Raw genomic sequence first — 115,343 nt, 5'->3', positions numbered from 1 at the left:
TCGGGACTTCTTCGAGTCAGCCACGGGCTGCCACCAATCGTTCGTAGACATTCTTGGCCAGGTCTTCCAATCCCTCCGGGGCAGGGCCCATCGGGAGTCGTGCTTCACCGACCGCGTGTCCGAGCGTGCGCAACATCGCCTTCGCCGGAATCGGGTTGGGGATGTCGTCGCTCGTCTCGAACGCGTAGCTCTCGAGTTGGCGGGCGTTGATCGAGCGGGCAGCGGCAGCGTCGCCGCGTTCCCACGCATCGAACATCTCGACGTGATCGGGTGCGCACCAGTGGGTGGCGACGCCGATCGCACCGACCGCTCCCACCGCGAGCAGCGGCAGCGTCATCGGGTCGTCTCCCGAGTACACCTCGAAGTCGGCGGGCGTCTCGTCGATCACCGCTGCCGTCTGACCCGGATTGGCGGCTGCGTCCTTGAGCGCCACGATGTTGGGCACCTCGTTCGCGAGTTTGACGATGACGCCACGGTCGATCGGCCGGCCGGTGCGCTTCGGGATGTCGTACAGCACCACCGGCAGGTCGGTGTTGTCGGCGATCGCCCGCATGTGGGCGTCGATGCCGGCCTGCGACGGGCGGCTGTAGTACGGGCACACGGCGAGGATTCCGGCCACGCCCAGCTTCTCGGCTTCACGAGTGAGGCCGATGTCGTGCAGCGTGTTGGAGCCCGTGGTGCCGGCCACCACCGGCACGGTGACCGCGCCGACGACCGCTTCGAACAGGGCGAGCTTCTCGTCGATCGACAACACCGCGGACTCGCCCGTCGTCCCGGAGACGACGAGCCCTTCGTTTCCTTGTTCGACCAGCCACTTGGCCAGTTCGACCGTTGCGTCGAGGTCGAGTGCCCCGTTCTCGTCGAAGGGGGTCACCATTGCCGTCAGCACACGTCCGAAGCGTCCCATCAGGCCGCCGAACACATTCGAGAAGAATTCACGCAGAACAACCTACGTGATCGAATCGATTAAAAGCTTCCCTCGTGAGCACGATCGATGCCCTGGGTGAGGATGAGGTCTTCGTGGAGTTCCATCCACACGTCGTGGAAGCTGCCGCACATGACGCCGGTGAACATGTTGGTCTCGCCGCTGCGCACCTTCTCGAGCACGTTGCCGAGCCGGGTTGCGTAGGGGCTGAGGCGGTCGATGACGTCGCCCATCGCGCTCACGATCGGGCGTGCGACCTGGTCCATCTCGCCGAGTCGGGCGATGATCTCGGCGTCGTAGCCGGCGTCGGTGTGGTCGTTGGGTTCGCCGTTGCGGAGCTGCCAGTCGCCGCACAGCTGCTTGAAGTTCACGTTGACCTCGACGAATGCCGGGTAGTGGTCGCCGAGCGCAGCGACCGGGTCGATGCCCTCGAGGTCGCGAGCGAGTTCTTCGGCGTGCGCGGCGCGGCCGTCGGGCGTCAACTGCCAGAGCCCGCGGTTCTCGCGGAACTGCACGTGGCCAGCGCCGGAGAACTCGTCGAGATGGGCGTTGACGTCGGTGTCACGGTGTGTCGTGATGTCGACCAACGTGTCGATCGTCGCGAACCCCTTGATGCGCAAGGCGTGAAAGGTCCGGAAGTGAGGTGTCGAAGGATGGCCCATGAACTGCCAGTCTTGCCGGACGCACCTCCGTCGAACGAACCCGTCGGGTGCGGCCCATGCGCCAGGCGACGTAGAGCGCTGCACCGAAGGCGATCGGCAACACGTAGGTGAGGAACCGGTAGATCAGCACCCCGGCGAGCGCCGTCGTCGTGTCGACACCCGCCGCCATGAGCGCACCGGTGGTCCCGGCTTCGACGACACCGACGCCGCCGGGCGTGGGAGCGAACGTGCCGGCGAGGTGAGCGAGGAAGAACACCCGGAAGAACTCGGTGGCGCCGAGTTCGCTGCCGACTCCGAGTGAGCGCAGCGACACGAACAGGATGATGGCGCCGGTCGCCTGCGCCAGCAGCGTGCGGCTGAGCAACCACCACGGCCGACGGGCGATGGCCCGGAGTTCGGTGCGCACCTCCGACACGCCCGTGGCCGGATCGTGTGCTCCCACCGAGGGCAGTCGCCGAGCGATGCGGCCGAACAGCCCGCGCATCCGAGTCGACGCCCAGAGTTCGAGGCGGTCGGAGCGCAGGATCAGCGTCCAGAACACGGCCGAACCGGCCAGTACCGCCACGATCACCGAGGCGATGACGACGTCGGCGAACTGGATCGAGCGCTGTGTGAGGTCGATGCTGAGCGCCGCCAGAGGCAGCAGCCACGAGACGAACGAGGTGGCGATGCCGTAGGCGATGAGCATCGATGCGAACCGGGCCGGTCGCACGTCGCTCTCACGGCTGATCGACCAGCGCAGCGCCGTCCCGAGGGCCCCGCCGAGCGGTACACCCTTGCTCACGGCGGTGCCGACGTCGTGGATCGTGACGGCACGGCCGATCGCCACGTCGGTTCCGAGGAGTCGTCGCACGATGTTGGCGCGCGACCATCGTTCGTACACGGTGAGCGCTGCCAGTCCGGTGATGGCGAGGGCCGAGAGTCCGGCGATCTCTCCGAGCGCTCCCCCGATCGTGTTGCGTTGAACCCAGATCGCGAGCGTCAGCGCTCCGACGAGCACGGCGACCGCGGCGACGCGCACCACGGATGAGTTCGCTGCACGCGCTGTCACACCGTGTTCATCGGCGAGTCGGGTCACCGACTCAACGTAGAACGCGAGATTTCTGCGAGCCCACCGGAGCCCGTCTGTTTTCTGTTCGTTGTCAGTGCAGACGGCTGACGCCGTCGGCCTGGGCGGCCTCGGCGACGGCGGCGGCGACCCGCATCGACACCGAGCGGTCGAACACCGACGGCATGATGTTGGTGGCGGTGAGGTCGTCGTCCGACACCGAGTCGGCGATCGCCTTCGCTGCGGCCAGCTTCATGTTCTCGGTGATGTCGGACGCCCGAGCGTCGAGCGCACCTCGGAAGATGCCGGGGAAGGCGAGCACGTTGTTGATCTGGTTCGGGTAGTCGCTGCGGCCGGTGCCCATGACGCTCACGAGGTCGCCGACGAGTTCGGGCTTGATCTCGGGGTCGGGGTTGGCCATGGCGAACACGATCGGGTCGGTGTTCATGTTCTTGATGTCGTCGACGGTGAGGATGTCGGGAGCGCTCACCCCGATGAAGACGTCGACGCCGTGCATGACGTCGCTCAGCGAACCCTGGAGGCCATCGGGGTTGGTGTTCTCGGCGAACCACTGCTTCCAGGCGTTGAGCCCGTCACGACCGTCGTACACGGCGCCACGGCTGTCGACGCCGATGACCTTGCCGGCACCCGCACCCAGCAGGATCTTGCCGATGGCGACGCCGGCCGCGCCGACGCCCGAGATGACGATCGTCAGCTCGTCCATCTTCTTGCCGGTGAGACGCAGCGCGTTCTCGAGCGCAGCGAGGGTGACGACCGCGGTGCCGTGCTGGTCGTCGTGGAAGACCGGGATGTCGAGCGCTTCCTTCAGCGCTTCCTCGACCTGGAACGCGCCGGGGGCGGCGATGTCTTCGAGGTTGATGCCACCGAACGTCGGAGCGAGCCGGATGACGGTCTCGATGATCTCCTCGGGGGTGTTGACGTCGAGACAGATCGGGAACGCGTCGACGCCGGCGAACTCCTTGAACAGGAGCGCCTTGCCTTCCATGACGGGCATGGCTCCCTTGGGGCCGATGTCGCCGAGGCCGAGCACGGCGGTGCCGTCGGAGACGATGGCGACCGTGTTCTTGCGGATCGTGTACTCGTCGGCGAGCGTCTCGTCGGCGGCGATCGCGTTGCACACGCGGGCCACGCCCGGCGTGTACGCCATCGACAGGTCGTCCTGGTCGCCAACGGCGCACAGCGACAGGACTTCGATCTTGCCGCCTTCGTGCATGCGGAACGTCCGGTCGTGCCACTCTTCGAGCACGACGCCCTCGGTGGCCTCCACCGCGACGACGACCTCCTGCTGATGGTCGACGCTGCTGCAGTTGACGACGATGTCTCGTTCGAGTTCACGCCCCTTCGCCACGAAGCCTTCGATCGCGAAGATGTTGCCGCCTGCATCGCCGATGGCGGTGCACAGACGCCCGAGTACACCCGGAACGTTGTCGAGCGTGACGTCGAGCGAGATCGAATACTGCGTGGCCGGGGGGTTCGACATGGGCCGAAACGCTACTCGCCACTGCACGAGTTGCCTTGTATGCCGTCACGTATGCCGTCGCATGCGCGCCGACCGGTGTCGGCGGCGACGTGCCGAGTGAACAGCGGTGGCGAGTAGCGTTGACCGTTCGTGAACAACCAGCACAAGGAGACACCGTGCGACATTCCCTGACCAACAAGTTCCTCCCGGCCGTCGCGGTCGGCGCGCTCGTTCTCGCTGCGTGCGGAAGCGACGACGACGCGTCGAGCAGCGACGAGACGTCGAGCGGCGAATCCGACTGCGGCGCCACCGTCGAAGACGGTGTCCTCACGGTCGCCACCGGCGAGCCCGCCTTCTTCCCGTGGGTCATCGACGACGACCCGAGCAGCGGTGAAGGCTTCGAAGCAGCGGTGGCGTACGCCGTCGCCGCCGAGATGGGCTACGAAGGCGACGCCGTCAAGTGGGTGCGCACGACGTTCGACGAAGCGATCCAACCGGGCGCCAAGGACTTCGACATCAACCTGCAGCAGTACTCGATCACGCCTGAACGCCAGGAGAACATCGACATGTCGCTGCCGTACTTCACCAGCAACCAGGCGATCGTCGCGCTGTCGGGCTCGGCCGCCGAAGGCGCCACGAGCATCGCCGACCTCAAGGACGTGAAGTTCGGAGCCCAGGCCGGCACGACCTCGCTCCAGTTCATCACCGACGTCATCGAGCCGTCGTCGGAGCCGTTCGTCTACGACGACAACGTCGGCGCGAAGGCGGCGCTCGAAGCGAACCAGATCGACGCTGCCGTGTTCGACCTCCCGACCGCGCTGTACGTGTCGGCCGTCGAGATCGAGGGTTCGTCGGTCATCGGCCAGTTCCCGGCCGAAGCCGGCGGCACCACCGACGAGTTCGGCATGGTCCTGGCGAAAGACAGCGCGCTGACCGGTTGCGTCAACGACGCCATCACCGCCATCACGGCATCGGGTGCGCTGGCCGACATCAACGCCGAGTGGCTCGCCGACAACACCGGCGCCCCGGTCATCAGCGAATGACCCGGGCAGGTCGGCCGAGGGGTCGACGCCTCGGCCGATGAGCCAACTCACACGCCGACAGGAATACGAGCGAGGGCGACGCCGACGCGGCGCCGTCATCGCTTCGGCGAGCACGATCATCGTCGTCACGGCGGTGATCGTGCTCGTCCCGCGTTTCGAAGGATGGAGTCGGGTCCGCAAGGCGTTCTTCGACCGCGAGGTGTTCCTCGATTCGTTCCCCCGCCTCCTCGAAGCCTTCTGGCTCGACATCCAGATCTTCCTCTGGTCGACGCCGCTGATCTTCGCCCTCTCGCTGGCGATCGCCATCGCCCGCAACACGCGCTCCCCCGCCCTGTTCCCGCTGCGCGCCTTCGCCGTGATCTACACCGACGTCTTCCGCGGCGTGCCGGTGATCCTGATCATCTTCCTCATCGGGTTCGGCGTGCCCGGCCTGTTCGACTCGCGGGCGTGGAGCAACCCGCTCATCTGGGGCACGGTCGCGCTGGTGCTCTCGTACTCGGCGTACGTGTCGGAGGTGATCCGGGCCGGGATCGACAGCGTCCACGAGAGCCAGCGGGCTGCCGCTCGCTCGCTCGGCATGACCGGCAACCAGACCATGGCGAGCGTCGTGCTCCCCCAGGCCATGCGGCGCATCGTGCCACCGCTGATGAACAGCCTCGTGAGCCTGCAGAAAGACGTGGCGCTCGTCAGCCTGATCGGGCCGGTCGAGATCCTGCGACGAGCCGGCATCGAGAAGTCGAACTTCGCCAACTTCACGCCGTACCTCGGCGCCGCACTCATCTTCTTGATCCTGACGATCCCGTGCACACGACTCGCCGACTGGCTGCTCGCACGCGAGCGCCGCCGCACCGGAGCAACCGCCGTCGCATGAGCAGCAACCCGAGCAGTCACAAGATCTCCCTGCGCGCCGTCGAGAAGTCGTTCGGCGACACAGCCGTCCTGCGCGGCATCGACCTCGACGTCACCGACGGCGAGGTCATCACCCTCATCGGAGCATCGGGGTCGGGCAAGTCGACCCTGCTGCGCTGCATGAACCTCCTCGAACCGATCGACGACGGGGTCATCATGTTCGACGGTGTCGACATCGCCGAACCCGGGCTCGACGCCGACCCGATCCGTCGCCGCATCGGGATGATCTTCCAGAGCTTCAACCTGTTCCCACACATGAGCGTGGTCGACAACGTCGCGCTCGGCCCGCGCAAGGTGCTCAAGACCCCGAAGGCCGAGGCACGCTCACTCGCACGCGACCTGCTCGTGCGACTGGGCCTCGAAGCGCGCATCGACGCCTACCCCGATCAACTGTCGGGCGGTCAACAGCAGCGCGTCGCCATCGCACGGTCGCTCGCGATGGAACCCGAGGTGATGCTCCTCGACGAGATCACCTCGGCCCTCGACCCCGAACTCGTCGGCGAAGTGCTCGACGTGGTCCGCGACCTCAAGTCGCGCGGCATGACCATGCTCTTCGCCACCCACGAGATGGCGTTCGCGCGCGAGATCAGCGACCGCGTCTGTTTCCTCCACCACGGCCGCATCCTCGAGCAGGGAACCCCGACCGACATCTTCGGAGCACCGACCGAGCAACGCACCCAGGAGTTTCTCCAGCGCGTCATCGACGCCGGTCGTCTCTGACGCAGTGTCCGGCCGAGCTCATCGCTCGCCGATTACGGTGCACACGATGGGAAGATGGAGGGGCATCGCAACCGCGTTCACCATCGCGGCCAGTTTGGTGACCGGGTCGATCACGGTCGGTACGACTCCGGTGATCGAGGCGGCGTCCGACACCACCAGGCTCGTCCCGCTCGAACCGTGCCGACTCGCCGACACGCGATCTGGCGACGGCATCTCGACGATCAGCGGCCGACGCATGACGATTCGCCTCGGCCACTGCGGCATCCCCGACGATGCCACCGCGATCGTCGCCACGACCACGGTGATCTTCCCGCAGTCGCGCGGCTATCTGGTCGGCTATCCCGCAGGAACGGCCGAGCCGAACTCGGCCACGCTCAACTGGACCGCGGGCCGCACGTGGGGCAACTCGACCACGATCACCGTCGGCGACGATCGGAGTATCGAGTTCTACAAGAGCGACGGCTTCGGAACCGGCAACGTCACCGTCGATGTCACGGCCGCCTTCGTGCCCGCAGCGGAGGCCACCGCCGGCAGGTTCGTCCCGTTGCCCGCCGGACGACGCCTGCTCGACACTCGCTCGACCGCCACACCCGCCGCGGGTGACGTGACCACGGTGCCGATCCCCGACGGCATCCCCGCCGACGCCACCGCGCTGGCGGTCACGCTCACGGCCACCGACACCACAGGCCGCGGCTTCTTCACCCTGTACCCCAGCGGCGGTGAACGACCTGAGGCGTCGGCGCTCAACACCGACGGGGTGGGCCAGTTCCGCTCGGCGACGACGATCGTGCCGGTCGGCGAACTCGGTTTCGACATCTACCAGTCGATCGGCGCCGACGTCATCGTCGACATGACCGGATGGTTCACCGGCGAGTCCGCCACCTCGTCGGCCGACGGCCTGTTCGTCCCGCTCGCTCCGACTCGACTCCGCGACACCCGCCCAGAGGCGTCACCGATCCACCCCGGCGGGTCGATCGAGATCCCGATCGACCACGACGCCGCGGCCGTCGCGCTGAGCATGACGATGGCCGATCCCGACACCCGCGGCTACATCACGGCGCACGCTGCTCGCACCGAGCGCAGCGAGACGGCATCGGGCTACGGCTTTCCGTTCGAGAACACCGCACAGTTCGCCTTGACCGCAGTGTCCGGCACCGGTCTGTCGGTGTTCTCGGCCAACGGAACCGAACTCACCGTCGATCTCCTCGGCTGGTTCACCGGGACCCCGGCCCCCGAGACCACCGACTCGCCCGCACCCAACCCGGTCCCGCGCCAGCAGGTGCTCGCGATCGGCGACTCGTCGATGGCCGGAGTCGACCGCACGTTCGCGAACGGCGCGCTGCAGGGCGCCGACTTCACCTTCCTCGCACGGTCGTGTCGACGCCTCGTGCGCGAGTCGTGCAACGGGCGAGAGGGGCCGATTCCGCCACCCACCGCCTACCAGACCCTGAGCGGCGTGGGCTACAAGCAGTTCGACGCACTGGTGATGATGACCGGGTACAACGACATCATGCCGGGCTTCTCGTCCGATGTGCCCCAGATCGTGGCCCTCGCTCGAGCGAAGGGCATCCGTCGCATCGTGTGGCTCACCATGGCCCGCGAGTTCCGCACCGACAAGGGCGGCCCGGGCGCGTACCAGGTGTACCAGTTCCACAACGACGTCATCCGGGCCAACGCCGCGGCGCACGACTTCATGTATGCGATCGAGTGGTCGTCGATCGTCCGGCAGGTGCCGTGGTGGACCTACTCCGACGGCATCCACCTCGATCGACCGGGCGGCTACGGGGCGGCCGACCTCATCTCGCGCTCGGTCGCCCACGTCACCGGCCAACCGTGCCCACAGCCCGAACGGCCCGGCGGAACCACCGATGGCGTGTGCCCCGACCCCGGCACACGTCCACCGATCGACGTGCGGACCCTCTACGGAATCTGACGATCGGCCGTCGACAGGACTACGGTCGCCGACGATGGTTCATCGGTCTCAGCGCATCGGCCCGTCGCCGGTCACTCGAACCATCGCCACCGTGCTCACGCTGACGGTGGCGCTGCTCGCGGCAACGCTCGCCGTGCCTGCGCCCGCTGCCGCCGCTCCCCCACTTCCCGACGACACCGGCGTCGACGCCACGAGCCGCTACCGAGCTCTCGAACCGTGCCGACTGGCCGACACGAGAAACGGCACCGGGTTCGTCGCCGTCGACGACCGGACGAGCCGCGTCGATCTCCAGCGCTGCGAGATTCCCTCGACCGCAACGGCGATCGTCGCGACGACCACGATCGTCAACGCCACACGCGGCGGATGGCTGGTCGCCTACCCGAGCGGTACGGCGCGACCCGACGCCGCCACGCTCAACTGGTCGGCCGGGATGACCCGGGGCAACTCCGCGACGATCGCCGCCGGCGACGACTTCGCGATCGAACTGTTCCGCAGCGACGGCGCGGGCAACGGCCACGTGGTCATCGACGTCGTCGGCGCGTTCGTCCCGGCCGAGACGTCAGCGCGTGGCCGGTTCGTGGCCGCCGACGACGGCACTCGCCTGCTCGACACGCGCGACGCCTCGGCAGCGCCGACACGGCCCACGACTCACCGAGTCGGGCTCCCCGAGTCGGTCCCGGCCGGTGTCGACGCACTCGCGGTCACGTTCACGCTCGTCGACACCACCGCTCCGACGTATCTCACCGCCTACGCAGCCGGCGGCGAACGTCCTCTGGCCTCGGTGCTCAACGCCGACGGTGCCGGCCAGTTCCGTTCGGCAGCGACGATCGTGCCCGTCTCCGACGACGGCTTCGACGTGTTCGTCTCGGCGGGAAGCCACGTGGTGATCGACATGACCGGCTGGTTCACCGGACCGTCCGCCGACGTCTCGGCCGACGGCCTGTTCGTCGCCATCGCACCACAACGGCTGCGCGACACGCGGTCCGAACCCCAAGCGCTCTACGACGGCGGCAGCACCGAGATCCTGCCGCCCGCCGACCTGATCGGCGACGGCTCCACCGGGCCGGCGGCGCTCGCCTTCAGCATGACGATGGTCGGCGCCGACGACCGCGGCTACGTCACCGCCTACGCCGCCCGCACCGAGCGACCCGCGATCGCGTCGGGCTACAGCCTGCGCAACCAGGTGACCGCCCAGTTCGCGCTCACTCCGGTCTCGGAGTTCGGGCTCGCGTTCTTCACCGAGCAGGGCACCGACGTCACCGTCGACCTGCTCGGATGGTTCACCGGGCCTCCTGCCACCGCCACCGAGACCGAGCCGGCACCGAATCCCCAACGCCCACTTCGCGTACTGGCCGTCGGCGACTCGACGATGGCCGGCGTCCGCTGGTATCGGGCGCTCGGGGCACTGACCGGGGCATCGTGGACGTTCGCCGGAGAATCGTGTCGGCGACTCGTTCGCTGGTCGTGCAACGGCCGCGAGGACCGAACCCCACCGACTGCGCTGCGCACCATCGAGACGATGCCCGACGTGTTCGACGTGCTGGTGATGATGACCGGCTACAACGACCGCGCCAACACCTTCGAAGCCGACCTCGAACGGATCATGGCCGCGGCGCGAGCGCAGGGCATCCGGCGGGTGGTCTGGCTGTCGTACTCACGGGAGTTCCGTTCCGACAAAGGTGGGCCCGGCGCATCGCAGGTCTACGAGTTCCACAACGTGTTGCTGCGGGCAGCGGCCGAACGTCACGACGACCTCGTCGTGGCCGAGTGGGCCACCGTGGCCCGCAACCGGCCCGAGTGGGTGCACTACGACGGCATCCACTTCACCGATGACGGCGCGTACGGCAATGCCGACTTCATGTCACGGGCGGTTGCCCATGCCACCGGACAGCCGTGCCCCCTGCCCTACACCGTCGGCGGCGAACTGACCGAGGTCTGCGCCGACCCCGGGACCGTGCCGTCTCCGGACGTGCGCTCGCTGTACGGGTTCGTCGACACCGTCACCCAGTGTTGGGAAGTCGGTCCGAGCCGCACCGTCGAGTGCGTGCAGGACCCGTACACGTACTGACGGGCCGAGCGAGCGGGTTCAGCCGCTGACGCCGCACACCAGGTCGCGGTTGAGGCACAACGCCACCTCCCGTTCGAGCTTCTCCTGATCCCAGGTGTTCCAGAAGTCGGCGTGGGCGGTGGCCGTGTCGCCGGAACTGAGCGACAAGCCCTCGGCGGGCACCGGCGGGAAGTCGATCGCCATCTGCAACTGCGGAATCGCTATCGGATGCGACTCGGGGCACCCGTTGCTGCTGTAGCGCACATGTGCCCCCGACCCGAACGAGGTCAGGCGCGACCCGTCCCAACAGTCGGGGAAGGTGAGCCACAACCGCAGCGTGGAGTCCTCGCGGCAGTCCTGCGGCCGATCGGTCCGCTGGGCACCGCTGCCGCAGCCCCACGCCACGACGTCGATCGACTGCACCTCCTCGGCCTGCGAGTCGCCGGCGATCATCATGAAGCCCGGCGGGTACGCCACGACGTCCTGAGGCGCGATACCGTCGCCCGGTCGGTAGTACGCCGTCATCGACAGTGCATCGATGCGCTCGCCGGTCGGGCCGAGCAGCGTCGGCGACCAGTACGAAGCGGTGTCGAGTCGTTGATCACAGCTCGTGTCGGCACCGATCGCCCGCTCGTAGCCGGGGTCGGAGTTCGTGGCGCTGTTGCCGAAGAACTGGTGCTGGTGACTCAGCCCCGGTTGCCACGGCAGCACGATCGGGTCGTCGAACGCGATGTGGCTCACCTCGCACTCGACGATGAACTGCGCGACGCGACCCTGCGGCCCGACCCGCGCCGGATCGGGGTCACCGGAGACCGGCTCGTCGGCGCTCGACGCGCACGCCCCGAGCAGCAGTGCTGCGGCGAGAAGCCGTTTCACGCTCAGCCGTCGGCGACGGGTGTGGTGATGGCGTCGGTGTCGATCGCGAACGGCACGTCGGTGGCCGGCTGTGCCGGAGCCGTTGCGGCGTCGGGCATGTCGTCGAGGTCGGGCAACGGCGGCAGCGGCGCGGTCTCGTAGTCGACGGGCTCGGGCCGGGAATCGACCTCGCCGAGCCAACGCAACACGTTGAGCGCCTCGGTCTCCCAGACGGCATCGTCGGGAGCGGCGGCGTCGGTACCGCACGGAGCGATCGTCTCGAGCGCGGCGGGGGCGCTGGTTGCGAACGTGTTGCCCGACCAGCAGTTGCGCAGTTCGCCCGTCGGCTGGCCGACGCCTTCGACAGCGAGGTCGGCCTCACGGCTGTCGCTCACGACGTTGTCGCTGATGACGTTGTCGAACGAGTCCCACAGCAGCGATTCGGGGATCTCGGTCGCCGGCGGTTCGAGGCGCTGCTCGCTGCACGGCGTGTCCCACTCGGACTGCTCGGGGATGTCGTCGTTGGCACCTTCTTCGAGGAACGGGACGAGGCCGATGCCGGTGCGATCGTGGTCGTACACGAGGTTGCGTTCGACGGTGTTGCCCACACCGCCGGGGATCAGGATGCCGTTGCCCATCGCGAGGATCGCGACATCGATGGCCGGCGTGTCGGGCTGGTTGTTGGAATACACCGTGTTGCCCACGATGAGGTTCTGGCGCTGCGGGTAGCAGAGCTCGTACGAGCCGGAGTTCGGCACGATGCCCGCACGATTGTTGTTGAACCGCGAGTTGGCGATGATCAGGTTGCCCCCGGCGTTGGTGCCGGAGTACCCGAGTCCGTTGTGCTCGGAGATGACGTTGTCGACGACGGCGTCGCACGGGTAGCACTGCCCGATGTAGAAGCCGGCGTCGGGGCTTCCGGCGCCGTACGAGTGCTCGATCTGCCCGGTGACGGAGTCGAACGCGTAGATGCCGTAGTCGCCGTTTCGGTAGGCGGTGACGTACGAGGCGCGATAGCCGTCGACGCCGGTGAAGAACACGCCGTTGTCGGTGTAGTTCTGCACGGTGAGGTTCTCGACGGCGACCCCGCGTGCACCGAGCACGCGGATGCCGTTGTCGAGTTCGAACTGGCCGTCGAGCACGACGCCTTCGCGTTCGAGGCCGCGGATCACGATCTCGTCGGTGACGACGTTGACCGCTTCGTTGTACGTGCCCGGCGCGATGAGCACGAGGTCGCCCGGCTGGGCGGCGTCGACCGCTTCGGTGATCGTGGTGAACTCGGCGGGTACGTCGAGCACCCCGTCGTCACCGGGTCCGGGGGCGTCGGTCGCCGGCGGGTCGGTCGGCTCGGGTTCGGGCGCGTCGGTCGCGGGCGGGTCGGTCGGTTCCGGTTCGGGCGCGTCGGTCGCCGGCGGGTCGGTCGGCTCGGGTGCCGCCGTCCCGACCGCTTCCGGCTCGTCGGCCAGGTTGGCGCTGCCGTCGCTCCCACCACACGCGGCAACGAGCATCGCTGCCCCGATGGCGAGTGTCACTGCCTTGAATCCACGTGCTCGAGTCTGCATCGAGGCCGAGAGTATCGTGCCGAGCAGATGCGGCCGGTATCGTCGGCGTCGAGCGGTGCGCCACGCATCGCTCCCGACGAGGGCGCACCGTACCGGCAAGCACGACGGGCGCAGGAGCATCATCGTCATGGCTTGGTTCGTCCTGATCGTCGCGGGACTCTTCGAAGTCGCGTGGGCGAGTCTGCTCGGCACCACGAAAGGGTTCACCCGGCCGCTTCCGACCGTCGGGTTTGTCGTCACGCTCGCGATCAGCATGTATCTGCTGAGCGTCGCCACGCGCACGATCCCGGTCGGCACGGGTTACGCGGTGTGGGTCGGCATCGGCGCGCTCGGCGCGTTCTTGGTCGGCGTGTTCGTCAAAGGCGACGAGACCAACGTCGCTCAGATGATCGCGATGCTCGCCCTCGTCGCCTCGATCGTCGCGGTCAAGTTCACCGCCGCCTAGAAACCGGCGTGGAGGTCGTAGCCGCGGTCGGTCCAGTAGTCGGTGGGCGTGTCGTTGGTGAACTCGATCGACCCGATGCGCTTCAACTGCTTGATGCCGTACTTCAGCGGCGTGACGATCCGGATCGGAGCGCCGTGGGCTGCGGTCAAGTCGACCCCGTTCAGTTGCCAGGCGAGCAACGTCTGAGCGTGCAGCATCGTGTAGTTCTCGATCGCCGAGCTGTAGTCACGGCGAACGGTGGGCGTGCGCTGACGCGGCGTCCGCAGCACCATCCACTCCGCCGACGCCTGTTCGGGCGCGTACCGTTCGAGCACGTCGGAGAATCGGACGCCGGTCCAGTGGACGATGTTCGCCCAGCCTTCGATGCACTTGTGTTCCCACACCATGTCGTGGACCTCGAAGTCGGACTTGATCGACGCCAGCGGGATCGGGGCGAGATCCGAGCCATCGGTGCCCGTCAGGTTGATCTCCCACGCTGCGGCCTCGTCGTCGGGAATCTCGATGTAGTCACCCGATCCGTCTTCGAGCCCGTGGTCGCCGTTGACCCGCAGCGCTTCGCGATCCGAGATGGCGAACGTACGAGCGCGGGCTCCGTCGCGTTCGAGCTTGCTCCACACCGCGGCGTTGACGTCGAGACCGCTGCGCAGCACGTCGGGGATACCCCGTTCCTCCGGGCGGTTCTGGATGGTGCGGAAGCCGAGATAGGCCCCGACACCGAGTGCTCCGAACGAGAGGAACGCTCGTCGAGAGCGCTTCGTGTACTCCGCTCGGTCGATGATCTCACCGTCGTCGGTGAGTTCACGCAGGTGGCGTTCGCGATCGGAGGTCATGTGTCGACGCTCCCTTTCTGCTCGTCGTCGACCGGTGGCAGCAGCTCGCTTCGCCGCTCCAGTCGGTACCCGGTGATGATCGACGTGAAGTTGCGCCAGCCGGCACGGGCGACCTGCACGAGGTGCACGAAGAAGAACAAGATGAGCAGCACCGTCACCGAGAAGTGGATGAACCGTGCGTGGTCGTAGCCACCGAATGCGGCTTCGAGCAGTGCGAGTTGCCCGGGCTTGTAGATCGCGAACCCGGTGGCGACCAGCACCGCCGCCAACACGATGACGGCCGTGTAGGTGAGCTGCTGCATGGCGTTGTACTTGCCCTGCGGCGGCGCCTCGTCACGCAGGTGCAGGTCGTGGAGCACCACCTTCGACGCATCCTTCACGCCCTGAGTGTCCGGGATCAGGTAGCGCCAGTTGCCGTTGCGCGACAGGTGGATCGCATAGGCCACCCCGTTCGCGACGAAGAACCAGCCGAACACGAGGTGGAAGGCGATCCCCTTCGCCAGCTTGCGTTCGAGTTCGAGGAACCCGTTCACCCCGTCGGGCCAGAACTCGAAGAGCTCCCAGCCGAAGAAACCGAACGCGTACGGGTCGCGCAGATCGGCCCAGTAGATGCGCATGCCGCTCCACATCATCACCATGAGCACGGGGAAGTTGATCCAGTGCATCCAGCGCAGCGCGAGCGAGTGCTTCTTCTTGGCGACGAGTTCCGCGCCGTCCGACGTCGACACGTCGGTGGATGAGTCGTCGAGCGAGGTCACGTCGGCGACGCTACGACACTTCGGCCGCCGTGCGCCGGATGACCGCTCGCGGTTGTGCGGCCGTTTCGAATTGGTTGTCGACCCGTTGTCAGGCGGGAGCGTTGACGATGACGGTGCCGATCATCCCGGCGTTCTGGGTGCCGTGGATCGAGCAGTAGTACGGGAACACACCGGGCGTGTCGAACACGTACGAGTACTCGTCCCCCGGTGTGAAGTCCTCGCGCTCCACCCGGAATCCGGCGAACGCGGCAACTTCGTCGACGGGCAGCACGTTGTGCTCGTTGCGTCCGCCGTTGACCCAGAGCACCTCGGTGCCGGCGTCGATCTCGATCGTCTCGAGACGGAACGTGTTGTCGAGCGATCGGACCTCGACCACCTCGCCGTTCGGGGCGAACGTGGTCGGCTCGGGCGGCGCCGGGGGCTCCCCGTCGGCCGCAGGCTCGGACTCGACCGGGACCGTGGTGGCCGGCAGCGGGGCGCGGGTGGCGGGTGGGGCCTCGACGGTGTACACGTCGTGAGGGTCGGGTGCGCACGCGCTCCCCACGAGCGCCGCGGCCGCGAGGCCGACTCGGATCAGCGTCTTCATTGGTTCATCAACACGTCGCCGAATTCGGACCGCAGGTCCTTCTTCGAGAACTTGCCGACGCTGGTCTTGGGGACCTCGTCGATCCACACCACGCTCTTCGGAAGCTGCCACTTGGCGACCTTGCCGTCGAGGAACTCGAGGATCGACGCTTCGGTCACCTCGGCGCCCGGCGCCTTGACCACGCAGGCGACCGCGGCTTCGCCCCACTTGGGGTGCGTGACGCCGATGACCGCGGCCTCGGCGACGTCGGGGTGCGCCATGATCTCGTTCTCGAGTTCGACGGAGCTGATCCACTCGCCGCCCGACTTGATGAGGTCTTTGGTGCGGTCGACGAGCCGAATGCGACCGCGCTCGTCGACGGCGGCGACGTCACCGGTCTTGAGCCAACCGTCGGCGGTGAAGCTCTCGGAGCTGCGCGGATCGTCGTAGTAGTCGGCAGCGATCCAGTTGCCGCGGCACTGGAGTTCTCCGCTCGACTCGCCGTCCCACGGCTGCGGTTCGAGCGTCTCGGGATCGACGACGCGAGCCTCCACACCGAAGCTGATGCGACCGACCTGTGTGCGCAGCTCGGCCTGCTCGTCGATCGAGAGCTGTGTCTGGTCGGCGTCGAGATGGCACACCGACGCGATCGGGCTGGTCTCGGTCATCCCCCACGCCTGCAGGATCGGCAGGCCGAGCTGCTCGCGGTATCCCTCCGACAGCGACTTCGGCACCGCCGAGCCACCGCACGGAATCGAGCGCAGCGACGACGTGTCCTTGCCCTTCAGTTCGGGCAGCACGGCCATCCAGATCGTCGGCACGCCGGCGGCGACCGTGACGCGCTCGTCGACGATCAACTTCGCCACGGCGGGCCCCGACAGGTCGGGACCGGGCATCACCAGCGTGGCGCCAGTAGCGACCGCGGCGTGCGCGAGCCCCCACGCGTTGGCGTGGAACATCGGCACCACCGGGAGGATCACGTCGGACTCGCGGGCGCCGAGGCTGTCGACCATCATGGCGCCCATCGTGTGCAGGAACGTCGAACGGTGGGTGTAGACGACGCCCTTCGGGTTGCCGGTCGTGCCACTCGTGTAACACATGCTCGCGGCACGACGCTCGTCGGTGATCTCGGGGAAGTCGATCGGTTCCTCCGCCGCGAGCAGCGCTTCGTAGTCGTGGACCTGCACGTCGACGCCGAGGGCGCCCTGGTCGGGCAGGCCAGCGCCCGAGTCGTCCATGATCACGAGGTGCTTCAGCCGCTCGAACGTCGGCAACAGCGGGGTGAGCAGGCCCATGAGCGAGTTGTCGATGAAGATCACCTCGTCGTCGGCGTGGTTGACGATGTAGGTGAGCTGCTCGGGGAACAGGCGGATGTTGAGCGTGTGGAGCACCCGACCGGTGCAGGGAGCAGCGAAGTACAGCTCGAGGTGGCGGGCGGTGTTCCACGCGAAGGTGGCGACGCGGCCGTCGGCCGAGATGCCGAGGGTGTCGAGCACGCCGGCGAGTTGACGCGTCCGGCGCGCCCACTGCCCATAGGTGGTGCGTTCGACGCCCTGCGGCGTCGCCGTGATGATCTCCTTGTGCCCGTGGTACTTCTCGGCACGATCGAAGAGATGTGTGATCGTCAACGGAACGTCTTGCATCAGCCCTTGCATGGGCGCCGAAGATAGCGCAACACGGCTACCGTCAGGGCTTCGTGAGCGACGCCACTCTCCCCGACCCGATTGGCGACCCGGTCGCTCTCCCGACCCCGCACGTCCGGCCGCGGTGGGCTCCGCTCACCCTTGCCGCGTTCGTCGGCCTCGTGATCTGCACGAACATCGCGAACGCGACCTGGCCCAAGCTGACCGACGTCGACAGTCCGAACCCCGAACTGCTGCTGCTCCTGTCGTCGCGCAACCGCTACCTGGCGTTCGCGCTCGGTTCCGACGTGTCGATTCCGGCGTACATCGCCATCGGATTTCTCCGCATCATGGCGGCGTTCCTCGTCTGTCACCTGATCGGACGGGCCTACTCCAACGACGCGATCGGCTGGTTCAAGAAGTACCTCGGGTTCAACGAGGAAGCCGAACGGACCTTCGATGCCGGCTTCCAGAAGGCCGAGTGGGCGCTGATCCCGATCTTCGCCGGCTCGAACATCGTCGGCGTGCTCACCGGTGTTCGACGAACGCCCTGGACGAAGTTGCTGCCGCTCCTCACGATCGGCATCGCCGGACGCATGGCGATGATGTGGTGGCTCTCCCGCTTCTTCGAAGACGAACTCGACAGCTTCCTCGGATTCACCACCCGCTACCAGTGGTGGTTCCTGATCGGTTCGGTCGGCCTCGTCGTGCTCGTCAACCTGAAGAACATGCGTCGTCGCTGAGCGTGGCGTCGAGACGATCGCCCGCTGCTGGCTACAGTCTCGACCATGGCTGAAGTCACTCTCGGGGGCAACCCCGTCCACACGTCCGGCGAGCTTCCCGAAGTCGGAAGCTCCGCACCCGCATTCACCCTCACCGGGTCCGATCTCGGCGACGTCTCGGCGTCCGACTTCGAGGGCAAGAATCTCGTCCTCAACATCTTCCCGTCGGTCGACACGCCGACCTGCGCCACTAGCGTGCGCACCTTCAACGAGCGGGCCGCTTCACTCGACAACACCGAGGTGCTCTGCGTCTCGGCCGACCTGCCGTTCGCCCAGGGCCGGTTCTGCGGCGCCGAAGGCATCGACAACGTCAAGACGGCGTCGACGTTCCGCTCGTCGTTCGGCGCCGACTACGGCATCGACCTCACCGACGGACCACTCGCCGGCGTTCTCTCGCGCGCTGTCGTGGTCGTCGGCCCCGACGGCACCGTCAAGCACACCGAGCTCGTCGGCGAGATCGCACAAGAGCCCGACTACGACGCTGCGCTCGGCGCCATCTGATCGGCGTTGCATGCGGCGTCGCGCCTGGCAACGCGACGCCGCGTGTGATTCGATGAAACGATGATCGGGCGACGTCGCAGCGGAGTGGAAGACGCTCCCGACGACCTCGACTCGATCTGGGCGACCGACTCGATTCCGATCGACGACGGCCCCACCGAGTTCGACTGGTCGACCTCGGCTGCCGAACCCGACCCTGCCACCACCGCCACCGAGGTGCCGAACCGACGTGGCAAGGTGATCGGCGCTGGCATCGCAGCTGCGTTGTTGCTCGCCGTGGGCGCCATCGTCGTCTGGCCGAGAGGCGACCAGGCTGCCGACGAGGCCGATGACACGCCCGACGCCACCCCGACGACGTTGAGCACGCTGCCGGAGTCCGAGGTCACCACCATTCCGGAGGCCGAGTTCGAGATCATCGACCCCGATCTCGCCCCGTCGACCGTGCCGACCACCGAGACGTCGCCCGGCGCACTCGATCCCGAACTCGGTGCCGGCGAGGAGCGACCGAGCTCGATCGAACTCCCCGTCGAACTCGCCGCATCGACCACGCCGACCGAAGTGGTCGTGGCGACCTCCGAGGGACTCGTCACGCTGTCGATTCCGTCGGGTCGCGTGCGCTACGACGATGGCCTGCCCACGCGATTCGGAGGCGGCACGATGGTCGTCGCCCCCGACGCCGCCGCCCTGCTCGATGGCAACGACCTGCACATCTTCCAGCGCGATGGCATGTTGCTCGAGATCGACGACGTCGCCGGCAACACGGGCGGGTTTCTCCGCGGCTGGACGGTCGCGGACGATGGCACCACTCGATTTCAGATGATCAGCTACGGCGAGTCCGGTGACGGCGTCGAACTCGAGATCGACGTCTTCGGAACGGTGACGCCGACCACCGGCAGCGGCACCGACCTGGCCTACGACTTCGTCAGGTCGAGCGGCGGCCGAATCCTCAACGACACCGGTGGCGTGTATCGAATCGGCGACGACGGCGCAGCGGTACGCGTGTCGACCGGACGGGCGTTCGCCGCGAACGGGAGTCACGTACTCGCCCGCGAGTGCGACGACGCCCGCGTGTGCGAACTCGTCGTCCTCGACCTCGACAGCGGAGAACGTCGCGTCGTCCCGACCGACGAGGTCGAGCTCGACAACCTCTACTCACTCGACCTCGCCCCCGACGGCACTGCGGTGGCGGTCGATCGTGACGGCGACGACGGTGTCAGCGGCTTCGTCAAGGAGATCATCGACTTCGACCTCGGCGTCGTCGGATCGATGCCGGGCTCTCCGATGTTCACCTCCGGGTCGAGTTGGACCGCCGACGGCGGTGGAGTCATCGGCCGTCGTCGCGGTGGCGGCGGCCTCGTCTACCTCGATCGCGAGACCGGCACGACCGCTGACTTCGGGGTCGACCTTTTCGACAACATCGTCGACTTCGGCGTCCGCTACCCCGACGCCGAACTCCCGCCGCAATCGTCCGACCCCGCGGCGCGCGCGATCACGCTGAGCGAGGCGGTCACCGTGCCGACCGGTCTCGATCTCGTCGTGCTCGGCGAGGGCGACCGCATGGCTCACGTCGACCTCGATGGCCGCACGGCAACACCGTGGTCGGTGCCCGACCTCGGCGCTGGATTCCCCGAGATCCACGTGAACGGGCCCCAGGTCACGGTGGCCGCCGCGTCGACCGGTTTCACCTCGGTGCTCGGCGAGGCCACACAGATCGACACCGACGGCACTCCGCTCCCCGGCGCTCCGCGTTTCACCGGGCCGCTGGCGGGCACCGTCTGGGCGCCCACCGACGACGCCGCGGCGGGTATCGACCATCGTCTCGTCGTCATCGGCCAACTCCCGGCGATCGACGGTCCGGAACTCTCGGTACCCAACGCGACGCTGCTGGGATCCGACGGCGACGGCGGCCTGCTCGCGTCGATCGGCGGCGACATCTTCGCCGTCACCACCAAAGCCAGTTCCCGGCTCACCTCCGGCGAACTGTTGGCTCTCAACGGCAACGTGGTGCTCGAACGCGTCTGCCCCGAGGCACTCGCGTGTGCGGTGTATCTCGTCGACCGCACCACCGGAAACTCCACGTCGATCAGCGCTTCACCGATCGACGACGCGGTGCCGCATCGGCCCGAGCGGTTGGTCCCCGTCGCCGGCACGATTTCGCCCGACGCGACCGCCGTCGTGATCGAGACCTCCGACCCATCGGCGGCCACGCCGTGGGCGGTCGTCGACCTGCGGAGCCAGACGGTCACCTCGCTTCCGCCTCCCGACCTCCGTCAGCCGATGCTGTGGAACGAACTCGGCACCTATCTCGCCTTCCTGTCGGAGGGCAACCTGTACGTCTACGACCGAACCAACGCCCGCGTGAGCCGCGTGCAAGGGCTCGGTTCGGCTCGGGCGATCGCCGCAGTCGGCGACGATTTCGTCGCCGAGTGACGCTTCACGGAACGATGCCCCGCTCGATCCAAACGGCCTGTTGCGTTGAGAGGAGCGTTACATGTAACGTCCTGGTATGGCTCGTCAACGTTCGACTTCGGCAAGTGCGGTCCGCGTGCGCGCTCATCGCGAGCGGCTCCGCGCGCAGGGCTTGCGGCCAGTTCAATTCTGGGTGCCCGACGTCCGATCACCCCAGTTCGCACAGCAAGCCCACGATCAATCGCTCGCCGTTGCCACGAGCGGCCAGGAGTCTGATGATCAAGCGTTCATCGACGCCCTCGGCGACGAAGAGTGAGGCGCGGCGAGATCTGGACCGCGGCCGCCGGGAGCGGGTACGCCGGCAAACCGCGACCGGTCGTCATCATCCAAGACGATCTTTTCGACGCGACTGCGTCGGTCACGGTCTGCGCGTTCACCACCGACGACACCGATGCTCCACTGTTTCGAATACCTGTCGCCGCCGACGAGGCGACCGGAATCCGCCAACCGAGCCGGCTCATGATCGACAAGATCACGACCGTTCCTCGTGCGAAACTTGGCGAACGGATCGGCCGACTATCCGACGACGACATGGCCAGACTCGCACGATCGGTCATCGTGTTCCTCGGCCTCGCAACATCGTGACCAGCGGCGAGCACCCGCACGATCTGGACGGGGTCGCCCGATCGGATGTGCCGTACCTGAGCGGGCTGATGTGTTCGCGTGGAGCGCCGATATGGGCGCTGCGGGGACGGGTTTGATCCACAGCTATCGGCCTTTTTCGCGCATTCGATTCGAGGTTTCGATGGCGCCGTGGTTCTGTGACCTGGCGAGTCCGTCGATGACTCCGAGGCGGTCCTGCTCCGGGCGGTTCTGGCTCAGCTTCTGTTTTGCTTCGACGCGTTCGACATGAAGTTCGATCCCGACGATCGCTTTGAGTTGTCCATCGATGAACGACGCCGGGGCGTCGGACACCGCCCACGGTTCAACCAGTTCGGGGTCATCGACCCGACCCTCGTTCTCCCGGGTCAGATCCTCGACGACCTTCCGCTTCCAATGGGCATCGTGGTGGATCTCGACGACTCCGTGGAGATGGATCAACTCGTAGTTCGACGTGGGCACGACCTGGCCGTGTTCAGCCTTCGACGGGTACCAGCGTGGCGACACGTACGCATCGACGATCGGGACGATCAGGAGAGCCTGGCGGCCATCGATGTCTCGCCAGTGGGGATTCGCTTTGGCGAAGTGCGCACGGGCCAGCGAGAGTTCGTCGTCGACGACGAATGGGAGGGCAGTCGCGGTCAGCCGTGGGCCGTCATCGGCGTCAAGGTGGTGGGAGACGAGGTGACCGAACCCGGCGCGTCGGATCGCTTCGGTGATGTCCGGGCGGGTGCCCATCTCGAACGCTACGGGTGTGTACATGCTCGGACCGTAGTGTCGCGTCGCGGGCCGGTGGGTCGTCGATCTCGGTGGCTTTCGGAGTGCTGCTTGCTGCACGCTGCGAGTTGCGTCTCGCTGGTCGAGCGTGCGTCGCCGGCCGGTGTCGGGCTGCGGGGATCGTGTGTGGGGTGCATGAGGTTTCGAAGAGTTCAGCTGAGGAGTGCGGCGGCGGTGACGGCGAGCGCGAGGCCGAGGGATTGTTTGCGGTCGAGTCGTTCGTTGAGGAAGATCACGGCGAGGAGCACGGTGGTGGCCGGGAAGAGGCTGACGAGCGCCCCGACGATGGCGAGGTCGCCGTCGAGTGTGGACCACAGGAAGAGACCGTTGGCGGTCATGTCGAGTGCGCCCGCTGCGACGGCGATGCCGACGGTCGATCTGTCGGGTGTTGGCGGTCGGGTAACGAGGGTGGCGGCGAGGAGCACGGTGACCGAGGTCGCTCTCGCCATGAGCAGCGGCACGGCCCCGGCGTCATCGGGGGTCTGAGCAAGGAGCACGAAGAACGTGCCGAATCCCAGGCCGGCTCCGACGCCGAGCGCGAGTGGTCGCCGGGACGCGCCGGCCAAGGCGATGTCGCCGCCTGCCACGAGCCACACCGCGACCGGGACCACACAGATCCCGACGAGCGCGATCATCGCCGGGCGATCACCGAGCGCCACACCGACGATCACGGGAACCGCTGCGGCGACCACTGCGCTCAGTGGGCTCACGAGGCGGTTCGGTCCCTCGGCCAGACCCTGGTAGAGAAGCAGGAGCCCGGCGAGGCCCGCGAGTCCTCCGGCTGCGCCCCAGGCGACGGCCTCGATGGACCAGTCCCCGTCGATCGCGACGACGAGCACGACGGCGAGAGCGGCACCTGCGAGGTTCGTGATCAGCGTGACCGCGACGACGGCTGCTTTGCGGGTGGCGAGTCCGCCGAGGAAGTCGGCGACACCGAACGTGCACGCTGATGCGATGGCGAGCAGAGCGGGCATCAGCGGCCGGCGGGGCTGTCGATGGGATCGAACACGGCAAGGTGGAACTCGGCGGCACCGTCGGCGACACTGCGGTATCCGTGGTCGACGTCGGCAGCGAAGATCAGTGACTGGCCAGTATCCACGGTGTGGGTCTCGCCGCCCTCGATGTCGACCTCGACTCGACCGGAGTTCACGATCAGCGCTTCGAGGCTGCCGGCGCTGTGCGCGTCGGATCGTTTCGACTCACCGGGCTCGAGTCGCCAGACCCACATCTCGAGCGGCCCCATCCCCACGAGGAGTCGCGCCGCGCTTCCCGCATCGGTGGACCACAGCACCGCAGCAGATCCGTTGTCCGTCTGCAGCACCGCGTCACGGGAGCCGGGAGCCTGCGCGACCAGGTTGGTCAGGTCGATTCCGAACCCGTTCGCGATCGACAGCAGCGTCGACAGCGACGGGTTCGCCGATCCCGATTCGATCTGCGTCAGCAGACGCCGACTCACCCCTAGCCGGGTTGCAGCGCGATCGAGCGACCAACCCCGCTCCTTGCGTTCCGCACGCACGACCGCACCCACCGATGCACTCACTTCCATGTCGGGCACTATAGTGCCCGACATGGTGCAACATGCTTGGTCAGAAGTAGATCTCGATGAGTGGCTCGCAGCGGTCAGCATCGACCAAGCGATCTTCGATCTCCGTCCCGACTACTGCGCAGGGCTCATGGTCGTGGCCGGCATCAGCGCCGGTCCCTCCGATACCGATAGTGATCACTGGCTCCAAGCAGCCGATTCGTGCGACATCGATCTCGATGATGAACACCTCGAACACTGGCGAGACACCTACCGGGCGTTCGGCGCCAAACCGAACCGCACACGACCGAGCGCTGACGCACTGTCGCGACGTGCCCAAAAGAATGGGCTCCCACGGATCAACAAGATCACCGATACGTACAACGCGATCTCGCTGCTCCAACGAATTCCCATCGGCGTCGAGAACCTCGACGCCTACCTCGGCCCGGCACGACTCGTTCGTGCCGAAGGCACCGAGCAGTTCCACACGATCAGCGACGGGCTCAGCGTGGTGGAGCATCCCGAGCCCGGTGAGCCGATCTGGCGCGACGACACCGGCGTCACCTGCAGGCGATGGAACTGGCGCCAAACCACACGCACCGCCATCACCGACGCCACAGCCGACGCACTCTTCATCGTCGACGCACTCGGGCCCAATGCACACCAACGTGCCATCACCGCCATCGACACTCTCCGAACCGCACTGGCAGCAGACACGCCGTCCGCCACCAGATACATCGACACCACCAACTGACGACAGCCTCCACAGCACAGAATAAGTCGCCCAGTACCGGAGGAGGCAGCGAAGGATCCGGCACACGCGCGGCCGAGCCCGAGCCGCGCCCGGCGCGTATTGACGAGCGAACTGAGCGCAAGGAAATCGGTCCATACGGTGGTCGGCTTCCGGTGGGGGCGTCGGGCGTTATCGAGCAACCGACCGAGCGCGTACGTGCCGTTAGCGATCGGTGGGAGCACTCCCTGAGGGCTGTTGTTCTGAGCGTTGTTGACAACGGTTGATAGAGAGAGCAGACTTGATCCATGAGTCGAAACACGATGAGCTTCGCACTCCCGGAGAACATGCGGGACTACATCGACGCGCGAGTCAGCGACGGGAGCTACGGCAACACGAGCGAATACCTTCGCGAGTTGATCCGCCGCGACCAGCGCGAGCAAGCATCTCAGCGACTCAGAGATCTGATCGCCGACGGGCTCGCATCCGGCGACGGCCGCGAAGCAACCGATGACGTGATCGACGAACTGCGCAAGCGAGCACTCGGCACCGACGCGTGACACGCCCGATCCTTCGCCCGCGAGCCGAGGACGATCTCGTCGAGCGAACCCGGTACTACCGAGCCGAGGGCGGCTCGGACCTCGGCGAACGATTCTTCAATACAGCAATCGGTGCGCTCGACGCAATCGGACGGATGCCTGGCGCCGGCTCACCGCGGGTGGGCGAAATGTGCGGCATCGATGGGCTCCGAGTCCGCCGAGTCCCGGACTTCCCGTGCGGCTGGTTCTACTTCGTCGCCGGCGATCGTGTCGATGTCGTCCGCCTCCTCGACGATGCACAAGACATCGCAGCGATCCTCGCCGATATCGAGCAGCCGTAGCGACCGGGACGTGCCGTACTGCTCGGGTCCGGGGGGCGATTCTGCTGTTGTGCGCCGACGCAGTCGTGCCGGACTTGAGGTTGGCCTGCTCGAACGCTGCACGCTCGCGTGTAGACAAGAGCGATGACCGGGTAGCGGAATGCTCGTCCTCGTCGCGTTCGTGGCGGTCTCGTACGGTTGTAGCGAGTCGGATGACGCCGAGCGGCCTGACGGCGTTCCTCCCGGGTTCATCGTCTGGACCGAACCGATTCCCGATGCCCTCGACGCGCCCGTCGACGGCGTCGTCACCGTGTCGCAGAACGGGTGCGTCTTCGTCCGCGGCTCACCCGACTCCGCACAGGAGCCGGCGATCTGGCCGTTCCGGACCACGTTCGACGGCTTCGTGATCCGGACCGCAGAGGGAGTCGAGATCAGAGACGGTGATTCGGTCCAGGGCGGCGGCGGCGAAGTTGAGTTCGAGTTCGAGTACTACCTGGAGAACACGACGCTCGCCGTCGATCTCGACCTCATGGTCGAATGCGGTGGTCTCGACGGCGACCGCATCACAGCGTTCAATCCGACACAACCGATCGCGGTTGTCACCGAGTGATCTGAACAGCCTGTGCGTTGTCCGTCAGGATCTCGGGCACGCATATCGACGGCGGCAGATGACGTCCGGACCCGTCCGGGAACCGGCAATCTGATCACCGGCGGGTGTCCCATAACGTGCAGCGATTACCCGCGTCGTCGCGTCTCCGGAGTGCCGATGAGAGGCGCCACGAACGTTGCCTCACGCGGCACTCGTCAGCTGTCGACGGTGGGCAGGATCGCCGACCACACGTCGGGGTCGTCGAAGCCGAACGCCCACAGCGCCACGCCGTCGAGACGAGCTTCGCGGGCCATGTCCATGCGGAGTCGCACCCCGTCGGCGTCGACATAGTGCACGCGCCGCGTCTGCAAGCAGGTGGTGGTGCCATCGGTGATCTCGAGTTCGTAGCCGAAGCTCCACTCCCCCGTCACCGAGTCGAACTCCGGAGTCGCACCTCGCCGCTCGATCAGTTCGTCGACCGTGCGGTTGTTGACCGTGGTGACGCCAGGGACCTCCTCACCCTCCGGGCACTCCCCATCCACCGACACCGGCCAGTTGCGGCCGTACGCCGCCAGGCCGAGCACGACCTTCTCCGGGTCGCCGGTCGCTTCGACCACGCCGTTGATCGACCGTTCGACGAACGCCAGCGGAGCGATCGGGCCGGGCTCACCGACCGAGAAGTCATACGCCATGACACGGATGCGATCGACGTACGGCGCGATGGCACCGTGGTCGTAGACCCAGAAGCCGCTGTCGGCGGTCTGCTCGGCGTCGTACACCGGCGGGATGCTGACCGTGAGGGTGCGGCCGTCGTCGTCGAGTCGTTCGGAGAGTTGTCGGACGAACGCGACCCAGTTCGGTCGGGTGGTCGCCCAGGTGTCGCGCCCGTCGGAGAACGCGAACTGTTCGTAGTCGAGGTCGAGACCGTCGTAGCCACCCGCCTCGGCGAACGCGACCAGCGCGTCGACGTGCGCGGTTCGGGTCGTCGGGTCGGCGATGATGGCGGCCATCTCACCGGCCGGCAGTGCGTCGACGATGGAGGGAACGATCGCTGCGTCGGTCCGTGAGATCGCATCCATGAACGCTGCGGTCGCCTCGGAGTCGGCGTTCTCGTCGACGGTGATGGCGTCGACTCCGGTTGCTGCGTACCAGAACGGCGAGATCTCGCGCATCGACGGCACCCGGAGCGGCGCATCGACGAGGGAGCTCTCGAGCGTCCAGTAGGGCGCCCAGGCGTCGAGCGGGATCTCGGGCTTCGGCGGCAGCGGTGCCGCGGTGTCGTCGTCGCCGCTCAGCAGCAGTCCGATGCCGAACACGGCCAGCGCGAGTGCGATCAGCCCACCGAGGATCGCGTACTGCCTGGTCCGACTGAGTCGTTCGACCGCCCCGGTGATGCTCTGGGTGATGTCGATCTCGTCGGTGATCTGTGGGGCGTCGTCGGGCCCTGCGTCGAGGGTCACGTGAGGAACGGGTCGAGGGAGAGGGTGAGGCCGGGGTGCTCGGCGATGTGCTTGCAGGCGAGCACGACGCCCGGCATGAAGCTCGATCGGTCGTAGCTGTCTTGGCGGATCGTCAGCGTCTGCCCGTCGGCCCCGAGGATGACCTCCTGGTGGGCGACCATTCCCTCCATCCGGATGGCATGCGCCCGGATGTTGCGCGGCCCGAGGCCGCCACGAGCGCCCGGGTAGATCTCGACCTCGGTGGGGTCGCTGGCGAAGTCGTCGGTGCGAGCCTCGGCCATCCGTTCGATCGTCTTGACCGCGGTGCCCGACGGCGCGTCGATCTTGCGCATGTGGTGGAGTTCGACCACCTCGGCGGTGTCGAACCACGGCGCGGCCATCTCGGCGAACCGCATCATCAACACGGCCGAGATGGCGAAGTTCGGGGCGATCAGGCAGTTGGGGCCGGTCGGCCCGAACGTGGTCTTGTAGATCGCGAGGTCGCTGTCGGTGAATCCGGTGGTGCCGACCACCGCGTGGATGCCGTGCATGCCGAGCCACGGGATCGTGTCACGGGCTGCTTCGACGACCGTGAAATCGACCACCACGTCACACTCGGCCTCGGCGAAGGCTTGCAGCTGGGGAGCCAGTTCGATCCCTTCGACGACTGCGCCCGCGCCGTTGACGTCGACGCCGGCGACCAACTCGAGGTCGGGGTCGGCCGCCACGGCTGCACACACGGTGCGGCCCATCTGTCCTGCTGCACCGTTCACACCGACTCGCATCGACCCGAGCGTAGTCCCGGACGCGACGGGGCCGGCGGCTGCCGAAGCAGTTCGCCGGCCCCATCGACCGTTCATTCGGTTGTGACGTCGCTGACGTCAGCGATCACCGTGATCAGCGGTGACGACGACGGCTTCCGCCGCCTCGGTTGCCACCGTCGCGGTCGCCCTTCGGACGATCGCTCTTCGGGCCGAGGTCGCCGAGCTCGTCGGCGAGTTCGGCGTCGAAGCTGTCTTCGAAGCTGACTTCGACGACGTCGGAGGTCGTCGTGCTCGACGAGCCCGAGTCGCTGCGCTTGTCGCCGCGGTCACCACGATCGTTGCGGTCGTTGCGGCTGCGACGCTCACGGCCGCCACCCGAGTTGCCGCCACCGTCGGACGAGGAGCCGGCGTCGCCGCCGTCGCCACCGAGGGGGCTCGTCGGGGTGAGGCTGACCTTGCCCTTGTCGTCGATCTCGTCGACCTTGACTTCGATCTCCTGACCGAGTTCGAGCACGTCATCGACGCTGTTGATGCGACGTCCGCCACCCATCTTCGAGATGTGGACGAGACCGTCACGACCCGGGAGGATGTTGACGAACGCACCGAACTTGGTGATGTTGACGACACGGCCCATGTAGACCTTGTCGAGCTCGGCCTTCGGCGGATCGACGATGTTGAGGATCGCCATCTTGGCTTCCTCCATACGCCACGCCTCGACCGCACCGATGGTGACGATGCCGCGAGCGCCGTCGTCGTCGACGCCGATGTCGGCTCCGGTCTCCTGCTGGATCGTGTTGATGACCTTGCCCTTCGGGCCGATGACCTCGCCGACCTTGTCGAGCGGGATGTAGATCGTCGTGATCTTCGGCGCGGTGTCGGCCACCTCGGAGCGGGACTCCGGAATGGCGGCGTTCATCACGTCGAGGATCGTCAGGCGAGCGACGCGAGCCTGAGCGAGCGCGTCGGACAGCACGTCGGCAGGAATGCCGTCGATCTTGGTGTCGAGCTGCAACGCCGTGATGGCGTCTTCGGTGCCGGCGACCTTGAAGTCCATGTCACCCATGGCGTCCTCGGCACCGAGGATGTCGGTGAGCGTGACGTACTTGCCGTCTTCGTGGATGAGGCCCATGGCGATACCCGACACGTGGCTCTTGACCGGCACGCCGGCGTCCATCAGCGAGAGGCTGGAGGCGCAGACCGAACCCATCGAGGTCGAGCCGTTGGAGGCCATGACCTCGGAGACGAGGCGCAGCGTGTACGCGAAGTCTTCCTGGTTCGGGATGACGGGCAGGACGGCACGGGCGGCGAGCGCACCGTGGCCGATCTCGCGGCGCTTGGGCGAACCGACACGGCCGGTTTCGCCGTTGGCCCACGGCGGCATGTTGTAGTGGTGCAGGTAACGCTTCTCGTTGTTGGGGTTCAACGAGTCGATCATCTGGTTCATGCGGGGCATGGCCAGCGTCAGCACGTTCATGACCTGCGTCTCACCACGCTGGAACAGGCCGGAGCCATGAGCGGTGGGGAGCACGCCGACTTCGGCGGTGACTTCGCGGAGATCGCCGGGCGCACGGCCGTCGATGCGGATGCCTTCGTCGAGGACACGACGACGCATGACCTTCTTCATGAGGCTGCGAACGGCTTCCTTGACCATCTTGCTCTGGCCGGGGAACTCGCCATCGTCGCCACAGAAGTGGGCGACGGCGTCGGCGGCGACCGCGTCGACCGCTGCGTTGCGCTCGGCCTTGGCCGAGATCGTGACGGCAGGCTTCATGGCCTCGGTCGAGAACTTCTCCACGGCGTCCATGATCTCGGGGGTGTAGTCGAGGACCGGGGTCCACGACATCGGCTCGATCGGGCCGTGGGTGGCGATGACCGATGCGACCAGCTGACGCTGGAGCGCGATCGATTCCTTGATCCACACCTTGCAGGCCTGGAGGGCGTCGCCGAGCACTTCTTCGGTGACCTTCTTGGCGCCGTCTTCGTAGTAGTAGAAGGCGTTCTCGGAGCCACCGGCTTCGACCATCATCACGGCGACGTCACCGTCGTCGAGTTCACGGCCGGCGATGACGATCTCGAAGGTGCCGTTCTCGGCTTCTTCGAACGTGGGGTGCGGGATCCATTCGCCCTCTTGGCTGTAGGCCATGCGGACGGTGCCGAGCGGGCCGTCGAACGGGATACCCGAGATCATGAGCGCCGCCGAGGCAGCGTTGATCGAGAGCACGTCGTGCGGGTTGACCTGGTCGGCGCCCAGCACGGTGGTGACGACCTGCGTCTCGTGGCGGAAGCCCTCTGGGAAGCTCGGGCGGAGCGGACGGTCGGTGAGGCGGCACGTGAGGATCGCGTCCTCGGTCGGGCGGCCTTCACGACGGAAGAACGAGCCGGGGATCTTGCCGGCGGCGTACGCCCGCTCCTCGACGTCGACCGTCAGGGGGAAGAAGTCCATGCCGTCGCGCACGCTCTTCGCGGCGTTGGCAGTGGTGAGAACCTTCGTCCCAGCGATGGATGCCACGACGGCACCCTGCGACTGGGGGGCGAACTTGCCCGTCTCGAAGGTGAGTGTCTTGTCGGTCCCAGAGATGGGTCCGGACACGGAAATGGCTTCAGCCATGATGTTTCCTTTCGATCACGCGGCACCCTGCCGCGTGGCTTCTGTGCGGAGTCAGCCGACCGGTTCCCAGTTGTCCACCGAGATCAACAGTCAGATACTCCACGACAGCGACTCAGAGTCGGCAACCAGCGCCTGTACTCCGTCGACCGGACGATCCGGTCAGGTCGCAGTGTACCGAGTCCGCACCAAACCGTGCGTGATGCCCGAAACCACCCGAAAACGAGAAACGGCCGCTCCCCGAAGGGAAGCGGCCGTTTCCAGAGTCGTGTCGCTGTCAGCGGCGGAGGCCGAGGTCAGCGACGATCTTGCGGTAGCGCTCGACGTCGATGCCCTTGACGTAGTCGAGCATGCGGCGACGACGACCGACGATCATGAGCAGACCACGACGGCTGTGGTGGTCTTTCTTGTGCTTCTTCAGGTGCTCGGTGAGGTGCGTGATGCGCTCGGTCATGAGCGCGATCTGCACTTCGGGCGACCCGGTGTCGGTGTCGTGGATCTTGTTCGCGTCGATGGTGACAGCCTTGTTGGGCATGTGACTCGTGCCTTCCGGTAGTGAAATGGAGGTCGCAGTTCGGCGATGTCGCCGAATCTGCATCGCGCCTGCGCCAGCGATTCGTGCAGCGAACTACCGAACCAGCCCAAACGGACCGTGTGATGTTATCGGTTCCGTGGAGAATGCGCGCTCGGCGCTATCGAACGTCGATGAGCAGGGTGCGAGCGTGTTCGGTGTCGGCACGCAACTGCTCGATCAGGGCGTCGATGCCGTCGAACTTGCGCTCACTGCGCAGGAAGTGCGTGAAGCGCACGATCGCCGGCTCGCTGTAGAGGTCGCCGTCGAAGTCGAGGAGGTGCGCTTCGAGCAGCGAGGTCTCGGCGTGCTCGTAGAACGTCGGGCGTCGGCCGAGGTTGATGGCGCAGTCGTGCACGGTGCCATCGGGTCGTTCGTATCGGCCGGCGTACACGCCGTCGGCCGGGAGGCACAGTCGGTTGGGCACTTCGACGTTGGCGGTCGGGAAGCCCAGCAGGCGGCCGCGCTGATCGCCCTTGACGACCTGGCCGCGGACTTCGTAGGTGTGCCCGAGCATTTCATTGGCGCGCGAGACGTCGCCGCCGGCGAGGGCACGGCGGATCGCCGTGGAGCTCACCGGTTCGTCCACCCCGTCGGCTCGCGGGAGCAGTTCGAGCCCTTCGACCGAGAAGTCGTGTTCGGCTCCGATCTTGCGCAGCAGGTCGACGTTGCCTTCGCGGTTCTGACCGAAATGGAAGTCCTCGCCGACGACGATGACCGCCACGTCGAGGTGGTCGATGAGCACTCGCTTCACGAACGACTCGGGGCTCTCGGCCGCCTGCTCTTCCCCGAACGGCACCATGACCACTGCGTCGACGCCGGTCGCTTCGAGCCGGACGAGTTTCTCGGCCGGGCCGGTGAGCAGCTTCGGCGCCGACTCCGGGCGGACGACGAACGCCGGGTGTTGATCGAAGGTGACCACGACGCTCTTGCAGCCGCGTTCGGCCGCCACGCGACGCACGTGGTCGATCACCGCCTGGTGGCCGACGTGCACGCCGTCGTAGGCGCCGATGGTGATGACCGTACGTTCGCCGGGAAACGCGGGTGTCGATTGGTCGTTGATCAACTGCATCGGACCGAAACGCTAGCTGCCAGCCCTGGGGTGGGCACAACGGCGGTCCGAAATGCCTGCACCCCAGAGCCGGCCGGCGTCACATCGCGTCGACCTTGGGCATGATCTCCTCTTTGAGACGCTTCATGTCGTCGAGCGTCTTCGAGACGGGCACGTCCTGGAACGGAGGCCAGAACAGCGGCATCGTCAAGCCGGCTTCCTTGAGTCGCTTGAGGTTGTCGGTGATCTGTTCGGCCGTGCCGATCAAGATGTTGCTGCCCTTGCCCATCGGTGTCTGATCGCTCTTCTCGTCGGTGATGACGAACCAGCACATGCTGGCGATCTCGAGGTCGTCGATCGAGTGGCCGCCGTCGACTTCGTCGAGTTCACGCTGGATCGCGGTGCGCCAGGTGGTGAGCTCCTCGGGCGTGTCCTGGATGCCGATCCAGCCGGAGAGGTTGTACTTCGCGACGCGGTTCGCGGCCCGCTTCGGGTCCTTCAGACCACTGAAGAAGATCGGCGGGTGCGGATCATTCTGGATCGGCTTGGCACCGAACCCACAGCGATCGAAGTCGGCGAACTCGCCGTGGTACTCGAACACGTCGTTGGTCCAGATCCCCTGCAGGATCTCGACCGTTTCACGCACGTGCTTGTTGCGCTTCGGGTAGATGTGCGAGGCGCTCGATGCGGCGAACTCCTCGGGCATCCAGCCGGCGCCGAGACCGACGTTCAGGCGGCCGTTCGACAGGTGATCGACGGTGGCGAGTTCGGCGGCGAGCACACCGGGCGAACGGTACGGGGTGTCGGTGATGCTCATGCCGATCCGAACCTTCGAGGTCTTGGCGGCGAGCCACGGGATGAGCGGCCAACCCTGGTACCACTGGCCGCGGGACGAGACGGGCAGTGCCTTCGGGAAGCCTTCCATCCGGCCGAACGCGTGCTCGAGCTCTTCGCGATCCGATGCTTCGGGCACCACGATGCGGTCGAGCGTCCACACCGAGTCGAAGTCGAGGTCTTCGGCGAGGCTGGTGAGGTCTTCGAGTTCCTTGACGGTCACCTCGTCACGGAAGTTGGGGAGGTAGAGCGCCAGCTTCACGAGCGACCTCCTCGATCGGCCTGCCGAGACTCGACGGTGTCCGGGTTGGTGTCCATGATGATGCTCCTCACTCGATGACCTGCGCCGACCGCAGGTGCTTCGAACACAGCGTGACGGAGGTGTGACGAACGCAACAGACCCGGCCGCATCATTCGCCATGGTGCAAGTGCACCATCCAGCGCGCCCGGCTCGACCAGGCGCGGTCAGCGGCGGAGGATGCCGATGCGGGTGGCGATGGCCGTGGCTTCGAGCTTGGAGTGTGCGCCGAGTTTGTTGAGCACGTGTTGCATGTGATTGCGCACCGTGTTGACGCTCAGGTACAGCTCGGCGGCGATCTCCTTGTTGCTGAGCCCCTTGGCGGCGATGCGCAACACTTCGATCTCACGTGCGGTGAGGTCGGACCCGAGCCCGACCGAGTTCTTGGCCACCAGCGCCCGCACCATGTCGGGCGACACCGGCGTCTCGTCGGAGGCGACCGCGAGCACGGCCGCGAGGATCTCGGACGCGCCGTTGCGTTTGGTGATGAACCCGGAGCACCCGGCCTCCATCGCCTCGCTCAACACCACCGGGTCGGTGTACGAAGTGAGCATCAGCACCCGCACACCGGGGCTCGCCTCGATGATCGCCGACACGACCGACACCCCGTCGCCGTCGGGCAGGTCGTAGTCGAGCAGCACGACGTCGGGCCGCAGTGAGGCGACCTGTCGGACCCCGTCGATGGCGGTGCCGACCGATCCGACGACGGTGACGCGTTCACTCATCGACAGCGCCGAGGTGAGCAACTCGGTCAGCACGCGGTGGTCGTCGACGATGAGCACACGGATGGGTTGGCTGCTTGCGGTGTCCACGGCGACGGTCTCCTCCCAACGGCAGTGTTGCACCGATGTGGAGTGTGGCAAAGTCGTCGAATGGGAAAGATCGCATGACGTCCGACCTCGAACGGTCGGTGCGCGAGTGCCGCATCGTCGTCGGACCCGACGCCGTGTCGACGCATCGGGCCAACGCACCCGACGCGCCGATCGTCGCGCTCGTCGACGCGACGTCGCCGATCCAGGCGGTGCTCGCCCAGGCCGCCGGGGCCGACATCGTGCTCCCCACACCCGAACTCGAGGTCGGCGCGCTCGCCGAATCGCCGGGCCTCGCGCTCGCGGTCACCGCCGCCGAAGCCATCGCCAACCGACGGCGCGAGGTGGCGGGGTCCGCCCGTCAGGTCGGTCACGATCTGGCGAGCACGGTGAACGTGGTCGGTCTCGCGGCCGACGTCGCCATCTCGGGAGCGACACCTCCCGACGACGCCCTCACGCACATCGCGTCGCTCGCCCGCAGCGCCGATGCCGACATCTGGCGTGCCGGACGAGCGAGCCGTTCGTTGCGCCGAGCGATGACCGTCGTCGACGTCGTCGCCGTGGCCCGTGGCCACGCTCTCGCTGCGCCCGACGTCGACATCGCCACCACCGTGGAGCACGCGTGGGTCTTCGCCGACGAGCGCGAACTCACCTCGACCCTGTCGGAGTTGATCCAGAACGCCCGGACCGCGTCGGCCCGACGAGTTCGGCTCTCGATCGCCGTCGACGCGGGGATCGGCCCGTCACGCGTCCGCATCTCGGTCGACGACGACGGCACCGGTTTCGACCCGGCGACGCGCGACGCCGACGGCCGCCCCGAGTTCGCACCGCATCGCACCTCCAATCCGTCGGCGCGCGCCGGTCTCGGTCTGGCGACCATCGCCGAGTTCGCCGGTGACATCGGGGCCCGCGTCACGGTGAGCGACGCCGACGACGAGTGGTCGACCCGAGTCGAACTGTCGATCCCGCTGCTCGACGACCCGGCCGGCAAGGTCGCCGCTCGAGCGATCGCGATCGACCAGGCGACCGCCCAGGCCAACATCCTCGAGCGGGTGGTCCGACAGGCACCCGTGACCGAGTCGCTCGACGCGATCGTCGCAGCGATCGAGAACCAACTCCCCGACAGCGCCTGTTCGGTGCTCCTGCTGCGCAACGGTCGCACCCTCCACCACGGGTCGGGAGCGAAGCTGCCGTCGGCATATCGCGACGCCATCGACGGCGTCGAGATCGGACGCGGGCAGGGCTCGTGCGGCACCGCCGCCTACACCGGACGCCCGGTGATCGCGACCGACGTCACGACCGACAGCAACTGGGTCAGCTTTCGCGACGTCGCGCTCGAACACGACCTGCGGTCGTGCTGGTCGACGCCGATCGTCGCGGCGGAGGGCGGCGAGGTGCTCGGGACGTTCGCCGTGTACAAGTCGAGCGTGTGGAGCCCCGATCAGGCGGCGATCCGCCTCGTCAAACGATTCACCTATCTCGCCGCCGTGGCGATCGAGCATCACCGTCTGTTCGGCGCCCTCGCCGAGAGCGAGTCGCGCTTTCGCAGCGCGTTCGAAGGGGCCACCGCCGGGCTCGCGCTCGTCGATCTCGACGGGTCGCTGCTCAAGGTCAACCCGTCGCTCTCCAGGATGCTGGGTCGCTCGGAGTCGTCGCTGCTGTCGAAGAACATGCTCGACCTCCTCGACGCGCCGTCGAGGCCGCTGATCCGAGCGGCCTGGGACCAGTTGATCGCCGACGGGCCGATGACCACGCGGGCGCAGCCAACCATCGAGGTGCCGCTCGCCGACCCGCCCGGCGACCACGACGTGTGGGTCTCGTTGAGCACGTCGATCGTGGCCGCGCCCGAAGAACGCAGTCTCTACGTCGAGGTCCGCGACATCACCGCCAGCCGTCGCCACCTCGCCGAGCAACGAGCTCGCGAAGCCGCCGAGGCGTCGAACCGGGCCAAGACCGACTTCCTCGCGCTCGTCAGCCACGAGCTGCGCACGCCGCTCAACGCGATCCTCGGCTTCGCCCAGGTGATGCAGCTGTCGAAGCTCGACGCCGAACAGCACACCGAGAGCGTCGACCACATCGTCAATGCCGGTGAGCATCTGCGCGACCTCATCGACCAGCTCCTCGACCTGTCGCGGATTGAAGCCGGCCAACTCTCGGTGAGCATCGGGCGGGTCGACACGGCCGACGCCATCGCCGACGCGCTCGACATCGTCGGCCCACTCGCCGGCTCTCGCAACATCGCCCTCGTCCACGATCGGCACAACGCCGACCGCCACGACGTGCTCGCCGATCGGCGCTGTCTCCGCCAGGTGCTCATCAACCTGCTCGGCAACGCCGTGAAGTTCACGCCGCCCGACGGTCGCATCGATGTCGACGTCGCCACCACGTCGGCCGGAACGGTTCGGGTGACGGTCACCGACACCGGACCGGGAATCGCACCCGAGTCGATCGATCTGCTCTTCCAACCGTTCCGACGCCTGCACCCCGAGCGGCCCGGACGTGCCGAGGGGACCGGGCTCGGCCTGTCGTTGTCGGCTCGCCTGATGTCGGAGATGGGCGGCACCATCGGCGTCGACAGCACCGTCGGCGTGGGCAGCAGCTTCTGGATCGAGTTCCCTCCGGCCGACGATTCACTCGCAGTTGCGGTCGGCGACCGGCCACTCGCACTCGACTCCCCCGACACCGATGCGGTCACGCCGGTGAGCGGTGTGGTGCTCTATGTCGAGGACGACCGGGCCTGTCTCGACGTGATGCACGCAGCGCTCGCGCTCCGTCCACTCGTCGAGCTCCGCACGGCATCGACCGCCGCCGACGGCAGCGCCCAACTTCGCCGCGGCAATGTCGACCTGGTGCTCCTCGACATCGGACTCCCCGACCGATCGGGATGGGACCTGCTCGACGACATCCGGGTGACCGACACCGAGGTTCCGGTGCTGGTGCTCACGGCCGGCACCGACGCCGTGCCCGACCCGGCGCCCCGGCATCTCGAACTGCTCACCAAGCCGCTCGACATCCCCGCGGCTCTACGGGTGATCGATGCCGCCCTCAGCGGCACGACGCTCGGCCACAGCGACGGCCAGACGATCGACTCGCTCCAGCAGTGACGCGAGGTCGACGGGCTTCGACACGAACCCGTCGAACCCGGTGTCGTCGACGGCTGCGACCATGTCGGGCGCGTCGGCCCCGCTCACCGCGAGCAGCCCCGCGGTGCGCGTCGGCGCACACGCTCGCAACGCTCGGGCCAACGCCAGCCCGCCGCCGAGCTCGCCACCGGAGTCCGCTTCGCTGAAGGTCAGGTCGGTCAGCACCACGTCGGGAGGGTCATCGACCGCGAGTTGCAGCGCGGCGGCGACGGTGGTCGCCGTGGTCACGTCGTGCCCGGCCCCCGAGAACGCCAGGCGCATGAAGGTGACGGTCGCTTCGTCGTCGTCGACGATCAAGATCTTCATGTGGCGGGCCCCTTCACGTGGTGACGGAATCACTTCGACCGTACCGATGGCGCACTCCGCAGCGAGTGACGCGAATGCACCGTCACGATGATGCAATGACAACTGTCACACGTTTCGCCGTCCCCGTACGTTCGATCAGGTCATCACCAATACACGACCGAAGGGGATTCTTGTGGGACGAGTTCAAGGGAAGATCGCACTGATCACGGGAGGGGCACGAGGGCTCGGCGAAGCAACCGGCCGCACCATGGCCAACGAGGGCGCAACGGTCATCTTGACCGACATGCTCGACGAAGAGGGTGAAGCAGTCGCCGCGGCCATCAACGCCGACGGCGGCACGGCCGAGTACATCCATCAGGACGTCACCGACGAAGCCCTGTGGGACGACATCACGTCCGGCATCGTCGAGCGTCACGGCCGACTCGACGTCGTCGTCAACAACGCCGGGGTCGTGCTCGATGCGACCGTCGAAGACACGACGCTCGACGGCTGGCGCTTCTGCAACTCCGTCAACAGCGAAGCGGTGTTCCTCGGCACGCGCGCTGCGATCAAGGTCATGAAGGACCAGGATCCGCAAGGCGGATCGATCGTCAACATCTCGTCGGTCGCCGGCCTCATCGGCATCGAGAACCTCGCGGCGTACAACGCGTCGAAGGGCGCCGTCCGCCTGTTCACGAAGTCGGCAGCGCTGCACGTCGCCAAGTCGGGCTACAACATCCGGGTCAACTCGGTGCACCCCAGCTACACGTGGACGCCGATGGTCCAGCACCTCGGCGACAACACCGGCGACCGCGACGCCTTCTTCGATGCGCTCGGCGAAGTCCACCCCCTCGGCCGCCCCGGCGTTCCGATGGACGTCGCTTGGGGCGTCCTCTACCTCGCATCCGACGAGTCGACCTGGGTCACCGGCTCCGAGCTCGTCATCGACGGCGGTCTGTCGGCCGGCTGACGATGATGTTCACCCGTACGTGCCCGGGCCGCCTCCCGGGACTCGACCGCCCGTTCGTCGCATGACCACCCCCCACGGTCTTCCGATGACCGTCAAACAGTTGCTGACCTCGGCGTCACGTCGTTTCGCCGACAAGGTCGCACTGGTGCACGACGGGCGGTCGTACACGTACGGTGAACTCGCCGACCGAGCCAACCAGCTCGGTCACCTCCTCCTCGATCTCGGTGTCGGGCCGGGCCAGCCGGTGGCGATGCTGCTGCCGAACGGCCCCGACTACGTCATCGCCGATCAGGCGATCGCCCGGATCGGTGCCGCTCGTGTGGCACTCACCGAGATGCTCTCCCCCAAGGAGATCGCCCACTGCCTGACCGATTCGGGTGCGACCGTCGCCATCGCCGGTGCCAGCATGTTCGACGCGGCCGCCGCGGCCGGCTCCGACGACCTGCGAGCGATCGTGACGGTCGACGACGCCGCGCAGCGCTCCGAGGTCGCCATCCCCTCGGGGGTCACCGTCGTCGCCCTCGACGCCGCGGTCGAACAGCTGCCGACCACCGTCCCCGACAGCGATCCAACCGAAGACGACCTCGGATTGATCATCTACACCGGTGGCACCACCGGCAAGCCGAAGGGTGTGATGCACCTCCAGCGGCAACTAGCGCTCAACCTGTGCTCGCACGTGATCGAAACGGGCATGCAGGACGACGAGCGGCTGCTCCTCATGTCACCGCTGCCGCACAGCGCCGGATTCCTCCTGCAGACGGCGTTCCTGCGTGGCGCCACCGTGTTCCTCGAGCAGAAGTTCGACCCGGAGCTCGTCGTGCAACGGATTGCCGACGACCGCGTCACCTACACGTTCATGGTGCCGACGATGATCTACCGGGTGCTCGATGCCGTCGAGGGTCGCACGCTCGACCTCGGCTCGCTCCGCACCATCCTGTACGGCGCTGCGCCGATCACGGTCGACCGTCTGCGCCAGGGGCTCGAGATCTTCGGCCCGGTGTTCATGCAGCTCTACGCCCAGTCCGAAGCGCCGAACTTCATCACCAGGCTCCGGCGCGAAGACCACTCGACCGACCCCGACGTCGTCCACCGGCTGTCGAGTTGCGGCCAGGCCGTTGCGCTCGCCGAGGTCCGCATCGTCGGCGACGACGGCGAAGACGTCGCCGTCGGAGAGATCGGTGAGGTCGCCGCACTCACCCCGTACACGATGGTCGGCTACAACAATCGCCCGGACGCAACCGCCACCACGTTGCGCAACGGTTGGTTGTTCACGGGCGACATCGGGCGCCTCGACGCCGACGGCTACCTCTACCTGCTCGACCGCAAGAACGACATGATCATCTCGGGTGGCATGAACGTCTACACGTCCGAGGTCGAAGGCGCGATCGTCGACGTGCCCGGCGTGCAGCAGGTCGCCGTCGTCGGCGTGCCGCACCCCGACTGGGGCGAAGCGGTCATCGCCTACGTGGTGGCCGACGAGCACGATGCCGGCATCGTCGATCGAGTGATCGCCGCCTGCCGCACCGATCTCGCGAAGTACAAGGTGCCCAAGCAGGTCCACGTGGTCGCCGAGCTCCCGACCACGGTGTTCGGCAAGATCGACAAGAAGGCGCTGCGCAACGCGTCGACCTGAGCTGCGCTGAACTCAGCGCGGGACGACCACCATCGGCTTCGCTTCGGTGCTGCCGTGGCGTTCGTACACCGCGGCGAGCGTGCCATCGGTGCGGAACAGTGCCCACGGCCCCTCGCCCTCCCATGCCGGGAGGACACGGCCGTTGGACACGAAGTCGTCGAGCTGTTCGGTCATGTCGACGCGGTCGAGCGTGCGAACCGCCTCCTCCACCGGGAGCAGCTCGCACTCGTCGGGAGACTTCGCTTCGCCGATCGTGAACCGGCCGACGGCGGTTCGGCGCAGGTTGCGCAAGTGCGCTCCCCCACCGAGCAGATGACCGAGGTCGGCGGCGAGCGTGCGGATGTAGGTGCCGGGGGTGCACTCGACCGCAGCGAGGAACACGTTCGGCTCGTCGGTCGGCATCAACTGGAACGAGTAGATGGTGACCGGGCGGGGCGGCCGTTCGACCTCGATGCCCTCGCGAGCGAGTTCGTGCAGACGCTTCCCGTCGATCTTGATCGCCGACACCATCGGCGGCACCTGTTCGATGTCACCCGTGAGGTGCTCGTCGACCATCGCCTGTGCGTCGGCCAGCGACACCTCGGGCATGTCGTGGGTGACGGTGACCTCACCATCGGCGTCGAGCGAATCGGTCTCGGTGCCGAGCACGATCTCGCCGATGTAGGCCTTGCGCGTCTTCTCGACGAAACGCAACAGCTTGGTGGCCTTGCCGACCGCCACGACCAGCACACCGGTGGCGCTCGGATCGAGGGTGCCGCCGTGACCGACCTGGCGTTCGTCGAAGCGCTTGCGAAGCATCGCCACCACGTCATGGCTCGTGACGCCCGTGGGTTTGTCGACGACGGCGATGCCGTGCGTCGTCGCCGGACGCTTCTTGCGACCCATTACGACTTGCCGTGACGCTCGCGATCGGCGCGCAGGATCTCGTCGATCCGTTCGGCCGACCGAATCGCCATGTCGGGCTTGAACTCGAGGATCGGCGTCTTCTTGGCCCGGATCTGCTTGGCGACCGACGACTGGAGCCGGATCCGGTACTCGGCGAGCGCCTCGATGATCTCTTCGTCGCCGTCTTCTCCGGCCAACGAGTCGAAGAACACGATCGCCCGGTTGAGTTCGGGGTCGACGTCGATGCCGGTGACCGTGACGAACGCGAGCCGCTCGTCGTCGAAACGGACGAGGTCTTCGGCGATGATCTCGCGCAGCGTCTCGCCGACGCGTGCCGAGCGCGGGTAGCGCTTGCCACCACCGTTTCGTGACTGATTCCGGGCCATGGCCCGCAACCTAACTGAAGTCGAGCGGTTCGCGATTGGAGCGTTTGAGTTCGGAGACGCCGCTGGTCGCCAACTTCTCGACGGCGTCCCACAGCTCGACGGCCTCGGCACCGGTCGGGGCCTTGGAGATCACGGGCCCGAAGAAGCTGCCCTCGCGGTCGGTGCCGGGTCGGAACGTGAGGATCGGGGTACCGACGTCGCGGCCGGTTCGAGCCAGGCACCGTTCGGTGTCGGCGCGGAGCCACTCGTCGTGCGATTCGTCGTTCGCGTGCTCGATGAGCGCCGCATCGAATCCGGCCGATGCGAGGATCGCCGAGAGAAACGCCTCGTTGTCGTCGCGGGCTTCGGCTCGGCGGTCGTCACGGTGGAGTGCTTCGCCGAGCGCGGTGTACCAGCGGCCGACCGCCGTCGGGTCGGGGTGGGTCAGTCGAATCTGATCGGCGATGCGCAACGCCTTGTGCCCCAGGAAATGCCCCGCTCGGTACTGCGGTGTGTACCAGTCCTGCGTGTTGTCGTCGTTGAGCATCCACAGCGAGATGAACCGCCACTCGACGTCGTACGAGCGTTGCTGCTGCACTTCGACGACCCAGCGTGACGTGACCCACGCGAACGGGCAGACCGGGTCGAAGAAGAACTCGAGATCAGGTGACGCCATACGGCCGAAAGCTATCCGAGAACCGGGTGATGGCACGCCACGTAGTGGTTGACCGACACCTCGGTGATCTGGGGTTCTTCGGTTCGGCACCGGTCGGTGGCGGCCGGGCACCGCGTGTTGAAGCGGCAGCCTGCAGGCGGGTTGATCGCCGAGGGGAGTTCGCCGTCGAGCGTCTGCTCTTCGACGTTGACCTCGGCACCGGGGATCGCCGCCATGAGCGCCCGCGTGTAGTGGTGCACCGGCTTGTCGAACAGTTCGTCGGAGCCGGCGATCTCGCAGGTCTTGCCCATGTACATGACCATCACGCGGTCGGAGATGTTCTTCACCACCGACAGGTCGTGGCTGATGAACATGAGGCTGACGCCGTAGCGCGCCTTCATGTCTTCGAGCAGGTTCAGGATCTGGGCCTGCACCGACACGTCGAGCGCCGACACCGGCTCGTCACAGATGATGACCTTCGGGTCGAGGACGAGCGCCCGAGCGATCGAGATGCGCTGACACTGGCCGCCCGAGAACTGGTGCGGTTTGCGTTCGCCGTATCGCGGGTCGATGCCGACCGATTCCATCAGTTCCGGAACGGTGTCGAGCGACCACGAGTCGTTCGGGCCCCACACCCGGAGACCTTCGGAGATGATCTCGGTGACCGTGCGTCGCGGGTTGAGCGAACTGATCGGGTCCTGGAAGATCATCTGGAACTCGGGGCGCACCCGGCGCATCTCTTCGTCGCTGAGCTTGCTGATGTCGCGACCCTTGAACCAGACCGAGCCGGAGGTCGGCTTCGGCAGCTGGATCGTGGCGCGAGCGGTGGTCGACTTGCCACAGCCGGACTCGCCGACGATGCCGAGCGTCTCGCCTTCGACGAGGTCGAAGCTGACGTCGGACACGGCGTGCACCGTGCCACCCGAGATCGGGAATTCGACGACCATGTTCTCGACGCGCACGAGCACGTCGTCGGTGTCACGGAGGTGTGCGGTTCCTGAGCCGGCCATCAGACGAGTTCTCCCACGACTTCGGCCATCGGCAAGCCGGCGGCATTCTCTCCAGCGTCGAGGTTCGCTCGAAGCGCTGCGTCACCGTCGGGGGTGCCGACCGGGTGGTAGCAGGCGAACTGGTGCTCGCCGAACTCGCCTTCGAGCGGCGGTTTGGCGTTGAGGCAGTCAGGCCGTGCATGGCGACAGCGGGCGGCGAACGCGCAGCCCTGTGGCGGATCGAGCAGGTTCGGCGGTCGACCGGGGATCGGCTGGAGGCGCGAGTGACTCGGCCTGGCCGGGTTCGGAATCGACTGCAGCAGCGCCTGCGTGTACGGGTGACGCATGTCGTCGAACAGACGCTGTGTGCGTCCGACCTCGAGGAGGCGACCGGCGTACATGACGCCCACACGATCCGCCCGGCCTCGGGCGACGCCGAGGTCGTGGGTGATCAGGATCATCGACATCTTGCGCTCGACGCGCAGCTCGTCGAGCAGGTCGAGGATCGACTTCTGCACGGTGACGTCGAGGGCGGTGGTGGGCTCGTCGGCGATGAGCAGGCGCGGTTCGCAGGCGAGCGCCATGGCGATGACCACGCGCTGACGCATGCCGCCCGAGAGCTCGTGCGGGTACTGCCGCATGCGCTGTTCGGGCGACGGGATGTGCACTTGCTTGAGCAGCGCGATCGCTCGTTCGTTGGCTTCCGACTTCGAGATGTCGAGGTGGTAGCGCATCGCCTCGGTGAGTTGCGCGTCGATGCGCTTCACCGGGTTGAGCGAGGTCATCGGGTCTTGGAAGACCATGGCGACCTCGACGCCGAAGAAGTGCTTGCGTTCGGCTTTGGTCAGCGTGTCGATGTCACGTCCGCCGATCTCGATCCGGCCCGTGCGCGTGCCGTTGCCGGCCAGCAGGTTGATCAGCGTTCGGGAGAACACCGATTTGCCGGACCCGGACTCGCCGACGATCGCGTAGCTCTCGCCTTCCTTGAGTTCGAGGGTGACGCCGTCGACGGCACGCAGGTTGCCGGCGGGAGTGGAGAAGTCGACGGTCAGATCGTCGACCTTGAGCATCGTGGCGGTCATGCGGACACCCCGTTTCGATCGTGGACACGCGGCATGCGTGGCCGGGGAACGCTGCAGAACCTCACAGGCTTGCCTCCCGGATGTCGAAGCGCTTGAGCAATCGGTCACCCACCAGGTTGAGCGCCAACACGGTCAGGAACAGGATGATCGCCGGGGCGAACACCACGTGCGGTGCGTCCTGGAACTTCGGTCGACCGTTGGCGATGATCGACCCCCAGGTGATGTCGGGTGGCGGGACGCTCAGCCCGAGAAAGGCGAGCGAACTCTCGACCACGAGGATGATGCCGGTCGTGAGGAACGCGAACGACACCAGCGTCGGCATGACGTTGGGCAGCACTTCGCGGAACAGGATCGACATCTTCTTGACGCCGAGCACTTCGGCCGCTTTGACGAACTCTCGATCGGCGACCTGCAGGGTGCTGGCCCGCACGATGCGGGCGAGGGCCGGTATGGCGAGCAGGCTCACCGCGAGGATCACGTTGGTCAGCGTCTTGCCGCGCACCGTGACGATGAAGATCACGAGCAGCAGCGCCGGAACCGACAGCGTCGTGTTGATGATCATCTGGACGACGATGTCGACCTTGCCCTTCAGGTAGCCGGCGAGCAGCCCCATCGTGCCGCCGACGCCGATGCCGATCGCCGTGACCATGAGCGCCACGAAGATCGAGATGCGACCGCCGACGACGATCTGAGAGAACACGTCCTGTCCGAGACCGGTGTTGCCCATCAGGCCGCCGATCTCGACGCAGGACTCGCCCGCCTCAGCGTTGAGACAATCGGTCTTGAACAGATTGGTCAGGATCGGTTGAGCGTTGATGTTGGCTGCGTCGCGCAGCGTCGGGTCCTTGACGAGCGGGTTGAGCTCACCGAGGAGCACGAACCCGACCACGACGATCAACCACGACGCCGACGCCCAGAACACGATGTTGCTCTCGCGCTTGCCGCCGACCTTCTGGTCGACGACCTTCGTCGAGGTGGTCGACAGTTGCTCTGCGACGTTGGTCATCCTTCAGCCGCCTTCACTCGAGGATCGACGACGTTGTAGAGGGCGTCGATGATCATGTTGGTCACCACGAAGATGATCGCCACGAGGGCGACGATGGTCTGCACGGCGAAGAACTCTTGTCGAGCCACCGCCTCGATCAGATAGCCACCCATGCCGTCGAAGTCGAAGATGAACTCGACCACGATCGCACCGTTGACCAGCTGTGCGATGTTGAGCCCGAGCACCGTCATGAGCGTCACCGTCGAGGGCCGCAGCACGTGGCGCAGCAGGATGTGCGTGTTCGACATGCCCTTGGCCTTGGCGACCGACACGAAGTCCTGCTGGAGGTTCTGGATCATGTCGGCGCGCAGCAGGCGCAGGTACACCGGTGTGGCGGCGAGGCCGAGCACGACCGCCGGGAGCCAGATCGACTTGATATGTTCGAAGATGCCGTCGCTCAGCGGCGCATATCCCGTGAGCTGGTAGACGTCGCGCTCGACGGCGAAGGCGTAGCGCAGCGTCTCGCCGATCACGAAGACCGGCATCGACAACAGCACGAACGCCGAGAAGTTGACGGTGGTGTCACCGCCGACGCCGCCTCGGAAGAAGTTGAAGATCAACACCGGCATGATGAACGCGACGGCGAGCACGCTGGTGAGGAGCCAACCGAGCATGAACTCGGCGATGATGTAGAGGGGCAACACGATCACCCCCAACGCCCAGATCGGTATCTTCCTCGAGGCCTTGCCGGCCTGATACGCCGACCAGATGCCGAGGGGTACCGCCAGGAACAGTGCGATCAACTGGCTGTAGAGGAAGAGAAACGCGGTACGCGGAAGGCGCTGCTTGATCGTGTCGGACAGCGGTTCTTTGTTCTTGTAGAAGGCGTACCCCAGATCGCTGTCGATGAGCACCTGCTTGCTCCAAGTGCCGTATTGAGCGAGCACGTTCTCGTCGAGGCCCTGCTCCTCGATGCACTCGGCCACGGCCTCCGGCGAACCGGCGGTACCCAGCGCGATCTCACACGGCTCACCGGGGACCTGACGGATCAGGACCGACGTGCCGAGCGTGACGAGGATCAGCACGATGGCTGCGCCTCCGACGCGCTGTGCGGCGTAGCGCGTGTCGATGCGCCAGCGCAGTATGAAGAAGAGGCCGACCAGGATGGCCAGCAGCAGGGTCAGGATCATGTGATTCCTCGTCGACGTGGAGAGTCAGCGGTGCGGAACGCTGGCGGAGGTGACGTCGATCGGTGTCGACGTCACCTCCGCTGCGCTAGGGATGAATCAGCTCTCGATCCAGGCTTCGTCGACTTCGACGCGGCCTGCGAGCGATTGCTGGTTGCGGTTGCCGGATTCCAGCGTGATGTGCTGGAGACCGTGGACACCGGCGCGGTACGGGTTCGCCCACTCGGTGGTGTTGAGCCACATGTTGAACACGCCCTCGGCGAACAGCTTGTTGATGTCCTGGGCAATCGTGTCGAGTTCGGCCGGGTCGACCGTGGTCCACGACTGCAGCAGCAGTTCGTCCATCTCGGGGCTCACCAGGCGACCGAAGTTCAGTGCGAGGCCTTCGGCGTGACGGCTGTGCCACCAGACGAGCTCGAGGCCCGGGTGACCCTGACCGTGGTTGCGCCACGCGAACACTTCGAAGTCACCGGTGATCGCCTTGGTGATCAGCTCGGCCTGCTCGAACTGGTCGATCTCGACGTTGAGACCGCAGTTGCGGTTCCACATGTCGGCGAACAGCTCGGCCGTCAGCAGGTTCGACGGGACGTTGGTCGTGCCGTACACGATGGTGTCGGGGCGACCGATCTCGTCGAACAGTGCGTTACCGGCATCGGCATCGAACTGCGGGAAGCCCGGGTCCTCGATGTAGCCGAGCGAGCCCTCCGCGAACGGTCCGTTGGCCAACGCGTTGCCCGGCGCACGGAACGTCAGGTACTCGTTGCGGTCGGTGCACAGCGTGAGCGCACGACGAACGTCGGGATCGTCGAACGGCGGCTTGGAGTTGTTGAACATCAGGTACCCGACTTCACGTGCCGGGTCCTCCTCGACCACACCGTTGCCGGCCTCGACCCACTCGGTGTTCCAGAACTCCTGGTTCTCACCGAAGCTGTCGGCGTTGACGTCGGCGTCACCCGCCTCCATCGTGGCGCGACGTGTCGACACGTCGGGCACCGGACGGAAGTCGACACCGTCGAGGTACGGGAGCGGCTGGCCGTCCTGGCCGGTACGCCAGTAGTTCGGGTTGGCACGAAGCTCGGTCACTTCGCCACGGACCTGGTTCTCCATGGTGAACGGGCCGGTGGCGATCATGAGGTCACCGGCGCGGCTCTCGCTGTCCCAGAAGCTCGGGGCGATCAACCAGCCGGTGCGGCCGGCGAGGTTGTTGCCGAACGTGGCGAACGGCTTGTTGAAGCTGACCGTGACCGACTGATCGTCGTTGAGCACGATGCTGTCCTCGACCGCACCGGGGTTCGCAGCGTTGAGCGGCGTGCCGTTGAGCAGGTCGAAGAAGACCTGGCCCTGGAGCAGACCGCTGGCCATCTCGATGAGGTTGCGGTGAACGGCGGCGCCGTCGGCCGGGGTTCCGTCGTGGAAGGTCACGCCATCGCGCATCACGAGCGTGAACTCGGTGAAGTCGTCGTTGGGCTCGAACGATTCGAGCAGGAACGGCTCGATCTCGCCCGTGTCGGTCACGATGGTGAGCGGGTCGGCGACCGCGTTCATCACGGTGATGCACGACACGGCGCAGTTCGCGCCCGGGATGTCCCACGTGTCGGATTCTGCTTCGAGCAGGAAGGTGAGGATGCCACCGCGCTGGATGGCCATCTCTTCTTCCATCGCCGGTTCGTCGGCGGGCTCGTCGGCAGGTTCGTCGGACGGCTCGTCCGCCGGTTCATCGGCAGGCTCGTCTGTCGGTTCACCTGCCGGTTCGTCTGTCGGCTCGTCTGCCGGTTCGTCGGCAGGCGTTTCGGCCGGCGCGTCGGAGCTGTCGCTCCCTTCATCATCACTGCCGCCACATGCGGCGGCGATCATCGCACCCGCAACGAGCGGAGCGACCACGAGACGTATCGATCGTTTCATGAGTTCCCCCTTCACCGAACCCCGGATGGGTTCGTTGTCTTGCAGCAGAGTATGTCACCCGTCACACGGGGAGCGAAATCATCCTCGGAAAGAGTCACGCGATCGTTGCTCGGAGATATTCGTTCACGACTCGATCCATGCTTCGTGGAGCCAGACTCGACCACCGACGGCCCCACGCTGGGTGTTTCCGGATTCGAGCGAGATCTCGCCGACGCCGTGCACACCGCTGCGATACGGGAGCGCCCACTCCCCCGTGTTGAGCCAGAGGTTGTAGACCTGCGCTCCGAACAGTCGGTTGACGTCCTGGGCGATGGCGTCGAGTTCGTCGACGTCGTCGGTGGCGTCGAGCGCCTCCATCAGGCGGTCCATCTCCGGGTCGATGATGCGTCCGAAGTTCGTCGCCAACCCCTCGGCGTGTCGACTGTGCCACCAGACGGTCTCGAGCGCCGGGTTGCCGCTGCCGTGGTTGCGGAACAACAGCATCTGGTAGTCGGCCGTGAGTGCCTTCGTGATGAACTCGGTCTGTTCGAACGCGTCGATACCGACGTCGAGACCGCAGTTGCGACTCCACTGATCGGCGAACAGTTCGGCGGTGAGCAGTTGAGCAGGGACGTTGGTGACGCTCACGAGCAGGTCGGGCCGTCCGATCTCGTCGAACAGCGCAGTGCCCGCCGCGGCGTCGAAGTCGGGAAGTCCCGTGTCGTCGAGGTGGCCGATCGAGCCGGGCGCGAACGGCCCATCGGCCCTCGCGGTGCCCGGCGCCCGGAACGTGATGTACTCGTCTCGGTCGGTGCACAGCGCGAGCCCACGACGCACGTCGACGTCGTCGAACGGCGGCGCCGACGAGTTGAACATCAAGAACTCGACGTCGCGATCGGGAGACCGCTCGGCGAGGCCGTTGCCCTGGTCGACCCAGTCGGTCTCCCAGAACTCGAGGTTCTCCGGGAACGAGTCGGCGTTGACGTCGGCGTCGCCCGACTCCATGATCGTGCGCCGGGTCGACACGTCGGGTACCGGCCGGAAGATCACCTCGTCGAGGTACGGCAGGGCCTCCCCCGCTGCGTCGGTCCGCCAGTACTCGTCGTTCGCCGCCAGCGCGGTTCGTTCGCCTCTCGTCCACTCGGTCATGGCGAACGGACCGGTCGAGACCGGGAACGCCGATGCCTTGTCGGGGGCGTCCCAGAACGACGGAGCGAGCAGCCAACCGGTCCATTCGGTCAGCTGGTGCCCGTAGCTCGCGGTCGGCTCGCGGAAGGTGACCCGCACGGTCATGTCGTCGACGAGCTCGATGCTGTTGGTCCCGTCGAGCAGCTTGACGTAGACCTGTCCCTGAACGGCGCCGTTGGCCATCTCGGTGAGGCTGCGCTGCAGTGCAGCACCGTCGGCGGGCGTGCCGTCGTGGAAGACCACCCCGTCGCGCATGGTGAGCGTCCACTCGGTGAAGTCGGCGTCGACGTCGAACGACTCCAGGAGGAACGGCTCGAGTGCGCCGTCTTCGTCGAGTGCGAGCAGCGGATCGGCGACCTGCTTCATGATCGTCATGCACGAGGTGGCGCAGTTCGAGTTCGGGATGTCCCAGGTGTCGGTCTCGGCGTCGAGCAGCATGGTCAGCGTGCCACCCCGAACCGGTTGTAACTCCGGCTCGATCTCGGGCTCGGGTTGGGGCTCCGATTCGGGCTCGGGTTCTGGTTCGGGCGCGACGCTGGTCTCGCTGGTCGTCTCGGGTGGCGCGTCGGTCGTGGACGGCTCGGTGGTCGACGGCTCGGTGGTGGGGGCGGCGACATCGGTCGAGACCGGCTCGGCGGTGGGCGCCTCGTCAGATCCGGCGCACCCCGCCGCGACGAGTCCGATCGAACCTGACAGTGCCCAGAAACGGACCAGCGAGCTCTTCATTTCTGGAGCTTCCCACGCGAGCGCCCGAGAAGAAAATCACAGCCGAACCGACCCCCGAAAACAGGTTCTGCCCCTCAGATCCGTCATCGCTGACGGATCTGAGGGGCAGAACTCGAGGTCACGGCGCGAGCGCCGACCAGATCACGGCGCGAGCGCCGAGACGGTTACAGCGCGGTGCGCTCGACCGCGACGTCTTCGTAGGTCTCGATGACGTCACCCGGCTTGAGATCCTGGAAGTCGTCGAGGCCGATACCGCACTCGAAGCCCTCGCGGACTTCCTTGGCATCGTCCTTGAAGCGACGCAGCGATTCGATCGCGCCCTTCCAGATGATCGTTCCGTCGCGGATGAAGCGAACCTTGGAACCGCGGGTGATGACACCCGACGTGACCATGCAACCGGCGATCGCACCCTGCTTGGGCACCCGGAAGATCTCGCGGACCTCGGCTTCGCCGGTGACCTGCTCCTCGAACTCGGGATCGAGCATGCCGACCATCGACAGCTCGATGTCTTCGAGCAGCTTGTAGATGATCTCGTAGGTGCGGATCTCGACGTCGGCCTGATCGGCGGCCTTGCGAGCCTTGCCGTCGGGACGGACGTTGAAGCCGATGATCGTGGCGTTGGTCGCCTCGGCCAGCGTGATGTCGTTCTCGGTGATGCCACCGACGGCACGGTGCACGAACGACAACTCGACTTCGTCGGTGTCGAGCTGACGCAGCGAACCGGTGACGGCTTCGAGCGATCCCTGCACGTCGGCTTTCAGCAACAGGTTGAGTTCGGCCTTCTCGCCGGCCTGGATCTGAGCGAAGATGTCTTCCAGCTTGGTGCCGGTCTTGACTCGCGAATCCTCACGCAGGTGACGGGCCTTGAGGCGCAGTGCCCGAGCCTCGCCCACGGTCTGGGCGATCTTGTTGTCGGGAGCTGCACGGAACTCGTCGCCCGCTTCGGGCACGTCGGACAGACCGAGCACCTGGACCGGCGTCGAGGGGCCGGCGGACTTGATCTGCTCGCCCTTGTCGTTGATCATCGCTCGGACCTTGCCCCAGGCACCACCGGCGACGATCGGATCGCCGACCTTGAGCGTGCCCTTGTCGACGAGCACCGTGGCCACGGGGCCACGACCCTTGTCGAGCTGCGCTTCGATGACGATGCCCTTGGCCCGGCCGTTCGGGTTGGCCTGGAGCTCTTCGAGCTCGGCGACCAACTGGAGCTGTTCGATCATCTCGTCGACGCCGTCGCCGTTGAGCGCCGACATCTCGACGACGATCGTGTCGCCGCCCCACGACTCGGGAACGAGTTCGTACTCGGCGAGCTGTGTGAGCACGCGCTGCGGATCGGCGTTGGGCTTGTCGATCTTGTTGACCGCCACGACGATCGGCACCTCTGCCGCCCGTGCGTGGTTGATCGCTTCGATCGTCTGCGGCATGAGACCGTCGTCGGCCGCCACCATCAACACGACGATGTCGGTGGCGTCGGCACCACGTGCACGCATCTGCGTGAACGCTGCGTGGCCCGGCGTGTCGAGGAAGGTGACCGAGCCGTGCTCGTTCTCGACGGTGTAGGCACCGATGTGCTGCGTAATGCCGCCGGCTTCACCGTCGACGACGTTGGCACCGCGGATGCGGTCGAGCAGCGTGGTCTTGCCGTGGTCGACGTGGCCCATGACGGTGATGACCGGGGCGCGCGGCTCCAAGTCCTCGTCGTCGTCGGCATCGTCGAACAACTTCTGCAGCTCGACCTCTTCCTGCTGGCCGGGCTCGACCATCAGGATCTCGGCGCCGACTTCGAGCGCGAAGAGCTCCATCTGCTCGTCGGCGAGTGCCATGGTCGCGGTGACCATCTCGCCGTTGGTGAGCAGGAAGCGCAACACGTCGGCCGACGTGCGGTTCAGCTTCGGGCCGAACTCCTGCGCCGACACGCCACGTTCGATGATGATCTCGCCCTCGGGGACGGGAACATCGGACGACGTGTACTGCGTGAGCTGGGGCTGCAGCTCGTCTTGGTCGCGACGGCGCCGACGGCGACCGGTACGACGAGGCGGTCTGCGACCGCCGCCAGGGCGACCTGCGCCACCGGGACGCGGACCGCCACCGGGGCCGCCACCAGGACGGGGGCCACCACCGCCACCAGGACGGTTGTAGCCGCCACCGCCACCGGGGCGGGCGCCACGGTTGGCCGGCGCGGGACGCGACGAACCGGGAGGCGGCGGAATCGGCTTGCCGGACGGCGACAGCGGCTTGGCGGCACCGGGAGGCGGCGGCACGGCCTTGCCCGACGGGCTCAGCGGTGCTTTTGCTTCGGGCGTCGCCGACACGTCGGCGGGAAGCGCCGTGGTCGTCTCGGGCGGCGGGGTGCCGTCGGCGCTCGGACGAGCGCTCGAGATGACACGACGCGGCTCGGGCGCCGGCGGTTCGGGCGCGGGTTCCGGCGCGGGAGCCGGCTTCGTCGCAGCGGTCTTCGGAATCGGCTTGCCTTCGGCAGCGAGCACGACGAGGTCGGCCGCAGAAGGACCCGACGGGGTCTCGGGAGCTGAGGCCGGAGCAGGTGCGGGTGCCGGCGGCGGCGTGGCCGGAGCGGCCGGCTTCGACACCGGTGACGGCGGCGCGGGCGGCGGCGGCTTCGACGGGAGACTGTCGGGACCGCGAGGTGCCGGCTTGGCAGCCGGTGCCTCGGCTGCGGGGGCGGCTGCTGCGGGCTCGTCGGCGACGGGCGCGTCTGGCGTCTCGGCGCTGTCGTCGGTCGAGGCAGCAGCCTTCTTCGACGACACCGTCTTCTTCGCAGCCGACGACTTGGTGGCCGCGGTCTTCTTGGCGGCCGTCTTCTTGGCCGCGGTCTTCTTGGCAGCCTTCTTCTTGGCAGCCTTCTTGACCGGCTTCGGCTCTTCGGGCTGCTCGTCTCGAGTCAGGCCCTCACGCTCCGCGCGGCGGCGGAGCATGTCGGCGTACGCCTCTTGCAGGGACGATGAGGGGCCCTTGGCAGCCACGCTCGCAGCTTTCGCCAAGTCGAGCAGCTCTCCATTGGTCATCCCGAGCTCTTTCGCGAGCTCGTGGATACGGATCTTCTTCGCAGGCACGTTTCGATTCAACCTTTCCCTGTCGTCATTCCCTCACGTCGCATGGCGAATTGCCAGTTGCCTGGCGGATTCGTTGGACGTCGTCTGATGTAAGTGTCGAGCGCCATGCTCGAGCGAACTGTTTTCGAGTGATCGCCATGTCTCGGCAGCCGTGTTCGACGAGCCCATCGCTCGACCGGCACAGCCATGCCCCACGTCCGTTGCTGGCACCGTCGACCGTGATGATCGAGTTGCCGTCGTCGTCGAACGACCGCGTGACACGAACGAGTTCGTGCGACGGTCGGCGTTGGCGACAGCCGATGCAGCTGCGGATGGGCATGAGACGATCAACCTGGCGAGCCCACCTTCTGGTACCCGGCCGCAGCGGCCGACTCCTCGGTGTCGAACCAGACTTCGGCAACCGTCACCTTGTAGTAACGGCCATCGGGCATGTGGAACTTCATCGAATCGGTGTTCCCCTTGATGGGGTACCCCTCGGGAGCTTCGTTCGGATCTTCGAGCGGTGCGTGAGCGCCGGCGGGAAGCTCGCTCTCGCCTGCTGCCGCAGCGGCGTCTTCGGCGTCGCGGTTGGCCTGGCGTTGAGCGGCAGCCTCGGCAGCGGCCTGGTCTTGCCACGCCGACTCGCTGATGACCGAGCCATCGCTGGCGTGCCACTCCATCTCGCCGGTCTCCTTGTTGGCGACCCACTGGCCGTCGGCGTACTCGACGTTCTCCTCGTCGCGACCGCCGGAGGGGATGCCTTCGGCCAGCTGCGTCTCGGAGCGGATGTCGACGCGCACGCCGGTGAGGCGGGCGGCGAGACGGGCGTTCTGACCTTCACGGCCGATCGCCAGGCTGAGCTGGTGGTCGGGCACGATCACGTCGGCCTGCGTGCCGTCGTCGGAGATGATGACCTGCGTCACCTTCGCCGGCGAGAGCGCCTTGGCCACGAAGTCGTTGATGTCTTCGGAGAAGGGAACGATGTCGATCTTCTCGCCACGCATCTCGTTGACGACCATGCGCACACGGCCGCCACGGGCGCCGACGCAGGCGCCGACCGGATCGACGTTGTGGTCGTTCGACCAGACGGCGATCTTCGTGCGGTGTCCGGGTTCGCGAGCGCAGGCCTTGATCTCGACGATGCCGTCGGCGATCTCGGGCACTTCGAGTTCGAAGAGCCGCTTGATGAGGCCGGGGTGCGTGCGCGAGACCACGATCTGCGGGCCCTTCGGCGTACGACGCACTTCGACGATGTACGCCTTCTGACGCTCACCCTGGTCGGGACGCTCGAACGGCACCTGCTCGGCCTGCGGGAGCAGCGCTTCGGCGCGACCGAGGTCGAGGAGGGTGTAGCGAGCGTCGGTGCGCTGGATGATGCCGGTGACGATGTCGCCTTCGCGGTTCGCGTATTCCTCGAACTTGCGGTCGGATTCGACCTCGCGGATGCGTTGGCTCATCACCTGACGGAAGGTCTGCGCCGCGATGCGACCCATCTCTTCCTTCTTCGGCGTGTCGTCACGCTCGTTCACCCAGTTGCCGTCTTCGTCGACGTCGTAGCCGATGAACGTGAAGTCCATCGTCTCCGGGTTGACCTCGACGACGACCTCGTCGGCCGCGTCGGGACGACGCTTGTAGGCGGAGGCGAGCGCGTCGACGAGGACGTGCAACAGGGCGTCTTCCGACAGCCCCTTCTCCTGGGCCAGCAATGAGATGGCTTCGCTCATGTCGAGATTCGTCACGACTGTTGCTTCTCCCTTTTTTCTCGCGATGCGGATGATTTCTTGGAGCCGCCCGGCTTGGGCTTGGGACCCCACTCGAAGATCGTGCGTGCCTTGTCGACCCCGCTGATCTCGATGACCCGTTCGACGCCGTCACCGGTGCGGATCGTGGCGGTGGTGTCGTCGGCGGCGACGAGCTCGCCGTCGATGCGTCGGTCTTCGCCCTCGACCACGGCGTGACCGGCGAGCCGAACCGTGATCTCTTTGCCGACTTCCCGCTGGAAGTGCTCGGCGGTGCGCAGCGGACGTTCGAGGCCCGGGCTCGTGACCTCGAGGGTGAACTGACCGGCGATCGGATCCTCGTGGTCGATCTCGCGAGAGATGAGCCGCGTGACGAGCGACAGCGTGTCGAGGCTGATGCCGCCGTCGGAGCCCGGCGGCGTGTCGAGCGTGATGCGCACGACGTTGCTGCGACGCTCGACGTCGTACAGGTCGAGTTCGAGGTCGGAGGCGATCGGTTCGACGAGCGCTCGCACACGTTCGAGTTCTGTTGCTGCCATCGATCTGCCTCCTTTCGAGCTTCGGGTGTTCGAGATGCGGTTGTTCTGGACGGATTCAGGGTCCATTCAACAAACAAGGCGTGAGGCTGAGCCCCACGCCTTGGTCAAACGAACCAATTTGCGGAATCCGATGATAGCAGCGGAAACGGGCCGTCGGGAGGGGATCTTCCGGGTACCGTCCGAGCGGTGCAACGGGCTCTCGAGGCGGCGTTCCCGTCTCGGATGGGCCGCGACTACCGGTGGCTCGTCGGATCGCAGTGGATCTCGAACCTCGGTGACGGTGTCTCGCTGGCAGCGGGGCCGCTGCTCGTCGCGTCGCAGACGCGCAATCCGCAGCTGATCGCACTCGCCACCGCCCTGCAGTGGATCCCGTTTCTCGCGTTCGGGCTCTACGCCGGCGTGCTCGCCGACCGCGTCGACCGCAAGCGGCTCATCGTCGTGGCCAACCTCGCGCGGGGCGCCGTCGTGGCCGCGCTCGCCGCCACGGTCGCGTTCGACGCCGTCAGCGTGTGGGTGGTGCTGGTCGCACTGTTCCTGGCCGGCGTCGCCGAAGCGTTCGTCGACAGCACCTCGAACACGTTGCTCCCGATGGTGGTCGATCACGCCGACATCGGCACCGGGAACTCGCGGCTCATCTTCGGTCAGATCACGATCAACCGTCTCGTCGGGCCGCCGCTCGGGGCGTTGCTGTTCACGGTCGGCGCCGCCTGGCCCTTCGCCGCCAGCACGCTGCTGTTCGTTTTCGGCAGTGTGCTCACGCTCCGGATCGCCACGTCGATGGTGCCGACCGACGATGCCGTCGACGGCATCGACCCGGACGCGCCCGGTGTTCGGTTTCGGGTTCGCACCGACATCGTCGAAGGTGTCCGGTGGCTGTGGAACCACCCGCCGGTGCGCACGCTCACGATCATGGCCGTGTCGTTCAACGTCACCTTCGGCGCCGCGTGGTCGATCCTGGTGCTGTACGCGCTCGAACGGCTGGGGCTGGGGGCCGTCGGTTTCGGATTGTTGACGACGGTCGGAGCGCTCGGCGGGCTCCTCGGCGCCGGCATCTACGGCCGGCTCGAACGCCGCTTCTCGATCGGGCAGATCATGCGTGCGGGCTTGCTCATCGAGACCTTCACCCACCTCGGGCTCGCGCTGTCGACGTCGCCGTGGACTGCGATGCCGATCTTCTTCGCGTTCGGCATGCACGAAGCGATCTGGGGCACGGTGGCGACGTCGGTGCGCCAACGCGCCGTTCCCACCCGGTTCCAAGGTCGCGTCGGCGCCGTCTACATGACCGGCGGGTACGGCGGCCTCGTCGTCGGCGCAGCCATCGGCGGCGTGATCGCCCGTGTGTGGGGCGTGACCGGCCCGTTCTGGTTCGGCCTCGTCGGCTCGGTGCTCATCCTCGTCTGGATCTGGCGTCGCCTCGAACTGATCGCGCACACGACGGCCTAGACACGAACCTCGACGGCACGCAACTCGTCGTCTTGGCGAACGCCGGGTCGCCTACGGTCGCCACATGACTCGCCCGCCCGTTCCCCCGATTCCGTTCGCCGCCGACGAACGGACCACGTTGAACGCGTTCCTCGACCAGTACCGGGCCGCGTTCCTCGATCGCGCCTGGGGCCTCGACTCGACGCAACTCAACATCACGTTGCCACCGTCGTCACTCTCACTCGCCCGGCTCATCGGCCACATGACCGGCGTCGAGAACTGCTGGTTCCTCGAACGCTTCGACGGGCAGCCCGAACCGGCGTACGCCGCCGCACTCGACTGGGAAGCCGACCCCGACGCCGAGATGACGCGAGCCGAAACACTGCCCGTCGACCAACTGCTCGCCGAGTTCGACGAGGCGTGCAACGACGCTCGACGCCGCGCCGCCGCTGCCGACTCGCTCGACCAACTGTCGACGGCCACCAGCCCGAGCGGCGAGCGCTACAGCCTCCGCTGGATCATGGTCCACATGATCGAGGAGTACGCCCGCCACTGCGGCCACGCCGACCTCATCCGCGAATCGATCGACGGCGACACCGCAGGCTGACAACCCTCCGGTCGGCGCGCCCTCTCGGCAGATAGGTTCTCGGCGTGCTCCGCATGTCGAAACTGCTCCTGAAGACCCTGCGCGACAACCCGGCCGACGCCGAGGTTCCGAGCCACCGGCTGCTCGTCCGTGCGGGATACATCCGCCGCGTCGCCCCTGGTGGTTTCGCCTGGCTGCCGCTCGGCTGGGAGGTGTACCGCAACATCGAACGCGTCGTCCGAGAGGAGATGAACGCGGCGGGCGCCCAGGAGGTCCACTTCCCCGCGCTGCTCCCCCGCGAACCGTACGAGCAGACCGGCCGCTGGACCGAGTACGGCGACAACCTCTTCCGGTTGCAGGACCGGCGCGGTGCCGACTTCCTGCTCGCTCCGACGCACGAGGAGATGTTCACCCTGATGGTCAAGGACATCATCGGGTCGTACAAGGATCTGCCGCTGAGCATCTACCAGATCCAGACGAAGTACCGCGACGAGGCCCGGCCGCGCGCCGGCCTGCTGCGCACGCGCGAGTTCGTGATGAAGGACTCGTACAGCTTCGACCTCACCGACGAGGGTCTCGACGAGTCGTACGAGATGCACCGCAACGCGTACATCTCGCTGTTCGAACGCCTCGGACTCCCCTACGTCATCGTGTCGGCCATGTCGGGAGCGATGGGCGGATCGCAGTCGGAGGAGTTCCTGTCGCCCATGGAGGTGGGGGAAGACACCTACATCCGCTGCACCAACTGCGACTACGCGGCCAACGTCGAAGCGGTCACCACTCCGGTGCCCGACGACATCGACCTCGCCGGTCTTCCCGACGCGGTCGTGCACGACACGCCGAAGACGCCGACCATCGAGACGCTCGTCGACTTCGTCAACGCCGATCCGGCGCTGCGCCATTCCGACCGCGACTGGACGGCCGCCGACACGCTCAAGAACCTCGTCGTCAACCTCAAGCACCCCGACGGCACGGTCGAGCCGTTGGCGATCGGCATTCCGGGCAACCGGGATGTCGACATGAAGCGACTCGAGGCCGTGGTCGCCCCGGCCGAGGCCGTGCCGTTCGGCGACGACGATTTCAAGCAGTACCCCGCGCTCGCCAAGGGCTACATCGGACCGGGTGTGCTCGGCCTCGACAACGCCACCGGCATCCGTTACCTGGTCGACCCGCGGGTGGTCACCGGCACCACGTGGATCACCGGCGCCGACGCCTACAACCGTCACGTCATCGGCCTCACCGCCGGCCGCGACTTCACGCCCGACGGCGTGATCGAAGCCGCCGAGATCCTGCCTGGCGACACGTGCCCGGCGTGCTCGTCCGAGGTCGAGATCGCGCGAGGCATCGAGATCGGTCACATCTTCCAGCTCGGCCGCAAGTACGCCGAATCGCTCGACCTGTGGGTGCAGGGCGAAGACGGCAAACCGGCCACGCCCACGATGGGCTCGTACGGCGTCGGCGTCACCCGCTGCCTGGCCGCGGTCGCCGAAGCCACCGTCGACGACATCGGGCTGTGCTGGCCGCGCGAGCTGGCTCCCGCCGACGTCCACCTCATCATGGCGGGCAAGGAAGACGGCCCGCAGCGGCCCGCAGCCGAGCAACTGGCGGCCGAACTCGAAGCCGCCGGACTCCGCGTGCTGTTCGACGACCGCGTCAAGGTCTCGCCGGGGGTGCGGTTCAAAGACGCCGAACTGATCGGCGTGCCGACCATCGCCGTGTGCGGCCGCGGCATCGCCGCCGACGAGCCGACCATCGAGGTCAAGGACCGCAAGTCCGGCGACAGCGCCGACATCGCGCTCGCCGACGCGGTCGCCCACCTCGTCCAGACCTGCACGCCCTGACCCCGCTGCGTCATTCGGTGTCAGACACCGAATGACGCAGCGGTGGCGTCCGGGTGGCTCGGAGCGGGCGATTACGGTCGCGGCATGTACGCAACCCAGTACGCCGCACAGCATCCCGACCGGCCGGCCTTCGTCATGGCGTCGACCGGCGCGACCGTCACCCTCGCCGAGTTCGAAGGGCGGGCCAACCGACTCGCGCACCTGCTCCGGGCTCACGGGTTGCGACGCCTCGACCACTACTCGGTGTTCATGGAGAACAACGACCGGTACCTCGAGTCGTGCGCGGCGGGCGAGCGGTCGGGGCTCTACTACACGTGCGTCAACTCGTACCTGACCGCCGACGAGGTCGCGTACATCGTCGACCACTCCGAATCGCAGGTCGTGATCACCTCGGCAGCGAAACGTGATGTCGTGCTCGACGCACTCCCCCAGTGTCCTCGTGTGTCGCTCGTCCTCGTCGTCGACGGTGGTGAACCCGACACCGATGTCGGCTCGGCTCGCGTCGTCGACTTCGCCACGGCGGTCGCCGAGCACCCGGGCACACCGATCGACGACGAGTTCCTCGGCACCGCGATGCTCTACTCGTCGGGCACGACCGGACGACCGAAGGGGATCATCCGACCGCTCCCCGAGCAGCCACCGAGCGAGCAGATGCCGCTCTTCACGTTCCTCTCCAACCTGTGGCACTACCGCGAAGACATGGTGTACCTGTCGCCCGCTCCGCTGTACCACTCCGCTCCGCAGGCGGCGGTCAACCTCACCCTGCGCGTCGGTGGCACCGTCGTCATCATGGAACGCTTCGACCCGTTGGAGTACCTGCGGCTGATCGAGCAGTACTCGGTGACCCACACGCAGCTCGTGCCGACCATGTTCAGCCGGATGCTGAAGCTGCCCGAGGAGGACCGCCACCGCTACGACTTGTCGTCGCTCGAGATCGCGGTGCACGCGGCGGCGCCGTGCCCGGTGCAGGTGAAGGAGCAGATGATCGAGTGGTGGGGCCCGATCATCCACGAGTACTACGGCGCCACCGAGGGGCTGGGCTTCGCGGCGTGCAATTCCGAGGAGTGGCTCGCGCACAAGGGCACGGTCGGCAAGATCGTGCTCGGCGACCTGTTCATCGCCGACGACGAGATGAACGAACTTCCCCAGGGCGAGCCGGGGACGATCTGGTTCAAGACCGCGACCGAGTTCGAGTACCACAACGACCCCGACAAGACCGACGAGGCGACGTCGAGCGACGGTTCGATGACCACGGTCAACGACGTCGGCTACGTCGACGCCGACGGGTTCCTGTACCTGACCGACCGGGCGACGTTCATGATCATCTCGGGCGGCGTGAACATCTATCCGCAGGAGACCGAGAACCTACTCATCACGCACCCGAAGGTCGCCGACGCGGCGGTCTTCGGCGTCCCCAACGCCGACCTGGGCGAGGAGGTGAAGGCCGTGGTGCAGCCGATGCCGGAGTTCGAGCCGAACGACGACCTCGCCGCCGAACTCACCGAGTTCTGCGCCGAGCACCTCTCACGCCAGAAGGTGCCGCGCTCGATCGACTTCGCCGCCGAACTGCCGCGACTTCCGACCGGCAAGCTCTACAAGCGCAAGCTCCGCGACCCGTACTGGGAGGGCCACGAGAACAAGATCCTCGGCTGACTCACGTTTTTGCCCCTGCGATCCGTCACCCGTGACGGATCGCAGGGGTAAAACGACAGGTCAGGAGTGTTCGAGGAGGCCTTGGTCGATGACGATGCGCTCGGTGTCGCCCTCGCCGGCGCTCGTGGTGAACAGCGTCTTGCCCGGTCCGTCCGACCACATGCGGATGGTGAGCGCTTCGCCGGGGAACACCGGGGAGGCGAAGCGACCTTCGATGTGGCGGAACTTCGACGGGTCGCTGTCGCACACCGTGTGGAGCAACGCGCGACCGGTGAAGCCGTAGGTGCAGAGGCCGTGGAGGATCGGCGTGTCGAACCCGCCCATCGCCGCGAACTTCGGGTCGGTGTGCAACGGGTTGCGGTCACCCGACAGCCGATACACGAACGCCTGATCGCGAGAGGTCTGGTAGCCGACGGTGTGATCGGGAGCCGATTCGGGCGGCACGTTCTTCGGACCCGACGGGCCGCGCTCGCCGCCCCAACCACCTTCGCCGCGGATGAACGCCGACATCGTGGTCGTGTAGAGCGGTTCGCCGTCCATCACCGCGGTGTTGCGAGACTCGACGACGGCCGCCTTGCCCTTGTCGTACATGCCGATGATCTCGCCGCTGATCGTGACGGTCCCCTCGACCGGGATCGGGCGATGCAGCGTGATCGCCTGCTGACCGTGGACGAGCATGGCCGGGTTGAACGTGCCGATCTTGCCCATCGCCGAGCCGCGGCCGTACCCGATGACCACGGGGAACGTCGGGAACACAGCCTGTTCGATGTCGGCCGAGTTCTCGGTCGTGAACGGGAGCTCTTCGTGGCCTGCGCCGATGCCGACCGCGTAGAGCAGCGCATCTTTGGAGGTCCACGAGACCTCGATCGGATCGGAGGTGGCGCCGACGGCATCTGGGTTCAAGGGCATGACCCGACGGTAAGCACGACGCGACGATCGCGGCGAATCGGACGGCGCCGTTCGACGCCCGGCGTCACGAACCGCCGAGCAGGTTCTGCGGCGGGCCTCCGGTCACGCCGTTCATCCCCGTGTTGCCGCGTGCCTCGGCGAGCAGTCCTTCGACTGCGGCACCGAGCAGTGTCGGGTCGTCGATCGGGTCGATCGACGGTCCGCGCACCCACGGTTCGGCCACAGCGAGGAATCGACCCGACGCCTCGAACACGCGGCCGGTCACACCAGCTGCTTCTTCCGAGCACAGCCACGTGACGATCGGTGCGATCCACCTCGGGGCCTGCGCCTCACGGTCTTCGTCGGTCTCGGGTGCCGGGCCCAGACCTTCGGTCATGCGGGTGAGGGCGACGGGAGCGACCGCGTTGACCGTGACGCCGTAGCGCGCCAGTTCGAGCGCGGCGATGTTGGTGAACGACGCGATGCCGGCCTTGGCGGCGCCGTAGTTGGTCTGGCCGATGTTGCCGTAGATGCCCGACACCGACGTCGTGTTGACGATGCGACCCGACACCTCCTTGCCCGCCTTCGACTGCTCACGCCAGTAGGCCGCGGCGTGGCGTGCCGGAGCGAACGTGCCCTTGAGATGCACGTCGATGACGGCATCCCATTCTTCTTCACTCATGTTCGCCAGCATGCGGTCGCGCAGGATGCCGGCGTTGTTGACCAGACCATCGAGGCGTCCCCATGTGTCGATCGCCTGATCGACCATGCGCTTGGCGCCCTCCCAGTCGGAGACGCTTTCACCGTTCGCCACCGCTTCGCCACCCATCTCGGTGATCTCGGCGACGACCTGACCGGCCGGCGACAAGTCGCCACCCGAACCGTCGACCGCTCCACCGAGGTCGTTCACGACCACCTTCGCGCCGTGGCGAGCGAGGCTGAGCGCGTGCTCGCGCCCGATCCCTCGACCCGCTCCGGTCACGATGACGACACGCCCTTCACACAATCCAGTCATGGGCCCGACCGTAGGCTGTGAGCGATGGGTGGATCGAAGTCGACGCGACGGCAGATGCTCGCCGGGGCCGCCGCGACCGCTGCGGCGATCTGCTGCGGCGACCACGTGACCGACGCCCTCGCGCTCGACACCGACGACCGATCTCCGACCACCGCCACGCCGAGCCGAGCACGCCCGGCCGCCGCAGCGCTCACCGTGGCCGACGGGCTCAGCATCCATCGGCGCGACGAGTGGGGTGCCGACCTCCCGCCGACGGCCCACATCCCGCCGGAGGAGGTGAAGTTCCTCCTCGTGCACCACAGCGCATCCAGCTTCAACACGTCCGATCCGCGCTCGGTCATCCGCAGCATCTACGCGTTTCACACCGGCCCGGAGAAGCGCTGGCAGGACGTCGCCTACAACTTCTTCGTCGCTCCCGACGGCTCGGTCTGGGAGGGGCGAGCCGGATCGCTCGACGGTCCGGTCGAGGCGAGCGCCACCGGTGGCAACCAGGGCTACTCCCAGCTGGTCTGCCTGCTCGGCAACCATGTGGCCGAGCCACCGACCGCTGCCGCGCAGGACAGTCTCGTACGCACGCTCGCGTGGCTCGCCGGGCGCTACGACCTCGGGACGTTCCGCGACGCCTCGACGACGTTCGTGTCACGCGGCTCCGACAAGTTCCCGGCGGGAGCGACGATCACCACACCGGTCATCTCGCCGCACCGAGCCGTCACCTACACCGCGTGCCCCGGCGACGCCGCCGTCGCGCTGCTCCCGGAGTGGCGACGTCGGGTTCACCAGACGCTGGCAACGACCTGGGAGCGCGACGGCATGCAGCCTGCTCGACGCGTCCAGCTCCAGGCTCCCTGACGAAATCACCTCGCCGACCGTCGAGCGCTCGCACCAAACCCTTCCGCACCCGTCGATCCAGCTCCTATCCTGCCGGGCAATGACGAACCAGTTGACCGCCGACGTCACCATCGTCGGCGCAGGTCCGGCCGGGACCGCCGCAGCGATCGAACTCGCACGAGCCGGTCGATCGGTGATCGTCATCGACAAGGCGAGCTTCCCGCGCGACAAGTGCTGCGGCGACGGGCTCACCACGCTGGCGCTCCGAGAACTCGAACACCTCGACTTCCGGCCCGACACCGTCGACGACTGGTTCGACGTGTCCGGCGTCGCGCTGCGCTCGCCCTCGGGCCGCCAGGTCGAGATCCCGCTCCCCGACGCCGGCAAGTACGCCGCCGTCGCGCCGCGGCTCCAACTCGACAACGCCCTCGTGGAGTTGGCCCGCGTCGCCGGTGCGACGGTGCTCGACGGCGTCGGCTACACCGGCATCGCCGTCGACGACGCAACCGTCACCATCGAGGCCGACGACCACACCATCACGAGCCGCTACGTCATCGCCGCCGACGGCATGTGGAGCCCGATCCGCAAGTCGCTCGCGCTCAACGAGCCCGGCTACCTCGGTGAATGGCACGGGTTCCGGCAGTACGCGTCGAACGTCACCGGGCCCGCCGCACAGCAACTGTTCGTGTGGTTCGAGCCCGACCTGCTGCCCGGTTACGCGTGGTCGTTCCCGCTGCCTGGCAACCGCGCCAACATCGGGTTCGGCGTACTGCGCGACGGCGAACGGACGGGCAAGGAGATCAAAGCGATCTGGCCCGATCTACTCGAGCGGCCGCACATCGTCGAGGCGCTCGGCGCAGGTTTCGAGATGGAGCAACGGCACACCGCGTGGCCGATCCCGGCGCGTGTCGATCAACTCCCGCTCACCGGCGACCGGGTGTTCTTCGTCGGCGACGCTGCTGCTGCGACCGACGTGATGACGGGCGAAGGCATCGGCCAGGCACTCCTCACCGGACGCCTCGCCGCCGAAGCGATCATCGCCGCCGGGGCGCTCCAACCTCGCGAAGCAGCGGACCTGTACGAGCGCGAGGTGAAGCATCACCTGCTGGCCGACCACAAGATGTCGCTGGCGCTGGGCTCGGTGCTCGCCAAACCGTGGGGTGCTCGCGGAGCGCTGCGCGTGGTGGCCAACAGCGGCAACTGGGGCAAGCGAAACTTCGCCCGCTGGATGTTCGAAGACGAGCCGCGCGCCCTCGTGCTCACCCCGAGCCGCTGGCACCGCAAGTTCCTCGACCGCCCCGGCGCCTACCTCACCCGATCCGCATCATCCGGTGTCTGACACCCGATGACGCACCGGTCAAGCGGTGTCGGTCAAATGGTGTCAGACACCGGATGACGGGGGTTGGTCGTCGGGGAGGATCGATTCGACGCTGACGTCGCCGACGTCGATGCGCATGCCGTCCTTGTCGATGTCGCCGGGCTCGTCGGGCGATTCCGACACGGCGACGATCTCGTCGCGCTTGGGACCTTCGTAGATCTCGCTGATCGCGAGCATCGCCCCAGCCATGGCTGCGCCTGCGGCGCCGCCCTTGCGCCGGCCCGCCTCGATCGATGACGCTCGTCGCTCCGCAGCGGCTTCCTCGGCGGTGACGGCTTCCTTGGCGGTGATCGTTTCCTCGGCGGTGATGACGTCGACGCCGGGATCGTCGAACTCGCCTGGGTCGCTCACCTCGCTCGTCACACGCACCAGGCTATGAGCCGGCGGTCACGCCACTCGGAAACAGGTGGAGAACATCGTGGCGAACCGCTCGCGCACACGCCGGTCGACGGCACATCGCGCCTGGCAACCACTATCTTCGACCGTGGCATGACGGACAACAATTTCACTCCGACACCGGCGGCACCGGCGACTCCCATGGACGACCGGGCGACCGCGGAGACGTTCGAGAAGATCTTCTTCGAACTCCGCAAGGTCATCGTCGGACAGACCCGACTGCTCGAGCGACTCCTCGTCGGCGTGCTCTGCCGAGGGCACTGCCTGCTCGAATCGGTACCGGGTCTGGCCAAGACGCTGGCGGCCGAGACGCTCGCGAACGTCGTCGGCGGGTCGTTCGCTCGCATCCAGTTCACGCCCGACCTGTTGCCGTCCGACATCGTCGGCACCCGCATCTACCGCGGCTCGACCGAGACCTTCGACGTCGAGTTCGGCCCGGTCTTCGTCAACTTCCTCCTCACCGACGAGATCAACCGTGCTCCGGCCAAGGTCCAGTCGGCGCTGCTCGAAGTGATGGCGGAGCAGCAGGTCACGATCGGCGGCGTGACCCATCCCGTCCCGACACCGTTCTTCGTCGTCGCGACGCAGAACCCGATCGAGTCGGAAGGCGTCTACAACCTGCCCGACGCGCAGCGTGACCGCTTCATGATGAAGATCACGCTCGACCATCCCACCGCCGACGAGGAGATGGCGATCCTCGATCGCATGGGCGTCACCACCGATGCTCCGTCGCCGCAGCAGGTGATCACCCTCGACGAACTCCTCGAACTCCAGGCGCGTGCCGATCGGGTGTTCGTCGACCGCTCGGTGAGCCAGTACGCGGTCGACCTCGTCCAGTGCACGCGGCACCCCGACCGTTTCAATCTCGGCGACCTCGGCGAGATCATCGGCCTCGGAGCGAGTCCCCGCGCCACGATCAATCTGATCCGCGGCGCACGAGCACTCGCCATGCTGCGAGGCCGCACGTACGCCACTCCGCAGGACGTGTTCGACCTCGCACCCGAGATCATGCGGCACCGCCTGCTGCTCACCTACGACGCGCTGGCTCGTGACATCACCGCCGACCAGGTGGTGCAGCGCATCCTCGCGAGCGTGCCGGCGAACTGGGTGTCGCCGAAGCCGAACGACGCGTTCGAGCGGAGCTGACGCGGTGGTCGATTCACCGCCGACAACCGCTCCGACGACTCCCCCGCCTGCTCCGATCCACGCGTGGGTCAGCGGACCGACGCCCGACGCCACCGCCGAGATGCTGCGTTCGATGGAGCTCATGATCAACCGCCGACTCGACGGCGTGCTGCACGGCAACTACCAGGGACTCACCCCGGGCCACGGCTCCGAGCCGGGCGAGTCACGCCCGTACCAGCCTGGCGACGACGTCCGCCGGATCGACTGGAACGTCACCGCTCGCACCAACGAGACGTACGTGCGCGAACAGATCGCCGACCGCGATCTCCTCGCCTGGGTCGTGATCGACGTGTCGGCGACGATGCGGTTCGGCACCACCGAGAACGACAAGGCGCAGACGGCGATGGCCGCTGCCGCAACGGTCGGATTCCTGACCGCCCGCAACCAGAACCGTCTCGGAGCGGTGCTCGTCGCCGGGCCGAACATTCGAGTGATGCAGCCGCGTGCCGGCAAGAACCAGGTGCGGGCCATCCTGTCGTCGCTGGCCTCGGCGCCGTCGGCCGAAGGCGCCGGCCGGGCCGATCTCGCCGGAGCGCTCGAACGGGTCGGTGCGATCGCCAAGCGCCGCGGGTTCGTCGCGGTGATCTCCGACTTCACCGGCGACGACTGGCAGGGCCCGCTCGGTCGGCTCGGCTTGCGCCACGACCTGCTCGCCATCAGCGTGCACGATCCGCGCGAGATGGACGTCCCGCCCATCGGGCTGGTCGAACTCGTCGACCCGGCGACCGGACTCAGCCGCGAGATCCGCGTCACCAAGAAGGTGCAGGATCGCTATCGCGAGGCCGCCGCCACCGAACGACACCGTCGAAACGATGCACTCGGGCGGTCGGGCGCCGAGTTGATCGAGATCTCGACGGCCGACGACTGGCTCGGTTCGATCATCGAGCACGTTCAGAATCGTCGGGTCCAAGCCGTTCGCGGCGGAGTGTTGAAACGGTGACCGCACGATGATCCCCGGAGACTTCCTCGCCGGCGGCCGCCTCTGGCTCCTGCTCGTCGTCGCGCTCCTGGCTGCTGCGTACGTCGCGTCACTGCGCTGGCGACGGGCTGCACAGGTTCGGTTCACCCAGGTCGATCTGCTCGACAAGGTCGCCCCCAAGCGGCCCCGGTGGCGGCGACACCTCATCGCCGCCGTCCAACTGCTCGGCCTCGCCGCTGCCGTGGTGGCCATCGCCCGCCCCGTCGATCGCTCGACCGAACGCACCAACAGCGACGGCCGAATCCTGGTGCTGTTCGACGTGTCGCTGTCGATGGAAGCCGAAGACGTCGACCCGAACCGGCTCGAGGCGGCGAAGATCGCCGCGCAGAACTTCATCGACGAGGTCGACGACGACGTCGAGGTCGGCCTCATCTCGTTTGCCGGCGTGGTGACCATCGAGGTCAACCCGACGCTCGACCGGAGCATCGTCACCCGCCACATCGACGATCTCGAACTCGACCTGTCGACGGCGATCGGCGACGCGCTGTCGGCCGGGACCAACCTGTTGCTCAACGCCGTCGAAGACGACGAGAACCGCGACCCCGACCTCGCACCCGGCGTGATCGTGTTGCTCACCGACGGCGAGACCACCGTCGGCCGCAGCACCCCCGAGGGAGCCCAGCTGGCCGCCGACGGCGGCATCCCCGTGTTCACCATCGCGTTCGGCACCGACAGCGGTTCGATCATCGACCCGGTGTCGGGCGAGCGGGTCGAGGTGCCGGTGCGACCAGCCGAACTCGAGCTCGTCGCCGAACTCACCGGTGGCGAGTCGTTCGAAGCACAGACCGGCAACGAACTCGCCGACGCGTACGACGAGATCCGCGAATCGCTCGGCGACACGCTCGGCGAGGAGATCGAGATCGTGAAGGAACTGACCTGGCGCTATGCGCTGGCCTCGTTCCTCCTCCTCGTGATCGCCTACGCGATGAGCCTGTGGTGGCTCCGAGGCATGGTCTGAGAGGCATCGTCTGACCGAACCTGGTTATTTCCATCCGGGATGGAAATAACCAGGCTGAATCAGGTTGGTGTTCGAGCTGGCTCGACTCAGAGCATCGACTTGAGTTGCTCGATGGTGCTCACCGGGTCGGCACCGACGGCGTTGACGCTGAGGTGCGTGACACCGGCTTCCTTGTAGGCCGCCAGACGTTCCTTCACGAAACCGGCCGGACCGACCAGGTTGGTGTTCGACAGCATCTCAGCCGGAACCAGCGACGCCGCCTTCTCCTTCTCACCAGCGAGGTAGTTGTCTTGGATGGCGATCGCTTCGTCGACGTAGCCGTACTTCTGCATGATCGTGTTGTAGAAGTTCTTGTCGCGGGCGCCCATGCCACCGACGTACAGCGCCGTGCTCGGACGAGCGAAGTCGAGGATCGCGTTGGCCTTGTCGCCGACGAGGTCGTCGCCGATGGCCACCATGCCGCCAGCCGAGATCTGCAGCTTGCCGAGTTCGGGATCACGCTCGGCGTTGCCGGCCTTGATCTCGTCGCCCCACACGTCGTGGTACTTCTCGGGGTCGAAGAAGATCGGCAGCCAGCCGTCGGCGTGCTGCGCCGTCGCCTTGACCGACAGCCCCATCAGGCTGGCCCAGAAGATCGGGACGTTGTCGCGGACCGGGTGGTTGATGATCTTGAGCGGCTTGCCCATGCCCGTGCCCTGGCCTTCGGGCAGCGGCACCTGCACGGTCGGGCCGTCGTACACGACCTTCTCACGCTTGAGCGTCATCCGGCACACGTTGATGTAGTCACGGATGCGCGGCATCGGCTTCTCGTACGGCACGCCGTGGAAGCCTTCGATGACCTGCGGGCCGGATGCGCCGAGGCCGAGGATGAACCGTCCGTTCGACACGAAGTCGAGACCGGCAGCGGTCTGCGCCATGCACGTCGCCGTGCGAGAGAACACGTTCATGATCGCCGAGCCGATCTCGATCGTGTCGGTCTTCGCCGCGAGGTACCCCATCTGCGACACGGCGTCGAAGCTGTAGGCCTCCGGCACCCACACGACGTCGAGGCCGGCCTTCTCCAGTTCCACGACCTTCGCGACGTCGGCATGGAAGTCGCCGGAGTAGTTGATCATCATCGAGAGCTTCATAGGGGTCTGACGTTAATCACACCGGGGCACTCCGACATCAATCGAGGCAGGACTTCGTCGTCGGGATCTGGGAAGCAGCGCGACTCGTCGAGGTGCGCGAGACTGTCTCTCCGATGGGCATGCCCGACTGGTGGAACACGAAACGGCTCGGGATGCTCGTCCACACCACGGCGGCGGCCGTTCCCGCGTGGGCACCGATCGGCCAGGACCCGGCGTGGTACCGCGCCCACCTCGGCGACGAACTCGACGACGTCGTGTTGCACCCGCAGCCGATGGTGGAGGTGCTCGCCCATCACCGCGACCGTTGGGGTCACATCGAGCACTACGACGACTTCGTTCCGCTGCTCACCTTCGAGCGCTTCGACGCCGAGCACTGGGCACGCCTCGCCCGCGACACCGGTGCCGGGTACTCGATGATCGTCGCCAAACACCACGACGGTTGGTCGTGGTGGGATGCACCGAACTCCTCGCGTCGGATGACCGAGCACGGGCCGGCACGCAACGTGCTCGCCGAGTTCGCCGCCGCCTGCGAACGAAACGACCTCACGTTCGGCACGTCGTACTCGCTCCTCGACTGGGGTGACCAGCGGTATCCGAGCGACGACTACGTGACCGACGTCCTCCATCGCGATGTGCTCGACCTCGTCGACCGGTACGGCAGCAGCCGACTGCGCGGCGACGGACACTGGGGCCACGACGCCGGGCACTGGCGAACCGCCGACCTGCTGCGAGCGGTTCGGGCGATCAACCCGTCGGTCATCGTCGACGACCGCTGGAGAGCGTCGAAGGCCGACGTTCCCGACGGCGGACCCGAACTGGTTCGCACGTTCGACAACGACTGTCCCGACGACATCACACCCGGCCCGTGGGAACTCACACGCACCATCGGCCTCGGTCTCGGCCACAACCGCAACGAACGCCGCCAACACCACCTGAGCGGTCTCGACATCGTCTCGCTCTACACCGAGGTCGTGGCCAAGGGCGGCAACCTGGTGCTGGCCGTCGGCCCCACCGCAGATGGCACGGTTCCCGGGCTGCAGACCGCTCCGATGCGAGACGCCGGCACGTGGATTCGCCGATACGACCACGTGCTCGCGACGTCGGCACCGTGGGCGACGTGGGGCGACGCCACCACACGGCTCGTGGCGGGCCCGACGCCGGGCACCGTGTACGCCGTCGACCTCGCCGGTGCCGGGCGGTTCGCCACGATCGACGCGGGGGCGCATCGCATCACCGCTGCACACCGTTTGGGCGGCCTCGATGGTGGCGGCGACGTCGACGTGCGGTTCGAGCAGCGCCACGACGGGCTCCGCATCACCGAACCGCCGTTGCATCCGTCCGAACGGTTCGACGACGACGCGATCGGCGTCGCCGTGTATCGACTCTCGATCGAACCGGCCGACCGTCCGATCGAACTGTTCACTCCTGCCGAGGCGGCGCCGATCGAGTTGGCCCCGCTCCTCGCCGGTGCCCGACCCGGCGACATCGTGCAACTCGGTGAAGGCGAATACCTCGGCCCGGCGGTCGTGCCGAGCGGCGTGGTGATGCGCGGCCTCGGCAGCAATCGCACGATCATCCGAGCGACGCGACACGGCATCGTCGCGCCGGCACCGGCGCTCACCGTCGAACGGTCGGCCCGCATCGAGCACCTCGCCGTGGTCAGCGACGCCTCCGGCGCCCGATCCGAACCGGTCGCACCCGTGCTCGTCGAGGTCACCGGCACGTTCGCCACCATCCTCGGGTGCAGCGTCGGCGGCCACGTCGTGGTCACCGGTGACGACGTGATGCTGCGGGCGGTCACCGGCCGCGGTGTGGTCGCTCACAACGCCGACCGCCTCTCGGTCTCGCGATGCGCCTTCACCGGCAACGGGTGGGACGTCGGCGTCGAACTCGTCGGTGGCGGAGGCCAGACGATCGAATCGACTCGATTCGGCGGTCATCTCTGCGCCGTCCGCGCCACCGAATCGACCGGCACCGTGATCCGCGGCAACACGATGACGGCACGCTGGTGGGGCGTGCACCTCGACCGGACCGAAGACGCACACGTCCACGCCAACCACCTCCGATCGACCATGCGTGCCGTCGACGTCGACGGCGGCGTCGGCGCGGTGATCGACGGCAACGCGGCACTCGGCGGCGACTCCGGCTGCCTCGTCCAGGCCGGTGCCGCACGGTGCCACGTCGGCGGCAACCACTGGGAGGACTGCCGCGTCGGGCTCGTCGTGTGGGACTCACCCGACCTGACGCATCACGACAACATCGGCGTCGACCTCCACCAGACCGACGGCGCCGTCGTCGACGGCCCGTAGTGACTCAAGGCGTGACTCTTTTCTGTCGATAGGAGGGGGTGACGTCGAGGCGAACATCGTGAACACCCCCATCAGAGAGCGGATGTCGAAGACGACGCTCGACGTGCTGACGCCGCTGATCGACTGCGCCACCGAGCGTGCCGGCTGGATCCAGTGCGTCGAGATCGCTCACGACCTGCTCGACGTCGACATCGTGGTGGCGATCGAGTTCACCCAGCACGAACGGGCCGTCGTGCGCGCCGGCATCGGTTTCGAGGTGCTCACACCAGGGCTCGTGATCCCGATCGCCCCCGACTCCCAGGCTGCGTACGCCCACCGCCAGGGTGGCATCTGCGTCTCGGGTGATCTCCCCACCGAAACTCGCTTCACGCCCAGCGGCTTCCTCGTGCGCGAAGGCATCCGGAGTTCGGTGTCGATCACGGTCGACCTCCCCGACGACCAGGTCGCGATGATCGGCGTGCACTCGCGTCGACTCGACCACTTCGACGACGCCGACGTCGACGCGCTCCGGTCGCTCATCGCCGTGTTCGGCTCCGCGCTCGCCCGCCTGCGTCGCAGTGACGAGCTGGCGCTCTCGGCGATCTACGACCCGCTGACTCGGCTGATGAATCGGGCGACGATCATGCGTCACCTCGACGAATCGCTCGAGTCCGGGTCACCCGTGGCCGTACTGCTCATCGACCTCGATGGCTTCAAGACGGTCAACGACCTGTACGGCCACGGTGCCGGCGATCAGGCGTTGAAGACGATCGCGAAACGGTTCGAGCGGTGCATGGGCGCTCGCGGCAAGCTCGGGCGCATCGGTGGCGACGAGTTCCTCGCAATCGTTCACGACAGCGACGGCGAGACCCTCGCCGGCCAGCTCATCGGACATGCCGAGGAGCTCATGGCGGTTCAGGACTCGACGGTGCAACTCTCCGCGTCGATCGGCGTCGCACGGCGCCGGGTCGGTGACGACGCCACCGGTCTCCTCGAACGGGCCGACCGACTCATGTACACCGCTAAGTCGCACGGGCGCGGCCAAGCACACAACGATGTCATCGTCGACCCGAGGCCCGTGTCACTCGCTCCGGCGCGTCGCAGCGACGACCCCGTTCCCACGCTCGACGACGTCGAGGAGGCCATCGCCGGTCTCACCATCGTGGTGCAGCCGGTCGTCGATGCTCGCACCAAGCGCGTCCGCGCCGTCGAGGCCCTCACCCGCGGGCCTGACGGCCACCTGCTCGAGTCGCCCGACCGCCTCTTCGCTGCGGCGACGACCTTCTCCCGACTCGGCGACCTCGAACTCGCATCGAAACGACTCGCGTTCGACCTCGAACTCGACCCGGGCGTCGACCTGTACCTCAACGTCGAACCGATGCTCCCGGCAAGCGAGTCGTGGATGGCCCAGCTGCGTCAGGCCTGGCACGCCAGCGATCAACGCGCTTCGATCACGGTCGAGATCGCCGAACGCTCCGTGTTGCAGTCACCCGGTCGGCTGCTCGCCGCAGTCGACGCCTGTCGCTCGCTCGGCTGGAAGATCGCGCTCGACGACGTCGGGGGCCGCTCGGAGAACCTTGCAGCACTGCGCTGGATCGATCCCGACGTCGTCAAGATCGACATGGGTCTCGTCGGCAACGACAATCCGGCTCACGCTGCCCACGTCGTCGCGTCGGTCTCGGCGTTCCGGTCGGCCGACCGCCGACGCGACGTCACGATCATCGCGGAAGGCGTCGAGACCATCGAGCACACACGTGCCGCCGACGTGCTCGGTGCCGACCTGCTCCAGGGACATCTCTTCGCCAGACCCACATCGCCCGATCGACTCGACATCGACGCCGTCGAGCAGTGGGGAGCGACGCTCCCTCAGCCGCAGCGAGTCGACGGCGACCGGACGGCGACCAAGGACGAACTCGTCCGGTTGAGCCGCCAAGTCGAAGCCTCAGCACAATCGTCGGACTGCGTCCTGCTCGCGAGCGTGCAACACCGCGACCACGTCACCGAACGGACGCGACGCCAGTACGAAGGCATTGCACGTCGCTGCGGGTTCGTCGGCATGATCGGGCACCGCCTCTCCGAGCTCGACGACGTCCAACTCCGAGGCGTGCGGCTCGCCGACATCGACGCGCACGACCCGATGGCCCGCTCGTGGCAGGTGATCGCCCTCTCGCCAGACGGGTCGATCGGACTGTTGGCGACCGAACTCGACACCGACGATGGCGATGATCGCCGCTTCAGCTACGAGATCATCACGAGGCCGAGCGAGGTCGAGGCGGCTGCCCGCAACCTGCTCCGCCACTTCTGAGCGCAGCGCTTCTCAGTCGTCGGCGTGCGCGGCCTTCTTGGCAGCGCGGTTGCGGATTGTCGCGTCGAGTTCGACCTTGCGGATGCGAACGTTCGACGGGGTCACCTCGACGCACTCGTCGATGCTGATGAACTCGAGCGCACCTTCGAGGGAGAGCAGCTTCGGCGGCGTGACGTTGACCGTCTGGTCGGACGACGACGCACGAACGTTGGTCTGCTTCTTCTCCTTGCAGATGTTGACGTCCATGTCGCCCGAGCGCGAGTTCTCGCCGACGATCATGCCGCTGTAGACCTCTTGACCGGCCGTCACCATGAGGGTCGAGCGCTCCTGCAGGTTGATCATCGAGTAGTTGGTGACCGGCCCGGTGCGGTCGGCGACGAGCACACCCTGGGCGCGTGCCCGGATCTCGCCGGCCCACGGCTCGTAGCCCTCGGAGGTGTGCGACAGCACGCCGGTGCCGCGGGTCTCGGTCATGAACTCGGTGCGGAAACCGATGAGCCCGCGAGCCGGGACGAGATAATCGAGACGCTTCCAGCCGGTGCCGGTCATGTTCTGCATGCGGCCCTTGCGGGTGGCGAGGAGTTGCGTGACCGCGCCCATGTACTCGTCGGGAACGTCGATGGTCACCCGCTCGACCGGCTCGTGGACCTTGCCGTCGATCTTCTTCGTCAGCACGACGGGCTTGCCGATCGTGAGCTCGAAGCCCTCCCGACGCATCTGTTCGACGAGGATCGCCAGCTGGAGTTCGCCACGGCCCTGGACTTCCCAGGCGTCGGGACGCTCGGTCGGCAGCACGCGCATCGACACGTTGCCGACGAGTTCCTGATCGAGCCGAGCCTTGACGAGACGAGCCGTGAGCTTCTTGCCTTCACGCCCCGCGAGCGGCGACGTGTTGATGCCGATCGTCATCGACAGCGCGGGCTCGTCGACCTCGATGATCGGCAGAGCCACCGGGTTCTCGGGGTCGGCCAGCGTCTCCCCGATGAAGATGTCTTCGATACCGGCCACGGCGACGAGGTCGCCCTGGCGCGCGGAGTCGACCGGCACACGGGTGAGGTGCTCGGTGAGGAACAGCTCGGCGACCTTGGCGCGGCTGACGGTGCCGTCACGCTTGCACCAGGCGACCGACGAGCCCTTGGTGATGACGCCTTCCATGATGCGCAGCAGCGCGAGGCGGCCGAGGTACGGCGATGCGTCGAGGTTGGTGACCCACGCCTGCAACGGCGCACCCTCGTGGTACGTCGGAGCCGGGATGGAATCGAGCAGCACTTCGCCGAGCGTGGTGAGGTCTTTGCCGGTGACCGTGCCGGCGACGATCGCCTTGGCTTCGTCGAGGTCTTGTGTCGACCAGCCGTCACGGCCCGAGCAGTAGACGATCGGGAACTCGATGTGGTGATCTTCGGCGCCGAGATCGAAGAACAGTTCGTAGACCTCGTCGACGACCTCTTCGACGCGTGCGTCGGGGCGGTCGATCTTGTTGACCGCGAGGATCACCGGGAGGTGGCGAGCGAGGGCCTTGCGCAGCACGAAACGGGTCTGCGGCAGCGGACCTTCGGCCGCGTCGACCAACAGCACGATGCCGTCGACCATGGTGAGCGCACGCTCGACCTCGCCGCCGAAGTCGGCGTGACCCGGCGTGTCGACGATGTTGAGCGTGACGTCGGTGTCGGTGCGCTTGTCACGCCACACGAGCGACGTGTTCTTGGCGAGGATGGTGATGCCCTTCTCGCGTTCGAGGTCACCGGAGTCCATGACCCGCTCGGCCACTTCTTCGTTGGCACGAAAAGCGCCCGACTGATGGAGCATCGAGTCGACCAGCGTCGTCTTGCCATGGTCGACGTGCGCGACGATCGCGAGGTTGCGAAGATCGTCTCGCTTGCAGAGGGTGTCCGATTGAGTCACGCGACGACGCTATCGGAGCAGTGCATCCGATCGACCGCGCCGCTCGTCACGTTATGACGTGCCGGTCCTCACCGCAAACTCACTGCGCCCGCACCAACCTGGTTATTCGCATCCCGGATGGAAATAACCAGGTTGCGGGCTGAACCTCAGCCGACTCGGCGGGACTTTCCTTCCCAGAACGGCTCGCGGAGGTCCTTCTTGAGGATCTTGCCGGTCGGATTGCGTGGGAGCGCATCGAGCCAGTCGACGCTCGTCGGACACTTGAACGTGGCCAACTGCGTCTTCGCGAACGCGATGATGTCGGCAGCGGTCTCGTCGTCGGCCGAGGCGCCGTCGGCGACCACCACCATCGCCTTGGCCGTCTCGCCCCACTTCTCGTGCGGTACGCCGATGACCGCGACGTCGGCGACCGCGTCGTGCTTCATCAACACGTTCTCGACCTCGGCCGGGTACACATTCTCGCCGCCCGACACGATCATGTCCTTCACGCGGTCGTGGATGTAGAGGTAGCCGTCGGCGTCGAGGTAACCGGCGTCACCCGATTTGAACCAGCCGTCGTCGGTCAGCGCCTTCGCCGTCTCGTCGGGCATCCGCCAGTAGCCCACCATGTTCTGCTGCGAGCGGATCCAGATCTCCCCCACCTCGTTCGGCGCGAGCGCCTCACCGTCGTCGCCGACGATGCGCAGTTCGACCCCGGGTCCGGCAACTCCGCACGAGCGGAGTCGGTGACGGTTCGGTCCACTCGGATCGTGATCGTCGGGCGGCAGGTTGACGACGGCCCCGGTGGTCTCGGTGAGCCCGTACGCCTGCCAGAACTTGCACGGCTTGAACATCTCGACGCACTTGGCGAGCACGTCCTCGCTGATCGGGGACGCTCCGTAGACGAACACCTGGAGGCTCGAGTAGTCGGCGTCCTCGACGCCCGGCACCATGAGCATGAACTGCAGGACCGCGGGCACGAGGAACGCGTGTGTGATCCGGTGCCGCTCGATCATCTCGATCAGCGCGACCGGATCGAGTTCGCGGAAGATCACCGTGGTGCAACCCTGGTACATGCCGGCCGTCGCCCAGCCACCACCACCGATGTGGAAGAGCGGCATGGCTGCCAGGTTGATCGAGTCGCCGTCGAGCTCCCAGATCTCCTTCACCATCGGGAGCAGGCTGAAGAAGTTGTGGTTGCTCAGCATCACGCCCTTCGGCCGACCGGTCGTGCCCGATGAATAGAGCTGGAACGCGATGTCTCCGTCGTCGGCGACGACGCCGGGATCGTCGGCTGGGTAGCGGTCGACCCACGCGTCGTACGACTCGGCGACGGCATGTTCGCCACCGATCACCACGAACTTGGCGACCTTCGGGAGTTCGGCGGCGATCTCGTCGAGCATCGGCACGAAGTCGGGACCGACCACGAGCACCTTGGCGTCGGCGTCGTCGACGATGAATCGCACCTCCGGTGCGGCGAGACGCCAGTTGACGTCGACACACACCGCGTTGAGCATGGCCGCACCGAAGAACACCTCGAAGTGCTCGATGCCGTTCTTGTCGAGAAACGCCACACGATCCTCGGCGCCGACTCCCGCGTCGGCCAGCGCTTGCGCCATCTGGGCAGAGCGTTCGAGCAGCGCACTCCACGACAGCTGGCGGTCGCCTTCGATCAGTGCGATGTGGTCGGGGCGTTCGACGCCGTGGACCCGCACGATCCCGGCGACATTGGTGATGGATGGAGCACTCGTCGTCGACATCGGAGTGACCATAGTCACTCCGGCGAAATCAGACCTCTCGCGGTGGCGAGAAATCGCCGATACACCGACATGGAGACCATGACCAGCCTCGAGGGATCCCCGTCCGCCGACCGCCGCGAACCTACGCTCGGACGCATGTCGGACCTGCTCGCAACCGATTCCCACGTCGACGCCCCCGTCGAGTTCCCGACCGCTGACGCGCCCGGACCCGACGCCCCGAACGGCGAGACACCCGTGGCGCACAGCGCGCCGCCGGCGTTCCCGCCGCCCGACCCGTCCGCCGAAGCGGCGGCCCGCCGTCGCACCACTGGGCTGCTCACCCTGCTCGCACTCGCCGGCCTGGCCGTCGGCGTGATCATGACGATCCTCTGGCTCGGCACCAAGGGCGACGTCGACGAGGCGGCGACAGAGCGAGATCTCGCCGTCGCCGAACGCGATGCGGCGGTCGAGTCGCTCGACGCGGTGCAGACCGATCTCGCCGGCACCTCCGACACACTCGCGACCACCGAAGACGAACTGCAGGAGACGCTCGACGCGCTCCGAGCCGCCGAGGGCCGGATCGACGAGGCCCCGTCCGCGACCGACGCCGAGATCGCCCGACTCGAAGCTCAGCTCAGCGAACTCGAAGCCGCTGCCACGTCGGCGGCGAGCGAGAACCTTCGCCTGAAGGAAGAACTCGACGCGCTCGCCGTCGACCCGGCCCCGGCCACGCCGGCCGAGTTCGACGCCGCCGCGACCCCGGGCTTCGCTCGGTGGGTCGGCGAGCTGCTCTCGTCGTCGAGCGGTTCGAGCCGGCTCGGCCAAGAGGCCAGCACCTGCTTCGGCACCGAGATCATCGGGCTCATCGGCGTCGACGCGATCGGGGCCGGCCAGAACAACGCCTCGTCGGGCGCCGATCGTCAGATCGTGATCGACGCGATGATCACCGCTGCCGGCACCTGCGGCATCGATCAGAGCCTCATCTTCTGAGTCGCTGTCAGGTTCCGGCGAGGCGCTCGACCACCGGGGCGAACGCTTCCATGGCCGAGTCGCCGACCGTGATGTAGCTGATGCCGTACCGCTCGCGCCGCTCGATCAGCCGCTCGGCGATCTGATCGAGTGTGCCGATCAGGCAGTTGGGGTGCTCGATGATCGCCGACGGTTCGAGGCCGAACATCTTGCCGAACTGCTCTGCGGTCGCCGCGCCCGATGCTTCGTCGGGCGTGACGACGGTGAAGTAGCCGGCGATCTCGATCTCGGGCAGTTCGCGGCCGACCGACTCGGCGCCCTCGCGCACCCACCGCACCTTCTCGTCGATCTTCTCGGCGGTCGACGACTGGACACCCTGCGGCCCGATCTTGCCCGACGAGTTGTCGAAGTTGAGGCTGACGATGTCGGCCTCTCGCCCGGCGATGCCGAGCACACGCGGTGCACCGCCGCCGATCATGATCGGGATGGCCGACTCGGGCTTCGGCGAGGCGGTGAAGCCGTGCAACGAGACGTGCTCGCCGTCGATGTCGACCGGCTCACCCGACAGCAGCACCTTGGCCGCCTTGACGTACTCCTCCAGCCGTGACACACGCACGCCGGCCCGGTCCATCGGGATGCCGAGTGCGTCGTACTCACCCGCGAGCCAGCCGGCACCCAGACCGAACTCGACGCGGCCGCCGCTCAACCAGTCGAGCGTGGCGGCTTCCTTGACCAGGACCGCGAGCGGCCGGTAGTCGATGCAGAAGACGCGGGCACCGATCTTGAGCGTCGAGGTGGCCTCGGCGGCGGCCACCATCATCGGCAGCGCGGCGAACTGCTGATGGGGGTGCGACGTGGCGTCGAGCGCGGGTCCGGCTCCGAGGTAGTGGTCGGCGAGGTGCAGTGCCGAGTAGCCGAGCTCCTCGATCTTGCGGGCTTGATCCCGCCACCCCTGAGGCGACTCTGCGCTGTAGGACTGGACGGCGAAACGGAAGGGGCGCTGGCTCATTCCGTACAGAATGCTCGGTCGGGTCAGCGCTGAGCGAAGCCGAGGCGGAACGAGGCAACCGCCCTCGCGAAGATGTTGGCCTCGACCTCTGGTTCGGTCACGACCGACAGGTCGGTGATGCGCCGGCTCAGCTGTCCGAACACCGCCGACAGCGACCCGCGGGCGACGTGGGTACCGATGCACAGGTGCGTTCCGAAGCCGAACGCGACGTGCTTGTTCGGGCTCCGACGGATGTCGAAGGTGTCGGGATCGTCGAACACGTCGGCGTCGCGGTTGGCGGCAGGGTAGAGCAGCACGATCCGGTCGCCGCGCTCGACGGGCTGGTCACCGATGACGTCGTCGGCGGCGGCGCGTCGGAACATGTTGTTCAATGGCGTGACCCAGCGCAGCACTTCCTCGACGGCACCGGGCACCAGATCGGGATCGGCGCCCATCGCATCCCATTGGTCTGGATGGTCGACGAAGGTGCGCAGTCCGTGGCTGATCGCGGTGCGCGTGGTCTCGGCGCCGCCGGAGATGAACAGACCGACCTCGTGGGCGATGGCCGCCGGCGGCAGCGGTTCGCCGTCGATCGTCGAGTGCAGCCACGTCGAGATCAGGTCGTCGCCCGGCTCGGCCATCTTTGCCTTCGCGATCTCGGAGAGCGCGCCGACGAACTCGTGGTTGGCGGCCTCGAACTCGCGGAAGACGAGGCCGTCGCGTTCACGCATGTCGGTGCGCATCAACCGCTCCGACCACGACTTGAGGTCACGCCAGCGATCGTCGGGGTAGCCGAGCAGCTGCGCCGTGACCCGAGCCGGGAGCTGTCCGGCCACGGCGTCGACGACTTCCATCTCGGTGGCGCCGTCGGCGAGCGCGGCGTCGATGATCTCGGTGGTCAGCGTTTCGAGGTCGGCTTGGCGTTGCTCCACCGACTTCTTCGTGAAGTTGCCCTGGACGAGCATGCGCTGTTGACGGTGGCGCGGATCGTCCTGGGCGATCATGTTGATCTCCGACGGCGACCAGACCGCGCGGTATCCCTGGCCCGACACGAACACCGACGACCGACGCTCGACGTCCATCAGATCGGCGTGCTTCGTCACACCCCACAGCCCGTTGCGTTCGTCGCGGTAGACCGGTTCGTTGTCGCGCATCCACGACCAGGCGTCGTGCGGATTGCGTTGGTAGAAGTTCGGGTCGAGGAGGTCGACGATCAAGCGGTCGCTCATCGCCCCATCGTTGCAGAGGCGGACCGGCTCGCCATCGTTCAGAACATGACGCTCTCGAACATGACGCTCGAGAACATGACGCTCGAGAACATGACGCTCTAGAACATTGCGGTGTCGGCGTCGAGGCCGAGCAGGAGCTTGCCGATCGTCTCGTTGAGCTTCGGTGCGGTCTGGATGTGTTGCGTCACGACGTGGGCGTCACGCTGGCAGCGGCCGAGCACGCTCGTGTCGTACACCGCTGTGCCCCCGGCCAGCGTGAACGCGGCGTCGGTGACCGCCGCACACGTGGTGGCGGCGTGGACCGCTGCCAGGCGGATGCCGGTGCGGTGTTCGAGGGTCGCCCGCCCGTCCGACGCCACCACCGCCCACGCCGATTCGATCTCGTCGAACAGGAACGCTCGCGCCGACCGCCACGACGCCTCGGCGCGTGCGTACTCGATCTGGGTGAAGGCGCTCTGCGCCAACGTGCGCTTCGAGTACTGCGGACGCTTGCCCTCGGCCGTGTCGTTCAGTTCGTCGAGCGCCCGGCGAGCGATGCCGAGTCCGACAGCGGCCACGCACGACGCGAGGAACGAGAAGTTGGGGAAGCGTGCGAGCGCGCAGTCGACGATCGGTTTGGTGACGCCCGGCTGGGTGGTCCGTCGCTCCGGTGCGAACGCCTCGGCGACCGAGTAGTCGAGCGAGCCCGATCCGCGCATCCCGCTCGTGTACCAGGTGTCGTGATAGCTGACGTCGTCACGGGGAAACCAGCAGAGACGGAACGTGCCGTCGTCGCACATCGTGCCACCCATCACCCAGTCGCAGTGCTGTGTGCCACTCCCCCACGCCCATCGCCCCGACACGTCGAAGCCGGGCTCGCCGGGTCGGACCGTCGCCGTGCCCTGGCCGTTCGGGGCGAACACGCCACCGGTCACGGTCGAGGGATCGCTGTAGATCTCGAGCGCGCCCTCTTCGGGGAGGAACGCCGACATGTATGACGTGGTCGATGCGATCATCGAGCACCATCCGGCGGCACCGTCGGCGTGCGCGAGCGTGCTGATCGCTTCGAGCATGGTCGGCGGATCGACCTCGGGGCCGCCGTACGCCTCGGGCACGCACATGCGCATCAGACCGGCGCTGGTCAGTGCATCCACCGTCGGCATCGGCAGTCGCCGCTGTGCTTCGGCGTCGTCGGCGTGAGCCTCGATCAACTCGGCGATGTCGGCAGCGGCGGCGAGAACGTCGACAGGCATCTGAGGAGCGTAGACGTCGTGGTTCGTGCGCTCCTCACACGCCACTCACCGTCGACTCACAGCGCCGACATCGTCCCAGGACAGCGCCCTCGCGCTGATCAGGTCGCGGAGCGGACGTCCCACAGGTGGTGCACCGGATCGTGGATCAGGTAGCGAGCGAACGAGTCGACGGTGAACGAAGCACCGTCGCTGCGGCGACCCACCCGCGTCCACTGGTCGGCGCCGAGCCGATCGAATGCGTCGGCCAGGACGTCGGCCGCCGACAGGAGGTCGCGTCGTACATCGGTCGGCGACTGTTCGTTGTAGGCCTCGGCGATGGCGGTCTCGTTCTGGTCCCAGTTCGGGTACAGGGGATCGTCGCTGTCGAGCATCATGCGCAGGCGTTCGTGGTACAACCCGTACACGTCGCGCACGTGCGCCGCGTACTCGAGGTCGCTCCACCGGTCCGGGCGGCGGCGAGAACGGAGTTGCTCGACGTCGCCGTCGAGCACATCGGCCCACGCTGCAGCGTTTCGTCGGATGTCGGCCCCGACCGCGCTCGGTTCGTATCCCGCCGCGTCGAAATCGCATTCGGGGCACCGGCGCTCGAGCACCCACGTCCAGTCCTTGTCGTCGTGCTCGGGTTGCTGGCTCGATGGGTCGATGTCGCTCTTCACGCGCCCAAGCATCGCTCGCACGCCGGACCGCCGACGAGCGACTTTCGGTCGCTCGACGAACGATTGCCGCCACCGCCGCCCGATCGGTCCGGAGGCAGCCCGCCCGGAGGTGCGCTACGGTCGGAACATGAAGTTCGGTTTCGTTGTCCCGTGGGGCGACGCCACCGACATCGGTGATCTCGCCGAGGCAGCAGAGGAGTCGGGCTGGGACGGGCTGTTCGTCTGGGAACCGGTGTGGGGGGTCGACGCCTGGATCTCGCTCGGTCTCGCGGCCGTCCGCACGTCGAAGATCAGACTCGGCACGATGCTCACGCCGCCGTCGCGCCGCCGACCGTGGGAACTCGCCAGTCAGGTCGCCACCGTCGACCGGATCTCCGACGGCCGGGTCACCCTGTCGGTCGGACTCGGGGCGGTCGACTCCGGCTTCCAGACGTTCGGCGAGGAGTGCGACCGCAAGACCCGCGCCGAACTCATGGACGAATGCCTCGACATCATGTGCGGCCTGTGGGCCGGCCAACCGTTCGGCTACGACGGCAAGCACTACACGGTCGAACCGACCGAGTTTCCGACCATCGGCGACGTGGTCCAGCAGCCGCGGGTGCCGATCTGGTGCGTCGGAGCACTCGGCCGACCGCGGTCGATGCAGCGAGCGCTGCAGTGGGATGGGGTCATCCCCCAGGTGCTCGACGGCACCGAGATGGGCGCCCGGCAGGCGCACCTCGACGAAGTCGAGCAGCTCCGCCTCGACATCGAAGCCGGACCCAATCCGAACGCCGACATCATCGTCGAAGGGCAGTGGACCCAGCACTCCCCTGCCGCCTATCGAACCGCTGGCGCCTCGTGGTGGATCGAGTCGATGTGGGGTGCGATGTCGGAACACTCACCGGTCACCGCCGCCTACGACCGGTTGCGCCAGGGCCCGCCCGCCTGACGATCAGCGATCCTGCAGCCGACTCACACGTCGGCGAGACCCCGTATCGCTAGCCCGACTCCGACGATGAACACCAGCGCAGCCGTGGCGTAGGGCATCGCGGTCGACCAACGTCGGCCGATCGCGGCGAGCCGCCCTGACGACCCGAGTCGGCCTTGCAGCCGGTCACGAACCCTGACGAGCAGTACGCCGGCGAGCGTCAGGGTGCCGGCCATGCCGAAGCCATATCCGATCACGAGGAGCACACCGAACCACGTCCGGCCAAGGGCGATCGCCGACAGCAGGATGATGAGCGCCGACGGACTCGGCACCAATCCACCGGCGATGCCCATGCCGACCAGCCCGCGCCGCGAGACTCTCGACCGCGCCGGGTCGTGATCGTGATCGTGATCGTGATCGTGGTCGTGGTCGTGGTCGTGGTCGTGATGCGAGTGATGGTCGTGATTCAGCGGGTCGAGCTCGGGTTCGAGGACCGCGACACGGCCGGGAGCGGTGTACGCCGCCGTCGCCGCGACGCGTTCCGACTGACGAGCATGGGAGTGTCCGTGATCGCCGTGCGAATGCCCGTGCGGGCCGTGCGAATGCCCGTGCGGGCCGTGTGAATGCCCGTGTGGGCCGTGCGAGTGTCCGTGGCCGAAGAAGCCATCGTCGCGGTGGCGGATCGCACTGACCAGCAGACCGAGGCCGAGCGCTGCAATCAACAGACCGCTCGCGACGCCGAGCCAACCAAGGATCGACTCCCCCGCCAATGAGCTCGACACCGTCAAGGCGAGCCCGAGAATCAGCACGCCACCGGTGTGCGTCGCCGTCACAGTCGCCCCGACCACGACAGCGTCGCGGGTCGAGCCCTGCCGACCGGCGATGTACGCCGCCATCACGGTCTTGCCGTGCCCCGGCAACATCGCGTGTGACGCGCCGAGCACGAGCGCGAGCGCCATTGCGAGCAGCCCGACTTGCAGCGTGAGGTCGCGGCGGCCGACCAAGTCGTCGAACGCCTCTTGCACGCGCCCGACCGTGCCCTCGATGAAGCCCGGCCGAGCTTCGACGAGATCGTCGCGAGCGGCGGCCGCACCGTCGGCGCGGTTCTCACCGTCATCACTCGGCGCAACCGGCGAGGACGACGCATCGAGTTCCGCGTCGGGATCGATCTGCAGCGTCACCGAACGAACGTCGAGCGGCGACGACAACAGGTCGACGGGGTAGTCGGTCAACCCGTTCGTCACACTGGTGGCCGGAACGGGTGCGTCGACGATTCCGACACCGTCACCGATGGCGTTGATCTCGTTCCATCCGACGCGTCCGCTGCGCTCGGCATCGTCGAACCGCAACTCGGTCGGAGCCGTGCCGAGCGATGCCGGCGCTTCGAGCCGGCACTGCAGGCGACTCGTCTCGAGCCCGGCCTGACCTGGCTCGAAGCCGAACGACGAGGCCGTGACAGCGAACTGCGTCGGTGCACCGCCGACGGTGAGCGAGAGCTCATCGACGATCGCGTCGCATGACTGCGCAGCGTGCTGCTCACGCTCAGACGCGTCGATCGACCCGTCGTTGTTCGAGTCGATGCTCCCCCTCGACTGTGTCGTGGGGATCTCGGCGGCGTCGACGACGAGATCATCGACGACGCTGTCGGCCGTGATCGTCAAGGTGTGCAGGCGGTTGACGCTGAAGTTGCCGAGCGGGTGCGCCGACGCCGAGGCCGGACCGAGGCCGACGACGACCAGGCCGATCGACAGCCCGACGAGTGCACGAGCACGGCCCGTGCGGCTGGTGGTACGAGCGCTCACGAGCCGACTCCTTGCTCGACGAGTTCAGCCAGCGTCTCCGAGGCGATCGGAGCGGCAAGCGGGTCGAAGTGCGGGTTGGTCTCGAGCGCTGCGGTGAGATCGGCGACCGCTCCCGGCATGTCGCCGAGCGCGTGTTTGATCATTCCCGAGTGATAGAGATACGACGCGTTGCGAGTTCCGAGCGCGAGTGCCTCGTCGATGGCGACCAAGGCCTCGTCGTGACGGCCGTTCTTGTGGAGCGCCCAGGCGTACGCGTCGTACATCGCGAGGAACGGGCGCTCGGCGATGGCTGCTTCGGCGCCAGCGAGCGCTGCGGCCGGGTCGCCGTGCTCGGCGAGGAACAACAGCGGGCCCGCATCCGGGGCGACGCCGTTCTCTGCGAACAACGCCTCGGTCGCGGCGACGACGGCGTACTGCTCTGCGGCGGCATCGTCACGACCGAGCGAGTCGAGTAGTTCGGCGTAGGCGGTGACGTATGCGGGCTCCGGGGCGATCGTGACGACGCGTGCGTAGTGGTCGAGCGCGGTCTCGACCTGGCCGAGGGCTGCCTCTGCCTTGGCCTTGCCTGCCAACGATGCCGGGTCGCCGGGAACCAGTGACTGCGCGACGTTGTACAGGTCGAGCGCGGTGGTGGGATCGCCTTGGTCGAAGGCCAACTCTCCGAGATGGAACACGGCGAACGCTTCGTCGGCGGGCGTGGGCGCCGCCTCGCGAGCGCTCTCCATGAACCGCGTTGCGAGATCGACGTTCCCCCGCAGTTCCCACAGGTACGACTCACGAGCGAACGACGCGGTGTCGGGCCGGAGCTCACTCATCCGCCCGACCGCTTCGATCGCTCCGTCGTAGTTGCCGAGTTGGAGTTCGGCGTCACCCAGCGCGCCGTGGAGTGGAGCACTGAACGCGTTGATCGCGAGTCCGGCCTCTGCGTGCTCCTTCGCCGCAGCAAAGTCGTGACGGGCCGATGCGAGCGCCGAGCGGCCCGCGTAGGCGAGGAAGTTGCTGTCGGCATCGAGCGCGATCGACTCGGCGAGTGCGCCGTCGGCTCGCGGATAGAAGGCCGGGTTGGCCGTGGCCTTCGCCTGCTGCACGTAGGCGAGTCCGAGCGCCGCCCACGCGGTGTGATCGTTCGGGATGCCGGCGAGGCGGGTCTGGAGGCCGGCGATGAGTTCGTCGAGCGACTCGGGATTGGGGTTCTGTTGGCTCGCGACGATGTCGACGTCGACGACGCCTTCGTCGGCGGTGGTCTCGACGTCGTCGCCTGACCGATCGCGGGCCACACCGATCGACGCTGCGACGATCAGCGTGATAGCGAGCGCGGCGCCGATCACGACGAGACGTGTCGGCCGGCGTCGACGGGGGCGTGCCGTGACGGGGTTCGATGAGCCGTCGGATCCTGGACGTTCGGCATGCGATTCGTGGTCCGGCTCGTGGCCGGTGGAGTCATTGGTCATCGTCGAGGTCATGCGATGCTTCCTGGAGCGAGTGTCGGGTGAGGCGGGCGGGAACCGGGAGCGCTGCGTGCAGCGCTCCCGGCACCCGTCGAGCCTCGCGTCAAACGGTGATCGTCACCGTCGACACGGGGCGGTCAGCGGTGATCAGCCGACCAGCTGTGTTCCCGGGAAATAGCCCGAGATGTCGGCGGTGATGTGAGCCGAGCCGGAGGTGAAGACGCACGTACGGCCGTCTTCGTTCACCGGGGCAGCCACGAGGGTCGAGGTGTTCGCACCGGGTGCATACACACCGTTCGCTGCGAGCGGCATGGTGGTGCCGCACTCGAACACCGTGATGTAGCCGTTCGACTCAGCCTGGATGGCTGCGATGTTCAGCATCACGGTTCCGGAACCCTCCGGCGCCGGGTTCGTGCCGACACCGATCACCTTCAGTTCGATGATCTCGCCGTCGATCGGCTTGTCACCGGTGTGGCCGATACGGCCGCCGGGCACTCCCTGCCGAGTCTCGAGCAGGCGCTCGGGAACGATCGGCACGTATGACGTACCAGCCGGGTAGGAGCCTTGGAGATCAGCGGTCAGCTCGGTGCCCGAGCTGGTGTACAGACACACGGTGCCTGCGGCGCTGACCTTCGACACGAGCAGATTTCCCCGCACCGTGCTCGCCTCCAGGTTGAGGTTCGCCGTCACCGGCTGCTCCTCGTCGCATGGATACGCCGTGACGAAGCCATTGCCCGCTGCCCTGATCGACGTCACGTTCAGAACCACCGCGGCGGTGTCGGCAGCGAGGCCGGCACCCGGTGTTTCGGTCACTTTCACGGTGATGACGTCGTCGGCTGCAGGAGTCGGGCCGGCGTAGCCGACCTGTCCGCCCTCGGCATTCGCACGTGTCTCGAGGACACGCTCCGGAGCGTTGGGAAGGTACGACGAGGTGCTCGGCTGGTAGCCGTTCACGTCGACCGCCAAGTGCGTCGAACCCGACGTGTACAGGCAGATGCTGCCATCGTCGTCGAGTTCTGCAGCGACGAGGTTGCTCACGTTGGTGTCGACCAACGGGTTCAAGCTCGCTGCGGTCGGGTGCTCGTTGTCGCAGTCGGCGTAGACCGTGACGTATCCCTGCACGTCGGGCTGGATGGCGCTCACTGTGACGAACACCGCAGCGGCATCGTCAGGAACAACGCCTGAGACGTCGACGTCGATCTTCTGATCGGCCACCGGCTTGGTGCCGTTGTAGCCGATCTGCCCACCGGGCGTCGTCGTACGAGTCTCGAGCACACGCTCTGCCTCGACCGACACGAACTCGGGCGCACGAGGTGTGCGCTCGGTTCCGTTGACGACGCTGTCGACATGCGGGAGTGCCAGGTACGGGAAGACATCGCTGAACTCCCGGTCGTTGCGGTCGACGGAGTCGACGACAGCGAGGGCACTGAGGTCGGCGCCATCCTTGAAGACGATGCCCTCGGTGACCTGGAAGGCCGCGTCGAGGATGTCGTCTTCGAGACGGCGACCGTTCGGGAAGCCCTGGAAGTCGCCCCCGATCACTCCGGCTGTGCTGGCGTTCGCCTCGGGCGTGACGGGCACGGCCATGTTGAGTCGCAGCATTTCCGACGGAGTGATCGTCGAGACATCGGCGTTGAGGGCGAGGCTGTTGAGATCAGCCTTCAACGCCGGGTTCTCGTCGGGATCGCCCGACAGGCCGTCGTTCTCGATGCTGATGCCCTGGAGGAAGATCTCCACCAGGTCGCTTCGTTCGCCTTCCGGAGCGGGGACGCCGTACACGGCCTCCACGATCGGAGGAAGGATCGGATTCTGCACCGCGTCGACCGCCTCGGGGATGGTCGCGTCGGCAGTCGGCGGAATCGAGTTGAATGCGTCCTTCAACGCGAGTGGGAGCACCACTTCGTTGACGAGTGGGTTACCCAGACGTGACACCTGCTGGAACTCGGAGACCACGGTCTCGTCGCCCGGCAGGGCCGTTCCCTCGTCTTCGACGAGCTTGGACCGGTCGGTCGTGCTCCAGATACCGATGACCGGGTTGTCGGTCGCCGATCCGTTGAGCGCGAGCGCATCCTTCGGGAGCTGCAACGCGATGGAGTTCACGTTGTAGCCGGCCAGCGTGTCCTCGCCGACCTCGGTGGCGTCTGCGCCGTAGAGGAGGTCGAAGACGCGTAGGTCGAGGAAGAACGGATCATCGGCCTGGCCGACGAACGACTGACCGCCGCCCGGAATCTGTCCGGACGCAACGGCTTCGTCGACGAGCGGTTGATAGTCGGGTGTCGACGTTGCGCCAGCGATCGACGGTGCCGCGATGGCATCGTCGAGCAGGAGCTGTTCGAGGTCGTCGGACGGGTCGCCCGGGGTGTCGAACGGGTCGGTGATGACCGTCAGGTCGTACGTCTGGTACACGTTGAGTTCCGGGTCGGTCACGGAATCGAACGGACCGGTGTTGTACAAGAACTGACCAGCGTCTTTGATGATCGTCTCGAAGGTCCATTCGTAGGTGAGGTCGGGGAACGCGTCGCCATCGTTGTCGATCTTGATGTTGTAACGAGCCCCCTCCGTCGGAGTACCGGTGGCCCATGGGTAGAAGTTCGGTCCGCCGTTGGGCTCCTCGAATGGAAGCCAGTTGGCGATCACGGTGACGGTGTCGGGGTCGTCTGGGCTGACGAACGCGTAGACGTCGGTGTTGTCGGCGCGTGGGTCTCCAGCGATGAGCGGGGCCTCGCGGTGACTCGAGGCCGACAGCCCGGTCGGGCCCGCCTGTACGGCGACGACGGAAGCGAGCGCGGCAAATCCTGCTCCGACTGCAACGGTCTGCTTCCACCTCCTCGCCTTCGGTGATGTTCCTGTCATGGTGAGATCCCCTTCATGTGGATTGATGTTGCCGATCGGCGTGCACCACCCACTCGTGAAGCGGAGGGCGAGAGCCGACCCGCACAGTTGTTCGTACCCCATGTCACAATGGATCAAACTTCTCTCAAGAAAGTTCGACCACGGGTGACGAGCCGCATCGGCCCCGGTCGAGCGCTGTCCGGGGCTGCGTTTCGGAGTGGTTCGGGTTGCTACGTTGCAAGGCGATGACGCAACCATCTGACTCCGGCTGGAACTTCGCTGATCTCTGGGAGACGATCGCCGCCCAGATCCCCGACGCGCTGTGCCAACAGCAGGGCGACCGGCAGATCGACTGGGCGTCGTTCAACCGGCGGGCCAACGGCATCGCCGCCGCACTGCTCGCCGCACCGAACGCCGCCGAGCAGGACAAGGTGGCGCAGTACCTCTACAACTGCCCCGAGTACGTCGAGTCGGTCTTCGCCGCCTTCAAGGCCGGCATGGCGGTCGTCAACACCAACTACCGCTACGCCTCCGACGAACTCGTCTACCTGTGGGACAACGGCGACGTCACCACGGTGGTCTTCCACGGAGCGTTCGTCGACCAGATCGAGGCCGTGCGGGCACGCGTCCCGCGGATCACCACGTGGCTGTGGGTCGACGACGGTTCGGGCACCTGCCCGGAGTGGGCGACGCCGTACGAATCGGCCGCAGCCGCCGGCACCGATGACAACGTCTCGGGACCGTGGGGCCGATCCGGCGATCACCTGCTGTTGCTCTACACGGGCGGCACGACCGGCATGCCCAAGGGCGTCATGTGGCGCCAAGACGATCTCTTCGGCGTGCTCGACGCGAACAACCGCAAGCGGATGCCGCCCGAGCAAGACCTCGATCTGGTCAGTCAACGAGTGCAGCGTGCCGGCCCGCGCAACATGCCGTCGGCCCCGCTCATGCACGGCACCGGGCTGTTCAACGCGATCAGCAACCTCATGATCGGCGGCTCGATCACGTCGATGCAGGGCCGCTCGTTCTCCGCCGAGGAGTTCCTCGACACGATCGAGACCTTCGGGATCAACTCCACGTCGATCGTCGGTGACGCCTTCGCCAAGCCGATCCTCAAAGCGCTCGACGCCGAACCCGACCGCTGGGACATCTCGTCGCTGCGGGTCATCGTGTCGTCCGGAGTGATCTGGTCGAAGGAGTCGAAGGACGGCCTGCTCCGTCACAACCCGCGGCTGATCATGGTCGACGCCCTCGGCTCCTCCGAGGCCATCGGCATGGCCACGAACACGACCACGTCCGAGTCGGGTGGCGGCACCGCGAAGTTCGAGCTCGGCCCCAACACTCGCGTGGTCACCGAAGACGGGCGCGACGTCGAGCCGGGCTCGGGCGAACTCGGCCAGGTGGCGATCCGTGGCCGCACGCCGATCGGGTACTACAAGGACGAGGAGAAGTCTGCGAAGACCTTCGTCACGATCGACGGGCACCGCTACTCGATTCCCGGCGACTTCGCCACCGTCGAGCTCGACGGCACCGTGAGCCTCAAGGGCCGCGGCAGCCAGTGCATCAACACCGGCGGCGAGAAGGTGTACCCCGAAGAGGTCGAAGAAGCCCTCAAGCTGCACCCGAGCGTTGCCGACGCCGCCGTGGTCGGGCTCCCCGACGACAAGTGGGGCGAGGCGATCAACGCGCTCGTCGAACTCGAGCACGGAGCCGAATTCGACGAAGCTGCGCTGCGTCAACACGTGAAGGATCGTCTCGCCGCCTACAAGGCGCCGAAGCACATCGTGGTGATCGACACCATCGGCCGAGCCGCCAACGGCAAGCTCGACTACAAGGCCCTGAAAGCCTTCGCCGAAACCCACTGACCCGACCGTCGCTCGCTCCCCGGTTCGTGTGACCGAAAGCGCGCCCCTCCCGCACGATCGGTCACACAAACCCCAGCAATCCGCGCGCTCGTCGGTTTGTGTGACCGAAAGCGCGAACCTCGGTCACAATCGGTCACGCAAAACGGGGGATGCGTCGCTGGACGCCGACCGGCGAACCACCCGAACTCTGTGACAGGGCGTCGCGACGATGGTGACATGACCACCACCGACCGCCGACTTGCGGCGATTGCGACAGGTCAGCATGGGATCATCCACCGCCGCGAAGCACATGCCAGCGGCGTGACCGATCACCAGCTCCGGAGCCGGGTCAAGAGCGGCTCCCTCGTCCAGACCGGACCTCACTCATTCCGCCTCTTCGGTGCGCACGACACACCGATCTACGAACTGCGAGCATTGCTCGTCGACCTCGGGCCCGAAGCGTTCGCCAGCGGACCCACCGCTGCTGCGCTGCACGGCTTCGACGGATTCGACCTGCGTGCTCCGTTCGATGTCACCGTGCTCAGAGGCCGAAACCTCCGCCGCATCGGCCACCGCATCCACACCGCCACCGAACTCGATCTCGTCGATCGCGCCGTGGTGCAGGACTGCGCCTCGCTCAGCGGCGCTCGGACGATGATCGACCTGGCCCGCACCCTCGACCCGGTTCCGCTCACCACCGCGCTCGACAGCGGATTGCGCGACGGCATCTACAACGAATCGCTACTGCATCGCCGGATCGTGGCGCTCCGACGAAGCGGGCGATACGGCATCCCGAAACTCATCAAGGTGATCGAAGGGGCCGAGGTCACCGCCGGCGGGCACAGTTGGCTCGAACGGGAGTTCCTCCGGCTCGCTGCCGCAGCTGGGCTCCCGGCGCCGCAGACGCAGCAGGTGCTCTCGCGTGCCAACGACCGCATCGTCCGCGTCGACTTCGTGTTCCCCGAAACGAACATCGTGGTCGAGGTCCTCGGCTACCGGTATCACCGCTCGAAGGCGGCGATGAGTCGCGACGCAGAGCGATACAACGCGTTGCTCCGCAACGGCTTCCTCCCCTTCCAGTACACCTACGAGCAAGTCGTGGCTCGACCCGCCGTCGTCGTGAGCGAACTCCGCTCCCTCCTCGCCGCGGCCTGATCTCCGCTCCGTACGCCCCATCCGCTCTTTCCCCATCGCCGATTTGTGTGACCGAAAGCGCGAGCCTCCGCCACATTCGGTCACACAAACCGAGGACGGGTGGCGGGCGTCGAGTTCGTGTGACCGAAAGCGCGCCCCTCCCCCACCATCGGTCACAGAAACCGTGAACAGCGTGTTGACGGCGCGGCGCGAGCGGGTGAGCGTCGTAACCTCGCGCCGATGGACGAGATCTCCGCCACGACGTTTGCCTGGCACGACTACGAGGGGGTGTTGTTCGACCTCGACGGGGTCATCACCCCCACCGCCGAGATCCACGAACACGCCTGGGGCGAACTCTTCGCCGCCTTCGACTACACCGAAGCCGACTACCTCCGTTACATCGACGGCAAGCCTCGGTACGACGGTGTGCGCTCGTTTCTCGCCAGCCGCGACATCGTGCTGCCCGACGGCGACCCGCTCGATGCTCCCGGCGACTCGACGGTGTCGGCGCTCGGCAACCGGAAGAACGCCCTGTTCAACCACATCCTCGAACGTGACGGCATCGCCCCGTACCCCGGTTCGCAGCGGACGCTCGACCTGCTCGCCGACGCCGGGATCCCCTCGGCGATCGTCTCGTCGTCGAAGAACGCCGTCCCGGTCCTCGCGGCCGCTGGGCTCGCCGACCGATTCGACATCGTGATCGACGGCATCGTCGCCGCCGACCTCGGCCTCGCCGGCAAACCAGCGCCCGACGGCTACCTGTTGGGCGCCCAGCGCCTCGGTGTCGATCCGCGACGAACCGTCGTGGTCGAAGACGCCACGTCGGGCGTGGCCGCCGGCCGCAACGGTGGGTTCGCCGTGACGATCGGCGTCGATCGCGGAGCCGGTCACGCCACGCTCCTCGAGCACGGTGCGACGTTCGTCGTCGACGACCTGTCCGAACTCCTGCCCGGCGACTCCGAAAGCTGACGACATGGACACCACACAGCGACATCGCACGCCCATGCCCGCACCGGCCGACCAGGTGTCTCCCAACCACCAGCCGCCACCGACCGGCCTGGCATCGCACCGCTTTCCTCTCGACCCGTGGCGACTCGTCGAGACCGAGCACTCGGCCGACGACCTCGGCTACACCGAGACCCTCTTCGGCGTCGGCAACGGCTACCTCGGCATGCGCGCCAATCCCGAAGAAGGCCGAGACGCGCACACGCACGGCACGTACATCAACGGATTCCACGAGACGTGGGAGATCCAGCACGCCGAGAACGCCTTCGGCTTCGCGAAGGTCGGACAGACCATCGTCAACGTGCCCGACGCCAAGCTGATCAAGCTCTACGTCGACGACGAACCGTTCATCGTGTCGCAGGCCGATCTCGACAGCTACGAACGATCGATCGACTTCCGGACCGGCGTGCTCGAACGCAACATCGTCTGGCGCACGCCGGGCGGAAAACGCGTGCGCATCCGCTCGACGCGGATGGTGTCGATGGCCGAACGCCATCTCGCGGTCATGACGTTCGAGGTGACGATGCTCGACGCGACAGCGCCCGTCGTGATCTCGTCGCAACTCCTCAACCGCCAGGACGGCGTCGACGAGTACCACGTCCCCGACGCGTCGCTCGGTGAAGGCGAGGAGCAGCACGACCCGCGCCAGGCGCGCCAGTTCGATCACCGGGTGCTCCAACCCACGTCGCAGCTCGACGAGAGCGGCGACGACGGTCTCGGCACCGTGGTGCTGGGCTACACGTGCACCAACAGCGCCATGACGTTGGCGTGCGGCGCCAGCCATCACGTCGGGAGCACCTCACCGTTCAGCGTCGAGACCACCGTCGACGCCGACCTCGCCAAGACCGTCGTCCAGGTCAACGCCGAACCCGACAAGCCGATCGTCATCACCAAGTTCGTCAGCTACCACACGTCGACAGGCGTGCCGTGCGAGGAGCTCACCGAACGCTGCGTCCGCACGATCCAGCGGGCTCACGAGACCGGCGTCGACGTCCTCCTCGACGAACAGCGAGCCGAGCTCGACGCGTTCTGGGCGGCCGCCGACATCGAGATCGACGGCGACGACTCGGCGCAGCAGGCCATCCGCTGGAACCTGTTCCAGCTCGCGCAGGCATCGCGGCGCACACAGGAGCAGGGCATCGCGGCCAAGGGCGTGACCGCCGGCGGCTACGACGGCCACTACTTCTGGGACACCGAGGTCTACGTCGTCCCCTTCCTCGCCTACACCGACCCGGTCGCCGCACGGAAGCTGTTGCGCTTCAGGTGGAGCATGCTCGACGCGGCGCGCCGCCGCGCTCGGATCATGTCGGAAGCCGGCGCGCTGTATCCCTGGCGGACCATCAACGGCGAGGAGGCGTCGGCCTACTACGCAGCCGGGACCGCGCAGTACCACATCAACGCCGCGGTCGTCTTCGCCCTCGCCCGCTACCTCGACGCGACCGGAGACGTCGACTTCCTCGCCGACGAGGGTTCGGAGATCCTGGTCGAGACCGCCCGCCTCTGGGCCGACCTCGGCTTCTACGCCAACGGGCACGGCAACACGTTCCACATCCACCGCGTCACCGGGCCCGACGAGTACACCACCGTCGTCAACGACAACTGCTACACGAACATCATGGCGAGGTTCAACCTGCGCTATGCGGCGCGCACCGTGCGCTTTCTCGCCCAGTGGAACCCGACGGCGTTCGAGTCACTCCAGCGACGCACCGAACTCGAACTCGACGAACTCGACGCCTGGGATGCCGCTGCCGATGCGATGTACATCCCGTTCGACGAGGAACGCGAAGTCCATCCGCAAGACACGGCGTTCCTCGACCTCGAACCGTGGGACTGGGAGGGCACCCCGGCCGAGAAGTACCCGCTGCTGCTCAATTTCCACCCGCTGGTGATCTACCGCCACCAGGTGCTCAAGCAGGCCGACGTCGTGCTCGCGATGTACCTGCGCAGCGACCACTTCTCCGACGAGCAAAAGCTCCGCAACTTCGACTTCTACGACCCGATCACCACGGGCGACTCGTCGCTGTCGGCGTGCGTGCAAGGGATCGTGGCGGCCCAGGTCGGCCACGACGACCTCGCCTTCGACTACTTCCGCCGAGCGCTCTATCTCGACCTGTGCGACCTCCACGCCAACACGGCCGACGGCGTGCACATCGCGTCGAGCGGTGGCGTCTGGGCCGGCATCGTGCACGGTTTCGCCGGCATGGTCGAGACCGGCAAAGCGCTCAAGTTCGCACCGCGCCTTCCCGAGAGTTGGACGGCGACGCGGTTCACGATCACCCGGCACGGCTCGACGATGCGTGTCGAACTCACCGCCGACGGTGCCGAGTTGACGGTGCTCGACGGGCCCGGTGTGCCGATCGTCGACGGCGACGAACATCTCGTCGTCACGCCCGACGCGCCGTACCGGGTCGCGTCGGTTCGTCGCTGACGACGACCCGGCCGATCTCAGCCGAGTAGTTCGTCAGCCGAGTAGTTCGTCAGCCGATGGGCTCCTCGCCGACCTGGACGAACAGGTTCTGGAACCCGGAGTCGAAGTCGAAGTTCTCGAGCGTGATGGTCAGCGGGAAGACCGCTCCGTCGTCGGGACGCACGATGGTGCAGTCGATGGTTCCGTCCTCGGGAAGCACGATCGCATCGGCCGTGGGGCACTCGATCGTCTCCGGGTCGATCTCGACACCGATCTCCGGCCCGAGCACGCGCGCCGCTTCGGCCTCGATCACCGGGATCTCGGACGCGACGAGCACGTTGCTCGGCTGCACGAAGATCTCGTCCTCCGCGGTGAAGCGCGTGAGGAACGTGAGCGTCTGGCCGTCGGCGGTGGTCGCCGTGCAGTCGTAGGTGGTGCCGACGTCGTTGTTCGGCGGGTCGTCACACGTCGCGTCGAGGTCACCCAGGCCGACCTGTTCGGCGATCTCGGATTCGATGAGAGCTTCGGCGGTCTCGGTGGCATCGCCGCCACATGCGGCGAGTGCGAGTGCCCCGACACCGGCGAGGGCCACGCTTCGAGCGATTCGTGTTGCGTTCATGACACACAATCAACCACGTCGGCGTGACCCACGCGTGAATCATCGTCGTCGCCCGACAAGTGTCACCCGCCGACCCTCACTCGTTCGACGGTCCGCGCCACGGGTCGCGACGGTTCGAACCGCCGGTCGAGACCGAGCGATGACGTGTGACACCTGCACCACCCGTCCTGATTTCTGGTCGCGGATGGCCCGCCGGTAGCTTTCAAGGCCTTATGAGTGATCTCGGATTTGACGGCAAGGTAGCGATCATCACCGGTGCAGGTGGCGGTCTCGGCAGGCAGCATGCGCTGATGATGGCGGCACGCGGTGCGCTCATCGTCGTGAACGACCTCGGCGGCGCCGTCGACGGTTCGGGTTCCGACAAGGGTGCCGCCCAGCTCGTCGTCGACGAGATCAAGGCCGCAGGCGGCGACGCCGTCGCGAACACCGACTCGGTGGCCACCGCCGAAGGCGGCGAGAGCATCGTGCAGACCGCTGTCGACGCGTTCGGCACGGTCGACATCGTCGTCAACAACGCCGGCATCCTGCGTGACAAGTCGTTCCACAACATGACGCCCGACCTCGTCGACCCGGTCCTCGACGTGCACCTGCGCGGCGCGTTCAACGTCACCGGCCCGGCCTGGAAGATCATGCGTGAGAAGAGCTACGGCCGCATCGTGTCGACCTCGTCGGCCGCCGGCATCTTCGGCAACTTCGGTCAGGCCAACTACGGCGCCGCCAAGATGGGCCTCGTCGGCTTCACCAACGTGCTCGCCGTCGAAGGCGCCAAGTACAACGTGCGGGCCAACGCGATCGCCCCGCTGGCCTTCACCCGCATGACCGAAGACCTCCTCGGCCCGCTCGGCGAGAAGCTGCAGCCCGAGCTCGTGTCGCCGCTCGTCACCTACCTCGCGCACGAGTCGTGCGAATCGACCGGCCGGGTGTACTCGGTCGGCGGCGGTCGTGTGGCCGAAGTGTTCATCGCCGAGTGCCAGGGCTACACGTCCGACGCCCTCACCCCCGAGAGCCTGCGCGACAACTGGGACACGGTCACCGATCAGACCGACTACGAGGTTCCCGCGGCACTCGCTCAGGAAACGGCGATGTTCCTCAAGGCACTCTCGTAACCAACCGAACGCCACCGCTCGACACGGTGAGTCCTCCGCGCTGATCTCGGCGCGGCGGGCTCACCGTTCGTCGTTTTCGGCCCTCGCCCGCAACCTGGTTATTTCCATCCGGGATGGAAATAACCAGGTTCGATTACTCGGCGAGCGCGTTGGCGACGACGAGCCAGACGTCGGGGTCGATGCCGAGCCCGACGTGCGTCGAGCCGACCTCGATCATCGTCACGGCGGTCGAACTGCGGTCGATGCACGCCCGCCAGTCGACGGCGGAGTCGTTGCGCGTGAAGATGGCGGTGATCGGCGTGGCGATCGGATCGGTGGCATCGAGGTGCTCCTGCAACGCGCGAATCCGAGCCAACTCCGATTCGGCGTAGGTCGACGCTCCTGCCGTGTGGGTCGGTCCGCCCACGACCGGCGTGCCATACGTGACGACTCGATGCACGGCGTCGGGCGTGTTGCGGGCGATCTCACGTGAGACCACGCCGCCGAGGCTCCACCCGACGAGGTTGACCGGGCGCCCCGACGACTCGGCCAGGCGCTCGACGATGCCGATCATCTCGTCACGCTTCGCTTCGACATCACCCTGGTTGACGCCGAGGCCCCAGCTCCGAGCATCGTGTCCGAGCCGACCGAGATAGCCGCGGATCGGCAGCGTCGACACGTCGGGCGCCTTCCAACCGGGCAGGAACAGCGCGATGCGGCCGTCTCCCCGCGGTGCCGATCGCAGCCGAGGCGACTTGAGCAACAGGCGACCCGGCTGGAGCACGGTGCTGACCTCACCGATGAGTCCGGCTCGGTTCGGCGGGCCCGTCGGCGCCGGAATGCGGTCGAGGTCGGCGGGCGTCAACGGTGTTGCGGGCATAGCGGTCGTCGACTCGGCTTTCTCGGATTCGGGGAGCGTTCGGACCTTGTGAGTGTACGAAGTGAGTGTACGAACCCCGTGGCGCGTGTGTGCCGTGACCACCCGATGCATCCGGTTCGCGACGCGCACGACCGAAGCGCAACACTGGCCCGATGAGCGACACGATCTCGGTCGAGGCCTTCCAGCAGGAGGTCGCCGCATGGCTGGCCGACCACGCCGACGCGGCGCCACGCGACTACGGCGCCATCTGCCCGCCCGATCAGATCGAGCAGGGCATCGCCTGGCAGCGCACCATCCGCGACGCCGGGTATGCCGGTATCCACTGGCCGACCGAGTTCGGCGGCCGCGGGCTGAGCGTCGAGCACAACGGCGTGTGGCTGCTCGAATGCGCGAAGGCCGGCGTGCCACCGGTGCTCAACATGGTCGGGCTCGTCCTCGCCGGCGGGGCGCTGCTCCGCTACGGCACCCCTGAACAGCAGGCCCGACATCTGCGCGCCACCCTCGACGCCGACCACGTCTGGTGCCAGCTGTTCTCCGAACCCGGCGCTGGCTCCGACCTCGCCTCGCTCTCGACGAAGGCAGAACTCGACGGCGACCGCTACATCATCAACGGGCAAAAGGTGTGGTGTTCGGGCGGGCGCTACAGCAACTGGGGCATCCTGATGGCCCGCACGCGCTCACTCGACGAGGCGAAGAAGCACGACGGCATCTCGTTCTTCGTGTTCCCGATGGACCTGCCGGGTGTCGAAGTCCGACCGCTCGAACAAATGACGGGCGAGGCCGAGTTCGACGAGGTGTTCTTCACCGACGTCGAACTCCCCACCGATCACCTGCTCGGCCCACTCCACGGCGGTTGGGGCGTCGGGATGGCCGTCCTCACCAGCGAACGCGGACACATCGGCACGTCGGTGATCTCGCTCGAACGGCGGCTCGATCAGGCCGCTCGCATCGCCGAAGGTCGCGACCTCGGCGCCATCGAGCGCCAGCAACTCACCGAGCTGCTGAGCCGCGGCAACTCCTACAAGGCGATGGCTCAGCGCCAGGGTCCGGTGGCCTCGACGGCGGCGTCGCTGATGAAGCTCGGCATCACCGAGATGATGTTCGACGTGGCCATGCTGCGCGGCGATTTCGCCGGCGCCGACGGCATGCTCGAAGGCCCCGAAGTTTCTGGCATGCTGTCTGCTCCCGGCGGCAGAATTGCGGGCGGAAGCAGCCAGGTTCAACGCAACATCATCGGCGAACGGCTCCTCGGTCTCCCCCGAGAACCACGCCCCCAGTAGTCACAGCGATCCCCATCAGGATCGACATCAGGATCAGTTTCAGGATCGAGAAGGAGCACCGACATGGCGAGAAACGACGAGGCCGAGCGCTACGACGAGCAGCCGGGGCCCGAAGGACGCAACGGTCCGTCGGTGTTCCTGATCCTCGTGGCGGTCATCGCGATCATCGCCGGGGTGTTCATCCTGCAGAACCGCGAAGAGGCACAGATCCAGTTCCTGTTCTTCGACGGCACGTTCCGCGTGTGGACGGCGATCGCGTTCGCGATTCTGCTCGGCGTGCTCCTCGACCGGGCGATCCTGATGTGGTGGCGCCGAGCGCGTCGCGACAAGGACTGACGATCATCACGACGAGCGAGGCGGCGAGCGGAGTTCGCTCCGGATTGGGCCGGGCGGGTCGTCGCGGCGATGATGTTGCCGTGCGTGCGATGTCGTCAGACCATGTGAGCGTTGCGATCCACGAGTTCGGAGGCAACGGCCGACCGCTGTTGTTCTCCCACGCGACCGGGTTCCACGGCTACTGCTATCTCCCGATCGCCGACCGCCTCGACGACCGGTTCACGTCGTACGCACTCGACTATCGAGGCCACGGTGACACGGCGTCGAATGCCGAGTGGGACGGCGACTGGGAGCGATACGGCGACGACGCGGTGGCCGCCGCACGTGCGATCGCTCCCGATGGCGGCCTGATCGGCTTCGGACACTCGATGGGTGCGACCGGCCTGCTGATGGCTGCGCTGCGCGAACCCGACCTGTTCGACCTGATCATCGGCTTCGAGCCGATCGTGTTCCCGGAACCCGAGCCGGCCGATCGGCCCAGCGACGCACCGTCGCTCATCGACGGAGCGCGCCGTCGCCGTCCGTCGTTCGACTCCTTCGAAGACGCGGTCGACAACTACGCGTCGAAGCCGCCGTTCAGCTTCGTCGACCCCGACATGCTGCGCCTCTACGTCGCCCACGGGTTTCGCCCGGCACCGGAAGGGGTGCGACTCAAGTGCGACCCCGAGCACGAGGCGACGACCTTCGAGAACGGCGCATCGCATCGCACGTGGGATGCACTCCCCCAGATCGAGACGCGGGTCGTGGTGGTCGGTGGCGGCGATGGCCAGGGCCCCGCTGCGGTCGCCGGCCCCATCGCCGAGCGGTTGCCCAACAGCTTGTTCATCCATCAGCCCGACTCCACGCACTTCGGCCCGTTCGTCGATCCGCAGGGCGCGGCCGATCTCATCGCCGACCTGTCGTCGACGCTCTGACGCTGCCGAGATCGTGAACGTTGTGACACGGTGTCCGTACAGTGTCGGGCATGACTGACACGGTGGATCAAACGGTTGTCGAGCCCGTGTGGCCGGTGCCGAGTTCCCTGTCGCCGTCGCGGGTGTCGTCGTTCACGTCGTGTCCGATGCAGTTCCGCTTCTCGTCGGTGCAACGCCTTCCCGAGCCGCCCGGCGTGGCCACCACCAAGGGTTCGGTGGTGCACCTCGCGCTCGAGAAGCTGTTCGAACTCCCCAACGAGCAGCGCACGCCCGACATGTTGGCCACCAAGCTGAGCGAAGCGTTGGCCGACTACGCCACCGACCCCGACTACGTCGGGCTGCAACTCGACGAGGCAGGCGCCACCAAGTTCGAGCACGACTGCAACAAGCTGATCGAGCGGTATTTCGACATGGAAGACCCGCGCCAGATCGACGCGATCGGGCTCGAGATCCGCCTGGCCGCCAAGGTCGGCTCGCTGGAGCTGCGCGGCATCATCGACCGGCTCGAACTCGACGACGACGGCGAATTGGTGGTCACCGACTACAAGACGGGCCGCGCTCCCTCCGGCAACTTCGAGCAGAAGAGCCTGTCGGGCGTGCACTTCTACTCGTTCCTGTGTGAAGCCGTGCTCGGCAAACGGCCGTCGAAGATCCGCCTCATGTACCTGTCGAGCGGCGAAACGATCGAGACCACCCCGACCGCGCAGTCGGTCAAGTTCATCGACACGCGCACCGCTGCCGTGTGGAAGGCCGTCGAGCGTGCGTGCACCACCGGCGACTTCCGGCCGAACAAGAGCCGCCTGTGCGACTGGTGTCGGTTCCAGCAGTGGTGCCCGGCGTTCGACGGCGACCCCGACCTCGCCGCCACCGAAGCGGTCGAGCGCTACGAAGCGCTGATGACCCCGGTGCCCGTCGAACTCGGCGCGTCGACGGCGAGCTGACTCCATGACGACCATCGACGACACCAGTCCACTTCCCGAGCATCCGCCAGGCCGCAATGCGTTGGGCCCGGCCGTCGAGCGCTTCGACCAGGCTGCCGACGAACTCCTCGAACGCGTCCGCGGCAACCCGGTCGCCGACAAGGTGTTCACCACGGCGAGCCACGTCGCCGAGTTCAGCCTCGTCTGGCACGCGATCAGCCTCACGCGCGGGACGATCCGGCGTGAACCGCGCCGTGTGGTGGCGCTCGCGATCGGCATCGGGCTCGAGAGCCTCATCGTCAATCAGGGCCTCAAACGCCTGTTCAAACGCACACGGCCGACCACGTCGGGCGACGAGCGCCTCCAGGTTCGCGCGCCCGTCACCTCGTCGTTCCCGTCGGGCCATGCGAGCGCAGCCGCCTTCGCCTCCACGGTCATGAGCGACCGCGACGGCCCCCTGCTCAGCACCGCCTGGTACGGCGCCGGGTCGATCGTGGCACTCAGTCGGGCCTACGTGCGCATCCACCACGCGTCCGACGTGGTGGGCGGACTCGTCGTCGGCCGCGTGCTCGGCCTCGTCGGCCGGCGCGTTCTACGTCGATTCACCTGACCCCGCCTACTCTGATCGTCTGATGAGCGGAATCGCCTACGACAACAAGATGAGCGACGCCGAGGGCCTGATGTGGCGCTTGGAGAAAGATCCGCACCTGTCGTCAAACATCGGCACCGTCACCATCCTCGACCGCGCCCCCGACTTCGATCTGTTCCGACAGCGTCTGCTGGGCGCCTCGTTGCGCATGCCTCGGCTCCGCCAGTGCGTACGTGTGGCTCCGGCCAACATCGCTCCGCCGACGTGGGTCACCGACAGCAACTTCGACATCGATCACCACGTCCGTCGCATCGCCCTGCCCAAACCCGGCGACGAGCGGGCACTCTTCGACCTGGCCTCGCTCATCACGGCCGAACCGTTCGACCGGACTCGCCCGCTGTGGCAGTTCACCGTCGTCGAAGGCCTCAAGGGCAACCGCGCGGCGTTGGTGCAGAAGCTGCACCACACGATCGCCGACGGCGAGAGCGGCGTGCAGCTCAGCCTCGAGTACCTCGACTTCGAGCGTGACGCGATCCCACCGTCGATGCCCGATCCCGACGAGATCGACGAAGCTCGCGAAGCCGCCGATGCCGACAACGACGCCGCCGACATGGTCCGCAACGTCCTGGCGGGCGCCTTTCGGTTGCCGCTCGGCGTGCTCGACCAGGTCAGAGAGCTCCTCGCCGACCCGACGCAGATCCCCGACGCCACGTCATCGGCCGCCGACACCGTGCGCGGGCTCGTGACTCAGTTGAGCGACGTCGACGGCGCCCGCTCACCGCTCTGGACCGAGCGCTCGACGCGACGCCATCTCGAAACGGCGAGCGCCCCGTTCACCGAGACCCGCGCTGCGGCACACGCGCTGGGCGGCACGCTCAACACGGCGTTCATGACCATCGCCACCGAAGCGGCGAGCCGATACCACGCCGAGCTCGGCGCGCCGGTCGGCGAACTGCGGGCGTCGATGGCGATCAGCACGCGGACCGAGGGCAGCGGTGCCAACGCGTTCTCGCTGGTACGCATGCTCGTCCCGACCGACGACATCGACATCGACGAGCGGTTCCGCGCCATCCAGGCAGCAACCGACAGCGCGGTGCGCGCATCGTCGTCGGCATCGCTCGACAAGATGGCGACGTTCGCGTCGGCCCTGCCCACGTCGATGATCACGCGCCTCGCTCGCCAGCAGGCGCACACGATCGACTTCGCGACCTCGAACGTCAAGGGCTCGCCCGTGCCGATGTACCTGGCTGGCGCGCAGCTGCTGAGCAACTACCCGATCGGACCGCTCAGCGGCGTGGCGTTCAACCTGACGCTGCTGTCGTACCTGGGACGGCTCGACATGGGGCTCAACACCGATGCGGCCGCCGTGAAAGAACCCGACATGCTCCGACGCTTCATCGTCGAAGCGGTCGATCGGTTCACTTCACTCGCGACATGACGCCGTGAATCCACCCGCCGAGGCGGGTCGCACACGACGGTGAGGTCAGGCGAGGTCGACGATGGGCTCGACGACGGCGATGTCGACATCGTCCGTCTTCGAGATCTCCACGTCGGTCAGCAGCGTGCGGACGTCGAGGAGAAGGTCGGCGACTTCACCAGACGACACGAGCTCGCGCTGCATCATCTTCGCGAGCGCTCCATCGATCACACCGAGGGCCTCGTTGATGACGGCCTCGTTGCTGCTGGAGTCGCTGACGTTGGGAAGCTGGTCTGTCATTGGAACCAACCGTACCTGGCCCGAACCGCCGGTGCGCGCACGTGCGATCGATGCCACAGGAAGTTCACACTTCGTCACACGACCCTGACATGGCGGGCCGCACCCTCGCCGCGCCTGCTCCAGCATGTGATCGAGCCCACAGATCACGGTGACGACGCACCTGGCGCTCTACGATGCGCGAATGGACCTGAGCGGCAAGAACACGGTGATCACGGGCGCAGGCCGAGGCATCGGTGAGGCCCTGGCGCGGGCGTTCCACGCCAAGGGCGCCAACGTCGTGCTCGCCGATCTGGCCGGGGCTCCCGACGCCGCAGCAGCCATCGGCGGCGATCGCGTCGTCGGCATCGACGCCGACGTGTCGACCGAGGCCGGCAACGTCGCCCTGATCGAGGCGGCGCGCTCCGCCTTCGGCCCGATCGACCTCTTCTTCGCCAATGCCGGTGTCGGCATGGGTACCGACCTCGCCGAGACCGACGAGCGCGTCTGGGACACGGCGTTCGCCGTCAACGTGCACGCTCACCGCTGGGCAGCGAAGCACCTGCTCCCCGAGTGGCTCGAGCGTGGCGAGGGGTATTTCTGCTCCACCGCGTCGGCCGCCGGCGTGCTCGCCCAGATCGGCTCGGCGCCGTACAGCATGACCAAGCACACAGCGGTCGCCTTCGCCGAATGGGTCTCGATCACGTACGGCGATCGCGGCATCAAGGTCACGTGCCTGTGCCCGCAGGGCGTCAACACCGCCATGCTCAGCGCCGGAAGCGACGACGAAGGATTCTCGGGCGGCGACGTCGTCAAGGCCGCCGGCGCCGTGCTCGAACCCGACGACGTCGCCGACGCCGTGGTCGAGGTCATCGAGCGAGAGGGCTTCTTCGTGCTCCCCCACCCCGAGGTGGCCGGCTACATGCAAGCCAAGGCCAACGATCCCGAGCGATGGCTCGGCGGCATGCGCAAGTTGCAGCGCATGGTCATGGGACGCTGACCCACCGATCCGATGTACCGATCGGCGGCGGCCCTCCAGCGTTTCGGGCTTCGGCCTGCGGAGCCGATCCGATTTCGTCGCAACAACAAGGGTCGCTACGTCGTCGGCAAGGTCGAAGGCATCGAGATCGACGGCAGCATCACGCTGCGCGACCCCGACGGTTCGGCCCGATCGCTCAAACCCGAGCGGGTCGAGATCCGTCGCCCCGGATCCCGCGGGCGGCTGTGCTGGCAGGTGATGAGCGACGTGGCGATCACGTGGGAGCAACTCGAACTCTTCGAGAAGGCCCCCGAGCCCGAAGAGATCCCCCGTCGTCGCGTGAAGATCGAACGCGACCACCCCACCCTCTTCGACTGACCCGCGCAGCCGTCGATTCGTGTGACCGAATGTGGCCGTGGCTCGCGGAATCGGTCACACAGACCGGGGATGAGCGCGCGTGGGGATGGGGTCAGCGGCCGCCGGAGCAGTTGATCGTGGTGGCGGTGACGTAGCTCGCTGCGTCGCTCGCCAACCAGAGGATCGTCGCTGCGACCTCGTCGGGTTGGCCGCCTCGCTGCATCGGCACACCCGGGGCCACCCGTTCGACACGATTCGGCTCACCGCCCGACGCGTGGATGTCGGTGTGGACCACGCCGGGACGCACCGCGTTGACGCGGACGCCTTCGTCGGCCAATTCCTTGCCGAGCCCGATCGTCATCGTGTCGACCGCGGCCTTCGACGCTGCGTAGTCGACGTACTCCCCCGGGCTCCCGAGATACGACGCGGCCGACGACACGTTGACGATCGCACCGCCGGCACCGCCGTGACGCGTCGACATGCGCCGTGCCGCTTCCCGAGCGCAGATGAACGCGCCGATCACGTTGACGTCGAGCACGTCGCGCCAGCGGTCGACCGTCATCTCGTCGAAGCGCATCTGCTGATGCAGGATGCCGGCGTTGTTGACGAGCACGCCGACCGGGCCGAGCTCGTCGGTGACGCGCTCGAACATCGCGATCACCGCTGCCTCGTCCGACACGTCGGCCTGCACGGCGATCGACCGCACGCCGTGAGCCACGCACGAGGCGACCACGTCGTCGGCCGCCGATGCGTTGCTGGCGAAGTTGACCGCCACGTCGTATCCGGCCTCAGCCGCCATGACGCACGTCGCCGCGCCGATGCCTCGCGACCCGCCGGTCACGAGCATCACCGGGTTCATTCGGCCAGCCACTGTTGGATGATCTTGCCGGCGATCGAGATCTCGGGCGGGATCATCGGCAGATCGTCTTTGCGGAACCATTGCGCGTCCATGATCTCCGCTTCCTCACAGACGATGTCGCCGCCGACGTAGTTGACCCGAAACCCGACCATCAGGCTGTGCGGAAACGGCCACGGCTGACTGCCGACGTAGCGGACCTGGTCGACGTCGACCCCGACCTCTTCCTTCACCTCGCGGACCACCGCGCCTTCGAGGTCTTCGCCCGGCTCGACGAAGCCGGCCAGGCACGAGTACATCGGACGTGGAAAGCGCACACCGCGGGCGAGCAGCGCCTCTTGATCGGGTCCGGGCTCGCCGCGAGTGATCAGCGTGATCATGGCCGGGGCGACGCGCGGGTACACCACCAGTTCACACGTCGGGCACTTCAGCCCACGCTCGCCGTCGGACGGAACGGTCTCGGCACCACAGCGACCGCAGTACCTGTGGGTTCGCAACCACTCGACGGTCTGGACGGCCCGGCCCGCCAGCAGCCACTCGGCCTCCGACACCCCCGCGAAGTGGGTGAACAGGTCGGCCGCCGCGCCGTACGACGGATCGTCACCGCGGGGCACGTCGACCGCCCACCAGCCTTCACCGTCGAGCATGCCGATGAACAGCGTCGGCCACGCATCGTCTTCCAGGCGGTCGTCGACGAACACCGACGTGCCGATCACGTGGACGTAGCGGTTCGGCCCCTCGAAACCCTCGGGCACGTCGTTCAACGCGTCGTACAGCGATGCCGTGTTCAAGGAGACCAGTTCTGCGCTCATCGCCGTCATGCGTAGCACGCCACCTACGCTCGTGCCATGACCGCGGAACTGCACCCCGACATCGCCGTCCTCGAGCCGTTGCTCGGCACCTGGTCGGGCACCGGCACCGGTGAGTATCCGACGATCGACACCTTCGGGTACGACGAGACGGTCACGTTCGCTCACGTCGGCAAACCGTTCCTCGCGTATGCGCAGCGGACCTCGTCGACCGACGACGGCCGCCCGCTCCACGCCGAGACCGGGTATTGGCGGATACCTCAGCCGAGCCTGGCCGAACTGATCCTCGCGCACCCGACCGGCCTCACCGAGGTGCTCGAAGGGTTCGCTGCGCCGAACATGCCGGGCGGCGACACGCTGATCGTCGACGTGCGGTCGAGTTCGATCTCGCGGTCGGCCTCGGCCAAGGAGGTCGTCGCATCGGAGCGCACGTTCGAGATCACCGGCGACACCATGCGCTACACGATGCGCATGGCCGCGGTGGGCCAGCCGCTGCAACACCACCTGTCGGCCACGCTCACCCGCACCGCCTGACACTCGAACACCGCCTGCACGACCCGGCGACGCCGGCCGTCCGACTCGTCGCACATGTCACGCGGCGCTCACCGGACTGAACCCGGACACCCCGTGAGTTCTACGATCGATGGCATGTCAAACGTCGTGATCATTGATGCAGTCCGAACCCCCATTGGCAAGCGCGGTGGTGGTCTGTCGACCATGCACCCCGCCGATGTGCTCGCCGAGGTCCAGAAGGCCATCATCGAACGGACCGGCATCGATCCGAACGAGATCGGTCAGGTCGTCGGCGGCTGTGTGAGCCAGGTCGGCGAGCAGGCGTTCAACATCACGCGCACCGCCTGGCTCGCAGCGGGCCTCCCGATGGAGACCCCGGCGACCACCATCGACACCCAGTGTGGATCGAGCCAGCAGGCGACCAACCTCGCCACGTCGCTGGTCGGCGCCGGTGTCGTCGACGTCGCCCTCGCGTGCGGCGTCGAGGTGATGAGCCGCATCCCGATCGGCGTCGGCGGTTCGAAGAAGCTCGGTCTCGGCGTCCCGATCCCGAAGTCGTACTACGAGCAGTACGAGATGACCTCGCAGTTCGAAGGTGCCGAGCGCATCGCCGACAAGTGGGGCATCACCCGCGAAGACACCGACGCGTTCGGTCTCGCCTCCCAGCAGCGGGCACAGCGTGCGTGGGAAGAAGACCGCTTCGCCGGCCAGTACATCACCGTCGACGCACCCGACGTCGACGAAGAGGGCAAGCCCACCGGCACCACCCACACCGTCGACCGTGACGAAGGACTGCGTGAGACCACGCTCGAGAAGCTCGCCACGCTGAAGCCGGTCGGCCGCGAAGACGGCGTCCACACCGCTGGCAACGCGTCGCAGATCTCCGACGGAGCCGCTGCGGTGCTCGTGATGACCGAGGAGAAGGCCGCCGAACTCGGTCTCACCCCCAAGGCTCGCATCGTCGACACGTGCCTCGTCGGCGTCGACCCCGAGCTGATGCTGACCGGCCCCATCGACGCGACGCAGAAGCTCCTCGAGCGCAGCGGACTCTCGATCGACGACATCGACGTGTTCGAGATCAACGAGGCGTTCGCCTCGGTCGTGCTCGCCTGGGCCAAGGAGGTCGGCGCCGACCTCGAGAAGACGAACCCCAACGGCGGGGCCATCGCGCTCGGCCACCCGCTCGGCGGCACCGGTGCGTTCCTGATGACCAAGGCGGTCTACGAGCTCGACCGGATCGACGGCAAGTACGGCCTCATCTCGATGTGCTGCGGCGGCGGTCTCGGCACCGGCACCCTCATCGAGAAGCTCTGAGTCGTCGCTCGGCGGTCGGTGCTCCTGTGGCCGACCGCCGAGCGCATCTCACCGGCGACTCCGACCGGTCCCGCCAACCGGTCGCGTCGGGGCAGACTGCGGTATGACCGAGTTCCTACGTCACCTGCCGAAGATCGAGCTGCACTGCCATCTCGAAGGTTCGATGTCGTCGGCCACCGTCAGAGCGCTGGCGGCCCGTCACGCTGCCGACCACTCGGCGGTGTGGGACGGCGAGATCCCCGACCACTTCTCGTTCGCCGACTTCCCCGACTTCGGCCGCCAGTACCTGTTCGGACTCGGGTTGCTCCGCGACGAGGAAGACCTCGCTCGGGCGACCGACGACCATGCGGCGATCCTCGCAGCACAGAACGTTCGCTACGCCGAACTGACGACCACCGCCTACAGCCACCTCCGCGTCGGCGGCATGGCCCCCGAGGTGTACCGCGACGGTTTGAACGAAGGGCGGCGGCGAGCCGCCGAGCGCGGCGTCACCATCGGCTGGGTCGTCGACATCCCACGCGACCTCGAAATGCCCGACGAGACCGTGACCATCGAATATCTCGAATCCGGCCGGACTCCCGACGGCCTGGTGGGCATCGGGCTCGGCGGCTACGAGGTCGGTTTCCCCGCCGCCCCGTACGCCGACCACTTCGCCCGGGCCACGGCGCTCGGCCTGCATTCGCTCCCGCACGCCGGCGAGACCGAGGGTGCCGACAGCGTTCGTCAGGCGGTCGACGACCTCGGTGCCGAACGCATCGGACACGGCGTCCGTGTGCTCGAAGATGCCGAACTGACGAAACAGTTGGCCGACACCGGCGTGTTCTGCGAGGTGTGCCCGACGTCGAACTCGCTGCTCGGCGTGGTCGACTCGCTGACCGATCATCCGCTCCCCCGCATGATCGAGGCCGGACTGCGCGTGAGCCTCAACACCGACGATCCCGGCTGGTTCGACACCGATCTCCTCACCGAACTGCGCATCGGCTCCGAGGTGCTCGGGCTGACCGACGCCGACCATCTGCGCCTGCAGCGCGACGCGCTCGACGCCTCGTTCGCTCCCGTCGACGTCAGAGCGGCGATCGCCGCCGAGCTCGCGCAGTTCGAGTCAGACCCCACCGCCTGATCGCGCATCATCCGGTGTCTGACACCCGATGATGCGCGGTCGGTTTCCGGGGACTCCGAGTAGACACACGGTCGTGCCTCGGCCGACGACGATCGCAGCGGTGACGGTGATCGTCGGCGCCGTGCTCGTGTTCCTGCTCGTGGGCCGGACCGGTGACACGCCGCCGGGCGACGACGCCGTCTCGACCACGATCGCTCCCGTCGCCGTCGAGGCGAACGCCGTCGTCGACCACGTGGTCGACGGTGACACGATCGACGCGATCATCGACGGCACCGAAGAACGGGTGCGGCTCATCGGTATCGACACACCCGAGACCAAGAAGCCCGACACGCCGATCGAGTGCTTCGGGCCGGAGGCCACCGCGTTCACCGAACAACTCCTCCCGGTCGGCACCCCGATCCGCATCGAGCGCGACACCGTCGGCCGTGACGACTACGGACGACTGCTCGGCTACGTCTACCGGGCCGACGACGGGGTCTTCGTCAACTACGAGGTGCTCCGCCAGGGCTTCGGCACCCCGCTGTCGATCGGGCCGAACACCACGTTCGAGCAGCTCTTCGTCGAGGCGGCGCGAGCGGCCGAGACCGACGACGTCGGATTGTGGGCCGCGTGCTCCGGTGCTGAGAGATAGCGTTCCGTTCGTGGCTCAGACAGCAGGCTCGCTCGTCGAACGACTCGGGTACTCCCCCGACGCCAAGTTGGTGATCTTGTCGTGTGACGACCTCGGCGCCAGCCATGCGTCGAACGAAGGCGTGTTCGCTGCCATGCACGACGGCGCCGCCACCTGCGCGTCGCTGATGGTGCCCGCAGCCTGGGCGTGCCACGCGGCCAACAACGCGGCGCCCGACGACGACATCGGCGTCCACCTCACACTCAACTCCGAACACGGCTGCTACCGCTGGGGTCCGATCACCCATGCGCCGTCGCTGCAGTCCGGCGAAGGCGGCTTCCCGCGCACCCTCGAAGACCTGTGGGAACACGCCGACCACGACGAAGTGCTGCGCGAGCTGCGAGCCCAGGTCGAACGAGCCCAGGTGTGGGGCGTCGACGTCACCCACCTCGCACCGCACCTGTCGGCCATCACGCTGCGACCCGAGTTCTTCGACGTGTACCTCGAGCTCGCCTACGAGTACAAGCTGCCGATCCGGCTGCCGTCGACGGTCAGTGCCGAGCAGGCCGGCTTCCCGTTCCGCCAACTCGCGCTCGACGAAGGCGTCGTGTTCCCCGACCACTTCGACCACGACTGGCGAGCCGGATCACGCGAGCGCGTGCTCGGCGCCATCGAGACACTCCAGCCCGGCGTGACCGAGATCCACATCCAGCCCGCGATCGACACGCCCGAGGTCAGGGCCTTCGCCGGGGAGTCGGCCGACGGCTGGATCGCCGACCTCGAACTCGCGACCAGTGCTGATCTGACCGACGCACTCGATCGAGCCGGCGCCACCCTCATCGGCTTCCGCCAGCTACGCGACCTGATGCGCTCGGGCAGCTGAGCCGCTAGATCGCCGCGACGATGTCGGCGATGGCGGCCTTCGCCTCACCCGACTTCAACGCATCGAGAATCCGGCCGGTGTGGCCCGCCGCCTTGAGCTTGCCCCGCATGAACGCCACCGTGGGATCGAAGCCGTCGGCTGCCGCATCGACGAGCGGCACGGTGATGGTGATCTCCGCGTCGTCGGGGCCAGCGGTCCGTTCGTCTTTCTTCGCGACGACCACGCGGTACTGAATCGAGCTCACGACACACTCTCGCGCACACCGTCGAGCAGGTCGCGTTCGCCGTCGCCCTCCGGGATCGGCCCGACGCGTGATCGAGCGAGGATCCAGTCCTCCCACGGGTACGTCTGATCGAGTTGTTCGTCGGTCAGGCCGAACCACCAGCCCGCGTTGGGGTCGACCTGCGTCGCATGGGCACGCAGCGCCCCCGACCGAGCCCACTGGAAGCCGGTGCAGTCGATCTTCGTGGTGATCCGGTGGTCTTGGCCCTCACGCTCGAGCCACTCGTCGGAGAACGGCGATTCGCCGGTGTGCTCGAGCATCCCCGTGTGGACGGCGAGGATGCGCGCCTTCGACCAGACCGAGTAGTACAGCTTCGACGGCTCGAAGGGTTCGCCGAGGTCGGGATACCAGTCGGCGTCGCCGGCACGGTCGAACGCCAACACCGAGATGTCGTGGACGCGCAGGTGGTCGGGGTGCGGATACCCCTTCTGATCGTCACCGTAGGTGATGATGACCTGGGGTTTCGCGGCGCGGATGACCTTCACCAGCCGACCGACGGCCTCGTCGATGTCGGCCTGGTGGAAGCACTCGGGGTGGTTGTTCGGATCGGTGTCGGCCATGCCCGAGTCGCGGTAGCCGAGCATGACGACCTCGTCGAACCCGATGACCTCGGCCGATGCGGCCAATTCGGCGGCGCGCATCGACGCGACGAGTTCCTTCTCCTGTTCGGGAGCGAGCCCGTGGAACGGCTGGCCTTCCTCGCGCAACGACGGATTCTGCAGGTCGCCCTCTTCGCCACCGGTGCAACACACCAGCGTGGTGCGCACTCCTTCACGGTGGTACTTCGCCAACGTGGGAGCGCCCTTGGAGGCTTCGTCGTCGGGGTGGGCGTGCACGGTCAGAATCGACAGCGGATCACCCGATGTCGACAACGGAACCGTGGTCGCGGTGTTCGTGGAACGTTCGGACACCGTGCCGAGGTTATCCACGACGTCAGCTCCCGTCGCCACCTGCGCCAGAGCGTCCGCGGGTCGCTCAGGATCTCGGCGTTCGATGTCCTACGCTCGCGCCCGTGAAGAAGACGATGATCGCCTGCGTCGCCCTGCTCGCGCTCGCCGCGTGCGACACCGGCGACGGGACGACGCTCAAGGACCCGGCGGTTCCGACGACGGTCGCGCCCATCGACACGACGCCGCTCGCGTCGGTCGCCGTCGACCCGGCGGTCACCGCCGCACCCCAGCTTCCGGCACCCGATCCCGTCGATGCCCCTGCGGTGGAATCGACCGGATCGTTCCGACTGTTCGCACCCTGGGCCGACGGAGGCCCGATCGACACTCGCTACAGCTGCGACGGAAGCAACGTGTCACCCTCGTTCAGCTGGGCCGACGTACCCGAAGGAACCGCCGAACTCGCGGTGGCGTTCGTCGACGTAACCAACCTCTCGAACGGGCAACCGTTCATCCACTGGATCATGACCGGCATCGACGCCAGCGAGAACACCACGTCGGTCGCCGAAGGCCAGGTGCCGATCGGCGCTGCCCAGGCACTGAACTTCTTCGGAGACATCGCATTCGCCGGTCCCTGCCCGAACCCGGGCGAGACGAACACCTACCGACTCACCGTGTTCGCCCTCAACCAGCAACTCGAAGTTGCCGATGGAACTCCTGCAACGGAACTTCTGGATCTCATCAATACGGTGTCACTCGACTCGACGAGTGTCACCGGCACCCACACTCGCTGACACCGGCACCCGGCGACGTTCACACGTCGTCATCGCCGGTTTCGGTACGGCACAGCATCATGGCGGACATCAACCACACCACGAACTCGACGGCGTCGTGGTCCGCGCCTGCGCCGCCGCTCCCCCCGCCCCCGCCGCCGGCAGGCGCCCCGCCGATGCCGGCACCGGCACCGCCCCCCTCCCACGATGATGGCGGCGCCTCCGGTGACCCGTGGAGCGTCTTCGCCGCCGACGACCCCGTGGCGGTCGTCCCGACCCACGATGCGCTGATCACCGAGTCGACGCCGACGGGTCACCAGACCTCGTGGCAGCACCCTCACCAGGTCGATCTCCCGGCGTCGGTGCGTGGCGTGCTCGACAGCGACGGCACCGCACTGGTCGTGCTCCGACTCGACGGCACGATCGAAATGGTCAACGCACCGATGCTCAGCATCCTCGGCGCCGAGTCGATGGACGACCTGGCGGAGGGCTCACCGGCGTCGGGCGTGCTCCGCTCGTTCCTCGACCACCTCCCACAAGAACTCCTCCATCGGCAGCGCGGCGAGTGGCGAGGCGACGTCGACCATCGCGGCCCGGCCGGCGACACCCGACTCCTCCGTGCCACGGCACGCGTCGACACCCCCTGCGACGAACGGCCGGGCGGCACGATCTCGTTGCTGCTGCACGACGTCACCAGCGCCCGACGCCGCGTCGCCCGCCTGCACCACCAGGCGTCGCACGACCCGCTCACCGGGCTCGCCAACCGCCACCGGATCATGGTCGACCTCGCACAGGCGATCGGTGAGCAGCGT

The 115,343-nt window shown here is 67.1% G+C and carries 106 protein-coding genes (2 of these 106 only partly in view); 51 read left to right on the top strand and 55 right to left on the bottom strand.

Features of this window, described 5'->3' with window-relative positions; genetic code table 11:
- The 5 genes from YM304_RS08220 to YM304_RS08200 form a co-directional block, all read right to left on the bottom strand.
- A protein-coding gene (locus tag YM304_RS08220; RefSeq protein ID WP_231897636.1) for a ribonuclease J crosses the window boundary here: on the bottom strand, positions 1-24 show its 5' end (the start). Its footprint begins 1,734 nt before the window's first position; only the first 24 of its 1,758 coding nucleotides appear in the window; its start codon is at positions 22-24; the stop codon falls past the left edge of the window.
- On the bottom strand, positions 17-907 hold the full coding sequence (gene dapA, locus YM304_RS08215) for a 4-hydroxy-tetrahydrodipicolinate synthase (protein ID WP_015441200.1): 891 nt from the start codon (positions 905-907) through the stop codon (positions 17-19). The genes YM304_RS08220 and dapA overlap by 8 nt, the downstream gene beginning before the upstream one ends.
- Positions 908-966: 59 nt before the next feature.
- Positions 967-1,512 (bottom strand): MarR family transcriptional regulator, encoded by a 546-nt coding sequence (locus tag YM304_RS08210; RefSeq protein WP_154723368.1) that lies wholly within the window; start codon positions 1,510-1,512, stop codon positions 967-969.
- A complete protein-coding gene (locus YM304_RS22230; RefSeq protein WP_015441198.1) occupies positions 1,487-2,665 on the bottom strand; it encodes a lysylphosphatidylglycerol synthase transmembrane domain-containing protein in 1,179 nt (392 codons plus the stop codon). The genes YM304_RS08210 and YM304_RS22230 overlap by 26 nt, the downstream gene beginning before the upstream one ends.
- 64 nt (positions 2,666-2,729) lie before the next feature.
- Positions 2,730-4,136: an NAD-dependent malic enzyme gene (locus YM304_RS08200; RefSeq protein WP_015441197.1), complete on the bottom strand. Its 1,407-nt coding sequence runs from the start codon at positions 4,134-4,136 to the stop codon at positions 2,730-2,732.
- A 155-nt stretch (positions 4,137-4,291) separates the two neighbouring features.
- On the opposite strand from YM304_RS08200, the gene YM304_RS08195 reads away from it, so the two are divergent.
- The 5 genes from YM304_RS08195 to YM304_RS08175 are packed head-to-tail and all read left to right on the top strand — an operon-like array spanning position 4,292 to position 10,788.
- Positions 4,292-5,158, top strand: coding sequence for an ABC transporter substrate-binding protein (locus YM304_RS08195; RefSeq protein ID WP_015441196.1), 867 nt, complete (start codon positions 4,292-4,294; stop codon positions 5,156-5,158).
- 37 nt (positions 5,159-5,195) lie between these two features.
- The gene (locus YM304_RS08190) at positions 5,196-6,029 is read left to right on the top strand and encodes an amino acid ABC transporter permease (protein WP_015441195.1); all 834 of its coding nucleotides are present in this window, start codon (positions 5,196-5,198) and stop codon (positions 6,027-6,029) included.
- Entirely contained in the window at positions 6,026-6,787 is a 762-nt protein-coding gene (locus tag YM304_RS08185; protein WP_015441194.1) for an amino acid ABC transporter ATP-binding protein, read from the top strand. The genes YM304_RS08190 and YM304_RS08185 overlap by 4 nt, the downstream gene beginning before the upstream one ends.
- A 46-nt stretch (positions 6,788-6,833) precedes the next feature.
- Positions 6,834-8,720 carry an SGNH/GDSL hydrolase family protein gene (locus tag YM304_RS08180; protein WP_154723367.1) on the top strand — a complete coding sequence of 629 codons (1,887 nt, stop codon included), beginning with the start codon at positions 6,834-6,836 and terminating at the stop codon, positions 8,718-8,720.
- Positions 8,721-8,754: 34 nt separating this feature from the next.
- Positions 8,755-10,788, top strand: a complete 2,034-nt coding sequence (locus YM304_RS08175) for an SGNH/GDSL hydrolase family protein (RefSeq protein ID WP_015441192.1) — start codon at positions 8,755-8,757, stop codon at positions 10,786-10,788.
- An 18-nt stretch (positions 10,789-10,806) separates the two neighbouring features.
- On the opposite strand, the gene YM304_RS08170 is transcribed toward YM304_RS08175, so the two are convergent.
- Together YM304_RS08170 and YM304_RS08165 are read right to left on the bottom strand one after the other, a co-directional pair.
- Positions 10,807-11,643, bottom strand: a complete 837-nt coding sequence (locus tag YM304_RS08170; protein WP_015441191.1) for a DUF1996 domain-containing protein — start codon at positions 11,641-11,643, stop codon at positions 10,807-10,809.
- Positions 11,644-11,645: 2 nt separating this feature from the next.
- Positions 11,646-13,184 carry a right-handed parallel beta-helix repeat-containing protein gene (locus YM304_RS08165; RefSeq protein WP_015441190.1) on the bottom strand — a complete coding sequence of 513 codons (1,539 nt, stop codon included), beginning with the start codon at positions 13,182-13,184 and terminating at the stop codon, positions 11,646-11,648.
- Between the two features lie 127 nt (positions 13,185-13,311).
- Between YM304_RS08165 and YM304_RS08160 the strand changes: the two genes are divergently transcribed.
- Positions 13,312-13,629, top strand: coding sequence for a DMT family transporter (locus YM304_RS08160; protein WP_015441189.1), 318 nt, complete (start codon positions 13,312-13,314; stop codon positions 13,627-13,629).
- Here the strand turns inward: YM304_RS08160 and YM304_RS08155 are convergent.
- From YM304_RS08155 to YM304_RS08140, 4 genes are all read right to left on the bottom strand, one after another.
- Positions 13,626-14,459: a molybdopterin-dependent oxidoreductase gene (locus YM304_RS08155; RefSeq protein WP_015441188.1), complete on the bottom strand. Its 834-nt coding sequence runs from the start codon at positions 14,457-14,459 to the stop codon at positions 13,626-13,628. The two genes, YM304_RS08160 and YM304_RS08155, sit on opposite strands and share 4 nt — an antisense overlap.
- Positions 14,456-15,217: a cytochrome b/b6 domain-containing protein gene (locus YM304_RS08150; RefSeq protein ID WP_015441187.1), complete on the bottom strand. Its 762-nt coding sequence runs from the start codon at positions 15,215-15,217 to the stop codon at positions 14,456-14,458. Before YM304_RS08150 ends, YM304_RS08155 begins: the two co-directional genes overlap by 4 nt.
- 88 nt (positions 15,218-15,305) lie before the next feature.
- Positions 15,306-15,803, bottom strand: coding sequence for a cupredoxin domain-containing protein (locus YM304_RS22225; RefSeq protein ID WP_015441186.1), 498 nt, complete (start codon positions 15,801-15,803; stop codon positions 15,306-15,308).
- Complete coding sequence (locus tag YM304_RS08140) at positions 15,800-17,437, bottom strand: long-chain fatty acid--CoA ligase (protein WP_015441185.1); 1,638 nt, start codon at positions 17,435-17,437, stop codon at positions 15,800-15,802. The genes YM304_RS22225 and YM304_RS08140 overlap by 4 nt, the downstream gene beginning before the upstream one ends.
- Positions 17,438-17,478: 41 nt before the next feature.
- Here YM304_RS08140 and YM304_RS08135 point away from each other — a divergent pair, with 41 nt between their 5' ends.
- The 5 genes from YM304_RS08135 to YM304_RS08115 all read left to right on the top strand — a co-directional run bounded on the left by YM304_RS08135 (position 17,479) and on the right by YM304_RS08115 (position 21,738).
- Positions 17,479-18,147, top strand: coding sequence for a hypothetical protein (locus YM304_RS08135; RefSeq protein ID WP_015441184.1), 669 nt, complete (start codon positions 17,479-17,481; stop codon positions 18,145-18,147).
- A gap of 45 nt (positions 18,148-18,192) precedes the next feature.
- Positions 18,193-18,687, top strand: a complete 495-nt coding sequence (tpx, locus tag YM304_RS08130) for a thiol peroxidase (RefSeq protein WP_015441183.1) — start codon at positions 18,193-18,195, stop codon at positions 18,685-18,687.
- Positions 18,688-18,747: 60 nt separating this feature from the next.
- A complete protein-coding gene (locus tag YM304_RS08125; RefSeq protein WP_154723366.1) occupies positions 18,748-21,114 on the top strand; it encodes a beta-propeller domain-containing protein in 2,367 nt (788 codons plus the stop codon).
- 76 nt (positions 21,115-21,190) lie between these two features.
- Positions 21,191-21,409 carry an antitoxin MazE family protein gene (locus tag YM304_RS08120; RefSeq protein WP_015441180.1) on the top strand — a complete coding sequence of 73 codons (219 nt, stop codon included), beginning with the start codon at positions 21,191-21,193 and terminating at the stop codon, positions 21,407-21,409.
- Positions 21,406-21,738 (top strand): type II toxin-antitoxin system PemK/MazF family toxin, encoded by a 333-nt coding sequence (locus YM304_RS08115; RefSeq protein WP_015441179.1) that lies wholly within the window; start codon positions 21,406-21,408, stop codon positions 21,736-21,738. The genes YM304_RS08120 and YM304_RS08115 overlap by 4 nt, the downstream gene beginning before the upstream one ends.
- 123 nt (positions 21,739-21,861) lie before the next feature.
- On the opposite strand, the gene YM304_RS08110 is transcribed toward YM304_RS08115, so the two are convergent.
- The 3 genes from YM304_RS08110 to YM304_RS24670 form a co-directional block, all read right to left on the bottom strand.
- On the bottom strand, positions 21,862-22,515 hold the full coding sequence (locus tag YM304_RS08110; protein WP_015441178.1) for an FMN-binding negative transcriptional regulator: 654 nt from the start codon (positions 22,513-22,515) through the stop codon (positions 21,862-21,864).
- Positions 22,516-22,682: 167 nt separating this feature from the next.
- Positions 22,683-23,504, bottom strand: coding sequence for an EamA family transporter (locus YM304_RS08105; protein WP_015441177.1), 822 nt, complete (start codon positions 23,502-23,504; stop codon positions 22,683-22,685).
- The gene (locus YM304_RS24670; protein WP_015441176.1) at positions 23,504-24,076 is read right to left on the bottom strand and encodes a helix-turn-helix domain-containing protein; all 573 of its coding nucleotides are present in this window, start codon (positions 24,074-24,076) and stop codon (positions 23,504-23,506) included. Before YM304_RS24670 ends, YM304_RS08105 begins: the two co-directional genes overlap by 1 nt.
- Positions 24,077-24,098: 22 nt before the next feature.
- Here YM304_RS24670 and YM304_RS08095 point away from each other — a divergent pair, with 22 nt between their 5' ends.
- From YM304_RS08095 to YM304_RS08080, 4 genes are all read left to right on the top strand, one after another.
- Positions 24,099-24,806 carry a B3/B4 domain-containing protein gene (locus YM304_RS08095; RefSeq protein WP_015441175.1) on the top strand — a complete coding sequence of 236 codons (708 nt, stop codon included), beginning with the start codon at positions 24,099-24,101 and terminating at the stop codon, positions 24,804-24,806.
- A 284-nt stretch (positions 24,807-25,090) separates the two neighbouring features.
- Positions 25,091-25,342: a type II toxin-antitoxin system ParD family antitoxin gene (locus YM304_RS08090; protein WP_015441174.1), complete on the top strand. Its 252-nt coding sequence runs from the start codon at positions 25,091-25,093 to the stop codon at positions 25,340-25,342.
- A complete protein-coding gene (locus YM304_RS08085; RefSeq protein WP_015441173.1) occupies positions 25,339-25,662 on the top strand; it encodes a type II toxin-antitoxin system RelE/ParE family toxin in 324 nt (107 codons plus the stop codon). Before YM304_RS08090 ends, YM304_RS08085 begins: the two co-directional genes overlap by 4 nt.
- 139 nt (positions 25,663-25,801) lie before the next feature.
- Positions 25,802-26,251: a hypothetical protein gene (locus YM304_RS08080; protein ID WP_015441172.1), complete on the top strand. Its 450-nt coding sequence runs from the start codon at positions 25,802-25,804 to the stop codon at positions 26,249-26,251.
- Between the two features lie 194 nt (positions 26,252-26,445).
- Here YM304_RS08080 and YM304_RS08075 read toward each other — a convergent pair whose 3' ends face one another.
- From YM304_RS08075 to YM304_RS24665, 7 genes are all read right to left on the bottom strand, one after another.
- Positions 26,446-27,690, bottom strand: a complete 1,245-nt coding sequence (locus tag YM304_RS08075; protein WP_015441171.1) for a glycosyl hydrolase family 18 protein — start codon at positions 27,688-27,690, stop codon at positions 26,446-26,448.
- A complete protein-coding gene (gene dapB / locus YM304_RS08070; protein ID WP_015441170.1) occupies positions 27,687-28,454 on the bottom strand; it encodes a 4-hydroxy-tetrahydrodipicolinate reductase in 768 nt (255 codons plus the stop codon). Before dapB ends, YM304_RS08075 begins: the two co-directional genes overlap by 4 nt.
- A gap of 112 nt (positions 28,455-28,566) precedes the next feature.
- Positions 28,567-31,041: a polyribonucleotide nucleotidyltransferase gene (locus YM304_RS08065; protein ID WP_015441169.1), complete on the bottom strand. Its 2,475-nt coding sequence runs from the start codon at positions 31,039-31,041 to the stop codon at positions 28,567-28,569.
- Between the two features lie 274 nt (positions 31,042-31,315).
- Entirely contained in the window at positions 31,316-31,573 is a 258-nt protein-coding gene (gene rpsO / locus YM304_RS08060; protein ID WP_015441168.1) for a 30S ribosomal protein S15, read from the bottom strand.
- A 157-nt stretch (positions 31,574-31,730) separates the two neighbouring features.
- The gene (locus YM304_RS08055) at positions 31,731-32,681 is read right to left on the bottom strand and encodes a bifunctional riboflavin kinase/FAD synthetase (RefSeq protein ID WP_015441167.1); all 951 of its coding nucleotides are present in this window, start codon (positions 32,679-32,681) and stop codon (positions 31,731-31,733) included.
- 79 nt (positions 32,682-32,760) lie between these two features.
- Positions 32,761-33,756: an LLM class flavin-dependent oxidoreductase gene (locus YM304_RS08050; protein WP_015441166.1), complete on the bottom strand. Its 996-nt coding sequence runs from the start codon at positions 33,754-33,756 to the stop codon at positions 32,761-32,763.
- Positions 33,757-33,959: 203 nt separating this feature from the next.
- Positions 33,960-34,604, bottom strand: a complete 645-nt coding sequence (locus YM304_RS24665; protein WP_015441165.1) for a response regulator transcription factor — start codon at positions 34,602-34,604, stop codon at positions 33,960-33,962.
- 74 nt (positions 34,605-34,678) lie between these two features.
- Here YM304_RS24665 and YM304_RS22220 point away from each other — a divergent pair, with 74 nt between their 5' ends.
- Entirely contained in the window at positions 34,679-37,705 is a 3,027-nt protein-coding gene (locus YM304_RS22220; RefSeq protein WP_015441164.1) for an ATP-binding protein, read from the top strand.
- Here YM304_RS22220 and YM304_RS08035 read toward each other — a convergent pair.
- On the bottom strand, positions 37,625-38,050 hold the full coding sequence (locus YM304_RS08035; RefSeq protein WP_015441163.1) for a response regulator: 426 nt from the start codon (positions 38,048-38,050) through the stop codon (positions 37,625-37,627). The two genes, YM304_RS22220 and YM304_RS08035, sit on opposite strands and share 81 nt — an antisense overlap.
- Positions 38,051-38,222: 172 nt before the next feature.
- Between YM304_RS08035 and YM304_RS08030 the strand changes: the two genes are divergently transcribed.
- On the top strand, positions 38,223-38,999 hold the full coding sequence (locus YM304_RS08030) for a glucose 1-dehydrogenase (RefSeq protein WP_015441162.1): 777 nt from the start codon (positions 38,223-38,225) through the stop codon (positions 38,997-38,999).
- Positions 39,000-39,084: 85 nt separating this feature from the next.
- Positions 39,085-40,632 (top strand): AMP-binding protein, encoded by a 1,548-nt coding sequence (locus YM304_RS08025; protein ID WP_197536943.1) that lies wholly within the window; start codon positions 39,085-39,087, stop codon positions 40,630-40,632.
- A gap of 12 nt (positions 40,633-40,644) precedes the next feature.
- Here YM304_RS08025 and truB read toward each other — a convergent pair whose 3' ends face one another.
- The 13 genes from truB to YM304_RS22215 form a co-directional block, all read right to left on the bottom strand.
- A complete protein-coding gene (gene truB / locus YM304_RS08020; protein WP_015441160.1) occupies positions 40,645-41,517 on the bottom strand; it encodes a tRNA pseudouridine(55) synthase TruB in 873 nt (290 codons plus the stop codon).
- On the bottom strand, positions 41,517-41,903 hold the full coding sequence (gene rbfA / locus YM304_RS08015; protein ID WP_015441159.1) for a 30S ribosome-binding factor RbfA: 387 nt from the start codon (positions 41,901-41,903) through the stop codon (positions 41,517-41,519). The genes truB and rbfA overlap by 1 nt, the downstream gene beginning before the upstream one ends.
- A gap of 10 nt (positions 41,904-41,913) precedes the next feature.
- On the bottom strand, positions 41,914-42,558 hold the full coding sequence (locus YM304_RS08010) for a mycothiol-dependent nitroreductase Rv2466c family protein (protein WP_015441158.1): 645 nt from the start codon (positions 42,556-42,558) through the stop codon (positions 41,914-41,916).
- A gap of 11 nt (positions 42,559-42,569) precedes the next feature.
- Positions 42,570-43,547, bottom strand: a complete 978-nt coding sequence (locus YM304_RS08005) for an ABC transporter ATP-binding protein (protein ID WP_015441157.1) — start codon at positions 43,545-43,547, stop codon at positions 42,570-42,572.
- Positions 43,547-44,608: an ABC transporter ATP-binding protein gene (locus YM304_RS08000; RefSeq protein WP_015441156.1), complete on the bottom strand. Its 1,062-nt coding sequence runs from the start codon at positions 44,606-44,608 to the stop codon at positions 43,547-43,549. Before YM304_RS08000 ends, YM304_RS08005 begins: the two co-directional genes overlap by 1 nt.
- Before the next feature lie 61 nt (positions 44,609-44,669).
- On the bottom strand, positions 44,670-45,614 hold the full coding sequence (locus YM304_RS07995; protein ID WP_015441155.1) for an ABC transporter permease: 945 nt from the start codon (positions 45,612-45,614) through the stop codon (positions 44,670-44,672).
- Positions 45,611-46,783, bottom strand: a complete 1,173-nt coding sequence (locus YM304_RS07990) for an ABC transporter permease (protein WP_015441154.1) — start codon at positions 46,781-46,783, stop codon at positions 45,611-45,613. Before YM304_RS07990 ends, YM304_RS07995 begins: the two co-directional genes overlap by 4 nt.
- Before the next feature lie 96 nt (positions 46,784-46,879).
- A complete protein-coding gene (locus YM304_RS07985) occupies positions 46,880-48,682 on the bottom strand; it encodes an ABC transporter substrate-binding protein (protein ID WP_015441153.1) in 1,803 nt (600 codons plus the stop codon).
- 123 nt (positions 48,683-48,805) lie between these two features.
- The gene (locus tag YM304_RS07980) at positions 48,806-50,575 is read right to left on the bottom strand and encodes an ABC transporter substrate-binding protein (RefSeq protein WP_015441152.1); all 1,770 of its coding nucleotides are present in this window, start codon (positions 50,573-50,575) and stop codon (positions 48,806-48,808) included.
- Between the two features lie 164 nt (positions 50,576-50,739).
- A complete protein-coding gene (gene infB, locus YM304_RS07975; RefSeq protein WP_015441151.1) occupies positions 50,740-53,646 on the bottom strand; it encodes a translation initiation factor IF-2 in 2,907 nt (968 codons plus the stop codon).
- Positions 53,647-53,671: 25 nt separating this feature from the next.
- Complete coding sequence (locus YM304_RS25760; protein ID WP_015441150.1) at positions 53,672-53,965, bottom strand: YlxR family protein; 294 nt, start codon at positions 53,963-53,965, stop codon at positions 53,672-53,674.
- Between the two features lie 7 nt (positions 53,966-53,972).
- A complete protein-coding gene (gene nusA / locus YM304_RS07965) occupies positions 53,973-55,349 on the bottom strand; it encodes a transcription termination factor NusA (RefSeq protein WP_041298118.1) in 1,377 nt (458 codons plus the stop codon).
- A gap of 11 nt (positions 55,350-55,360) precedes the next feature.
- Entirely contained in the window at positions 55,361-55,903 is a 543-nt protein-coding gene (locus YM304_RS22215) for a ribosome maturation factor RimP (protein ID WP_015441148.1), read from the bottom strand.
- A 186-nt stretch (positions 55,904-56,089) separates the two neighbouring features.
- On the opposite strand from YM304_RS22215, the gene YM304_RS07955 reads away from it, so the two are divergent.
- The 4 genes from YM304_RS07955 to YM304_RS07940 all read left to right on the top strand — a co-directional run bounded on the left by YM304_RS07955 (position 56,090) and on the right by YM304_RS07940 (position 61,405).
- Positions 56,090-57,346: an MFS transporter gene (locus YM304_RS07955; RefSeq protein WP_015441147.1), complete on the top strand. Its 1,257-nt coding sequence runs from the start codon at positions 56,090-56,092 to the stop codon at positions 57,344-57,346.
- Positions 57,347-57,410: 64 nt separating this feature from the next.
- Positions 57,411-57,932, top strand: coding sequence for a DinB family protein (locus YM304_RS07950; protein ID WP_015441146.1), 522 nt, complete (start codon positions 57,411-57,413; stop codon positions 57,930-57,932).
- Positions 57,933-57,985: 53 nt separating this feature from the next.
- Positions 57,986-59,752, top strand: a complete 1,767-nt coding sequence (locus YM304_RS07945; protein WP_041299287.1) for a proline--tRNA ligase — start codon at positions 57,986-57,988, stop codon at positions 59,750-59,752.
- Positions 59,753-59,836: 84 nt separating this feature from the next.
- Positions 59,837-61,405 (top strand): AMP-binding protein, encoded by a 1,569-nt coding sequence (locus tag YM304_RS07940; protein ID WP_015441144.1) that lies wholly within the window; start codon positions 59,837-59,839, stop codon positions 61,403-61,405.
- 60 nt (positions 61,406-61,465) lie between these two features.
- Here the strand turns inward: YM304_RS07940 and YM304_RS07935 are convergent, their stop codons facing one another.
- Positions 61,466-62,314: a MaoC/PaaZ C-terminal domain-containing protein gene (locus tag YM304_RS07935; protein ID WP_015441143.1), complete on the bottom strand. Its 849-nt coding sequence runs from the start codon at positions 62,312-62,314 to the stop codon at positions 61,466-61,468.
- Between the two features lie 64 nt (positions 62,315-62,378).
- Positions 62,379-63,308 carry an SDR family oxidoreductase gene (locus YM304_RS07930; RefSeq protein WP_015441142.1) on the bottom strand — a complete coding sequence of 310 codons (930 nt, stop codon included), beginning with the start codon at positions 63,306-63,308 and terminating at the stop codon, positions 62,379-62,381.
- A 24-nt stretch (positions 63,309-63,332) separates the two neighbouring features.
- On the opposite strand from YM304_RS07930, the gene YM304_RS22210 reads away from it, so the two are divergent.
- Complete coding sequence (locus YM304_RS22210) at positions 63,333-64,157, top strand: N-acetylmuramoyl-L-alanine amidase (protein WP_015441141.1); 825 nt, start codon at positions 63,333-63,335, stop codon at positions 64,155-64,157.
- Between the two features lie 79 nt (positions 64,158-64,236).
- Positions 64,237-65,475: an NAD(P)/FAD-dependent oxidoreductase gene (locus YM304_RS07920; protein ID WP_015441140.1), complete on the top strand. Its 1,239-nt coding sequence runs from the start codon at positions 64,237-64,239 to the stop codon at positions 65,473-65,475.
- A gap of 42 nt (positions 65,476-65,517) precedes the next feature.
- On the opposite strand, the gene YM304_RS07915 is transcribed toward YM304_RS07920, so the two are convergent.
- Positions 65,518-65,877: a hypothetical protein gene (locus YM304_RS07915; protein ID WP_015441139.1), complete on the bottom strand. Its 360-nt coding sequence runs from the start codon at positions 65,875-65,877 to the stop codon at positions 65,518-65,520.
- Positions 65,878-66,003: 126 nt separating this feature from the next.
- Between YM304_RS07915 and YM304_RS07910 the strand changes: the two genes are divergently transcribed.
- The 3 genes from YM304_RS07910 to YM304_RS07900 are packed head-to-tail and all read left to right on the top strand — an operon-like array spanning position 66,004 to position 69,032.
- A complete protein-coding gene (locus YM304_RS07910; protein WP_154723363.1) occupies positions 66,004-67,056 on the top strand; it encodes an AAA family ATPase in 1,053 nt (350 codons plus the stop codon).
- Between the two features lie 4 nt (positions 67,057-67,060).
- On the top strand, positions 67,061-68,035 hold the full coding sequence (locus YM304_RS07905; RefSeq protein ID WP_015441137.1) for a DUF58 domain-containing protein: 975 nt from the start codon (positions 67,061-67,063) through the stop codon (positions 68,033-68,035).
- Positions 68,036-68,042: 7 nt separating this feature from the next.
- Positions 68,043-69,032: a VWA domain-containing protein gene (locus YM304_RS07900; protein ID WP_015441136.1), complete on the top strand. Its 990-nt coding sequence runs from the start codon at positions 68,043-68,045 to the stop codon at positions 69,030-69,032.
- An 86-nt stretch (positions 69,033-69,118) separates the two neighbouring features.
- On the opposite strand, the gene YM304_RS07895 is transcribed toward YM304_RS07900, so the two are convergent.
- Positions 69,119-70,162: an LLM class F420-dependent oxidoreductase gene (locus tag YM304_RS07895; RefSeq protein ID WP_015441135.1), complete on the bottom strand. Its 1,044-nt coding sequence runs from the start codon at positions 70,160-70,162 to the stop codon at positions 69,119-69,121.
- A 113-nt stretch (positions 70,163-70,275) separates the two neighbouring features.
- Between YM304_RS07895 and YM304_RS07890 the strand changes: the two genes are divergently transcribed.
- Positions 70,276-72,471, top strand: coding sequence for an alpha-L-fucosidase (locus YM304_RS07890; protein WP_041298116.1), 2,196 nt, complete (start codon positions 70,276-70,278; stop codon positions 72,469-72,471).
- A 58-nt stretch (positions 72,472-72,529) separates the two neighbouring features.
- The gene (locus YM304_RS07885; protein ID WP_015441133.1) at positions 72,530-74,755 is read left to right on the top strand and encodes a diguanylate cyclase domain-containing protein; all 2,226 of its coding nucleotides are present in this window, start codon (positions 72,530-72,532) and stop codon (positions 74,753-74,755) included.
- A gap of 12 nt (positions 74,756-74,767) precedes the next feature.
- On the opposite strand, the gene typA is transcribed toward YM304_RS07885, so the two are convergent.
- A complete protein-coding gene (typA, locus tag YM304_RS07880; RefSeq protein ID WP_015441132.1) occupies positions 74,768-76,657 on the bottom strand; it encodes a translational GTPase TypA in 1,890 nt (629 codons plus the stop codon).
- Between the two features lie 146 nt (positions 76,658-76,803).
- Positions 76,804-78,396 (bottom strand): long-chain-fatty-acid--CoA ligase, encoded by a 1,593-nt coding sequence (locus YM304_RS07875; RefSeq protein ID WP_015441131.1) that lies wholly within the window; start codon positions 78,394-78,396, stop codon positions 76,804-76,806.
- A gap of 135 nt (positions 78,397-78,531) precedes the next feature.
- Between YM304_RS07875 and YM304_RS07870 the strand changes: the two genes are divergently transcribed.
- Positions 78,532-79,365, top strand: a complete 834-nt coding sequence (locus YM304_RS07870) for a hypothetical protein (RefSeq protein ID WP_154723362.1) — start codon at positions 78,532-78,534, stop codon at positions 79,363-79,365.
- 7 nt (positions 79,366-79,372) lie between these two features.
- On the opposite strand, the gene YM304_RS07865 is transcribed toward YM304_RS07870, so the two are convergent.
- The 4 genes from YM304_RS07865 to YM304_RS07850 all read right to left on the bottom strand — a co-directional run bounded on the left by YM304_RS07865 (position 79,373) and on the right by YM304_RS07850 (position 83,449).
- On the bottom strand, positions 79,373-80,353 hold the full coding sequence (locus tag YM304_RS07865) for a TIGR03621 family F420-dependent LLM class oxidoreductase (protein ID WP_015441129.1): 981 nt from the start codon (positions 80,351-80,353) through the stop codon (positions 79,373-79,375).
- Between the two features lie 23 nt (positions 80,354-80,376).
- A complete protein-coding gene (locus YM304_RS07860) occupies positions 80,377-81,561 on the bottom strand; it encodes a cytochrome P450 (RefSeq protein ID WP_015441128.1) in 1,185 nt (394 codons plus the stop codon).
- 98 nt (positions 81,562-81,659) lie between these two features.
- Positions 81,660-82,793: an acyl-CoA dehydrogenase family protein gene (locus YM304_RS07855; protein ID WP_015441127.1), complete on the bottom strand. Its 1,134-nt coding sequence runs from the start codon at positions 82,791-82,793 to the stop codon at positions 81,660-81,662.
- A gap of 98 nt (positions 82,794-82,891) precedes the next feature.
- Complete coding sequence (locus YM304_RS07850) at positions 82,892-83,449, bottom strand: DinB family protein (protein WP_015441126.1); 558 nt, start codon at positions 83,447-83,449, stop codon at positions 82,892-82,894.
- A gap of 127 nt (positions 83,450-83,576) precedes the next feature.
- On the opposite strand from YM304_RS07850, the gene YM304_RS07845 reads away from it, so the two are divergent.
- Positions 83,577-84,380, top strand: coding sequence for an LLM class flavin-dependent oxidoreductase (locus YM304_RS07845; protein ID WP_015441125.1), 804 nt, complete (start codon positions 83,577-83,579; stop codon positions 84,378-84,380).
- Between the two features lie 23 nt (positions 84,381-84,403).
- On the opposite strand, the gene YM304_RS07840 is transcribed toward YM304_RS07845, so the two are convergent.
- From YM304_RS07840 to YM304_RS23430, 3 genes are all read right to left on the bottom strand, one after another.
- The gene (locus YM304_RS07840; RefSeq protein ID WP_015441124.1) at positions 84,404-86,161 is read right to left on the bottom strand and encodes a putative nickel transporter; all 1,758 of its coding nucleotides are present in this window, start codon (positions 86,159-86,161) and stop codon (positions 84,404-84,406) included.
- A complete protein-coding gene (locus YM304_RS07835; RefSeq protein WP_083908267.1) occupies positions 86,158-87,624 on the bottom strand; it encodes a tetratricopeptide repeat protein in 1,467 nt (488 codons plus the stop codon). Before YM304_RS07835 ends, YM304_RS07840 begins: the two co-directional genes overlap by 4 nt.
- 132 nt (positions 87,625-87,756) lie before the next feature.
- Entirely contained in the window at positions 87,757-90,699 is a 2,943-nt protein-coding gene (locus YM304_RS23430; protein ID WP_197536942.1) for a DUF4331 domain-containing protein, read from the bottom strand.
- On the opposite strand from YM304_RS23430, the gene YM304_RS07825 reads away from it, so the two are divergent.
- From YM304_RS07825 to YM304_RS07810, 4 genes are all read left to right on the top strand, one after another.
- Positions 90,687-92,306 carry an AMP-binding protein gene (locus tag YM304_RS07825; RefSeq protein WP_015441121.1) on the top strand — a complete coding sequence of 540 codons (1,620 nt, stop codon included), beginning with the start codon at positions 90,687-90,689 and terminating at the stop codon, positions 92,304-92,306. The genes YM304_RS23430 and YM304_RS07825 overlap by 13 nt on opposite strands.
- Before the next feature lie 216 nt (positions 92,307-92,522).
- Positions 92,523-93,440: a PDDEXK family nuclease gene (locus tag YM304_RS07820; protein ID WP_015441120.1), complete on the top strand. Its 918-nt coding sequence runs from the start codon at positions 92,523-92,525 to the stop codon at positions 93,438-93,440.
- Between the two features lie 219 nt (positions 93,441-93,659).
- Positions 93,660-94,388: an HAD family hydrolase gene (locus tag YM304_RS07815; protein ID WP_015441119.1), complete on the top strand. Its 729-nt coding sequence runs from the start codon at positions 93,660-93,662 to the stop codon at positions 94,386-94,388.
- 4 nt (positions 94,389-94,392) lie between these two features.
- Entirely contained in the window at positions 94,393-96,852 is a 2,460-nt protein-coding gene (locus tag YM304_RS07810; RefSeq protein WP_083908266.1) for a glycoside hydrolase family 65 protein, read from the top strand.
- A gap of 49 nt (positions 96,853-96,901) precedes the next feature.
- Here YM304_RS07810 and YM304_RS07805 read toward each other — a convergent pair whose 3' ends face one another.
- Positions 96,902-97,450 (bottom strand): DUF4333 domain-containing protein, encoded by a 549-nt coding sequence (locus YM304_RS07805; RefSeq protein WP_015441117.1) that lies wholly within the window; start codon positions 97,448-97,450, stop codon positions 96,902-96,904.
- Positions 97,451-97,662: 212 nt separating this feature from the next.
- Between YM304_RS07805 and YM304_RS07800 the strand changes: the two genes are divergently transcribed.
- Entirely contained in the window at positions 97,663-98,556 is an 894-nt protein-coding gene (locus YM304_RS07800; protein WP_015441116.1) for an SDR family oxidoreductase, read from the top strand.
- Positions 98,557-98,689: 133 nt separating this feature from the next.
- Here the strand turns inward: YM304_RS07800 and YM304_RS07795 are convergent, their stop codons facing one another.
- Positions 98,690-99,415, bottom strand: coding sequence for an alpha/beta fold hydrolase (locus YM304_RS07795; RefSeq protein ID WP_015441115.1), 726 nt, complete (start codon positions 99,413-99,415; stop codon positions 98,690-98,692).
- A 152-nt stretch (positions 99,416-99,567) separates the two neighbouring features.
- Here YM304_RS07795 and YM304_RS07790 point away from each other — a divergent pair, with 152 nt between their 5' ends.
- The 6 genes from YM304_RS07790 (at position 99,568) to YM304_RS07765 (ending at position 104,892) form a co-directional block, all read left to right on the top strand.
- Positions 99,568-100,695 (top strand): acyl-CoA dehydrogenase family protein, encoded by a 1,128-nt coding sequence (locus YM304_RS07790; protein WP_015441114.1) that lies wholly within the window; start codon positions 99,568-99,570, stop codon positions 100,693-100,695.
- Between the two features lie 63 nt (positions 100,696-100,758).
- The gene (locus tag YM304_RS07785) at positions 100,759-101,031 is read left to right on the top strand and encodes a LapA family protein (protein WP_015441113.1); all 273 of its coding nucleotides are present in this window, start codon (positions 100,759-100,761) and stop codon (positions 101,029-101,031) included.
- A gap of 89 nt (positions 101,032-101,120) precedes the next feature.
- Positions 101,121-101,945 (top strand): alpha/beta hydrolase, encoded by an 825-nt coding sequence (locus YM304_RS07780; RefSeq protein ID WP_154723361.1) that lies wholly within the window; start codon positions 101,121-101,123, stop codon positions 101,943-101,945.
- A gap of 50 nt (positions 101,946-101,995) precedes the next feature.
- A complete protein-coding gene (locus YM304_RS07775; RefSeq protein ID WP_015441111.1) occupies positions 101,996-102,886 on the top strand; it encodes a RecB family exonuclease in 891 nt (296 codons plus the stop codon).
- Between the two features lie 4 nt (positions 102,887-102,890).
- Positions 102,891-103,475 (top strand): phosphatase PAP2 family protein, encoded by a 585-nt coding sequence (locus YM304_RS07770; RefSeq protein ID WP_015441110.1) that lies wholly within the window; start codon positions 102,891-102,893, stop codon positions 103,473-103,475.
- Positions 103,476-103,497: 22 nt separating this feature from the next.
- Positions 103,498-104,892, top strand: a complete 1,395-nt coding sequence (locus YM304_RS07765; RefSeq protein ID WP_041298112.1) for a wax ester/triacylglycerol synthase domain-containing protein — start codon at positions 103,498-103,500, stop codon at positions 104,890-104,892.
- Positions 104,893-104,937: 45 nt separating this feature from the next.
- Here the strand turns inward: YM304_RS07765 and YM304_RS07760 are convergent, their stop codons facing one another.
- Positions 104,938-105,171, bottom strand: a complete 234-nt coding sequence (locus tag YM304_RS07760) for a hypothetical protein (RefSeq protein ID WP_015441108.1) — start codon at positions 105,169-105,171, stop codon at positions 104,938-104,940.
- A 181-nt stretch (positions 105,172-105,352) separates the two neighbouring features.
- Between YM304_RS07760 and YM304_RS07755 the strand changes: the two genes are divergently transcribed.
- Positions 105,353-106,147, top strand: a complete 795-nt coding sequence (locus YM304_RS07755) for an SDR family oxidoreductase (protein ID WP_015441107.1) — start codon at positions 105,353-105,355, stop codon at positions 106,145-106,147.
- Positions 106,148-106,159: 12 nt separating this feature from the next.
- Complete coding sequence (locus YM304_RS07750; RefSeq protein ID WP_015441106.1) at positions 106,160-106,504, top strand: hypothetical protein; 345 nt, start codon at positions 106,160-106,162, stop codon at positions 106,502-106,504.
- Between the two features lie 91 nt (positions 106,505-106,595).
- Here YM304_RS07750 and YM304_RS07745 read toward each other — a convergent pair whose 3' ends face one another.
- Together YM304_RS07745 and nudC are read right to left on the bottom strand one after the other, a co-directional pair.
- On the bottom strand, positions 106,596-107,342 hold the full coding sequence (locus YM304_RS07745; protein WP_015441105.1) for an SDR family oxidoreductase: 747 nt from the start codon (positions 107,340-107,342) through the stop codon (positions 106,596-106,598).
- On the bottom strand, positions 107,339-108,151 hold the full coding sequence (gene nudC, locus YM304_RS07740; RefSeq protein ID WP_154723360.1) for an NAD(+) diphosphatase: 813 nt from the start codon (positions 108,149-108,151) through the stop codon (positions 107,339-107,341). The genes YM304_RS07745 and nudC overlap by 4 nt, the downstream gene beginning before the upstream one ends.
- A 36-nt stretch (positions 108,152-108,187) precedes the next feature.
- On the opposite strand from nudC, the gene YM304_RS07735 reads away from it, so the two are divergent.
- The 5 genes from YM304_RS07735 to YM304_RS22205 all read left to right on the top strand — a co-directional run bounded on the left by YM304_RS07735 (position 108,188) and on the right by YM304_RS22205 (position 112,588).
- Positions 108,188-108,682, top strand: coding sequence for a peroxynitrite isomerase (locus YM304_RS07735; RefSeq protein WP_015441103.1), 495 nt, complete (start codon positions 108,188-108,190; stop codon positions 108,680-108,682).
- Positions 108,683-108,796: 114 nt separating this feature from the next.
- Complete coding sequence (locus YM304_RS07730) at positions 108,797-109,975, top strand: steroid 3-ketoacyl-CoA thiolase (protein WP_015441102.1); 1,179 nt, start codon at positions 108,797-108,799, stop codon at positions 109,973-109,975.
- Positions 109,976-110,078: 103 nt separating this feature from the next.
- Positions 110,079-111,095 (top strand): adenosine deaminase, encoded by a 1,017-nt coding sequence (add, locus tag YM304_RS07725; protein WP_015441101.1) that lies wholly within the window; start codon positions 110,079-110,081, stop codon positions 111,093-111,095.
- A 73-nt stretch (positions 111,096-111,168) separates the two neighbouring features.
- Entirely contained in the window at positions 111,169-111,726 is a 558-nt protein-coding gene (locus YM304_RS07720) for a thermonuclease family protein (protein WP_015441100.1), read from the top strand.
- A gap of 10 nt (positions 111,727-111,736) precedes the next feature.
- Positions 111,737-112,588: a carbohydrate deacetylase gene (locus tag YM304_RS22205; RefSeq protein ID WP_015441099.1), complete on the top strand. Its 852-nt coding sequence runs from the start codon at positions 111,737-111,739 to the stop codon at positions 112,586-112,588.
- Positions 112,589-112,592: 4 nt separating this feature from the next.
- On the opposite strand, the gene YM304_RS07710 is transcribed toward YM304_RS22205, so the two are convergent.
- Complete coding sequence (locus YM304_RS07710) at positions 112,593-112,832, bottom strand: hypothetical protein (protein ID WP_015441098.1); 240 nt, start codon at positions 112,830-112,832, stop codon at positions 112,593-112,595.
- Positions 112,829-113,782: a PIG-L family deacetylase gene (locus tag YM304_RS07705; RefSeq protein WP_015441097.1), complete on the bottom strand. Its 954-nt coding sequence runs from the start codon at positions 113,780-113,782 to the stop codon at positions 112,829-112,831. Before YM304_RS07705 ends, YM304_RS07710 begins: the two co-directional genes overlap by 4 nt.
- A gap of 101 nt (positions 113,783-113,883) precedes the next feature.
- On the opposite strand from YM304_RS07705, the gene YM304_RS22200 reads away from it, so the two are divergent.
- Both YM304_RS22200 and YM304_RS07690 read left to right on the top strand, forming a co-directional pair.
- Positions 113,884-114,552 (top strand): YbhB/YbcL family Raf kinase inhibitor-like protein, encoded by a 669-nt coding sequence (locus YM304_RS22200; protein ID WP_015441096.1) that lies wholly within the window; start codon positions 113,884-113,886, stop codon positions 114,550-114,552.
- A gap of 59 nt (positions 114,553-114,611) precedes the next feature.
- A protein-coding gene (locus YM304_RS07690; RefSeq protein WP_083908262.1) for a putative bifunctional diguanylate cyclase/phosphodiesterase crosses the window boundary here: on the top strand, positions 114,612-115,343 show its start. The gene runs 1,227 nt beyond the window's last position; the window shows 732 of its 1,959 coding nt (coding positions 1-732); it begins with the start codon at positions 114,612-114,614; its stop codon lies off the right edge, out of view.

Source organism: Ilumatobacter coccineus YM16-304 (genome assembly GCF_000348785.1).
GTDB classification, from domain to species: domain Bacteria; phylum Actinomycetota; class Acidimicrobiia; order Acidimicrobiales; family Ilumatobacteraceae; genus Ilumatobacter_A; species Ilumatobacter_A coccineus.
Note: the sequence above shows the minus strand (reverse complement) of the source record. Positions and strands in the feature narration are given on the sequence as shown.

Coding starts and splice junctions, on each gene's coding strand:
- YM304_RS07735 (WP_015441103.1), top strand. CDS start 108,188: ATGACCGCGGAACTGCACCCCGACATCGCCGTCCTCGAGCCGTTGCTC.
- YM304_RS08000 (WP_015441156.1), bottom strand. CDS start 44,608: ATGACCGCCACGATGCTCAAGGTCGACGATCTGACCGTCGACTTCTCC.
- add (WP_015441101.1), top strand. CDS start 110,079: ATGACCGAGTTCCTACGTCACCTGCCGAAGATCGAGCTGCACTGCCAT.
- YM304_RS07950 (WP_015441146.1), top strand. CDS start 57,411: ATGACTCGCCCGCCCGTTCCCCCGATTCCGTTCGCCGCCGACGAACGG.
- YM304_RS07940 (WP_015441144.1), top strand. CDS start 59,837: ATGTACGCAACCCAGTACGCCGCACAGCATCCCGACCGGCCGGCCTTC.
- YM304_RS08065 (WP_015441169.1), bottom strand. CDS start 31,041: ATGGCTGAAGCCATTTCCGTGTCCGGACCCATCTCTGGGACCGACAAG.
- nusA (WP_041298118.1), bottom strand. CDS start 55,349: ATGAGCGAAGCCATCTCATTGCTGGCCCAGGAGAAGGGGCTGTCGGAA.
- YM304_RS22210 (WP_015441141.1), top strand. CDS start 63,333: ATGGGTGGATCGAAGTCGACGCGACGGCAGATGCTCGCCGGGGCCGCC.
- YM304_RS08180 (WP_154723367.1), top strand. CDS start 6,834: ATGGGAAGATGGAGGGGCATCGCAACCGCGTTCACCATCGCGGCCAGT.
- YM304_RS08175 (WP_015441192.1), top strand. CDS start 8,755: ATGGTTCATCGGTCTCAGCGCATCGGCCCGTCGCCGGTCACTCGAACC.
- YM304_RS07945 (WP_041299287.1), top strand. CDS start 57,986: ATGTCGAAACTGCTCCTGAAGACCCTGCGCGACAACCCGGCCGACGCC.
- YM304_RS07785 (WP_015441113.1), top strand. CDS start 100,759: ATGGCGAGAAACGACGAGGCCGAGCGCTACGACGAGCAGCCGGGGCCC.
- YM304_RS07895 (WP_015441135.1), bottom strand. CDS start 70,162: ATGAAGCTCTCGATGATGATCAACTACTCCGGCGACTTCCATGCCGAC.
- YM304_RS07845 (WP_015441125.1), top strand. CDS start 83,577: ATGAAGTTCGGTTTCGTTGTCCCGTGGGGCGACGCCACCGACATCGGT.
- YM304_RS08125 (WP_154723366.1), top strand. CDS start 18,748: ATGATCGGGCGACGTCGCAGCGGAGTGGAAGACGCTCCCGACGACCTC.
- YM304_RS07780 (WP_154723361.1), top strand. CDS start 101,121: ATGTCGTCAGACCATGTGAGCGTTGCGATCCACGAGTTCGGAGGCAAC.
- YM304_RS07745 (WP_015441105.1), bottom strand. CDS start 107,342: ATGAACCCGGTGATGCTCGTGACCGGCGGGTCGCGAGGCATCGGCGCG.
- YM304_RS07820 (WP_015441120.1), top strand. CDS start 92,523: ATGACCACCACCGACCGCCGACTTGCGGCGATTGCGACAGGTCAGCAT.
- YM304_RS07860 (WP_015441128.1), bottom strand. CDS start 81,561: ATGAGCGACCGCTTGATCGTCGACCTCCTCGACCCGAACTTCTACCAA.
- truB (WP_015441160.1), bottom strand. CDS start 41,517: ATGGGTCGCAAGAAGCGTCCGGCGACGACGCACGGCATCGCCGTCGTC.
- YM304_RS08025 (WP_197536943.1), top strand. CDS start 39,085: ATGACCGTCAAACAGTTGCTGACCTCGGCGTCACGTCGTTTCGCCGAC.
- YM304_RS07805 (WP_015441117.1), bottom strand. CDS start 97,450: ATGAACGCAACACGAATCGCTCGAAGCGTGGCCCTCGCCGGTGTCGGG.
- dapB (WP_015441170.1), bottom strand. CDS start 28,454: ATGCGAGTCGGTGTGAACGGTGCAGCAGGACAGATGGGCCGCACCGTG.
- YM304_RS07765 (WP_041298112.1), top strand. CDS start 103,498: ATGAGCGGAATCGCCTACGACAACAAGATGAGCGACGCCGAGGGCCTG.
- YM304_RS07865 (WP_015441129.1), bottom strand. CDS start 80,353: ATGAGCCAGCGCCCCTTCCGTTTCGCCGTCCAGTCCTACAGCGCAGAG.
- YM304_RS07910 (WP_154723363.1), top strand. CDS start 66,004: ATGACGGACAACAATTTCACTCCGACACCGGCGGCACCGGCGACTCCC.
- YM304_RS25760 (WP_015441150.1), bottom strand. CDS start 53,965: ATGCCCATCCGCAGCTGCATCGGCTGTCGCCAACGCCGACCGTCGCAC.
- YM304_RS07980 (WP_015441152.1), bottom strand. CDS start 50,575: ATGAAGAGCTCGCTGGTCCGTTTCTGGGCACTGTCAGGTTCGATCGGA.
- YM304_RS07775 (WP_015441111.1), top strand. CDS start 101,996: ATGACTGACACGGTGGATCAAACGGTTGTCGAGCCCGTGTGGCCGGTG.
- YM304_RS08055 (WP_015441167.1), bottom strand. CDS start 32,681: ATGCAGTTGATCAACGACCAATCGACACCCGCGTTTCCCGGCGAACGT.
- YM304_RS24670 (WP_015441176.1), bottom strand. CDS start 24,076: ATGGAAGTGAGTGCATCGGTGGGTGCGGTCGTGCGTGCGGAACGCAAG.
- YM304_RS08095 (WP_015441175.1), top strand. CDS start 24,099: ATGGTGCAACATGCTTGGTCAGAAGTAGATCTCGATGAGTGGCTCGCA.
- YM304_RS07795 (WP_015441115.1), bottom strand. CDS start 99,415: ATGCCCGCAACACCGTTGACGCCCGCCGACCTCGACCGCATTCCGGCG.
- YM304_RS07815 (WP_015441119.1), top strand. CDS start 93,660: ATGGACGAGATCTCCGCCACGACGTTTGCCTGGCACGACTACGAGGGG.
- YM304_RS08005 (WP_015441157.1), bottom strand. CDS start 43,547: ATGGCCGGCTCAGGAACCGCACACCTCCGTGACACCGACGACGTGCTC.
- YM304_RS08120 (WP_015441180.1), top strand. CDS start 21,191: ATGGCTCGTCAACGTTCGACTTCGGCAAGTGCGGTCCGCGTGCGCGCT.
- YM304_RS08105 (WP_015441177.1), bottom strand. CDS start 23,504: ATGCCCGCTCTGCTCGCCATCGCATCAGCGTGCACGTTCGGTGTCGCC.
- YM304_RS07835 (WP_083908267.1), bottom strand. CDS start 87,624: ATGACCTCGACGATGACCAATGACTCCACCGGCCACGAGCCGGACCAC.
- YM304_RS07900 (WP_015441136.1), top strand. CDS start 68,043: ATGATCCCCGGAGACTTCCTCGCCGGCGGCCGCCTCTGGCTCCTGCTC.
- YM304_RS07755 (WP_015441107.1), top strand. CDS start 105,353: ATGGACCTGAGCGGCAAGAACACGGTGATCACGGGCGCAGGCCGAGGC.
- tpx (WP_015441183.1), top strand. CDS start 18,193: ATGGCTGAAGTCACTCTCGGGGGCAACCCCGTCCACACGTCCGGCGAG.
- nudC (WP_154723360.1), bottom strand. CDS start 108,151: ATGAGCGCAGAACTGGTCTCCTTGAACACGGCATCGCTGTACGACGCG.
- dapA (WP_015441200.1), bottom strand. CDS start 907: ATGGGACGCTTCGGACGTGTGCTGACGGCAATGGTGACCCCCTTCGAC.
- YM304_RS08090 (WP_015441174.1), top strand. CDS start 25,091: ATGAGTCGAAACACGATGAGCTTCGCACTCCCGGAGAACATGCGGGAC.
- YM304_RS07890 (WP_041298116.1), top strand. CDS start 70,276: ATGGGCATGCCCGACTGGTGGAACACGAAACGGCTCGGGATGCTCGTC.
- YM304_RS07990 (WP_015441154.1), bottom strand. CDS start 46,783: ATGATCCTGACCCTGCTGCTGGCCATCCTGGTCGGCCTCTTCTTCATA.
- YM304_RS07875 (WP_015441131.1), bottom strand. CDS start 78,396: ATGTCGACGACGAGTGCTCCATCCATCACCAATGTCGCCGGGATCGTG.
- YM304_RS22225 (WP_015441186.1), bottom strand. CDS start 15,803: ATGAAGACGCTGATCCGAGTCGGCCTCGCGGCCGCGGCGCTCGTGGGG.
- YM304_RS08155 (WP_015441188.1), bottom strand. CDS start 14,459: ATGACCTCCGATCGCGAACGCCACCTGCGTGAACTCACCGACGACGGT.
- YM304_RS08035 (WP_015441163.1), bottom strand. CDS start 38,050: ATGAAGATCTTGATCGTCGACGACGACGAAGCGACCGTCACCTTCATG.
- YM304_RS08110 (WP_015441178.1), bottom strand. CDS start 22,515: ATGTACACACCCGTAGCGTTCGAGATGGGCACCCGCCCGGACATCACC.
- YM304_RS07770 (WP_015441110.1), top strand. CDS start 102,891: ATGACGACCATCGACGACACCAGTCCACTTCCCGAGCATCCGCCAGGC.
- YM304_RS07810 (WP_083908266.1), top strand. CDS start 94,393: ATGGACACCACACAGCGACATCGCACGCCCATGCCCGCACCGGCCGAC.
- YM304_RS07730 (WP_015441102.1), top strand. CDS start 108,797: ATGTCAAACGTCGTGATCATTGATGCAGTCCGAACCCCCATTGGCAAG.
- YM304_RS22215 (WP_015441148.1), bottom strand. CDS start 55,903: ATGGCAGCAACAGAACTCGAACGTGTGCGAGCGCTCGTCGAACCGATC.
- YM304_RS23430 (WP_197536942.1), bottom strand. CDS start 90,699: ATGGTTGCGTCATCGCCTTGCAACGTAGCAACCCGAACCACTCCGAAA.
- YM304_RS07985 (WP_015441153.1), bottom strand. CDS start 48,682: ATGAAACGATCGATACGTCTCGTGGTCGCTCCGCTCGTTGCGGGTGCG.
- YM304_RS07995 (WP_015441155.1), bottom strand. CDS start 45,614: ATGACCAACGTCGCAGAGCAACTGTCGACCACCTCGACGAAGGTCGTC.
- YM304_RS08165 (WP_015441190.1), bottom strand. CDS start 13,184: ATGCAGACTCGAGCACGTGGATTCAAGGCAGTGACACTCGCCATCGGG.
- YM304_RS08140 (WP_015441185.1), bottom strand. CDS start 17,437: ATGCAAGGGCTGATGCAAGACGTTCCGTTGACGATCACACATCTCTTC.
- YM304_RS08185 (WP_015441194.1), top strand. CDS start 6,026: ATGAGCAGCAACCCGAGCAGTCACAAGATCTCCCTGCGCGCCGTCGAG.
- YM304_RS08190 (WP_015441195.1), top strand. CDS start 5,196: ATGAGCCAACTCACACGCCGACAGGAATACGAGCGAGGGCGACGCCGA.
- YM304_RS22220 (WP_015441164.1), top strand. CDS start 34,679: ATGACGTCCGACCTCGAACGGTCGGTGCGCGAGTGCCGCATCGTCGTC.
- rbfA (WP_015441159.1), bottom strand. CDS start 41,903: ATGGCCCGGAATCAGTCACGAAACGGTGGTGGCAAGCGCTACCCGCGC.
- YM304_RS08200 (WP_015441197.1), bottom strand. CDS start 4,136: ATGTCGAACCCCCCGGCCACGCAGTATTCGATCTCGCTCGACGTCACG.
- YM304_RS08160 (WP_015441189.1), top strand. CDS start 13,312: ATGGCTTGGTTCGTCCTGATCGTCGCGGGACTCTTCGAAGTCGCGTGG.
- YM304_RS07825 (WP_015441121.1), top strand. CDS start 90,687: ATGACGCAACCATCTGACTCCGGCTGGAACTTCGCTGATCTCTGGGAG.
- YM304_RS07920 (WP_015441140.1), top strand. CDS start 64,237: ATGACGAACCAGTTGACCGCCGACGTCACCATCGTCGGCGCAGGTCCG.
- YM304_RS07870 (WP_154723362.1), top strand. CDS start 78,532: ATGTCGGACCTGCTCGCAACCGATTCCCACGTCGACGCCCCCGTCGAG.
- YM304_RS07790 (WP_015441114.1), top strand. CDS start 99,568: ATGAGCGACACGATCTCGGTCGAGGCCTTCCAGCAGGAGGTCGCCGCA.
- YM304_RS07930 (WP_015441142.1), bottom strand. CDS start 63,308: ATGACTGGATTGTGTGAAGGGCGTGTCGTCATCGTGACCGGAGCGGGT.
- YM304_RS08080 (WP_015441172.1), top strand. CDS start 25,802: ATGCTCGTCCTCGTCGCGTTCGTGGCGGTCTCGTACGGTTGTAGCGAG.
- YM304_RS07760 (WP_015441108.1), bottom strand. CDS start 105,171: ATGACAGACCAGCTTCCCAACGTCAGCGACTCCAGCAGCAACGAGGCC.
- YM304_RS07750 (WP_015441106.1), top strand. CDS start 106,160: ATGTACCGATCGGCGGCGGCCCTCCAGCGTTTCGGGCTTCGGCCTGCG.
- rpsO (WP_015441168.1), bottom strand. CDS start 31,573: ATGCCCAACAAGGCTGTCACCATCGACGCGAACAAGATCCACGACACC.
- YM304_RS07855 (WP_015441127.1), bottom strand. CDS start 82,793: ATGCCTGTCGACGTTCTCGCCGCCGCTGCCGACATCGCCGAGTTGATC.
- YM304_RS07935 (WP_015441143.1), bottom strand. CDS start 62,314: ATGCCCTTGAACCCAGATGCCGTCGGCGCCACCTCCGATCCGATCGAG.
- YM304_RS08010 (WP_015441158.1), bottom strand. CDS start 42,558: ATGGCGTCACCTGATCTCGAGTTCTTCTTCGACCCGGTCTGCCCGTTC.
- YM304_RS07800 (WP_015441116.1), top strand. CDS start 97,663: ATGAGTGATCTCGGATTTGACGGCAAGGTAGCGATCATCACCGGTGCA.